Annotated in this window: 116 protein-coding genes, 2 tRNA genes and 1 other RNA gene (2 of these 119 cut by a window edge); 60 read left to right on the top strand and 59 right to left on the bottom strand. The window is 61.2% G+C overall.

Annotated elements, in window-relative coordinates:
- Positions 1-1,166: the 5' portion of a hybrid sensor histidine kinase/response regulator gene (locus ISP18_RS14165; protein WP_380013093.1), read on the bottom strand. 1,249 nt of this gene lie to the left of the window's left edge; only the first 1,166 of its 2,415 coding nucleotides appear in the window; its start codon is at positions 1,164-1,166; the stop codon falls past the left edge of the window.
- Between the two features lie 123 nt (positions 1,167-1,289).
- The gene (locus tag ISP18_RS14160; RefSeq protein ID WP_380013090.1) at positions 1,290-1,916 is read right to left on the bottom strand and encodes a hypothetical protein; all 627 of its coding nucleotides are present in this window, start codon (positions 1,914-1,916) and stop codon (positions 1,290-1,292) included.
- A gap of 147 nt (positions 1,917-2,063) precedes the next feature.
- Between ISP18_RS14160 and ISP18_RS14155 the strand changes: the two genes are divergently transcribed.
- Complete coding sequence (locus tag ISP18_RS14155; RefSeq protein WP_380013087.1) at positions 2,064-2,753, top strand: aspartate/glutamate racemase family protein; 690 nt, start codon at positions 2,064-2,066, stop codon at positions 2,751-2,753.
- Between the two features lie 12 nt (positions 2,754-2,765).
- On the opposite strand, the gene ISP18_RS14150 is transcribed toward ISP18_RS14155, so the two are convergent.
- The 4 genes from ISP18_RS14150 to ISP18_RS14135 all read right to left on the bottom strand — a co-directional run bounded on the left by ISP18_RS14150 (position 2,766) and on the right by ISP18_RS14135 (position 6,189).
- Positions 2,766-3,170, bottom strand: a complete 405-nt coding sequence (locus ISP18_RS14150; RefSeq protein ID WP_380013084.1) for a DUF4440 domain-containing protein — start codon at positions 3,168-3,170, stop codon at positions 2,766-2,768.
- A gap of 239 nt (positions 3,171-3,409) precedes the next feature.
- The gene (locus tag ISP18_RS14145; RefSeq protein ID WP_380013081.1) at positions 3,410-5,596 is read right to left on the bottom strand and encodes an alpha-N-acetylglucosaminidase; all 2,187 of its coding nucleotides are present in this window, start codon (positions 5,594-5,596) and stop codon (positions 3,410-3,412) included.
- Between the two features lie 21 nt (positions 5,597-5,617).
- Positions 5,618-5,893, bottom strand: a complete 276-nt coding sequence (locus ISP18_RS14140; RefSeq protein ID WP_380013078.1) for a lipid-A-disaccharide synthase N-terminal domain-containing protein — start codon at positions 5,891-5,893, stop codon at positions 5,618-5,620.
- Positions 5,890-6,189 carry a lipid-A-disaccharide synthase N-terminal domain-containing protein gene (locus ISP18_RS14135; RefSeq protein WP_380013075.1) on the bottom strand — a complete coding sequence of 100 codons (300 nt, stop codon included), beginning with the start codon at positions 6,187-6,189 and terminating at the stop codon, positions 5,890-5,892. Before ISP18_RS14135 ends, ISP18_RS14140 begins: the two co-directional genes overlap by 4 nt.
- A gap of 200 nt (positions 6,190-6,389) precedes the next feature.
- On the opposite strand from ISP18_RS14135, the gene ISP18_RS14130 reads away from it, so the two are divergent.
- Entirely contained in the window at positions 6,390-6,764 is a 375-nt protein-coding gene (locus ISP18_RS14130) for a YciI family protein (RefSeq protein ID WP_380013072.1), read from the top strand.
- 181 nt (positions 6,765-6,945) lie between these two features.
- On the opposite strand, the gene ISP18_RS14125 is transcribed toward ISP18_RS14130, so the two are convergent.
- A complete protein-coding gene (locus tag ISP18_RS14125; protein WP_380013069.1) occupies positions 6,946-7,857 on the bottom strand; it encodes an ion channel in 912 nt (303 codons plus the stop codon).
- A 124-nt stretch (positions 7,858-7,981) separates the two neighbouring features.
- Between ISP18_RS14125 and ISP18_RS14120 the strand changes: the two genes are divergently transcribed.
- Positions 7,982-8,701 (top strand): HAD family hydrolase, encoded by a 720-nt coding sequence (locus ISP18_RS14120; protein WP_380013066.1) that lies wholly within the window; start codon positions 7,982-7,984, stop codon positions 8,699-8,701.
- Between the two features lie 7 nt (positions 8,702-8,708).
- On the top strand, positions 8,709-8,897 hold the full coding sequence (locus ISP18_RS14115; RefSeq protein WP_380013063.1) for a CPXCG motif-containing cysteine-rich protein: 189 nt from the start codon (positions 8,709-8,711) through the stop codon (positions 8,895-8,897).
- 175 nt (positions 8,898-9,072) lie between these two features.
- Here ISP18_RS14115 and pncA read toward each other — a convergent pair whose 3' ends face one another.
- Positions 9,073-9,711: a bifunctional nicotinamidase/pyrazinamidase gene (pncA, locus tag ISP18_RS14110; RefSeq protein ID WP_380013060.1), complete on the bottom strand. Its 639-nt coding sequence runs from the start codon at positions 9,709-9,711 to the stop codon at positions 9,073-9,075.
- Between the two features lie 60 nt (positions 9,712-9,771).
- Here pncA and ISP18_RS14105 point away from each other — a divergent pair, with 60 nt between their 5' ends.
- Complete coding sequence (locus tag ISP18_RS14105; protein WP_380013057.1) at positions 9,772-10,155, top strand: hypothetical protein; 384 nt, start codon at positions 9,772-9,774, stop codon at positions 10,153-10,155.
- A 31-nt stretch (positions 10,156-10,186) separates the two neighbouring features.
- Here ISP18_RS14105 and cls read toward each other — a convergent pair whose 3' ends face one another.
- From cls to ISP18_RS14090, 3 genes are all read right to left on the bottom strand, one after another.
- Positions 10,187-11,587 (bottom strand): cardiolipin synthase, encoded by a 1,401-nt coding sequence (cls, locus tag ISP18_RS14100; RefSeq protein WP_380013054.1) that lies wholly within the window; start codon positions 11,585-11,587, stop codon positions 10,187-10,189.
- Positions 11,588-12,050: 463 nt separating this feature from the next.
- Entirely contained in the window at positions 12,051-13,418 is a 1,368-nt protein-coding gene (locus ISP18_RS14095; RefSeq protein WP_380013051.1) for an FAD/NAD(P)-binding protein, read from the bottom strand.
- 41 nt (positions 13,419-13,459) lie between these two features.
- Positions 13,460-14,038 carry a cysteine dioxygenase gene (locus ISP18_RS14090; RefSeq protein WP_380013048.1) on the bottom strand — a complete coding sequence of 193 codons (579 nt, stop codon included), beginning with the start codon at positions 14,036-14,038 and terminating at the stop codon, positions 13,460-13,462.
- A 258-nt stretch (positions 14,039-14,296) separates the two neighbouring features.
- Between ISP18_RS14090 and ISP18_RS14085 the strand changes: the two genes are divergently transcribed.
- Positions 14,297-14,581, top strand: a complete 285-nt coding sequence (locus ISP18_RS14085; RefSeq protein WP_380013045.1) for a hypothetical protein — start codon at positions 14,297-14,299, stop codon at positions 14,579-14,581.
- Positions 14,582-14,673: 92 nt separating this feature from the next.
- On the opposite strand, the gene ISP18_RS14080 is transcribed toward ISP18_RS14085, so the two are convergent.
- Positions 14,674-15,333: an energy transducer TonB gene (locus ISP18_RS14080; RefSeq protein ID WP_380013042.1), complete on the bottom strand. Its 660-nt coding sequence runs from the start codon at positions 15,331-15,333 to the stop codon at positions 14,674-14,676.
- A 338-nt stretch (positions 15,334-15,671) separates the two neighbouring features.
- Between ISP18_RS14080 and ISP18_RS14075 the strand changes: the two genes are divergently transcribed.
- From ISP18_RS14075 to trhA, 3 genes are all read left to right on the top strand, one after another.
- Positions 15,672-16,682, top strand: a complete 1,011-nt coding sequence (locus ISP18_RS14075; RefSeq protein WP_380013039.1) for a hypothetical protein — start codon at positions 15,672-15,674, stop codon at positions 16,680-16,682.
- Positions 16,683-16,920: 238 nt separating this feature from the next.
- Complete coding sequence (locus tag ISP18_RS14070; RefSeq protein ID WP_380013036.1) at positions 16,921-17,370, top strand: hypothetical protein; 450 nt, start codon at positions 16,921-16,923, stop codon at positions 17,368-17,370.
- A gap of 70 nt (positions 17,371-17,440) precedes the next feature.
- Entirely contained in the window at positions 17,441-18,109 is a 669-nt protein-coding gene (trhA, locus tag ISP18_RS14065; protein WP_380013033.1) for a PAQR family membrane homeostasis protein TrhA, read from the top strand.
- 115 nt (positions 18,110-18,224) lie between these two features.
- On the opposite strand, the gene ISP18_RS14060 is transcribed toward trhA, so the two are convergent.
- Both ISP18_RS14060 and ISP18_RS14055 read right to left on the bottom strand, forming a co-directional pair.
- Positions 18,225-19,997, bottom strand: a complete 1,773-nt coding sequence (locus ISP18_RS14060) for a DUF885 domain-containing protein (protein ID WP_380015851.1) — start codon at positions 19,995-19,997, stop codon at positions 18,225-18,227.
- An 85-nt stretch (positions 19,998-20,082) separates the two neighbouring features.
- Positions 20,083-20,568 (bottom strand): DUF456 domain-containing protein, encoded by a 486-nt coding sequence (locus tag ISP18_RS14055; protein ID WP_380015849.1) that lies wholly within the window; start codon positions 20,566-20,568, stop codon positions 20,083-20,085.
- Positions 20,569-20,629: 61 nt separating this feature from the next.
- On the opposite strand from ISP18_RS14055, the gene ISP18_RS14050 reads away from it, so the two are divergent.
- On the top strand, positions 20,630-21,316 hold the full coding sequence (locus ISP18_RS14050; RefSeq protein WP_380013030.1) for an RIO1 family regulatory kinase/ATPase domain-containing protein: 687 nt from the start codon (positions 20,630-20,632) through the stop codon (positions 21,314-21,316).
- A 69-nt stretch (positions 21,317-21,385) separates the two neighbouring features.
- On the opposite strand, the gene ISP18_RS14045 is transcribed toward ISP18_RS14050, so the two are convergent.
- From ISP18_RS14045 to ISP18_RS14035, 3 genes are all read right to left on the bottom strand, one after another.
- Complete coding sequence (locus tag ISP18_RS14045; protein WP_380013027.1) at positions 21,386-22,162, bottom strand: ferredoxin--NADP reductase; 777 nt, start codon at positions 22,160-22,162, stop codon at positions 21,386-21,388.
- A 322-nt stretch (positions 22,163-22,484) separates the two neighbouring features.
- Positions 22,485-22,688: a hypothetical protein gene (locus tag ISP18_RS14040; RefSeq protein WP_380013024.1), complete on the bottom strand. Its 204-nt coding sequence runs from the start codon at positions 22,686-22,688 to the stop codon at positions 22,485-22,487.
- Positions 22,689-22,804: 116 nt separating this feature from the next.
- On the bottom strand, positions 22,805-22,987 hold the full coding sequence (locus tag ISP18_RS14035; protein WP_380013021.1) for a hypothetical protein: 183 nt from the start codon (positions 22,985-22,987) through the stop codon (positions 22,805-22,807).
- 788 nt (positions 22,988-23,775) lie between these two features.
- Here ISP18_RS14035 and dusA point away from each other — a divergent pair.
- From dusA to ISP18_RS14015, 4 genes are all read left to right on the top strand, one after another.
- Complete coding sequence (gene dusA, locus ISP18_RS14030) at positions 23,776-24,756, top strand: tRNA dihydrouridine(20/20a) synthase DusA (protein WP_380013018.1); 981 nt, start codon at positions 23,776-23,778, stop codon at positions 24,754-24,756.
- A gap of 80 nt (positions 24,757-24,836) precedes the next feature.
- Positions 24,837-25,163: a PepSY domain-containing protein gene (locus tag ISP18_RS14025; protein WP_380013015.1), complete on the top strand. Its 327-nt coding sequence runs from the start codon at positions 24,837-24,839 to the stop codon at positions 25,161-25,163.
- Positions 25,163-25,849, top strand: coding sequence for a response regulator transcription factor (locus tag ISP18_RS14020; protein ID WP_380013012.1), 687 nt, complete (start codon positions 25,163-25,165; stop codon positions 25,847-25,849). Before ISP18_RS14025 ends, ISP18_RS14020 begins: the two co-directional genes overlap by 1 nt.
- A complete protein-coding gene (locus ISP18_RS14015) occupies positions 25,803-27,230 on the top strand; it encodes an ATP-binding protein (RefSeq protein WP_380013009.1) in 1,428 nt (475 codons plus the stop codon). The genes ISP18_RS14020 and ISP18_RS14015 overlap by 47 nt, the downstream gene beginning before the upstream one ends.
- A gap of 27 nt (positions 27,231-27,257) precedes the next feature.
- On the opposite strand, the gene ISP18_RS14010 is transcribed toward ISP18_RS14015, so the two are convergent.
- Positions 27,258-27,623 carry a hypothetical protein gene (locus tag ISP18_RS14010; RefSeq protein ID WP_380013006.1) on the bottom strand — a complete coding sequence of 122 codons (366 nt, stop codon included), beginning with the start codon at positions 27,621-27,623 and terminating at the stop codon, positions 27,258-27,260.
- A gap of 174 nt (positions 27,624-27,797) precedes the next feature.
- On the opposite strand from ISP18_RS14010, the gene ISP18_RS14005 reads away from it, so the two are divergent.
- The 4 genes from ISP18_RS14005 to ISP18_RS13990 all read left to right on the top strand — a co-directional run bounded on the left by ISP18_RS14005 (position 27,798) and on the right by ISP18_RS13990 (position 30,378).
- Positions 27,798-28,769: a biotin--[acetyl-CoA-carboxylase] ligase gene (locus tag ISP18_RS14005; RefSeq protein WP_380013003.1), complete on the top strand. Its 972-nt coding sequence runs from the start codon at positions 27,798-27,800 to the stop codon at positions 28,767-28,769.
- Positions 28,766-29,521 (top strand): type III pantothenate kinase, encoded by a 756-nt coding sequence (locus tag ISP18_RS14000; RefSeq protein ID WP_380013000.1) that lies wholly within the window; start codon positions 28,766-28,768, stop codon positions 29,519-29,521. The genes ISP18_RS14005 and ISP18_RS14000 overlap by 4 nt, the downstream gene beginning before the upstream one ends.
- A gap of 28 nt (positions 29,522-29,549) precedes the next feature.
- A complete protein-coding gene (locus ISP18_RS13995) occupies positions 29,550-30,272 on the top strand; it encodes an SPOR domain-containing protein (protein WP_380012997.1) in 723 nt (240 codons plus the stop codon).
- 30 nt (positions 30,273-30,302) lie between these two features.
- Positions 30,303-30,378 (top strand) — tRNA-Thr (locus ISP18_RS13990).
- Positions 30,379-30,389: 11 nt separating this feature from the next.
- On the opposite strand, the gene ISP18_RS13985 is transcribed toward ISP18_RS13990, so the two are convergent.
- Together ISP18_RS13985 and ISP18_RS13980 are read right to left on the bottom strand one after the other, a co-directional pair.
- Complete coding sequence (locus tag ISP18_RS13985) at positions 30,390-30,683, bottom strand: addiction module antidote protein (RefSeq protein WP_380012994.1); 294 nt, start codon at positions 30,681-30,683, stop codon at positions 30,390-30,392.
- Positions 30,680-30,979 carry a type II toxin-antitoxin system RelE/ParE family toxin gene (locus ISP18_RS13980; protein ID WP_380012991.1) on the bottom strand — a complete coding sequence of 100 codons (300 nt, stop codon included), beginning with the start codon at positions 30,977-30,979 and terminating at the stop codon, positions 30,680-30,682. Before ISP18_RS13980 ends, ISP18_RS13985 begins: the two co-directional genes overlap by 4 nt.
- A 145-nt stretch (positions 30,980-31,124) precedes the next feature.
- On the opposite strand from ISP18_RS13980, the gene rocF reads away from it, so the two are divergent.
- Positions 31,125-32,045 (top strand): arginase, encoded by a 921-nt coding sequence (gene rocF / locus ISP18_RS13975; RefSeq protein ID WP_380012988.1) that lies wholly within the window; start codon positions 31,125-31,127, stop codon positions 32,043-32,045.
- Positions 32,046-32,123: 78 nt separating this feature from the next.
- A complete protein-coding gene (locus ISP18_RS13970; RefSeq protein ID WP_380012985.1) occupies positions 32,124-33,500 on the top strand; it encodes a tryptophan--tRNA ligase in 1,377 nt (458 codons plus the stop codon).
- Between the two features lie 68 nt (positions 33,501-33,568).
- Here the strand turns inward: ISP18_RS13970 and ISP18_RS13965 are convergent, their stop codons facing one another.
- From ISP18_RS13965 to ISP18_RS13955, 3 genes are all read right to left on the bottom strand, one after another.
- Complete coding sequence (locus ISP18_RS13965) at positions 33,569-34,033, bottom strand: BON domain-containing protein (protein WP_380012982.1); 465 nt, start codon at positions 34,031-34,033, stop codon at positions 33,569-33,571.
- 184 nt (positions 34,034-34,217) lie between these two features.
- The gene (locus ISP18_RS13960) at positions 34,218-35,801 is read right to left on the bottom strand and encodes an inorganic phosphate transporter (protein WP_380012979.1); all 1,584 of its coding nucleotides are present in this window, start codon (positions 35,799-35,801) and stop codon (positions 34,218-34,220) included.
- 197 nt (positions 35,802-35,998) lie between these two features.
- Positions 35,999-36,502 (bottom strand): Spy/CpxP family protein refolding chaperone, encoded by a 504-nt coding sequence (locus tag ISP18_RS13955; RefSeq protein WP_380012976.1) that lies wholly within the window; start codon positions 36,500-36,502, stop codon positions 35,999-36,001.
- Between the two features lie 170 nt (positions 36,503-36,672).
- Between ISP18_RS13955 and ISP18_RS13950 the strand changes: the two genes are divergently transcribed.
- Both ISP18_RS13950 and ISP18_RS13945 read left to right on the top strand, forming a co-directional pair.
- Positions 36,673-37,368 (top strand): response regulator, encoded by a 696-nt coding sequence (locus tag ISP18_RS13950; RefSeq protein WP_380012973.1) that lies wholly within the window; start codon positions 36,673-36,675, stop codon positions 37,366-37,368.
- Entirely contained in the window at positions 37,365-38,747 is a 1,383-nt protein-coding gene (locus ISP18_RS13945; RefSeq protein ID WP_380012970.1) for a sensor histidine kinase, read from the top strand. Before ISP18_RS13950 ends, ISP18_RS13945 begins: the two co-directional genes overlap by 4 nt.
- 94 nt (positions 38,748-38,841) lie before the next feature.
- Here the strand turns inward: ISP18_RS13945 and ISP18_RS13940 are convergent, their stop codons facing one another.
- A complete protein-coding gene (locus tag ISP18_RS13940) occupies positions 38,842-39,330 on the bottom strand; it encodes a winged helix-turn-helix transcriptional regulator (protein WP_380015847.1) in 489 nt (162 codons plus the stop codon).
- A gap of 100 nt (positions 39,331-39,430) precedes the next feature.
- Between ISP18_RS13940 and ISP18_RS13935 the strand changes: the two genes are divergently transcribed.
- The gene (locus ISP18_RS13935; protein WP_380012967.1) at positions 39,431-40,351 is read left to right on the top strand and encodes an alpha/beta fold hydrolase; all 921 of its coding nucleotides are present in this window, start codon (positions 39,431-39,433) and stop codon (positions 40,349-40,351) included.
- Positions 40,352-40,434: 83 nt separating this feature from the next.
- Here the strand turns inward: ISP18_RS13935 and ISP18_RS13930 are convergent, their stop codons facing one another.
- From ISP18_RS13930 to pdhA, 3 genes are all read right to left on the bottom strand, one after another.
- A complete protein-coding gene (locus ISP18_RS13930) occupies positions 40,435-41,811 on the bottom strand; it encodes a dihydrolipoamide acetyltransferase family protein (RefSeq protein WP_380012964.1) in 1,377 nt (458 codons plus the stop codon).
- Between the two features lie 78 nt (positions 41,812-41,889).
- A complete protein-coding gene (locus tag ISP18_RS13925; protein ID WP_380012961.1) occupies positions 41,890-42,870 on the bottom strand; it encodes an alpha-ketoacid dehydrogenase subunit beta in 981 nt (326 codons plus the stop codon).
- A gap of 3 nt (positions 42,871-42,873) precedes the next feature.
- Positions 42,874-43,959: a pyruvate dehydrogenase (acetyl-transferring) E1 component subunit alpha gene (gene pdhA, locus ISP18_RS13920; protein WP_380012958.1), complete on the bottom strand. Its 1,086-nt coding sequence runs from the start codon at positions 43,957-43,959 to the stop codon at positions 42,874-42,876.
- A 271-nt stretch (positions 43,960-44,230) separates the two neighbouring features.
- On the opposite strand from pdhA, the gene ISP18_RS13915 reads away from it, so the two are divergent.
- Both ISP18_RS13915 and ISP18_RS13910 read left to right on the top strand, forming a co-directional pair.
- Positions 44,231-45,079: a tryptophan 2,3-dioxygenase gene (locus ISP18_RS13915; RefSeq protein WP_380012955.1), complete on the top strand. Its 849-nt coding sequence runs from the start codon at positions 44,231-44,233 to the stop codon at positions 45,077-45,079.
- Positions 45,080-45,203: 124 nt separating this feature from the next.
- Positions 45,204-46,712 (top strand): peptide MFS transporter, encoded by a 1,509-nt coding sequence (locus ISP18_RS13910; RefSeq protein ID WP_380012952.1) that lies wholly within the window; start codon positions 45,204-45,206, stop codon positions 46,710-46,712.
- A gap of 58 nt (positions 46,713-46,770) precedes the next feature.
- Here ISP18_RS13910 and ISP18_RS13905 read toward each other — a convergent pair whose 3' ends face one another.
- The gene (locus tag ISP18_RS13905) at positions 46,771-47,244 is read right to left on the bottom strand and encodes a MarR family winged helix-turn-helix transcriptional regulator (RefSeq protein WP_380012949.1); all 474 of its coding nucleotides are present in this window, start codon (positions 47,242-47,244) and stop codon (positions 46,771-46,773) included.
- A gap of 111 nt (positions 47,245-47,355) precedes the next feature.
- On the opposite strand from ISP18_RS13905, the gene hppD reads away from it, so the two are divergent.
- The 5 genes from hppD to tpx all read left to right on the top strand — a co-directional run bounded on the left by hppD (position 47,356) and on the right by tpx (position 52,105).
- Positions 47,356-48,450, top strand: a complete 1,095-nt coding sequence (hppD, locus tag ISP18_RS13900) for a 4-hydroxyphenylpyruvate dioxygenase (protein ID WP_380012946.1) — start codon at positions 47,356-47,358, stop codon at positions 48,448-48,450.
- 182 nt (positions 48,451-48,632) lie between these two features.
- A complete protein-coding gene (gene hmgA / locus ISP18_RS13895; protein WP_380012943.1) occupies positions 48,633-49,931 on the top strand; it encodes a homogentisate 1,2-dioxygenase in 1,299 nt (432 codons plus the stop codon).
- The gene (locus ISP18_RS13890; RefSeq protein ID WP_380012940.1) at positions 49,928-50,494 is read left to right on the top strand and encodes a lectin; all 567 of its coding nucleotides are present in this window, start codon (positions 49,928-49,930) and stop codon (positions 50,492-50,494) included. Before hmgA ends, ISP18_RS13890 begins: the two co-directional genes overlap by 4 nt.
- Positions 50,495-50,516: 22 nt before the next feature.
- A complete protein-coding gene (locus ISP18_RS13885; RefSeq protein WP_380012937.1) occupies positions 50,517-51,500 on the top strand; it encodes a fumarylacetoacetate hydrolase family protein in 984 nt (327 codons plus the stop codon).
- A 104-nt stretch (positions 51,501-51,604) separates the two neighbouring features.
- A complete protein-coding gene (gene tpx / locus ISP18_RS13880) occupies positions 51,605-52,105 on the top strand; it encodes a thiol peroxidase (protein WP_380012934.1) in 501 nt (166 codons plus the stop codon).
- A gap of 64 nt (positions 52,106-52,169) precedes the next feature.
- On the opposite strand, the gene ISP18_RS13875 is transcribed toward tpx, so the two are convergent.
- The gene (locus ISP18_RS13875) at positions 52,170-52,592 is read right to left on the bottom strand and encodes a group III truncated hemoglobin (RefSeq protein ID WP_380012931.1); all 423 of its coding nucleotides are present in this window, start codon (positions 52,590-52,592) and stop codon (positions 52,170-52,172) included.
- A gap of 197 nt (positions 52,593-52,789) precedes the next feature.
- Between ISP18_RS13875 and ISP18_RS13870 the strand changes: the two genes are divergently transcribed.
- A complete protein-coding gene (locus tag ISP18_RS13870; RefSeq protein WP_380012928.1) occupies positions 52,790-53,722 on the top strand; it encodes a 2OG-Fe(II) oxygenase in 933 nt (310 codons plus the stop codon).
- Positions 53,723-53,787: 65 nt separating this feature from the next.
- On the opposite strand, the gene gap is transcribed toward ISP18_RS13870, so the two are convergent.
- Complete coding sequence (gap, locus tag ISP18_RS13865; RefSeq protein ID WP_380012925.1) at positions 53,788-54,801, bottom strand: type I glyceraldehyde-3-phosphate dehydrogenase; 1,014 nt, start codon at positions 54,799-54,801, stop codon at positions 53,788-53,790.
- A gap of 159 nt (positions 54,802-54,960) precedes the next feature.
- Between gap and ISP18_RS13860 the strand changes: the two genes are divergently transcribed.
- A complete protein-coding gene (locus ISP18_RS13860; protein WP_380012922.1) occupies positions 54,961-55,425 on the top strand; it encodes an OsmC family protein in 465 nt (154 codons plus the stop codon).
- 51 nt (positions 55,426-55,476) lie between these two features.
- A complete protein-coding gene (locus tag ISP18_RS13855) occupies positions 55,477-56,289 on the top strand; it encodes a S1/P1 nuclease (protein ID WP_380012919.1) in 813 nt (270 codons plus the stop codon).
- Between the two features lie 107 nt (positions 56,290-56,396).
- Here ISP18_RS13855 and ISP18_RS13850 read toward each other — a convergent pair whose 3' ends face one another.
- Both ISP18_RS13850 and ISP18_RS13845 read right to left on the bottom strand, forming a co-directional pair.
- Positions 56,397-56,711, bottom strand: a complete 315-nt coding sequence (locus tag ISP18_RS13850; RefSeq protein WP_380012916.1) for a ubiquitin family protein — start codon at positions 56,709-56,711, stop codon at positions 56,397-56,399.
- Positions 56,712-56,738: 27 nt separating this feature from the next.
- Positions 56,739-57,845, bottom strand: a complete 1,107-nt coding sequence (locus ISP18_RS13845) for a hypothetical protein (protein WP_380012913.1) — start codon at positions 57,843-57,845, stop codon at positions 56,739-56,741.
- An 888-nt stretch (positions 57,846-58,733) separates the two neighbouring features.
- Here ISP18_RS13845 and pyk point away from each other — a divergent pair.
- The 3 genes from pyk (at position 58,734) to ISP18_RS13830 (ending at position 61,890) form a co-directional block, all read left to right on the top strand.
- On the top strand, positions 58,734-60,206 hold the full coding sequence (gene pyk, locus ISP18_RS13840) for a pyruvate kinase (RefSeq protein ID WP_380012910.1): 1,473 nt from the start codon (positions 58,734-58,736) through the stop codon (positions 60,204-60,206).
- 99 nt (positions 60,207-60,305) lie between these two features.
- Positions 60,306-60,749, top strand: a complete 444-nt coding sequence (locus tag ISP18_RS13835) for an energy transducer TonB (protein WP_380012907.1) — start codon at positions 60,306-60,308, stop codon at positions 60,747-60,749.
- A 136-nt stretch (positions 60,750-60,885) separates the two neighbouring features.
- Positions 60,886-61,890, top strand: coding sequence for a class I fructose-bisphosphate aldolase (locus tag ISP18_RS13830; RefSeq protein ID WP_380012904.1), 1,005 nt, complete (start codon positions 60,886-60,888; stop codon positions 61,888-61,890).
- A gap of 199 nt (positions 61,891-62,089) precedes the next feature.
- On the opposite strand, the gene ISP18_RS13825 is transcribed toward ISP18_RS13830, so the two are convergent.
- On the bottom strand, positions 62,090-62,692 hold the full coding sequence (locus ISP18_RS13825; RefSeq protein WP_380012901.1) for an outer membrane protein: 603 nt from the start codon (positions 62,690-62,692) through the stop codon (positions 62,090-62,092).
- A gap of 505 nt (positions 62,693-63,197) precedes the next feature.
- On the opposite strand from ISP18_RS13825, the gene tkt reads away from it, so the two are divergent.
- On the top strand, positions 63,198-65,192 hold the full coding sequence (gene tkt / locus ISP18_RS13820) for a transketolase (protein WP_380012898.1): 1,995 nt from the start codon (positions 63,198-63,200) through the stop codon (positions 65,190-65,192).
- A gap of 111 nt (positions 65,193-65,303) precedes the next feature.
- On the opposite strand, the gene ISP18_RS13815 is transcribed toward tkt, so the two are convergent.
- From ISP18_RS13815 to ISP18_RS13800, 4 genes are read right to left on the bottom strand one after another with little or no spacing between them, the layout of a single operon-like run.
- Positions 65,304-65,717, bottom strand: a complete 414-nt coding sequence (locus ISP18_RS13815) for a hypothetical protein (RefSeq protein ID WP_380012895.1) — start codon at positions 65,715-65,717, stop codon at positions 65,304-65,306.
- The gene (locus ISP18_RS13810) at positions 65,714-66,202 is read right to left on the bottom strand and encodes an Mpo1 family 2-hydroxy fatty acid dioxygenase (RefSeq protein WP_380012892.1); all 489 of its coding nucleotides are present in this window, start codon (positions 66,200-66,202) and stop codon (positions 65,714-65,716) included. The genes ISP18_RS13815 and ISP18_RS13810 overlap by 4 nt, the downstream gene beginning before the upstream one ends.
- Positions 66,202-66,534, bottom strand: coding sequence for a DMT family transporter (locus tag ISP18_RS13805; RefSeq protein WP_380012889.1), 333 nt, complete (start codon positions 66,532-66,534; stop codon positions 66,202-66,204). Before ISP18_RS13805 ends, ISP18_RS13810 begins: the two co-directional genes overlap by 1 nt.
- Before the next feature lie 4 nt (positions 66,535-66,538).
- Complete coding sequence (locus tag ISP18_RS13800; RefSeq protein WP_380012886.1) at positions 66,539-67,435, bottom strand: phosphoribosylaminoimidazolesuccinocarboxamide synthase; 897 nt, start codon at positions 67,433-67,435, stop codon at positions 66,539-66,541.
- Between the two features lie 85 nt (positions 67,436-67,520).
- On the opposite strand from ISP18_RS13800, the gene ISP18_RS13795 reads away from it, so the two are divergent.
- The 3 genes from ISP18_RS13795 to rpe all read left to right on the top strand — a co-directional run bounded on the left by ISP18_RS13795 (position 67,521) and on the right by rpe (position 69,455).
- Positions 67,521-67,844, top strand: a complete 324-nt coding sequence (locus ISP18_RS13795) for a c-type cytochrome (RefSeq protein WP_380012883.1) — start codon at positions 67,521-67,523, stop codon at positions 67,842-67,844.
- Positions 67,841-68,650 carry a co-chaperone DjlA gene (gene djlA / locus ISP18_RS13790; RefSeq protein ID WP_380012880.1) on the top strand — a complete coding sequence of 270 codons (810 nt, stop codon included), beginning with the start codon at positions 67,841-67,843 and terminating at the stop codon, positions 68,648-68,650. The genes ISP18_RS13795 and djlA overlap by 4 nt, the downstream gene beginning before the upstream one ends.
- Positions 68,651-68,786: 136 nt before the next feature.
- Positions 68,787-69,455 carry a ribulose-phosphate 3-epimerase gene (gene rpe, locus ISP18_RS13785; RefSeq protein ID WP_380012877.1) on the top strand — a complete coding sequence of 223 codons (669 nt, stop codon included), beginning with the start codon at positions 68,787-68,789 and terminating at the stop codon, positions 69,453-69,455.
- Between the two features lie 567 nt (positions 69,456-70,022).
- On the opposite strand, the gene ISP18_RS13780 is transcribed toward rpe, so the two are convergent.
- Entirely contained in the window at positions 70,023-70,169 is a 147-nt protein-coding gene (locus ISP18_RS13780) for a hypothetical protein (RefSeq protein WP_404559527.1), read from the bottom strand.
- Here ISP18_RS13780 and pdsR point away from each other — a divergent pair.
- The 10 genes from pdsR to ISP18_RS13730 all read left to right on the top strand — a co-directional run bounded on the left by pdsR (position 70,168) and on the right by ISP18_RS13730 (position 80,236).
- Entirely contained in the window at positions 70,168-70,857 is a 690-nt protein-coding gene (pdsR, locus tag ISP18_RS13775; RefSeq protein WP_380012874.1) for a proteobacterial dedicated sortase system response regulator, read from the top strand. The genes ISP18_RS13780 and pdsR overlap by 2 nt on opposite strands.
- Positions 70,857-71,450 (top strand): hypothetical protein, encoded by a 594-nt coding sequence (locus tag ISP18_RS13770; protein ID WP_380012871.1) that lies wholly within the window; start codon positions 70,857-70,859, stop codon positions 71,448-71,450. Before pdsR ends, ISP18_RS13770 begins: the two co-directional genes overlap by 1 nt.
- A gap of 47 nt (positions 71,451-71,497) precedes the next feature.
- Positions 71,498-73,504 (top strand): ATP-binding protein, encoded by a 2,007-nt coding sequence (locus tag ISP18_RS13765; RefSeq protein ID WP_380012868.1) that lies wholly within the window; start codon positions 71,498-71,500, stop codon positions 73,502-73,504.
- Positions 73,505-73,671: 167 nt separating this feature from the next.
- Positions 73,672-75,147: an anthranilate synthase component I gene (gene trpE / locus ISP18_RS13760; protein ID WP_380015845.1), complete on the top strand. Its 1,476-nt coding sequence runs from the start codon at positions 73,672-73,674 to the stop codon at positions 75,145-75,147.
- A 3-nt stretch (positions 75,148-75,150) separates the two neighbouring features.
- Complete coding sequence (locus ISP18_RS13755) at positions 75,151-75,825, top strand: hypothetical protein (protein WP_380012865.1); 675 nt, start codon at positions 75,151-75,153, stop codon at positions 75,823-75,825.
- Positions 75,826-76,012: 187 nt separating this feature from the next.
- The gene (locus ISP18_RS13750) at positions 76,013-76,612 is read left to right on the top strand and encodes an anthranilate synthase component II (RefSeq protein ID WP_380012862.1); all 600 of its coding nucleotides are present in this window, start codon (positions 76,013-76,015) and stop codon (positions 76,610-76,612) included.
- On the top strand, positions 76,609-77,658 hold the full coding sequence (gene trpD, locus ISP18_RS13745; protein WP_380012859.1) for an anthranilate phosphoribosyltransferase: 1,050 nt from the start codon (positions 76,609-76,611) through the stop codon (positions 77,656-77,658). Before ISP18_RS13750 ends, trpD begins: the two co-directional genes overlap by 4 nt.
- 57 nt (positions 77,659-77,715) lie before the next feature.
- The gene (gene trpC / locus ISP18_RS13740; RefSeq protein ID WP_380012856.1) at positions 77,716-78,510 is read left to right on the top strand and encodes an indole-3-glycerol phosphate synthase TrpC; all 795 of its coding nucleotides are present in this window, start codon (positions 77,716-77,718) and stop codon (positions 78,508-78,510) included.
- A gap of 2 nt (positions 78,511-78,512) precedes the next feature.
- The gene (locus ISP18_RS13735; protein ID WP_380012853.1) at positions 78,513-79,211 is read left to right on the top strand and encodes a haloacid dehalogenase-like hydrolase; all 699 of its coding nucleotides are present in this window, start codon (positions 78,513-78,515) and stop codon (positions 79,209-79,211) included.
- A 71-nt stretch (positions 79,212-79,282) separates the two neighbouring features.
- A complete protein-coding gene (locus tag ISP18_RS13730) occupies positions 79,283-80,236 on the top strand; it encodes a bifunctional helix-turn-helix transcriptional regulator/GNAT family N-acetyltransferase (RefSeq protein ID WP_380012850.1) in 954 nt (317 codons plus the stop codon).
- Between the two features lie 152 nt (positions 80,237-80,388).
- Here the strand turns inward: ISP18_RS13730 and crp are convergent, their stop codons facing one another.
- The gene (gene crp / locus ISP18_RS13725) at positions 80,389-81,084 is read right to left on the bottom strand and encodes a cAMP-activated global transcriptional regulator CRP (protein WP_325365509.1); all 696 of its coding nucleotides are present in this window, start codon (positions 81,082-81,084) and stop codon (positions 80,389-80,391) included.
- 389 nt (positions 81,085-81,473) lie between these two features.
- Between crp and speD the strand changes: the two genes are divergently transcribed.
- Positions 81,474-82,259: an adenosylmethionine decarboxylase gene (speD, locus tag ISP18_RS13720; RefSeq protein ID WP_126685269.1), complete on the top strand. Its 786-nt coding sequence runs from the start codon at positions 81,474-81,476 to the stop codon at positions 82,257-82,259.
- 80 nt (positions 82,260-82,339) lie between these two features.
- Here the strand turns inward: speD and coq7 are convergent, their stop codons facing one another.
- Together coq7 and ISP18_RS13710 are read right to left on the bottom strand one after the other, a co-directional pair.
- Positions 82,340-82,993 (bottom strand): 2-polyprenyl-3-methyl-6-methoxy-1,4-benzoquinone monooxygenase, encoded by a 654-nt coding sequence (gene coq7, locus ISP18_RS13715; RefSeq protein WP_380012846.1) that lies wholly within the window; start codon positions 82,991-82,993, stop codon positions 82,340-82,342.
- Positions 82,978-84,171, bottom strand: a complete 1,194-nt coding sequence (locus ISP18_RS13710; protein WP_380015843.1) for a (Fe-S)-binding protein — start codon at positions 84,169-84,171, stop codon at positions 82,978-82,980. The genes coq7 and ISP18_RS13710 overlap by 16 nt, the downstream gene beginning before the upstream one ends.
- Positions 84,172-84,303: 132 nt before the next feature.
- On the opposite strand from ISP18_RS13710, the gene rplM reads away from it, so the two are divergent.
- The 5 genes from rplM (at position 84,304) to ISP18_RS13685 (ending at position 91,475) form a co-directional block, all read left to right on the top strand.
- Positions 84,304-84,732, top strand: a complete 429-nt coding sequence (gene rplM / locus ISP18_RS13705; RefSeq protein ID WP_380012843.1) for a 50S ribosomal protein L13 — start codon at positions 84,304-84,306, stop codon at positions 84,730-84,732.
- 9 nt (positions 84,733-84,741) lie between these two features.
- Entirely contained in the window at positions 84,742-85,134 is a 393-nt protein-coding gene (gene rpsI / locus ISP18_RS13700) for a 30S ribosomal protein S9 (protein ID WP_380012840.1), read from the top strand.
- A gap of 68 nt (positions 85,135-85,202) precedes the next feature.
- A tRNA-Gln gene (locus ISP18_RS13695) sits at positions 85,203-85,276 on the top strand.
- A gap of 863 nt (positions 85,277-86,139) precedes the next feature.
- Entirely contained in the window at positions 86,140-88,977 is a 2,838-nt protein-coding gene (locus tag ISP18_RS13690) for a TonB-dependent receptor domain-containing protein (RefSeq protein WP_380012838.1), read from the top strand.
- 155 nt (positions 88,978-89,132) lie between these two features.
- The gene (locus ISP18_RS13685) at positions 89,133-91,475 is read left to right on the top strand and encodes a glycoside hydrolase family 31 protein (protein ID WP_380012835.1); all 2,343 of its coding nucleotides are present in this window, start codon (positions 89,133-89,135) and stop codon (positions 91,473-91,475) included.
- Positions 91,476-91,619: 144 nt separating this feature from the next.
- Here the strand turns inward: ISP18_RS13685 and ISP18_RS13680 are convergent, their stop codons facing one another.
- The 7 genes from ISP18_RS13680 to ISP18_RS13650 form a co-directional block, all read right to left on the bottom strand.
- Positions 91,620-91,763: a hypothetical protein gene (locus tag ISP18_RS13680; protein ID WP_380012832.1), complete on the bottom strand. Its 144-nt coding sequence runs from the start codon at positions 91,761-91,763 to the stop codon at positions 91,620-91,622.
- Between the two features lie 46 nt (positions 91,764-91,809).
- Positions 91,810-92,454, bottom strand: coding sequence for a ribose-5-phosphate isomerase RpiA (gene rpiA / locus ISP18_RS13675; protein WP_380012829.1), 645 nt, complete (start codon positions 92,452-92,454; stop codon positions 91,810-91,812).
- 97 nt (positions 92,455-92,551) lie between these two features.
- Positions 92,552-93,004 carry an EVE domain-containing protein gene (locus tag ISP18_RS13670; RefSeq protein ID WP_380012826.1) on the bottom strand — a complete coding sequence of 151 codons (453 nt, stop codon included), beginning with the start codon at positions 93,002-93,004 and terminating at the stop codon, positions 92,552-92,554.
- On the bottom strand, positions 93,001-93,618 hold the full coding sequence (locus ISP18_RS13665) for a 5-formyltetrahydrofolate cyclo-ligase (protein WP_380012823.1): 618 nt from the start codon (positions 93,616-93,618) through the stop codon (positions 93,001-93,003). Before ISP18_RS13665 ends, ISP18_RS13670 begins: the two co-directional genes overlap by 4 nt.
- 87 nt (positions 93,619-93,705) lie before the next feature.
- A non-coding RNA gene (gene ssrS, locus ISP18_RS13660) (6S RNA) lies at positions 93,706-93,892 on the bottom strand.
- A gap of 6 nt (positions 93,893-93,898) precedes the next feature.
- Entirely contained in the window at positions 93,899-94,234 is a 336-nt protein-coding gene (locus ISP18_RS13655) for a cell division protein ZapA (protein ID WP_380012820.1), read from the bottom strand.
- A complete protein-coding gene (locus ISP18_RS13650) occupies positions 94,227-94,451 on the bottom strand; it encodes a TIGR02449 family protein (RefSeq protein WP_380012817.1) in 225 nt (74 codons plus the stop codon). The genes ISP18_RS13655 and ISP18_RS13650 overlap by 8 nt, the downstream gene beginning before the upstream one ends.
- Positions 94,452-94,551: 100 nt before the next feature.
- On the opposite strand from ISP18_RS13650, the gene ISP18_RS13645 reads away from it, so the two are divergent.
- The 3 genes from ISP18_RS13645 (at position 94,552) to ISP18_RS13635 (ending at position 98,772) form a co-directional block, all read left to right on the top strand.
- Positions 94,552-95,115: a UPF0149 family protein gene (locus ISP18_RS13645; protein WP_380012814.1), complete on the top strand. Its 564-nt coding sequence runs from the start codon at positions 94,552-94,554 to the stop codon at positions 95,113-95,115.
- Positions 95,073-96,425 carry an aminopeptidase P N-terminal domain-containing protein gene (locus ISP18_RS13640; RefSeq protein ID WP_380012811.1) on the top strand — a complete coding sequence of 451 codons (1,353 nt, stop codon included), beginning with the start codon at positions 95,073-95,075 and terminating at the stop codon, positions 96,423-96,425. Before ISP18_RS13645 ends, ISP18_RS13640 begins: the two co-directional genes overlap by 43 nt.
- 274 nt (positions 96,426-96,699) lie before the next feature.
- On the top strand, positions 96,700-98,772 hold the full coding sequence (locus tag ISP18_RS13635; protein ID WP_380012808.1) for a phosphocholine-specific phospholipase C: 2,073 nt from the start codon (positions 96,700-96,702) through the stop codon (positions 98,770-98,772).
- 50 nt (positions 98,773-98,822) lie between these two features.
- Here the strand turns inward: ISP18_RS13635 and ISP18_RS13630 are convergent, their stop codons facing one another.
- The gene (locus ISP18_RS13630; RefSeq protein ID WP_404559526.1) at positions 98,823-99,638 is read right to left on the bottom strand and encodes a helix-turn-helix domain-containing protein; all 816 of its coding nucleotides are present in this window, start codon (positions 99,636-99,638) and stop codon (positions 98,823-98,825) included.
- A 155-nt stretch (positions 99,639-99,793) separates the two neighbouring features.
- Here ISP18_RS13630 and ISP18_RS13625 point away from each other — a divergent pair, with 155 nt between their 5' ends.
- On the top strand, positions 99,794-100,771 hold the full coding sequence (locus tag ISP18_RS13625; protein WP_380012802.1) for an alpha/beta fold hydrolase: 978 nt from the start codon (positions 99,794-99,796) through the stop codon (positions 100,769-100,771).
- 50 nt (positions 100,772-100,821) lie between these two features.
- Here the strand turns inward: ISP18_RS13625 and cydX are convergent, their stop codons facing one another.
- The 10 genes from cydX to rph all read right to left on the bottom strand — a co-directional run.
- Complete coding sequence (gene cydX / locus ISP18_RS13620) at positions 100,822-100,953, bottom strand: cytochrome bd-I oxidase subunit CydX (RefSeq protein ID WP_380012799.1); 132 nt, start codon at positions 100,951-100,953, stop codon at positions 100,822-100,824.
- A 10-nt stretch (positions 100,954-100,963) separates the two neighbouring features.
- Entirely contained in the window at positions 100,964-102,091 is a 1,128-nt protein-coding gene (gene cydB, locus ISP18_RS13615; protein ID WP_380012796.1) for a cytochrome d ubiquinol oxidase subunit II, read from the bottom strand.
- Positions 102,092-102,101: 10 nt separating this feature from the next.
- Positions 102,102-103,679 (bottom strand): cytochrome ubiquinol oxidase subunit I, encoded by a 1,578-nt coding sequence (locus ISP18_RS13610; protein ID WP_380015841.1) that lies wholly within the window; start codon positions 103,677-103,679, stop codon positions 102,102-102,104.
- Positions 103,679-103,897, bottom strand: a complete 219-nt coding sequence (locus ISP18_RS13605) for a hypothetical protein (protein WP_380012793.1) — start codon at positions 103,895-103,897, stop codon at positions 103,679-103,681. Before ISP18_RS13605 ends, ISP18_RS13610 begins: the two co-directional genes overlap by 1 nt.
- 475 nt (positions 103,898-104,372) lie before the next feature.
- Positions 104,373-105,692, bottom strand: coding sequence for a Xaa-Pro dipeptidase (pepQ, locus tag ISP18_RS13600; RefSeq protein WP_380012790.1), 1,320 nt, complete (start codon positions 105,690-105,692; stop codon positions 104,373-104,375).
- A 54-nt stretch (positions 105,693-105,746) separates the two neighbouring features.
- Positions 105,747-106,079, bottom strand: coding sequence for a PilZ domain-containing protein (locus ISP18_RS13595; protein WP_380012787.1), 333 nt, complete (start codon positions 106,077-106,079; stop codon positions 105,747-105,749).
- Positions 106,076-108,379, bottom strand: a complete 2,304-nt coding sequence (locus tag ISP18_RS13590; RefSeq protein WP_380012784.1) for a DUF1631 family protein — start codon at positions 108,377-108,379, stop codon at positions 106,076-106,078. Before ISP18_RS13590 ends, ISP18_RS13595 begins: the two co-directional genes overlap by 4 nt.
- Positions 108,380-108,543: 164 nt before the next feature.
- Complete coding sequence (hemW, locus tag ISP18_RS13585; protein ID WP_380012781.1) at positions 108,544-109,707, bottom strand: radical SAM family heme chaperone HemW; 1,164 nt, start codon at positions 109,705-109,707, stop codon at positions 108,544-108,546.
- A 1-nt stretch (position 109,708) separates the two neighbouring features.
- Entirely contained in the window at positions 109,709-110,308 is a 600-nt protein-coding gene (gene rdgB / locus ISP18_RS13580) for an RdgB/HAM1 family non-canonical purine NTP pyrophosphatase (protein WP_380012778.1), read from the bottom strand.
- Positions 110,309-110,316: 8 nt separating this feature from the next.
- On the bottom strand, positions 110,317-110,413 hold the final stretch of the coding sequence (gene rph, locus ISP18_RS13575) for a ribonuclease PH (protein WP_380012775.1). It continues 626 nt past the right edge of the window; the window shows 97 of its 723 coding nt (coding positions 627-723); the start codon falls outside the window, past its right edge; it ends in the stop codon at positions 110,317-110,319.

Here is a 110,413-nt window from a genome sequence, read left to right as displayed (position 1 = left end):
CTGGCATTGAGTTCGGCGGTGAAGCGCCGCCCGGCGCGATTCACGGCCTGGAGTTGGTGCGTCTGCCTGGTCTTGTTGTTTTGCCATACGGAAGCTAGCCAGTTCGGCGCGTTTGCATCGCCGGGCGGAAAGCACAGGTTCGCCAGCGGCTTGCCGAGTACTTGCTCGCGCGACCAGCCGAACAGTTCGTGTGCCTGCGGGTTCCATTCGGTAACGCGGCCTTCCTGATCGATTTGCGCGAAGGCATCTAACGCCGAGTTCACGATGCCTCGGAAACGGCGCTCGCTTTCGAACAACGCAAGTTCGGCGTTGCGGCGCGTAGTGGCATCACGCGTGACCTTGGCGAAACCGATCAGCGTGCCGTTGTCCCACACCGGGTCGAGCACTGCGTTAGCCCAAAAACGCGTGCCATCCTTGCGCAGGCGCCAGCCTTCCGATTCATAGCGGCCTTCGCGCAGCGCCGTGGTCAGCACGAGTTGCGGAATGCCGGCAGCCTGGTCTTCCAGCGTATAGAAGCAGGAAAAGTGGCGTCCGATGATTTCCTCGGTGCGATAGCCTGTGATTTTTTCCGCACCGCTGTTCCAACTGGTGACATGGCCGGTGGTATCCAGCATGAAGATGGCGTAGTCGGTGACGCTGCGTACCAGCAGTTCGAAATCGTGCTTGGAGCGGGCGAGACTGTCGACCACTTGGGCGTGGTGCTCGGTCGACCCCGTCGGTGGCTCAGTCACTTCCTGCGCCTGTTCGAACATGGCCTGCGAGCGCTTCTGATCGGACAAATCCATCAGCACGTTGATGCCACCGATCAGTTCGCCGCTGTCATCGAACAGCGGTGTGGGATAGGGCATGAAGGGTACACGCGTACCGTCGGGGCGTTCGGCCAACCCTTCCATGCCGCGCACCGCCCGGCGTTCGCGTAAGGCGACCGCCATCGGGCACTGATCGTGCGGTAGCGGCGTGCCGTCCGGCAGGAACTGCCGCCAGGTGACGCACCACATTTCGTCCAGGCTAGGTGTGCGTCCGGCGAACTCGACCGCGGCGTGGTTGAAAAAAGTAATGCGTCCTTGTGCGTCGGTCGTGTATACCGCCACCGGAAGATTTTTCAGCAGGTTATGGCCGGTCGGCACGGCACTGACCATTGCCGCAGAGTATATTTCTTTCGGCACGTTGGACGTCCTTGACTTGAGTATCTGCGCTACTCAGGCGAAAACGATGCCCCTGGTGACGGTAAAGAAAGCGTGAAAAAACAGCCAAACTGGGCTGCGGTTTTCGATGACGATACTAGGCGCTTATTGCACGTGTGCGAAAGGCGCGAGGAATCGTTTTTCCAGCACGATACGGAGCGTGGCCGCGATGCACTGGCCGAGCTCGGCGTACGTGGCGGCGCGTGGATGACGCTCGCGCTTGGAGCATCCGGCCAGCAGGTCGGCGCCTGTATAGCCTTCGGCATCGATGCGGTGCGCGTACAGGCAGGCGCGGGGCGCATCCAGAAACGCCTGGATTTCTACCCCGATGCGGTCGGACGTCGGCGCATCGGTGGTGGGCACAATGAAGATCGCTAGTGCGCGGTTGCCGCGGCGGCGCAGATGGCGCATGGATTCCTCCAGCTCCACGATCAGGGTGTGCTCTTCCGGCAGGTCCAGGTCTCGCAGCAGCACGCCTTCGATCTCCGCAGCAGCCTTGCGCGCCTCCAGCTCGATGCGCCCCAGGAAACCCATGCGCAATTCCTGGCGGGTGTAGCGCAGCGGCATGGTCGACACCTGGGTGTCGTTCTTGCGCACAATCCAGGAGTGATTGAAACGCTCGAACGAAATCCCCGCTTCCTGGTAGCTCTGCCGGCAATTCTCGGCACTGATGCTGGCATGCGCCGCCCAGGCAGTCTTGAGGTAAGCGAGATTGGGCTGGGTGCTGATCATGCAGGGCTCCTTGGGTCGCCGCGAACTTCTTTCAGGCTATCGGCGTGCCGCGCGAAAACTTCAATTCCCTTAAATTGGCCCGATGCCTATCGTGAATGGCCCTGGCCATCAGGCATGCTACGCATGGTTCGATGTAAGGACGTACGAATGAAAACCCTTGGACTGATCGGCGGCATGAGCTGGGAATCCACCATTCCCTACTATCGGTTTATCAACGAGACCATCAAGACGCGGCTGGGCGGTCTGCATTCGGCCAGGCTCGTGCTGTACAGCGTCGACTTCGATGAGATCGCCCAAATGCAGCACGCGGGCGACTGGGATGCCGCCGGGCGCGTACTCGCCGATGCCGCGCGCCGGTTGGAAGCGGCGGGTGCGAATGCGTTGGTGATTTGCGCCAACACCATGCACAAGGTGGCGCCTGCCATTGAGGCGGCGGTGAGCATTCCGCTGCTGCACGTGGTGGATGCCGTGGCCGACGACATCCGCGCCGTCGGCTTTCACAAGGTGGGCCTGCTTGGCACGCGTTTCACCATGGAGCATCCGTTCTACGCCGATCGCCTGGCGCAGCATGGTTTGCAGACGCTGATACCGGAGCAGGCCGATCGCGACCTGGTGCATCGCGTGGTCTACGAAGAGCTGTGCCTGGGCAAGACCGTCGACGCCTCGCGCGAGGCCTACCGCCGCATCATGGCGGACCTCGTTGCGCGAGGCGCCGAAGCGATCATTCTGGGGTGCACCGAAATAAGCATGCTGGTCGGCGCGAAAGATGCGTCGGTGACATTGTTCGATACCACGGCCATTCATGCGCGCAAGGCGGCGGAGTGGGCGCTCGGTTAGTCAGTCACAAAGCTATGCATGCACGGCCGTGTGCTGCGAATACAGCGCATGCCAATGACCGTCGACGTAGATGAAAACGTCCGACGATTTCACGCCGCGCTGAGGGCCGAGCGCTGGGTCATAAAAAGACACGATGGCCGTATTGCCATGCACGACCACCGCGCTGCCGAAAGGATGCTCCTTTTGGTACGTGGCCCAATCGAGCTTGGCCTTGTCCAGACTAGTGCCTTTGCGCTTGGCGGCCCCGGCGACGATCGCGGCCTTGGCGTGCGCCGTGCCGTCGTTGTTCACCGAGCGGTACTCAGGCATCAGCATCTGATCGAGCCACGCGGTGTCGCCCGTCATTTCGGCCAGGCTCCAATGATTATCGACCGCCATCACGCCGGCTTCCGTCTGCTGCGTTTCGTCCGCTGCCATGGGTGCTGAATCTTGGGCGTGAACAGACGTGACTTTGGGCAGAAGCGTCACGCAAGCGAGCAAGGTGACTGTGACAATGCCCAGTGAGCGGGAGTGATTCAGAATTTTCATGCGCGTCCTTTGAAGATCTTGTGGGTACGCCGAGCATCGGCGTTGCCCGGCAGATGGGCACGCGCTTTGTGACGAACGCCCCCGTTTTGGGGCGAGCGGTCGAATCACGAGGGCAAGCGGTTAATGCACTACTCTGCAATCAGCTGCAGTGCGCGAGCGACTTGCGCAGCCGCTTCATACGCGTCCCCGGTCGGCTGATCAGCATAGTGCTGCGTCGCGTGGTTCCAACGGTCGCCCATCGCGAACCAGTCGATGGGCTTGGGGGATGCGCCGGTGCGCAGTGCGTCATCGAGTGTTTGGAAGTAAGTTTGCCAGCGCAGTCGATAGTAATCGCGGGTTAGTCCCGCCCAATCCTTGTTGCCGTAGTCGTGCAGGCTGGCGCCTTCGCTGGCTTTGCGATCGCCCCAGGTAGTGAGCAAGGAGCGCGCGTCGTAGTCGAGTTGCGCCCGTTCCGCAGGTGTGGAAGCCCATGGCTGTACTTGCGAAAGCCAGTTGCCAACGAGGAAGAAACGATCGGTGGCGAGCAGTTGATCTTGTAGATCCATCAGGTGCAGCCAGCGTTGTGTGAGTGCCTCGAAGCGCGTGCGATCCTTCGCGTCGTAGGCGGCCTTGATTTGCGGCAGAAGCAGGCGGCTTTCATTGGCCAGTGTCTGGCGCGCGATGTCCACCAGATCGTACTGATAGGTTTCGCTGCCACGCAGGGCAGTGGCCACTTGCAGCATGTCCGGTAGCGCCTGCTTGAACGCCTCGGCGCTGTAGCGCATCGCCTCGGGCGACCAGTTCGACGCGCGATTGACCGTCAAACTGGGTTGCGCATTGAACAGCGATTCTTGCGCCGCGTCGCGTTCGCTGTTGAACGCGACTTGATCGATGCGGATGTCATAGGCCGTATGCAGCAGCACGTTCCACGCTGCCAATGCGTGCGGGTCGGCTGCACCGTAACGGCGTTGCACGTAATCGGTGGTCCACTTCGCGAGATCGACCGGCGCGCTGCGCCAGGCCATTTCGGTGAACAGATCGAAGGCGAACGGATTGGTGTCCATGCCCTCGGTGAACACGGCGGTGCCGGCCATGTTGTCGTTGGTGCGCCCAAGACGTTGCAGTCGTTCGGTGATGTTGCGGGTGTTCGCGCCCAGCGTGATGCGGCCACCGAATTCCCAGATGCCGCCGAACAGGAACGGGGCATCCTGGAAATCTTTCTGGCGGTTGTCGCGCGGCACGCGATCGTGATCGATATCGATGATCAACAGATGCTTGCGGTCCACACCCGCGAGCAGATCCTGCCGCGGATTGCCCTGCCAAGCCAACATCATCCAGCGCGCATCCGGATGCGCGGCGAGCAAGGCGCTCTGCACGTCGCGCGCGGCTTCCGGCACGGGCACGTCGCCGGCATCGCCGCCTTCCTGGAACACTTCCATGTCGTAGATGCTGCTGTCGCCGAACAGCTCGCGCTGATGGCGATAGAACGCGTCGGCCAGTTTGGCGAACATCGGATCGCGCGGATCGAGCCAGCCCGGCCGCGTGAAACCTGCCCATTCGCCTTGCGGCACCACGTGCGCCTTGGGGGACTTATGCTGGAAATCCGCCGGCACGATGCCGTAGAACCCGGGCAGTACCGGCGTGATACCCAGTTCACGCAGCCGCGCGATGATCTTCTGTGCGGAGACCGCGCGCTTGCGCATCAATGCCGTGCTGATCGGTCCGTTGAAGCAGCACAGGTTGCCCATCAGCTGCCAATTCTGATGCGCGGGTTGGGTGATCCACCGGCGAATCTCGTCATCGGAATAACCGACATCGCGAAAGGTCCGGTAGAGCACGGTGTCCATGCCGCGTTCGATCAGCACCGCGTTGATGCCGGATAGCGCCAGCACGTCGATCTCGCGCTGCCAGCGCGGCCAGTCCCAGTAAGGCGCGGTGTAGCCGTCGACGTTTTCGTTCAACGCATAGCGATAGGCGTACGGTGTTTCCTGCTCGATCACGTTTGTCGGCAATGGAAACGGCGCGGAGCCGACGCGGTCGCCGTTGGGCGAGATCTGCACGTGCGCCACGTATTTCAAATACCAGTTCACACCGAACAGCAAGGCGCTCGGCGTACTGCCTTCCACTTTGATGTGGCCGTTCGCACTGGAAATGCGAAAACGCTCGTGACCATTCGCAGTCGGGAGCGTGCCGAGTTCGAATTGCTGCGCCTGATGAGGGAGCAGGCGTGCGAGTACAGCTTGTTCGGGGCGCGTGTCGAAGGAAGCGGCTGCGCCCGTGCTTGCGGTCAACAGCGCGATAGCAGTGAGCCAGAGCAGGAGCGAGCGTTTATGCATGGCGCGCTCCGATGTGCCGGGTTATTCCGAATCGGGTTCTTTGCGCAGCATGATCAGGTTGCGCAGGAAAATGGCCAGGGTCACCGATTCGCCGATGATGAAGACGGCTTCGCGCTGGTGGATCGCGTAACTCAAGAGGATCACGCCGCCGGCCACGCTCAGATACCAGAACGCGGGAGGAATCAGGCTCTGGCCGCGCGCTTCGCTGTACAGCCATTGCACCAGAAAGCGCACGCCGAACAACACCTGCCCGATCAGGCCCGTACCGATCCAGAGCACTTGATGGTCCAGTGTCATGACGCAAGCTCCGAGGATTCGGGCTCGGGTTCCTTCTTGTTGCGATTACGCAGCTGAAGGTTGCGCAGATAGATCAGCAGACCGCTGGCTTGGCCCACGATGAATACTGGGTCCTTTTTGTAGCAGGCATAGCACAGCAGCAGCATCGCGCCGATGATGCTGGCATACCAGAATACCGTGGGTATCACGCTGCGCCGCTTGTATTCGCTGTAGATCCACTGCAGCAGAAAGCGACCGGAAAACACCGTCTGGCCGACCAAACCCAGCACGAGCCAGGCGTTGTTAAACGTTCCCATTCAGATTCTCGGGTAGGTCCGGGGGCGGAAGGGGCTGCCCCGAATTCAACAGCTAAACAGGTGAACTATATGACAGGGGCCCCGGTCCCGTCTCGAATGGTGAGCGAGGACCCGTGGAAAATGGCCCTGGACCTCGTTTCCGGCTTGGCCTACCCTGCGCCAGCTGTCGGTTGTCTTCCCCATGCTGCCGTGAGAATGCCATGAAATTCCTGGTGATGATCTATAACGACGACACCTTGTTGGACACCCTTCCCCCAGGCCAGTTCGACACCATGATGAACGGCTGCTTCAAGCATGCCGACGAGTTGCGCGCCGAAGGCCACCTGCTCGATTCCATGCAGCTGGAGCCGCCGGCGCAGACCAAGACGGTGCGCGTGCGCAACAGCCGTACCACCGTGGTCGATGGTCCTTATACGGAGGCGCGGGAATACCTGGGTGGCTTCAACTTGATCGAGGCCGCGGATATCGACGAGGCGGTGCGCATCGCGCAGTCGTTTCCGTGGGCGGCGACCGGATGCATCGAGGTGCGGCCGGTGAGGGATATTGATGCGGAAAGGCGGCGCGTCGGGGCGTAGGTATCTACACAATATTTCTGAGGCCTCAGATTGCCCAGTCGTCATTCCGGCGAAGGCCGGAATCCAGTTCAAATATGCGGTCCGAAGGACACAAAAACGATTTTGAGTGCTTCGCACGACGTATTGAAACTGGATTCCGGCCTTCGCCGGAATGACGGTGAGGCAAGGCCGGGCTTGGCCCTCAAGTCAACTGCTTCTCTTCCTCATCCAACGGCAGCACGTCATGGAAGACGTTGTAATCGATGACGCTCACACCGTTGCTGTCCTTGCGCACTAGATCGACATAGCGGTGATTCCAGCGCACTTCCTTGATGCTCCATTGATAGCGCGCCAGCATCGATTGTGAGGTGGTTTCGTCGATACCTTCGATGGTAAGCAGCAGTGTGGTCTCGTCGGCTTCAAGGCTTTCTGGCGTGGCGTTGTACAGCGGGCTGCTTTCATCGATCACGTGCATCAGGCTCCAGCTCAGCATGAAGATCGGGTGCTGGTCGCGCACCAGTTTCAGGTCTTCGATGCGGCGGATCTGGAAGCCTTCCGGCGAGATATGCATGCGCACCAGGTGCATCTGCGCGGATGCTTGTGCGATCAGGTTCTGCCGCATGTTGGCGGCACGCATCATCAGCGTCTGCTTGCCGTCGATGGTGCGCACGACGGGATGCTTGCCGAACACCATCTTGGCGCGCGGGCGCGAGAAGCGGGCGAAGATCAAGCCGGTGAACACGGCGATGTCGCCCATGCCAAGAATGATCTCCGACGTCGCCACGAGATGCGTGTACACCGACTGCGGGTGCATGTCGCCGTAGCCCACCGTGGCGAGCGTTTCCACACTGAAGAAGAAAGCGCCGGCCAGGCCCTTCGGATACTGGTTGGCAATGCCGTTCGGGTCGATCTGGTAGATCATCGCGAACAAGGCGTTGAACATCAGGAACACGCTGGTGGCCACGCCGAAGAAGGCCGGCCAGCTCATGATCAGGGCGCGGTGATAGAAGTCGTCCCAGAAGCGTTCCCTCAGCCCCTCGGAAACGAACGGTCGGCCACCGATATGCACGATGCGCGGCCGTCGCCAGAATGATTCAAATCGCTTGCGGTTCATGGTGGACTCCCTGCTGCCGACACCGTGAAGGAATTGTAGCGTTCGCGCCATGCCCTCCGGGACCACTCATGCACTCGGCCGACGGGCGCGGTAAGCTTTCCGGCCCCACCTGAAGGCAGACTCCATGCTTAAGCTGATCGGCTTCGACGGCGACGACACGCTCTGGCACAGCGAGGGTTATTACCGCGAAGCCAGCACGCGCTTCACCGCCATCATCGGGCGCTATGTGGACGTGGGCGACACCCTTGTGCAGGCCAGCATGCTGGCCACCGAACGGCGGAATTTGAAGTTGTTCGGCTACGGCGCGAAAGGCATGACGCTGTCGATGGTGGAAACGGCCATCGCGGTGACCGAAGGCCGCATCTCTGCGGCCGACATCCATCAGCTGGTTGAAATCGGCAAGACGGTGCTGCAGCACCCAGTGGAACTGCTGCCCGGCGTGCGCGAGGCGGTCGCCGCCGTGGCCGAGCGGCACGAAGTAGTGCTGATCACCAAGGGCGATCTGTTTCACCAGGAAAAGAAGGTGGCGCAGTCCGGCATGGCCGATCTGTTCCACCGCATCGAAATCGTCTCTGAAAAGGACGCGTCCACCTACCGCCGCGTGCTCAGCGAGTTCTCATTGGAGCCGGCGCAGTTCGCGATGGTAGGCAATTCGCTGCGCTCGGATATCGAGCCGGTGATTCGTCTGGGCGGCTGGGGCGTGCACATGCCCTATCACGTGACCTGGGAGCACGAGTTGGAGAACAGTCTGGGCGAAGCGGATGCGCCGCGCATGCTCACCGTCGACGATCCATCCGCGATTCCCGCGGCGATCGCGCAACTGGCCGAACGCGCCGCATCCTGAGCGAAATATGCTTACGCCACGCACCATCCAGTGTCCTTACTGCGGAGAGCGCATCGAGATGTTGATCGATGCGTCGGAAGGGGATCAGCAATACATCGAGGACTGCCAGGTGTGCTGCCGGCCGATCAGCGTCGAGGTGTGGATCGGTGCGGATGAGGATGTGCATGTGAGTGTGACGGGCGAAGACGAGGCTTGAGTCTTGCCAGGTGTGTCCCCTCTCCCCTCCGGGGAGAGGGTTAGGGTGAGGGGGCAAGACTTGCCGGAAAGTGGGGCTGCGCATGCAGTCAACACTTTTTGTTCTTGCGCATGTGTACAGATCAGTCGAGGTTGGCCCCTCACCCCAGCCCTCTCCCCGGAGGGGAGAGGGAGCGTCAGTCGTGCAGTTCGGCCGATTGCACAATCCCAATCCCCGACTCCTCCAACGCCGCCCGCGTAGCCGCATCACTCTCCGGCGTCACCGGCCTCGTCAGATCCCATATCACGTGCGCACGAAACCCCAGCGCCAGCGCATCCTGTACGGTCCACAGCACGCACACGTCCCGCGCCAAGCCCGCCGCGTACACCTCGCTGACGCCGCGCTCGCGCAGCCAGCCGGCCAACCCGGTGCTGGGGCGGTTGCCGTCCGGGCCATGGTTCTCGCGGAAGGCGCTGTAGGAGTCCACGTCCGGGCGGTTGCCCTTGCGCAAGATCAGGTCCGCCTGCGACCAGTCGATGCCCGGATGCAACGTGGCGCCGGGAGTGTTCTGCACGCAGTGATCCGGCCACAGGGTTTGCGGGTGGCCATAGAGCGGGGTCTGCTGGAATGCTTGCGTGCCGGCATGCATGCTGGCGAAGGAAACATGTCCGCGTGGATGCCAGTCCTGCGTGGCGACGGTCTGGCGGAACAGCCGGTGGCGCAGCAGTTGGTCGATGCCGGGAACGATGGCATCTCCTTCGTGGCAGGCAAGCGCGCCGCCGGGCATGAAGTCCGGCTGCACGTCGACGAGGATCAAGGCGGCGTCGTGATTCATCGCAAGATTCCACTGCGGAACGACGGCATAATGCAAGCGATCATTTCAGGAAAACGGTAGATGCATTACGACCAATCGTGGATGGGCTATGGATTGATAGGCGGCCTGGAGGCGGGCGGCATCAGCGCGGTCGCCGCCTTGTTGCTGTACATGGTCGTGCACGCCTTCGGTCGTCGGCAGGGCTGGAGCCCGCTGAAGATGATAAGCATCACCTTCCTGCTTTCCCTGCTGCTTACCGCTAGCGGCGACATGTGGGATCTGTTCTATTTCAACTATGCACGCATGGATTCGATCCAGTTCCTCAAGGCCAGGCTCGCGCAGGTGCATGATCCGGACAATATCGGGCAGCGCGTGTTCTGGGAGCTGATCGGCGCGATGGTGGGCGCCGGGCTGGGCTGGATTCTCCGTGGCGGTGATTGGCGAGGCGCGTTGCGCGGCGATTGAGTGCCGCTATTCGGGCGAAAGCCGAAGCGCTCTACAAAATCGGATCAAACAACCGCGCCACGTGCATTGCCAATCGACGCCAATAAGGCGCACGACGATATTCCTCGCGCGTGATTTCCACCGCCTTTTCGAAATCCGCAACCAGCATGCGTTCCACATCCGCGGCAAAGGCGTGGTCCACATTCAGCGCGCCGATTTCGAAGTTGAGCCGAAACGAGCGGTTGTCCAGATTCATGCTGCTGACGCAGGCGGTGTTGTCGTCGATCAGGATGACCTTCTGGTGCATGAAACCCGGCTGGTAGCGAAACATGCGAATGCCCGCGCCGATCGCATCGCATGCGTGCAAGGTGGAGGCGAGGAACACAGTGAAGTGATCCGGGCGCGAGGGAATCAGCACGCGCACATCCACGCCGCGCATCACCGCCAGGCGTAGCGCCGACATCACCGCCTGGTCGGGCACGAAATACGGCGTGGTAAGCCATAGGCGTTTGCGCGCGGCGTTGATCGCCACCGTGAAAAACAGGGAGCAGGTTTCCTGCGGATCGGCCGGGCCGGTGGCCACGATCAACGTATGCGCGCTACCGTGCACCGGCTGGGGTGGCAGCATGGGCGGCAACTCACCCGTCACCCAATGCCAGTCCACGGCGAAGCTGCTTTGCAGATCGGTCACCGCGGGGCCGGCCACTTGCAGGTGCGTGTCGCGCCAGGGGGCGAGCGGCGGTTTCAGGCCCAGGTATTCGTCACCCACGTTGAGGCCGCCAAGAAACCCCATCGAGCCGTCGACCACCACGATTTTGCGGTGATTGCGGAAATTGAGCTGGAAGCGATTGGGACGCCGCCGCGTGGCGAACGGATAGACGGCCACGCCGCCTGCGCGCAAGGTCTCCACGTAGTGACGGGGCAGGGCATGGCTGCCGATGCCGTCGAACAGCACAAACACACGCACGCCGGCGGCCGCTCGCTCAAGCAGCGCTTGCTGCATGCGCCGGCCTAGGGCATCGTCGTGGAAGATAAAGAACTGCATCAGGATGCAGCGTTCGGCTTTGGCGATTGCCTTGAAGATGGCCTCGAACGCGGCTTCGCCATCGATCAGCAGTTCAAGTTGCTGGCCCGGATGAAACGTGCCGTGCACCATCTGCGCCAGCGCGCTGTACCGTATGCAGCATTCGGATATGCCAACGTGTTCGCCCCGTTGCGACGCCTGCGAGAGCCGCTGGCGGTGCGCGCGATGCAGCGTTACGTAACCCTGGAAATGGCTGCGCCCCAGATACAGGTAAGGCACCAGGGTGACGTAAGGCAGCAGCGACAGACCCAGCGCCCAGGCGAACGCACCTTGCGGCGTGCGCGTATTCATCAGCGCATGCATGGCGGCAAGGATGCCGGCCAGGTGCAGCAGGAAGGCGAATAGGGGGAGGATCTGCGAGAGGCTCATAGGTGCGAGTAGATCATTCCTGCCCGTCTTCGGGGAGAGGGGCAGTCGCGTGATCTATTCATAGCCGTCATCGACCGGCTTCGCTGCTGTAAAGCGCCTCCGCTTTTGCGCACTCTCGTCCGGGAAAAATTGCAGTCTTCGGTAAAGGTAAAAGCGAAGCATAGAACAAGCTCCTCCCCCTGCTTGCAGCGGGAGGTTAGGGGGTGAACACTTGCGGCAAGGCTCCAGGCAAGTACTCACCCCACCCCACCTCCTCCTGCTTGCAGGAGGAGAAAAGAAGGGATGTTTCCCTGCAAGCAGAGGAGGGAGCCGATTCCGGCATGGGTAGAGATACCTGCGCAGCGGAGGCGTTTTGTAAGTCGCCAAACGCACGATTCAACGTTGGAGCTTCAACGTCAGAGCGCTGCTGCTCCCTTCGCTAATTTCTCCCTGACAGCAGCGCGCGAAAGCGAGAGCGCCCGGCTCACTCCGCCAGCAAATGATCCGCCAGATGCCGCGCCTGCTGCCGGATTTCCGGCATGGAGATGGATTCCCACAAGGTGCCACGTAGCATGCTGCCGATGGCGAACAGACGTGGCCACGCGCTGCCGTTGTGCCGTACACGTCCATCCGGCTCGGCCTCGATGCCCAGACCGAAGGGATCGGAACGGATGTGGCCATTGGTGACCAATTGCTGCAATAGCGTGTGCTGCGTGCGGCGTACGTCGTTGTCGAGACCGATGCTTTGCACGATCAACTCCGCTTCCAGCGTGCGCTCCTGCCGCTCGTTCTTGGGCAAGTACCGCAGTTGCAGGCCGCGCTCGGCAAGCGTAACGCCGTGCAGATGGCCGCTGAGGCGTTGAAGTCGACCTTCTTTCTCGAGTGCTTCAACCGCCTGCGCCACCTGCGGTGGCAGACGATGGCGCGAGCGCTCCCACGCCCAGCGCGCGTGACGCAGAAAGCGTGCGCGATCGGCGTGCGGCAGCAAGCCCCACAGCTTCTGGGTATGCGGGCGCAGGCTGTCCAGCACGCGACGCCAGTCATCGGTGTGTGCAATGGCATCGCGCACCAGATGCATCCATGTACGGATGTCCGGTGCGTCACGCATGGTTTCGATCAGTTCGTCGCCATCTTCGTAGGGCAGTGATGCGCTGGCTGGATGTACTTCCGGCAGCAGACCGTGGCGGGAGATCGCGGTGAAGCGCGCATTCGGCCAGAGCGCAGCCAGTTCGACGATCACATCGACCGCGGTAAGGCCCAAGCCGATGATCGCCACGTGATGCGATTGCGTATCCGGCTTGGCATCGGCCAGCAGGGACCATGGTTGCGTGATGTAGCGACCGCTGGTCAGCGCGGCGTCATCCACCTGCGGAAGCGGGCGTGGTGGCAGTGTGCCGAGCGCGAGCACGGTGGCTTCGACGCGTGTGGTGGTTTCCCCTTGGAAGAGGGTGACGCCGTCGTTTTCTGGCACCATCGCATCGACTTCATACGGTACGACGCGCACGTCGTGGCCATTGCTCTTGGCGCGTGCGAGCGCGTTGGTGGTTTCGGTTTCGAGGTATTCGCCGTACCAACATCGGGGCAGGAAATCCGTGCCGGAAATGTTGGGATTGCGTTTCTGCATGTATTCCAGAAAACCGTTGGGACGGTTCGCGAACATGCCCATCGACGCCGCGCGCACGTTGAGCAGATGGCGTTCCGAACGCGTGCCGTAGGCGATGCCGCGTCCTGGCGTGCCGCCACCGGTGTACCAGTCTAGATGTAACGGCTGCGACACGGGGCGCTCCAGCAATTCGCTGAGCAGTGTGGCCCCCGCGGCGCCGCCGCCAATGATGGCGACGCGTCGAAACATGTCACTCCTTGCTGAGTGGATTACCCGAGCTTGTGTTGATATCAGACGCGAAGAGGTCCGGCAATCCGTGCGCGTTGCGGCAGGCTTAGCCAGTACGGTTCGGATTCGACCTGTTCGTAGGTGGCGTAGTCCTCGAGATCACCACCATAGATATGCAGCGTCAGCGCCGTCTCTTGTCGCGAAAGATTGCGGCAGCGATGCATGTAGGGTGGTTCCGCATCGAACCATGTTGCATCGCCAGGGCCCAGCCAATCGCGACCGCGCAATTGCCACGCTTCGGAGGTGGACGCGCGCGACCATGATTCCACTTCAAGCGCGCCGTACAGACTCAACTCGATACCCCACAAGCCTGCATGATCGTGCGAAGGCGAGCTATAGCCGGGCGGCCACGCCATCACCAGCACGCTTACGCCGGGATGGCCGCGACGTCCCAGCAGCCAGCGTTCGAAACCACGGTTGTGCGCTCGCAGATCGTGCAGCCCTTCGGCAAGCGCTTGTGCATCGCGGTGCACAATGGCGCCAAGCTCACGAGAAAGCGAGGCAAGATCCGGATTTTTTTCGAGCGAATACGCGAACGCAATATCACGCAAATTCTTGAGACTGTGTCGGTATGTACGCATAAGGTTCGTAAGCAGACCGGAGATGGTTCGCAGTGGACCATGCACCCCGTTAAATGGTCGTAAGGCAAGGGGCGAACGGCCATGACTTTCGAGGCATGAACGACAGATCGCATCGGCCTATGCTTATGACAGGCCAAGGTTCTGACTGTGCAGCGCTTGCAGACAATTTCTTAATCTCTTGTCAGAGCGCGCAGGGTTGCTTAAACCATTGCAGACCTACGCGCATCAAACCGTGCACCGACGTCGGAGGTAACGGACATGATCGAGCTGATGGCAATCTTCCTGGTAGTGGGCGCATTGTGGTTGGTCGGTGCGCTGATCGGCCTGGTGTTCAAGCTGACTTTCGGGCTGATCGGCGGCCTGTTCAGCCTGTTGGCGGGCGCGCTCGGCTTGTTCATTAGTGGATTGGTGATGCTGCTGGTGCTGCCGGTTATCGCGCTGTCGTTGCTGCCGGTATTCTTGCCGGCACTGCTGTTGTTCGGATTGGTGTGGACGATCGTGCACCTTGCGCGCCGTCCGACAGCAACGCCCGTCGTGCGTTAATTCAAGAATCGGGAATAGCGCGTAGGTTGAGTTACCCCGGACTTAATCCGGAGGTAATCCAACCTACGCATTGCGATTCCCAATTCCCGTCTTTACATATCCTGCATCACAAAATTGACCGGCACACGCGCCCACGCTTTCACTGCATGACCGTCGATCATCGCCGGCTGAAATAGCCAACTCGACAGCACCTGTTCGCGTGCGCTTTTATCCAGCAAGGCGTGACCGCTGCTTTGCTCGATAACAACGTCGAGCGGCTTGCCGTTTTCATCCACCAATACGCGCAGCAGCACCGTGCCTTGCATGTGTGTGCGCAACGCCTGCGTCGGGAAGCGCAGAGGTGACGAACGATAGGCGAGCGACACTACGCCTGGTGCGATGCTCGGTGGTGTGGGTGTAACGACAGGCGGTGACTCGACAGGTCGCGCATTGTCAGAAGGTTCTGTCGTGGGTTGCGCATGGGTGGTCGGTGGGGACACCTTCGGTACATGCACCGGCACGATGACCGGCAGAGTTTTTTGCAACGGCTTGACCACGATGTCCGGAGGTGGCGGCTGAGGTGGTGGCGGTTGGATGACGTGGATGGTGATGGGCTTTACCGATTCGATCACTTCGGCAAACTGCGGCGCCAACGGACGCAGTGCGAAAACGAGCGCGGCAAGGTTGAAGGTGATGGCCGCGCTCAACGCGGCCACGCGCACCATATCCGGACGATACGCACGACGAACGACTGCCAGGCCTGCGGACGACATAGGACGACCTCCTGACGACGATGTGAGTTTTTATGCGCCGGGTACACGCCGTGTGGGGACACGGGGGGATCGTGGCCGATGCGGCTTCAGCGTATGCCTGCTTTTCCGGTTTGTGCAATAGCCGTCCAAATTGTGTGAAAAAACAGCATCTTCTTCACCCCGGGTGCACGTCCTTGCCCCGACAGTGCCCCGGCCCTGCTCGCCAGGGCGATGACATGGACTGTTTTGGGGAAATTGCCCCATCGGGGATCTGTGTTTCGTGCTTCACCTCGAGTGGTGAAAAACCCTTCGTATGCGAAGGAGCGCGTTCACTCACATTGAAGAGGGATACGCGAATCATGAAACCATCGACACAATGGCGGATATCGTGGAAAAGCGCATGCGCGCTCGTCGTCATGGCCGTGTTCGGCGCATGCGGCGCAGCGTTTGCGGCGGACAACGCAACAACCGCGTTTACGCCGAAATCGCTCAGCGAATTCAACGCCAACCTGCGGCCGCAAGGTGTACCCACCGACTATGTGGTGACACCGAATGGCTTTTTCTCGCCCTCCTGCGTGCAGCGAGTGGAGGAAGGCGAGACTTTGCATGCCGACGGCAGCATCGAAGCCGCGAACGGTGCCGTGCGCACGCCGGCAGCTTGCACGCAAGCGCACTTTCGTTTCGACGGTACGCGCGTGGAGCCTAACGGCAGCTTCGCCATGCCGCCGATTGAGGCTGTTCGCAAACCGACCATCAACGGCTGGGTGGAAGATGCCAATTACTCAAGTTCAGTGAATATCGGCAAGATCGTGGCAACTTGGAAAGTGCCCAAAACACCGACTAACCAATCCGGACAGACCGATTATTTCTTCCCGGGTCTGGAGCAACTGCCCACCGTGGAGAGCATCCTGCAACCGGTGCTCGGCTATGACGCCTTCAGCGGCACGGTGTGGACCTTGTCGAGCTGGAACTGCTGCGTAAGCGGAACCACGTACTACAGCGGCCCGATCAACGTGAACGCGGGCGACACCATCCTGGGTACCACCCAATGCAAGGCCGCCAACAATTGCGGCACCTGGACCATCACCTCCAAGGACGTGACCAAAAACACCAGCACCACGCTCACCACCAACCCCTACGGCAATTTACTGTGGGTGTTCGGCGGTGTGATGGAGGTGTACGGCGTTAGCAGTTGCAATGAACTGCCGGCCAGTTCACCGTTGACGTATTCGAGTATCGCTGTCTACAACACGGCCTTCACCAAGATCACCAACACGCCGTGGGGCGCGGATTACCCGGTCGGTTCGACCTCGCCGCAGTGCAGCTACAACGTTTCCACCACATCCACCAGCGTCACTTTGCGCTACTGAGCAACGCACGACAGCGCCCCCGTCCGCAGCCCGGACGGGGATGTTTTTTTGGCCAAAAAAAACCCCGCGGGGGCGCGGGGTTGCAGGATTAACGGATATCGGGGAGGCGATATCCGTAGGCACGCATGTTGCAGGAAGGTAGCTTGGTGAACTGTGGAGTTCATGTGATGGCCGTCTTCACGAAACCATAGTTGTGATCTTTGCCACAATTTCAGGATCAACCGCGGGAGGCGCGCCTATGAAAACCACCGCCATCGTCAAAGGGGCAGGTGCCTTGTTGCTGGGCCTGGCCTGGCTGAGTAGCCCCCAGAGCCTGGCTGCCCACGACGACATCCACTGCAAGATGCATTTCCAGTTGTCCGGCTGGTCGGCCTTCTACAAGCGGGCCGAGGGCAGCGGCACGGTCACTTGTGACAACGGGCAAAGCATGCAGGTACGCATCCGCGCCGAAGGTGGCGGCCTGACCTTCGGCAAGACCCAGATCGATGATGGGCACGGTAGCTTCACGGGCGTCTACGACATCCACGAGGTGCTTGGCCACTATGGCGGTGCCGAGGCGCATGCCGGCGCGCAGGCCAGTGCGGATAGCCAGGTGGTGACGAAGGGGAATGTATCGCTGGCTCTGAGTGGCAAGGGGCGCGGCTGGAATCTTGGCATCGCGTTCGGCGCATTCATCATCGAGCGCTGATATCGATTTCGAATTGGGCAAATGAATGCGGAAAAGGTAACGTGCTGACTTCGTCCTGAGAGTGGTCGGCATGTCCGCAGCAAGCGAGGTGGCGCTTCCGCGCTACGGTTTCGGCGACGAACTCGCCAGCAGTGTCATCCACGGCATTGGCATTTTGTTGAGTGTTGCCGGGCTGGCGGTACTGGTCATGCATAGCGCCGCGGCAGGTCGCGCAAGCGACGTACTGGCCAGTGCGGTTTACGGGGTGTCGCTGATCGCGCTCTATACGGCGTCCACGCTCTACCACGCCATTCGCATTGAGTCGGCCCGGCGATGGCTGCGTACGCTCGATCACATCGCGATCTTTCTGCTGATAGCGGGCACTTACACCCCGTTTACTCTCATCGCGTTGCGAGGCATATGGGGCTGGAGCCTGTTCGGCATGGTGTGGACGCTGGCCTTGCTTGGCACTGCCTTGGAGCTGGGCATGCTCAAGCGCTACCGACGCTTTGCGGTGCTGCTGTACGTCGCGATGGGATGGATCGGCATCATCGCCTTCCGACCCTTGCTGGCGCATCTGCAAACCGGCGGCATGGTGTTGCTGCTTGCCGGCGGCGCGGCTTATACGTTGGGGGTGCCGTTCTATCTTTGGCGCAAGCTGCCGTATCACCACTCGGTGTGGCATGCCTTTGTGCTGGCAGGAAGCGTGCTGCAGTTTCTGGCTGTGTTTTTCTATGTTGTTCCGACAGCTTCGGTGTAAGCCGCTGCTAAGGGCAGCTTGATTAGCGTTGAATTGCGCTGTATCGACTTGTACTCCCGCCGCTGCTGCGCGCAGAGGCGGGAGTAAATCATGCAATAGCTGATTCGACGCCTGCTTATCGCGCCTTTTGTGCCGGAATGAACTGCGTGCGTACCGCCTCCGCCATCTGATCCGGCGGTAGCACGCCCTGGCCGATGATGAAATCGTTGAAGGCCTGACGGTTGAAGTTCTTGCCCAAGGCCAGCTCGGTCTGCAGACGCAACTGCTGCAAGCGCATGTAGCCGTAGAAATATGCGGTGGCCTGGCCGGGGCTGTTGAAGGTGTAGCGGTCCAGTTCTTCGCGCGTCATTGCTTCGGACAGGCCTACGTCGTAACGCAGCACGTCATGTGCGCGTTCTTTGCTGATCAGGCCGAGGTTCAACATCGGATCGAGGAACGCGCGTGCTGCGCGCATCAGACGAAGCTGCAGCGTGATGAACTGGCCGGCCGGCGGTTCGTACGGCAGCATTTCCCCTTCCGAGTACAAGGCCCAGCCTTCCACGTTCACGCTGTTGAACGCGAACAGACTGCGTGCCAGCGATACGCCGCGTTCCACCATGGCCGAGTATTGCAGCTCATGGCCGGGGCGGCCTTCGTGCGAGGTGAGTGGCCAGGCGGCGGCCTTGAAGGTGAAGTCGTCGTAGGCATCGGATGCCTTGCCGTCGGTGGATGGATTGCCCATGGTCAGGACGAAGGTGCCGCGTTCGCCATGGTTGTTGACGAGCGGGGGCGGATCCATGTGCGGCGCAGGCGTGGCCGCTGTTTCGGCCTCAGACGCCACGCGCATCTGCATCTCGCGCTGCGGCAGCGTAACGATGTGTTCGCTTCGGATGATGTCTTGGATCTTGGCGATAACCTGGTGATACCACGGCTCCACGTCGCTCTTGCCGAGCTGTTGCTGTTTCAGCGCCTTGAGCACATCGCGGTAATCGGTCGATGAAATGCCTTCATCTTTGGCGACGACCGGGGCCATCATCTGCATGGCCTGGCGCAGTTCCGAGAATTCCATCTGCGCCTGCTTGATCAGCTCGCCAGGCGCAATGTCGATGCCCGTTTGCTTGAGGTTGTAGGCATACAGTGGCTCGGGCAGGCGGAAGTCGGCGCGCTGGCGCGGCACGATGGTCTTGTGCACCCAGGCGTCGTATTCCTTCAACTGCGCATCCAGCGCATCGAGCGCGGCCTTGCTTTCAGGGTCATTGAGCTTGTACTTGTCGAACAGCTGCCGCACGCCCTGCGCATAGCGCTGACTGTTGGATAGCTGCTGCTCCACATTGCCTTGATAGGGGCCCAGCAAATGCGAGTCGGACAGGCGCGCGGCAGTCTGCGCTTCGGCCAGCTTCGTCAGTGGTGTGCAGCCCGGCGCCTTGCCTACATAGCATTCCAGGCGCTTGAGTGCGTTCGGCCGTCGCTTGGCATCCACTTCGTCGCGCAGCAAGGCGAATTCGCCGTTGAAAATGAGCTGACCCATGTCCTGGTAAGGCAGCATGTACTTGTCGTTGAGGTCGATGCCTTCAATCGACAGGTCCGCCGTCTTGATCATGATCTGCAGATCCTGGCGAACGTTGGCATCCTTTTCCGCCGCCAGCTTGCTTTCTAGCTGGGTCTTGGCTTCGAGCAATGCCTTGCGCTGGCGGGGATCGGCGTCGGGCTTCAGGTCGCTGACTTTATCGTCGTAGCCGGTGAGGCCGATCTGCGTGGCGTTCTCGGGATTGAACTGCGCCATGACATCGAGCAGGACTTTCGCATCCTCATTGCTGCGTTCGACCCACGATGGCGTCTGGGTGCCTTGCGCGTAAGCCGATCCGGTGGCAGCCAGGGCGATCGCAGCAGCCAGTGCGAGACGTTTCATCATGACGGATATCCCTATGAGCTCAATTGGTCGCGCGAGCTTATTCGCTAAGGCTCACTTCATGCCATGCCCCAAAAGTTTGGAGCTAGAAATTTAGCAGCCACACCCCCGCCGCCAGCGCCACCATCACCACCGACAGCACCAGCTTCACGAGCGTACCGAACAGCAGCCCGAGCCAGGTGCCCACGCCCACGTGTGTAGAGCGCAACACGCTTTTGCTGGAGACGAGTTCGCCGATCACGGCGCCGACAAAGGGCCCAAGGATCAGCCCAGGCAGTCCGAGGAACATGCCCACGAAGGTGCCGATCGACGCGCCCCACATGGCTAGCGAACTGGCGCCGACGCGCTTGGCGCCCAGCGAGGTGGCGACGAAATCCATCGCTACGCCAAACGCCGCCAGCACGCCCAGGATGATCAACCAGGTGACGCCGAGGTGCTGATAGTCGTCCAGGGCCGCGGCAAGCCAGATACCGCCGAAAATCATCGGGATGCCGGGTAAGGTCGGCACGATCGTGCCGACCAGACCACCCACGATCAGGGCGAAGGCGAGCGCGTAGAGGGCGATGTCCATGAAGAGCATACGTGGGTCCTTGGGCGGCCTGGCCGTGAATCGGCCACAATAGTCTGTCGCCATGCTGCGACGGGCAAGTTACTTCATCGGTGAGCACGTGCCAGATAACACCACCCTGCTGAAGGCCGACGAATTGGGCCGCATCGAGATCGTCGAGCGCGACGGCAAGCCATGCATTCGCCGCGATATCCGCGCCGCGCGCTGGTGGGCGCACGCGTTCGCGCATCGCGCCGCCGCACGCGAAGCACGCGCGTTGGCGAAGCTGGATGGTATCGACGGGGTGCCTGCGTTACTGGCTTGGGATGGCCGTGAACTGTTGCGCAGCTACATCGCCGGCAGGCCGATGCAACAAGCGCAGCCTCGTGATAGCGCCTACTATCGCGACGCGCTGCGTCTGCTCGCGCAATTGCATCGGCACGGCATCGTGCACAACGATCTGGCGAAGGAGCCTAACTGGTTAGTACGCGAGGATGGACGTCCGGCGCTGGTCGATTTCCAGATCGCCTGGACGCGCGGCAAGCGTGGCCGCTTGTTCCGGCTGTTGGCGCGCGAAGATCTGCGTCATCTGCTCAAGCACAAACGCACGTATTGCGAGCATGCACTCAGTACACGTCAGCGGAAAATGTTGGATACGCCTGCACCACATTCGCGCCTGTGGCGTGCAACCGGCAAGCGTCTCTACAAGCTGATTGCGCGGCGGGTGTTTGGGTATTGGGATAACGAAGGAAAAGGCCGCGTGCGCGATTGAGCTCGCGCAAACCTTGCGGCCGTCATTTCCGCTCTCGCGGGTGACGGCTATGAAGGTGTGATGCCTTTCTTATTTCTCGACAAACGCCCGCTCGATCACATAATCGCCCGGCTCGCGCGTACGCGGTGAAGCATGAAAACCACGTGCATCCAGCAACGCGCATAGATCATCGAGCATGGCGGGACTGCCGCACAGCATCACGCGATCCGTTTCCGGATTGAGCGGTGGCAGGCCGATGGTCGCTGCCATGGCGCCATCCACGATGTTGTCGGTAATGCGGCCGCGATTGCGAAACGATTCGCGCGTGACGGTGGGGTAATACACCAGCTTCTCGCGAACCAGCTCGCCCAGATATTTATGCTGCGGCAGTTCGTTCTGCAGATAGTCCGAATAAGCCAGATCGCTGATGTTGCGTACTCCGTGAGCCAGCACGATCTTGTCGAAGCGCTCGTAGGTTTCCGGATCGCGGATGATGCTCATGAACGGTGCCAGCCCCGTGCCCGTGCCGAGCAAGTACAGGTGCTTGCCGGGCTTGAGATCGGTCAGCACCAGCGTGCCGGTGGGCTTGCGGCTGACCGTGATGCGGTCGCCCGGCTTCAGGTGCTGCAGCCGCGAGGTGAGCGGGCCGTTCTCCACCTTGATCGAGAAGAACTCCAGGTGCTCCTCCCAACTGGCGCTGGCGATCGAATACGCGCGCATCAGGGGGCGGCCTTCCACGTCCAGGCCAATCATCACGAACTGGCCGCTGTCGAAGCGAAAGCTCGGATCGCGCGTGGTGCGGAAACTGAAAAGGTTATCGTTCCAGTGATGGACGTCGATTACTTGCTCGGTCGCCAAAGCCACCATAGTTTTGTCTTCTCGATGGGTGAAACGGGAATACACGCTGTATCGAACAGCGGAATTGCTCACTTAACTCGCGGGGGAGGGCGGTTGCCGTTGCCTTACGAGCGCCGTGCTTGCCACGGGACAGGCCCAAAATATTACGCGATTTGGGCTGTTCCTGGGTTAGCAGGGTTTTTCATATGGGGAGCCTGCCGCGATATGCAAGACATTGCCGGGGCGGCGATTGGGTGCCAGCCGCTGTCAAGTGCTTGTCGGGTTGGCCCTGGGGCGTGCATCCGCCGGGCATCTTTCGGTACGTCAGGACGCAAATCCATGGCGTTTGGGCTTAGAACGGCGCCGAGGCAAACAGGAGGCCAAGCGCCGTCAGCTTCCACTTTCCCTTATCACGAACCACCATGCCTTTTTGCTGCAGTTCGTACATCCGCTCCGCTGTCATGAGTTCGCGGTCCCAACTGGTGTGGAATCGCGCCATCAACGAACGCATGACCCTGTATTCCGGTAAAGACAGCTCCGAGTTGTGGGTGGCCATGGCTTACCCCGGTAGTGAGCAGCGGCAGCACGCCAAGCTATGATTGACGTCTACCGTATGCTGTCCAGCACATAGCGGATGCTCATGTCGCTGTCGAACTCGTAGATGAATTGTCGTCAGACGACAACGAATTGCTTCGATTTGCCATTAACGGATACTTGTACAAGATCGCCTTGACACGGTACCGGCATGCCTTCTTTGTAAAGGACGGTGCCGATCTGCCGCACATCTGGATCCTCACCCAGCGACTGACGCGCGTCGTCAGTAAAGGTGAAGTAGTTTTGTAGATGTGTGGACATGACGCTTCACCCTTCGTGCAACATAGACGTCTATTTGTCTCTTGCGGGCGTCTTGATGGTTCTCAGAGGCAGCGATATGTCAGGTGCCTCTGAGATTGCTTGATCGGAGCGGTTCACTCCGCAGCGTTAGTGCAAGGCGTAACTTGGGTGTGGCCGGGATATTTATAGCCCTCGGGCGATCCCATGCGAACGGTCGAAGTAGATGGCTTCTTCAAGAAGCCAACGGACTATCGTCGGCTTTTCTTTCCCTTGGATTCGGGAAGCGGAGGCGGGGACCCAGGATGTCCCGGTTCGCGACCCGAGAACGAGGTTTTCGAAAAATGAGGCGCTTCAACTTCGCTGGCCGCTTTATCCCGGATTTTTGCCTTGGGCGCGTAAACGCTATGAATCTGTGCCACTGATAAAGGCTCAGTACGATGGGCCATAGGGGGCGGTCTCTAGATGAACAAGCTGCATGACAGCGTTGGATGAGCCCTGCGATGTAGCGCAAAGCAGTGACTCATAGGCGATAACGGATATTCGCGGGCTGAGATGGCGGACCTGACACACAGCCCGGCACAGGGCCATCTTGCGCGCCGACCTGTTAGATAAAGGTAAAAAGGGCTATTTCCGTTCGGCACCCGAACTCGATCATTTCGGTCACGTTTGTGGCGCCCCAATCCTCAGTCTTGTGTCGTTCATTCCGGTGCAAACGTGGGGATTGAGTAGTGGCTTTCGATCCGAGGCAGGTGTTGTACGCGGCCGCCCGTGTGGAGTTGACCTGAGGCCAGGCGGTTAGAATATTCATCATGCATAACATCAATCGAAGCGATTGGCGCCTGTCCGTAGCGCCCATGATGGACTGGACGGATAGGCACTGCCGCTACTTCCATCGCCTGCTTTCCCCGCATGCCCGTCTGTACACCGAAATGGTGACCAGTGCGGCGCTGGTGCGCGGCAAGCAGTTACGGTTGCTGGAGCATAGTCAGCAAGAGCATCCGGTAGCGCTGCAACTGGGTGGCAGCGATCCGCAGGAACTGGCGGAGGCGGCGCGGCTTGGCGCGGAGGCTGGCTACGATGAGATCAATCTCAATGTGGGCTGTCCCTCGGACCGGGTGCAGTCTGGGCGGTTCGGTGCTTGCCTGATGCGTGAGCCTGCGTTGGTCGGCGATTGCGTCAAAGCGATGCGCGATGTGGTGTCGGTGCCCGTCACGGTGAAGTGTCGCATCGGCGTGGACGACCAGGACGAATACGCCGACTTGCAGCACTTCACCGAGACCATGCTGGAAGCTGGCGTGGAAGTGCTGGTGGTGCATGCGCGCAAGGCGTGGCTGCAGGGCTTGTCGCCGAAGGAAAACCGCGAGATTCCGCCGCTGGATTACCAACGCGTCTATCGCCTCAAGCGCGAATTCCCGCAACTGGTGGTGGTGATCAACGGCGGCATCACCACGGCGGAAGCGGTTCGCGAGCACCTGGCGCACGTGGATGGCGTGATGCTGGGGCGCGCGGCGTATCACGATCCTTATGTGCTCGCGCGCGTCGAAGCCGCTCTCTACGACGTACCGCTGCCAACGCGCGAAAGTGTGCTGCAGCATATGCGGCCTTATGTGGAAGCGGAACTGGCGCGCGGGACGGCGCTCAAGCACATCTGCCGGCACCTGCTGGGGTTGTACCAGGGCGAGCCGGGTGCGCGCGGTTTCCGGCGTACCTTGAGCGAAGGTGCACACCGGGATGGCGCGGGATGGTCGCTGATCGAACAGGCCGTGGCACCGATGCTGGTTGCGGCGTGAAGCCCTGTTCAGCCGTCCGGTCATTATTCAGCCCAGGTTGCGCAGTATGTCCCGTCGACCGGATCCTCCGGCATTCAACCATGGGACTTAAGGCTTTGAAGCAACTCGCATGGATGGCCGCGGTCGGGCTGTTGGCGACCGGCGCGGCCGCCGCCCAGTCGTCGCCACCGCAGACCGGTCTGAGCCTGGACCAGGCCGTTACGCAAGTACAGCAAAGGGTAGGCGGCAAGGTGCTGTCGGCCGAGCCGCGCCACATCGGGCGCAAAGTGGAGTACCGCATCAAAGTGCTTACGCCCGAAGGGCATGTGCGCGTGATTGCGGTGCCATCTGATGCCACGCGTGTGCCGCCTGCGGCACAATCCACCAAGAAATCCCCTAACGGCGGAAGCAAGAAGGAGAAACACTGATGCGCATCCTCCTGGTCGAAGACGAAGCGCCGCTGCGCGAGACGCTTGCGGCCCGACTGAAACGCGACGGGTTTGCCGTGGACACTGCCCAGGATGGCGAAGAAGGCATCTACCTGGGCCGCGAAGTGCCGTTCGATCTGGCCATCATTGATCTGGGCCTGCCCAAGTTGTCGGGCATGGACCTGGTCAAGGCGCTGCGCGAAGCCGGCCAGCGCTATCCCATCCTGATCCTTACTGCCCGCGGCAGTTGGCAGGACAAGGTCGAGGGTCTCAAGCATGGTGCCGACGATTACCTGGTCAAGCCGTTCCACGTCGAAGAGCTGCTGGCGCGTATCAATGCGCTGGTGCGCCGCGCGAGCGGATGGTCCAAGCCGGTACTGGCGTGCGGTCCGATCAAGCTGGACACCACCGCGCAAACCGTAACGGTGGAAGGCAAGCCGGTGGATCTCACCAGCTACGAGTACAAGGTGCTGGAATACCTCATGCTCCATGCGGGCGAGCTGGTGTCAAAAGCCGACCTCACCGAGCACATCTATCAACAGGATTTCGATCGCGATTCGAATGTGCTCGAGGTCTTCATCGGTCGCCTGCGCAGAAAGCTGGATCCGGAAGGCACCCTGAAGCCGATCGAGACGGTGCGTGGACGCGGGTACCGCTTTGCCATACCTCGCAGCGAAGACGAATGATGCAGCCGCGCGCCGCCCGTTCTCGCTGGCGGCGCGAGCAGCGCTTACCACCGGCCTCGTGTTGGCCGCCTTCCTCGGCGCCATCGGGTGGACCTTGTCGCGCACCTATGGGGCCAGCGAGCTCAACAAACTGCAGGGCCGCCTGCACGATTACGTCATAACCTACATCGCCGGCACCGATCCGCGGCGCGACGGCACACCGTTGATGCCGGATACACCGCCCGATCCGATGTTCTCGCGTCCCGGTTCCGGTTTGTATGCGGTGGTGCTGGGCGACAGCGGTTTTCATTGGGAATCATCGTCCGCGCTGGGACGCGATTTCAGTTTTCTGCATCCGCTGCAGCCCGGGCAGTCGCAATTCATCGGTCCGGTCGATACGGAGCTTGGACGGCTTTACTACTACAGCTTCGGCGTGGCGCTGGATGTACCCGAACGCCCCGCGGTGCATCTCACCTTTACGGTGGCGCAGACCGAAGACGAGTTGGAAAGCAATACCGCCGTCTACCGGCGCAGCCTGGTGGGCTGGCTCGCCACATTGGGCGTGATGCTGATCGTGCTGCAATTGCTGCTGCTGCGCTGGAGCCTTACGCCGTTGCGCAAAGTGGCCAGCGACATGAGCCGCGTCGAGCGCGGCCAGAGCGATCACCTGGATAGTCAGTACCCGGCCGAACTCACCGGTCTCACCGATCGCATCAATGCTTTCATCAACAGCGAGCGCGAACAGCGCACGCGCTATCGCAACACGCTCGCCGATCTGGCACACAGCCTGAAAACGCCGTTGGCGGTGATCCGCTCGCAAGTGGAAGCCAGCGAACTGCCGCCCCCCGTGCGCGCGCCGGTACTCGACCAGGTGCGGCGCATGGATGAACTGGTCGCCTACCAACTCGCGCGTGCGGCCACCACCGGGCGCCAGACCTTCGCCGCCAGCGCGGTGCCGATCGCTGGCCATGCCGAAGATTTGGTGCAAAGCCTGGAAAAGGTCTACGCCGCGAAAAACGTGCTATGCGAATTCGATATCGAGGACGGCGCGGCGTTCTACGGCGAGCAGGGCGATCTGCTGGAGCTGATGGGCAACCTGCTGGAGAACGCCTTCAAGTGGGCCAACCACCATGTGCTACTGGTGGTGAAAACGCAGCGTCAGCCGGGACGTCCGCGGGCAGGCATGCTGCTCAGCGTCGAAGATGACGGCCCCGGCATCGAAGCGGACAAGGTCGAAAAAATTCTGCAGCGTGGCGTGCGCGGCGACGAACGCGTCAAAGGCCATGGTATTGGCCTGTCCATCGTGCAAGATATTGTGCGCGCCTATAACGGCGAACTGACGGTGGATCACTCACCGGAGTTCAACGGTGCGCGTTTCAGCGTGGCGCTACCGCCTACCTGATCTGCCGTGTGTAAACCTGGGAACCGGTTATTGAATCGAACCGGGCAGCAGCGATTGCCAACTCAGCCCGGAAGAACCGTGCGAAGAACCGTCGGGCGAGTTTTCGCCGCCGAAGTGTGCGGGGTTTTCGTCCATGTTGTTGCTTGAGTTGCTGGAGCGGCTGTTGCTGGACGAAGAAGAGGAAGACGCGCCCGAGCTGCGTGGCACGTTCAAGCTATCGCCGTTGGAAGCGGAGGTATCGTGGCTACTGCTGTGGTCGCTGCCACTGCCATGACCGGTGCAGCCGGCGCTTGCATTGATGCTGCCTGCCGCCGCAGAGCTGCCCGCGGCCGCCGCATTAGCGATGGCCCCAAGACTCAGCAAGCATCCGAGCAGCAATGAAGTGGCGCGCATGGCGATCAAGCCCCCAAGGCATAAAGCCTAGCTTCCCGATGGTCCCAGAAACCCCGGCTGGATACCAGTGCCCTCGTCGCCGCGGCCGCCTGCCTTAGAATGCCTCAATGCCATATGCCTGCTTCTCCGTTTTCGCGCCCGCACCGGCCACTCGTCTCCAGGGCTGTTGAGACCATGCAACCGCAACAGCTCCTGGCCGCCTTGGCTTCCGGAGAGGCGCTTTCCGGTTCCCGCCTGGCCGCCGATGCCGGGCTTACCCGTGCCGCCATCTGGAAGCAGATCGAGGCCCTGCGCCATCGCGGAGTGCCGATTGAATCCGCCGGCGCAGCCGGTTACCGCTTGCCGTGGCCTATCCAGATGCTGGACGAACAAGCCATCCGCACGGCGCTGCCCACAGCGATGGCACGGCGGCTGGGCGCGTTGGAGGTTCATTGGGAAATCGATTCCACCTCCAGCGAATTGCAGCGGCGTGGCGCTGACGCCCCCGACCTCAGCATCGTAATGGCGGAAACACAAACGGCCGGACGCGGCAGGCGAGGGCGCAGCTGGCTGTCACCGCCGGGCCTGAACATCTACCTTTCCTGCCTTAAACGCTTCGAAGCGGGCTTTGCATCGCTGTCGGGCTTGTCGCTGGCCACCGGCGTGATCGTGCTGCGCGCGTTGCATGCGCTCAGCATCCACGATGCCCGCCTGAAATGGCCCAACGACGTGCTGGCCGAGGGCGGCAAGCTGGCGGGCATCCTGGTCGAGCTGAGCGGCGAGTACCAGGGACCGTGCGCGGCTGTGATCGGCATCGGCCTCAACCTGCGGCTCACCGACGCGCTGCGCGAGCAGGCCGGCCAGCCGGTATGCGATCTGGCCACGCTCGCGCATGGCATGCCGCCTGATCGTAATAGCGCGGCCGCTGCGTTGATCGCCCATCTGGTGGAAGGGTTGGACCAATTCGAGCGCGACGGCTTTGCCGGCTTTGTCGATGAGTACACCGATCACGACGCCTTGCGTGGTGTGCCGCTGCGCGTGAGCAGTGCAAGCGGCGAACTGGATGGCATCGGCGCCGGCATCGATGCACGCGGCGCGCTGCAGCTGCAAACGGTATCGGGCCTGCGCGGCATCGATAGCGCCGACGTCACGGTGCGACGCGCATGAAGCTGCTGCTCGATCTCGGCAACACACGCCTGAAATGGGCCATGGCCGAAGCCGAAAGCTGGACCGCACGCGGCGCCGTGGCGTGGGATGAGGACGTTTCCGCCGCGCTGGCGCAGGCATGGCGTGAGCTTGGACGCCCGCAACGCGTGCTCGGGGCATCAGTGGTGGATGCGTCGCGCGAAACCCAGCTTGAACACGCGGTCGCCGAAAGCTTCGAGCGGTCCGTCGAATGGGTGCGTACACCCGCGGAAGCTTGCGGCGTTCGCAATGCCTATGCCGAGCCGCAACGGCTAGGCGTGGATCGCTTTCTCGCCATGGTTGCCGCACGCGCCGCCGGGCAGGCGCCATGTGTGCTGGCTGGTATCGGTACGGCGCTGACGCTCGATGCGCTGACCGCTGACGGTCTACATCTCGGCGGTTTGATCGCACCCGGTCCGCTACTGATGCAGCAGTCGTTGCTCGGCGCGACAGTGCGTGTGCGGTCAGAGCATCACGGTGTGATCCGCGACATCGCCGACAACACGGCCGATGCCGTTACCTCGGGATGCTGGCAAGCCGTGACCGCCCTGATCGAACGTTTCGCGGCCAACGTCACCAAACATGCGGGCGGTGCGCAGCGCCTGTTGCTGGATGGTGGCGATGCAGCCGCCTTGCTGCCCTTGCTCGACATTCCTGTCGAACTCGCCGCGGACAGCGTGCTACGTGGCCTCAATGTGTGGGCGGGCTCACAACCGCCACGTCGGTCCCCCTAGAATCACTCAACCCTGGGGGAAATGGTCGATGGTTCTGCGGCTGCTGTTCGTATTACTGATTGCTCTAAATATCGCCGTCGGCGCGTGGCTGCTGCTGGGCCAGAACGACACGCACGCCGGCTTTGCCACTGACCCGGGCGTGCCCAAACTGCGCCTGCTTTCGGAACTGCCACCACCCGCCACGACCACTGCGCATGCTGCTTCAGTGGCGCCGCCGCCTGCGGCATCTGCGCCTGCTTTGACTTCCGCTTCCCAGAACGCGCAAGCAGCCGCGTCGCCCAACACCAATACACTCAGCTACGCCTGCATGGCACTGGGCCCGTTCGCCACGCAGGAGGATCTGCGCATTGCCCGCAACGCGCTCGGCACGCAAGTGCAGCGCATGCGCGCACGGCAGGAGCAGACCACGCAAGCCCGCGGCTGGTGGGTGCATCTGCCGCCCAGTCCTAATCACACAGCGGCCTTGGCGCAGGCCCGGCAGCTAGGTGCGCGCAACATCCAGGACTACTTCGTGGTGAGCGCGGGCGACAACCAGAACACCGTGTCGCTGGGCCTGTTCAAGGACCCGGCCAACGCACGCAAGCGCCGCGACGAAATCGTCGCCGCCGGCTTCCAGGCCCAGATGACCGAGCGCACCGAAACCGTGCCCGAATACTGGCTGGACCTGATTCCCACCGACAGCAAGCAGTTCGACTGGCGCAGCCGTATCCACGATCCGGCCATCGGCTCACACAGCACGGGCTGTTTTTAGAGCAGAGCCTGTTAGAATCTACGGCCCAGTGCCGGCATAGCTCAGTTGGTAGAGCAACCGCCTTGTAAGCGGTAGGTCGTCTGTTCGAGTCAGACTGTCGGCACCAGTTTTTGTACATCACGCATGAGCCACCGGGTGGGCCGAAAACTGGACGCCTATGGCGTGGCAAACCCTCAGAATGGTGTCGAAACGCGGATTTGCTCCAGGCCGGAGTGCCTTGTACAGGCTTTCGCGACCAAGCCCGGTTTCGTCCGCAATATGCGCCATGCCCCGGGCTTTGGCGACGTGGCCAATAGCTCGTAGCACTTCGTCCGTATCGCCATCGGCCAATACCTGCGTCAGATAGGCTGCAATCGCTTCGTCGCTGTCGAGCAGTTCGGAAGGATCGAAGGGAAGCAGTTTCTTTTTCATAGTCGATACTCCTGAACCAGGTGCAGCGCACGCTTGATGTCGGCTCGCTGGCTCTTCTTGTCGCCGCCGCAGAGCAGCACGATCATCACTCGTCCGCGAGTGGTGAAATAGAGCCGATAGCCCTTGCCCATATCCACGCGCATCTCCGACACACTCTCGCGGATGGTTTGGACATCTCCCAGATTCCCATTAGCAGCGCGTTCCAGTCGGCGGGTAATCGCTGCACGCGCCTGAACGTCACGCAATTCCTTTAGCCAGACAGCAAACGCTTCCGTTTGCCTGATGATGTATTTCACGGTCATTGTATCCTATTGGATACGCAAGGAAAGCATTTCGATAAGCGGCCTGGCAATGTCCAGGCTGCTATTTGTGCGGTAAGCCCATGGCGCTTTCGACCCGCTACACTTGCAACCCCATGCAAAAGGCACGAGAAAAAGCGGTATGAAAAGGCAGGTTGCACTGGTCGGCGCGCCGACCGATATCGGTGCGGGGCATCGCGGCGCCTCGATGGGCCCTGAGGCCCTGCGCGTGGCGCAGCTTGGGGAGAAGCTGCGTCGCCGTGGTGTGGAGATTATCGACCGTGGCAATCTGCATGGTCCGATGAACCCTTGGCAACCGCCGGAAAACGGTTATCGGCATTTGCCGGAAGTGATCGCCTGGAATCTTGCCGTGCACACGGCAATCCATCAGGAGCTGCAGGCCGGGCGCCTGCCGATCATGCTGGGTGGCGATCATTGCCTAGCCATCGGCTCGATCAGCGCGGTGGCGCGTCATTGCCGCGAGCAGGGCCGCAATCTGCGCGTGCTATGGCTGGATGCGCACGCTGATTTCAACACCTCGCAAGTGACGCCCTCGGGCAACATCCACGGCATGCCGGTAGCGTGTCTGTGCGGCAACGGGCCGCGCGAGTTGGTCGAGCTCGGCGATCGCGTACCGGCGGTAACGCCCGACGTGTTCCGCCAGATCGGTATCCGCTCTGTGGATGAGGGTGAGAAGCGGCTGGTGCGCCAAGCGAAGATGGACATCTACGACATGCGCCACATCGACGAAGTGGGCATGAAGCGCACCATGGAAGAAGCGCTTGATGGCATCGACGAGAACACACATCTGCACGTGAGCTTCGACGTGGATTTTCTCGATCCCTCCATCGCGCCCGGCGTGGGCACCACGGTGCGCGGCGGTCCTACCTATCGCGAGGCGCAGCTGTGCATGGAGATGATTGCTGACACCGGACGCCTGGCCTCGCTGGACATCGTGGAATTGAACCCGGCCTACGACAAGCGCAACCGCACCGCGCGGCTGGCGGTGGAATTGGTCGAATCGCTGTTCGGCAAGTCCACCCTGATGCGCGAGCCGGACTAAAGTCCGTACACTGCAAAACTCGGCCCGCGCAGGCAGCGTGGGTGTTTTACCTTCCTTGGACCAAGCCGATCACGCCGCATGCAAACTCGCGTCCTCACAGGCATCACCACCACCGGCACGCCGCACCTTGGCAATTACGTCGGCGCGATTCGGCCGGCCATCGCTGCCAGCCGTCGTCCCGATGTCGATGCGTTCTTCTTCATGGCCGACTATCACGCGCTGATCAAGAGCGACGACCCGGCCCGGATCGAGCGTTCGCGTCTTGAAATCGCGGCCACCTGGCTGGCAGCGGGGCTCGATCCGAACAAGGCGACGTTCTATCTGCAATCCGACATTCCGGAAATTCCGGAACTCACTTGGTTCCTCACCTGTGTCACCGCCAAGGGCCTGCTCAATCGTGCGCATGCGTACAAGGCAGCGGTGGACAAGAACGTCGAAACTGGCGAAGACTCGGATGCGGGCATTACCGCGGGTCTGTACATGTATCCGGTGCTGATGGCAGCCGACATTCTCGCCTTCGATGCACAGCAGGTGCCGGTGGGACGCGATCAGATCCAGCACATTGAAATGGCGCGCGATATCGCGCAGCGCTTCAATCACATCTACGGCCGCGATTTCTTCGTGCTGCCGGAAGTGGTGATCGAAGAACAGGTCGCCACGCTGCCGGGGTTGGACGGTCGCAAGATGTCCAAGAGCTACGACAACACCATTCCGCTGTTCGCCGGTGGGTCGAAGCAGTTGCGCGAAACCATTCTGCGTATCGTCACCGATTCGCGCACACCGGGCGAACCGAAAGATCCAGAAAGCTCCGCACTCTTCACCATCTTCCATGCCTTTGCCAGCGAAACCGAAAGCATGGCCTTCCGTCGCGCACTGGAAGAGGGTATCGGCTGGGGCGAGGCCAAGCAGGTGCTATATGAGCGCCTCGAAGCCGATCTTGCGCCGATGCGCGAACGCTATGAAAACCTCATGGCGCGCCCTGCCGACATCGAAGACATTCTGCGCGAAGGCGCACGCAAGGCGCGTGCGATCGCAGGCCCGAAAATCGCCGCACTACGCGATGCAATCGGCTTGCGCTCAATGTCATCCCTCAGCAGCATGGCTGCCGGCAAGCCTAGACAGGCGGCAAAGACAGCCAAGCCACCGCGTTTTGCCAGCTTCCGCGACAGCGATGGCAGCTTTCGCTTCCGCCTGTTCTCGTCGGAAGGCGACGAATTGTTGCTGTCGAAATCCTTCAAGGATCCCAAGGAAGCGGGCGGGGTTCAGAGGCGGTTGAAGACACTCGGTGGCGCTGCGGCGACCCTACACAGCTTGCCGCGCTCGCTGGTGCTCGAACTCGACGGCGAACCGATCGCCACCGCGCCCGATTATGCGGATGACATGGAGCGCGACGAAGCGCTCACTTATCTGCGAGCAGCGTTGGATCTGCTTGCCGAGCAGGAAAAAAGCGAATAGCTCTATCGTCTCCCTCCCCTGCATGCAGAGGAGGGAGCACTATCTCGCCGAAGACGCGATCTGGTGGGTTACGTGCCGCTGGACGAGCCACCCGAGGGCATCGAACTTGACGCATTCACCGTCAAGCCGGAAGCATCGACACTCTTCACGCCCTTTACGCCCTTGGCGATGTGAACGGCGTGACTCTTTTCCTTCGACGTGGTGGCCGAGCCGGTCAGGCTCACCACACCATCGGTGGTGCTCACCGAAATATCCGAGGCCTTCACACCCTTCGCAGCGGCGAGCTTGGATTTCACCTTGGTGGTGATCCAGCTGTCATCCACCTTGCCGGGCACCGTCTCGTTGCTCGAGCTACGAGTCATTGTCGACTGATCGGTGGTCGGCGTCGACTGCTGCATGGTCGAAGGTTGCTGCTGTTGTGGCATGGACGATGGCGATGTGCTCTGTGCCATCAGGGAAAATGGCACAGCGGCAAAGGCCATCATCATTCCAGTGGCGATTAGGGATTTGCGCAGATGGGACGAGTTACGCATTGGCAATCTCCTTGAGAGCTGTGGGCTGTCTGCACAGACAGACAGGCGCATCGCTGTTGATCCGCACACACATCGCAACAGGGCGTACGTGAAGAGCGGCGTTGCAAAACGTCAAGGAGTGTTGCGTCTGTTCAGCGATGTGGCGGCATCGCCAAGGTCATGTTTCGGGAGCGTTGCGTGGCACTCAGAAAAGATGCTTGAACACGACAAATAGCCCGCCCGCAAGCAGGATTGAGGCCGGCAATGTCAGCACCCAGGCCATCAGCAAGTTGCGCACGGTGCTCCATTGCAGGCCCGAGCCGTTCGCCGCCATCGTGCCGGCGACACCGGAGGTGAGCACGTGCGTGGTACTAACCGGCAGGTGATACATGTCGGCAGCCTGGATCAGGGTCATTGCCACCAGTTCAGCGGATGCGCCCTGCGCGTAGGTGAGATGTTCCTTGCCGATGCGTTCGCCGACGGTTACCACGATGCGCTTCCAGCCCACCATCGTGCCGAGTCCCAGCGCCAGCGCAACCGCCACCTTCACCCAGGGTGGAATGAACTGCGTCGCCATCACGCCCAGGCCGCGCCAGCTAGTGAGCGTAGCGGTTTCCTCTTTGCTCAAGCCCGGTTGTGCAAGCACCAACGGAATCGCGGCGTTGGCCAGGTAGATGTCGTTGCGCACGTTGCCCATCTGCTCCTGCGGCACCGCGCGCAGTGACGATCGATTACCGACTTGCTGATCGATGTGGGCGATGAGCGCAGCGAGAGCAGGCGTCGTATCCGGTAGCAGCTTCCGCTGCTGCAGCGCCGAGGTGACGATGTCGCGCGGATTGCCGTTTACCTGCGCGCCATGATCGACCGCGTTCAGCACCTGCTGCGCTTCCACGGAAACCTGATGGAAGGTTTTTACCTGACTGCCGGACACGGCGCCGTTCAAGGCATAAGCGGTAGGTACGGTGCCAATGAGAATCAGCATGATCAGACCCATGCCTTTCTGCCCATCGTTGGAGCCATGACTGAAACTTACGCCGGTACAGGTGAGCACCAGCAGCAGGCGGATCGGCCACGGCGGCGGCTTGCGGCCCTCCGGCGCGCGATACAGGGCCGGAATCTTGACCAGCGCCTTCAGCAGAAGCATCAGCAGGCCCGCAAGCAGAAAGCCGGCGATGGGCGAGAAGACGAGGCCGCGCATTACGCCCATGGCAGCATTCCAATCCACACCGCTGGTGCCGGTCTTTGCCGCAGTCAGTTGGTTGGCCAAGCCCACGCCGATGATCGATCCGATCAAGGTGTGCGAAGACGAATTCGGCAAGCCGAAATACCACGTGCCCAGATTCCAAATGATGGCCGCGAACAGCAGCGCGAACACCATGGCAAAGCCCGCTCCGCTGCCTACCTGCAGGATCAGTTCCACCGGCAGCAGCGAGACCACCGTGAATGCCACTGCACCTGAAGACGTCAGCACGCCGAGAAAATTGAAGATGCCCGACCAGATCACCGCGAGATTCGCCGGCATGGAATGGGTGTAGATCACCGTCGCTACCGCGTTGGCAGTGTCGTGAAAACCGTTGACGAACTCAAAGCCCAGCGCAATCAGCAGGGCTACGCCCAACAAGACGAACGGCGTGGTCGAATGCGTACGCACGATGGAAAGATCGTCGACGAGGTGCAAGCCTGCGTACCCCGCGCCAATCAGCAGTATCACGGCGAAAACAATGCCGAATACGCGGCCAGAACCCTGGGTAGACGTGGCGGTACTGGCAACTGCGGCTTCCGTCTGCATAAGCGTGCCCTCGGTGATCAGCAAGGCAAAAGCTAAGCGCTGTGCAAGACAACGGCGTGACAGCGTGTTTGTTGCTGTTTCGTGAAGTCATCACGCAGACGCGCAACAAAAAAGCGATCGCCGATGCAGCGGCGATCGCTCAGGTGCCGGGTTAGAACGTCCGCTAAAAGATCGACTAACCGCTTTCTCGTTATGACTTACTGCGCAGAACTCGCGCTCGCCGGCAGCGGATGCTCGGCCTTGAACTGCTGCCACTGTGCCATGCGGGCTTCGAGCGCGGTCTTCTGGGTGGTGTACTGGCTCTGCTGGGCGCCGGTCAGCACGCTGTTGTAGATCTGCGCCGTGACTGCGGCGCGAGCGGTGATGCGCGCGCTGGTGAAGGTGGCTTCAGCCTGAGCCAGGCTAGCCGCTGCGGACTGGTAGTTGGACGCGCTCGGCGACAGCGCCTCGAATGCCTCGCGCTGCTGACGCACGGCTTGCCCCTGCGTCTTCAGCGAAGCGAAGCTCTGCTGCATGATTTGCTTGATCTGGGTCTTCTGGGCATCGGTGAGGTTCAAGCCGCGGAAGGCCATGCCTTCCTCGCCGCGGTGACCGTGTGAGTCGGGGCCGAAACCCGGGCCGCCGGGGCCGCCGGCGAAAGCCAGTGCGGAGACGCCAAGGGCTGCGGAAAGAATGAGCGACAAAGTGATGGACTTACGCATGTGAAGCTCCTGCTTGGGTGAGGGGTTGCGGTGATCATTTGATAGCAGGGGCAGGTTTAAGAGCTTTGCCGTGGTGTAAAGAAGGGTAAAGTCAGCCCGGTGCAAGCGACCGGCAGCCGTTCGCGGTTGTCATGCCATAGTAGTTACGTACTGTCGATGGCTGGTTTTGCATGTCTCGAATACTGATTGGTGATGACGATCGTGAGCTGTGTGCGCTGCTCGCCGAATACCTGCGCCGCGAAGGCCTGCAGGTGGACGTGGTGCACGAGAGCGAAGGCGTGCTGGCACGGCTGCGCGATCCGGCGCTGCGCCCGGATCTGTTGATCCTCGATGTGATGATGCCGGGCCGCAGCGGCCTGGATACCTTGCGTGATCTGCGCGCGCAGCATCGCTTGCCGGTCATCATGCTCTCCGGACGCGGCGAGCCGGTGGATCGCGTGGTGGGCCTGGAACTCGGCGCGGACGATTATCTTTCCAAACCCTGCTTGCCGCGCGAACTGCTGGCGCGCGTGCGAGCGCAGTTGCGACGCCACACGGTGGAAAGTGTGGGCGAGCTGACCGCCGGCGTGCTGCGTCTGCTGCCTGGCGAGCGGCGTGCGTATGCCGGCGAGCAGGAACTCAACCTCACCGGCGCCGAATTCGCCTTGCTGATGATGCTGGTGCAGCGGGCCGGCGAAGTCATCGACAAGACCTCGCTCACGCGCGTGGCGCTGGGGCGTGAACTGGAGCGTTTCGACCGCAGCATCGATGTGCACGTGAGCCGCCTTCGCCACAAGCTGACGGAGGCGTCCGCACTGGCGCCGCGCATCGACTCCGTGCGCGGTGCCGGTTACGTGCTCGTATCCAGCAATGCGGCGCAGGCATGAATACATTCCGGAACCCGTTCCGCAGTCCGCTGTTCTGGCGTTTGCTGATTTCCGTCTGCATCGCCAACATGCTGGTACTGATGTTGGGTGGCCTGCTTACGCGCAGTTTTATCGCGTACTCGATGCAGCAGGATTTCGATTGGCCGGCTTTGGCTCAGGCCGCCAACGAGGCCTATGAAAAAGGTGGAGACAGCGGCCTGGATGCATGGGTCAGGCAGCAGCGCGAGCAGGGCGTGGACGCCACGTTGTACGAAAACGGCGAGCCGTTGCGAGAAATTCGCGTGCCGCCATCGATCCGTAACGCGTTGCCGGACTGGCTGTCGTCCGGACATAACCTTGCACTGAATCCTTGGCCGGGCTTCTACATTGCCGTGCAGAACGTTACCGGCAGCGATGGCCATGCGCGACAACTGGTTGCCGTGAGCAGCTCGCGCACGCGCGTTCCGCCTCGCACACGCGAGAAAATTTTGCTTGGCGTGCAATTGGGATTGTCCTTGCTGATGATCGCCATCATCGGTTGGTGGGTGGCGCGCACCGTGTCGCGACCGGTTGAAGCGATGCGTACAGCGACACGGCGGATGGCTGCCGGTGAATTCACCACGCGCGTCGACCAGCGCTGGAGCGACAAGCACGACGAACTCGGTGAGCTCGCGCGCGATTTCAACGGCATGGCCGAACGCATCGAAATCCTGGTCGCGCACGATCGCGGCGTACTTCAGGATCTTTCGCACGAACTGCGTTCACCCTTGGCGCGCCTGCATCTGATTCTGGATCTGGCGCAGCACAGCGTCGATCCGAGCGAAGCCGCTGCGCACTTCCAGCGCGCGGAGCAGGAAATCGCACGCATGGATCGGATGACGGCGGAAATGCTGGCGCTCTCCCGGCTGGAGGGCGATCTGCCGGGCATGGTACGCGAAGCCGTCGATCTGGCGGTGCTGGTCAGGGATCGCGTGACGGCCGCGAATATCGATGCGAAAGCGCGCGGCATTGTCTTGCAGATGTCCGGGGAAGGTCCGGCGCACGTGCAGGGCAGCGGGCTGTTGCTCGAGCGCGCGCTGGACAATGTGATTGCCAATGCCATCAAGTTCAGCCCGTCGAGCGGAATCGTCCACGTTGATGTGGACACGCATCAGCAGCAGGTCGAAGTGCGTATTCGCGATCATGGACCGGGCGTTCCCGAGGAGGAACTGGATCTGCTGTTTCGGCCGTTTTTCCGCGGCACGAACGCAGCGCAAGCCAGCGGTCATGGACTGGGGCTAGCTATCGTTCAGCGCGTCATGCAGGCGCATGGCGGCGAGGTGACGGCACAAAACGAACAAGGCGGCGGCCTTAAAGTGATCATGCGTTTACCAGCGTACGCGCCTTCGACAAACGCTTGAGCGCAGCCGCGGTCAATCCCAGCGATTGAGGTGCGGGCCGAACGCCTTGCGCTGCTTGTGCACGATGCAGAATTCGCGAAAGTCGTCAGCGTTGCTAGGTTGACGCCCTGGTCTTCATCTTGGCGCGCCTTGCCGCAGGTGCTGGCAGTTCTACAACGGTATCTTCCGGTCGCAGTGGGCGCCCATCTTGCGCATGCGGTCCCAGCTTCGTAACAGGCGCGCCCGTTTTTCGATCCACCAGGCGCACATGCGGCTCGCCTGGTGCGAAGAAGAAATCCTCACCCCATTGCCGGAGCGCAACGAGCAGGGGAAACAGCCCACGGCCTTTCTTGGTCAGCACATATTCCTGATAAGAGCTGCCGTCGGAAGCGGGCACTGCCTCCATGATGCCGTGTGCCACAAGATGACGCAGGCGAGCGGCCAGGATGTTCTTGGCCAGTCCCAGGCTTTTCTGGAATTCGCCAAATCTGCGCAAGCCATCGAATGCATCGCGCACGATCAGCAGCGACCACCCGTCGCCGATGGCGTCCAGCGGCCGCGCGACGCCGCATAGGGAATCCTCGTGACTGGTTCGTTTGACCATCGGTGGTTTTTTTGCCGTCGATAAGATGGTTGCAAAATAAAACCATGCCGAGTAAAAGGCAATGGTTTCAATTTGAAACCAATTTAGCGAGACTAAGCCCATGATCCAATCCGAGGAAACTTTCGATAACACCTTTCCGTATGCGTCGCACTTCACCGAGGCGCCGGGCTTTCGGATGCACTACGTTGATGAAGGTCCGCGCGCCGGGCAGGTGATCCTGTGCCTTCACGGCGAGCCCACATGGGGCTATCTGTTCCGCCACATGATCGCCGCGTTGCGCGGGACGCATCGTGTCGTCGTTCCCGATCACATGGGCTTCGGCAAGAGCGCCACGCCGGAGGGGCGCAGCTATTGGTTGCAGGACCATATCGACAATCTGGAGCGCTTCGTACTGGCGTTGGATCTACGCGGCATCACACTGGTCATGCACGATTTCGGCGGTCCGGTCGGTATGGGCCTGGCGGCGCGGCATCCGGATCGCATTCGGCGGATCGTTTCCGCCAATGGTCCCACGCCTTTCGGGCAAGCCGATCTCGTCGAGCGGTGGATGGCGAATGTGCAGGTATCACCCTGGTTTCAGTGGATACGCAAGGCGGAAGCGGAAGGGCGCCTAGAAACTGTGTTGGGTGAACTCGGCTTCAACATACTGAGCACGCTCAAGCTCAACGGTTTCGAGAATCATGCTTTGATCACCGACATTTGGCTGCAAGCCTATGGCGCGCCTTTCACCAGTTCTGCCGAGTGTGCGGGTGCAATCGGTTGGGCCAAGGGTGTTGCTACGGGCGCGCATCGGTTCGAGGTACCCGATGCACAGGCCATGCGAGAGATTCAGTCCAAGCCCGCACTGGCGATCTGGGGCTTGGCCGATCGCACCTTGCATGCGGAACATTGTTTACCGCTGTTCAGCGCGTTGTTTCCGTATGCTTCCGTGCACAAGCTGACCGGCGTGGGTCATTACTGCCTTGAAGACGCGCCCGACATCATTGCTGCCCATGTAACGGCGTTCCTGCAGTACACGTGAGGTGCAAAAGAGAGGCGGGACAGTTTTATGCCCATAAAAAAGCGCCCATAAAGGGCGCTTTTTTTGTTGCGATGATTCGATGATCAGTTCGGCGACGACAAATCGTCCAGCAGCGCCTTCAGGAAGCGCGCCGCTTCACCGCCCGTTGCGGCACGATGATCGAAGGTGAGGCTGATGGGCATGCGGCGATGCACTTCAATGCCGCCCATCACCGCCACCACATCGTGGCTGAGCTTGCCGGCGCCGATGATCGCTACGCACGGCGGCACCACCACCGGCGTGGCATAGCGGCCGGCGAACATGCCGAAGTTCGACAGGCTGATGGTGTAGCCGCTGAGTTCCGAGGGCGGAATACTACGGTCTTCCACTTGCGCGCGTAGACGCTGGATGCCAGCGCGGATGCCGTTGCCATCGAGCACGTCGGCGTTGCGCAGAGCAGGCACGAACAAGCCATCTTCGGTATCGACGGCGATGCCGATGTCCACGTGTGGGTGCAGCGTGCGGGTGAGGTTCTTGCCGTCGAACCACGCGTTGAGCGCGGGCACCGCCTTGCAGGCGGCGACGATGGCGCGGATCAGGCGTGCGGTGATGTCCTGTTTGCCGATCCAACTGTGCAGGTCGGCATCGTCCACCAGCGTGGTGGGCACCACGTTGGCGTGCGCTTCGGCCATCACGCGCGCCATGTTGCGGCGGACGCCCTTGAGCTGTTCCGGTTGGCCGCTCGCCTTCACGCTCGGTGGCGCGGTGCGTACCGGCTTACCGGCCAGCGATACGGCGGTGCGCGCCGGTTCCGGCTGCGGCAGTTCGGGAGCGAGGTGACGGCCGGCGGAAGCCGGCACGGCGCGCGCAGGCGCGGCACCAAGTGCTGCAGTGCCGTTGGCAGCGGCGTCCTTCACGTCTTGCATGGTGACCACGCTGTCCGCGCCGGTGCCGCGTACGCGCGTGATGTCCACCTTGAGCTTCTTGGCCAACGCACGCACCGCCGGCACCGCCTTTACGCCGCCGACGCTGGATGCCTGCTCGACGTGCACGTGGCTGCCGCTGACCATCGCGCCGACAACGGTGCCTTCGTCTTCGCGTTCTGCTTGGTCGTTGGCTTCGATTTCGCCGCCTTCATCGGAAGCAGTGACTTTCTTGGGCTCGGCCGCTGTCGCGGCCTTCTTGGGGCCGTGATGATGGCCAGTGGATTCGGCTTCCGCGCGCTGCTTGGCGTTCGGATCCGGCTCGAACTCGGCCAGCGCGGCGCCGGTTTCGATCACGTCACCGGCAGCGCCGTGCAGCTTAGCGACCTTGCCGGTGTAGGGCGAGGGCACGTCGACGACGGCCTTGGCGGTTTCCATCGACACCAGCGGTGCGTCGAGCTTGATTTGATCGCCTTCCTTCACGTGCCACTCGACGATGGTCGCGTCGGGCAGGCCTTCGCCGAGGTCCGGTAGGTAGAACGTCTTGATGTCGGCCATGAGTTGGTTCCCGTAATCGGTCTTGATGTTCTTTGTGCTGTCATTCCGACGTGGGCCGGAATGACGCCTCATTGTTGGTCAGGATGCGGCCAGCGCGCGCTTGGCGGCTTCCACTACGCGCTCTGTGCTCGGCAGATATTTCATCTCCAGGCGGAACAGCGGAATGTGCGTATCCCAACCGGTGACGCGCTCGACCGGCGCAAGCAAGTCGTACAGGCATTCTTCGGCGATGCGCGCGGCGATCTCGGCGCCGAAGCCAGCCGTCTTGGGCGCTTCGTGCAGGATTACGCAGCGGCCGGTTTTCTGTACGGATTCGGCGATGGTGTCGAAATCCAGCGGCGTGAGCGTGGCCACGTCGATCACCTCGGCGCTGATGCCTTCCTCGGCCAGTGCGTCGGCGGCTTCCAGCGCTTCCTTCACCTGTGCGCCCCACGTCACGATGGTGACGTCAGTACCGTCGCGCAGCACGAAGCACACATCGAGCGGTAGCGCTTCGCCGTCATCCGGCACTTCTTCTTTGTACTGGCGATAGATGCGCTTGGGTTCGAAGAACATCACCGGATCCGGATCGCGAATAGCAGCGAGCAGCAGGCCATAGGCGCGCGCCGGTGACGACGGCATCACGACGCGCAGACCGGGAATGTTCGTGAACAGGTGTTCGTTTGCTTCGGAGTGATGCTCCGGCGCGCGGATGCCACCGCCCCACGGTGCACGCCACACGGCCGGCACGGTGATGCGTCCGCGCGTGCGGTTGCGCATGCGCGCCGCGTGACAGGCAATCTGTTCCATCATCGGATAGATGAAGCCTTCGAACTGCGCTTCGGCGACCGGCTTCATGCCTTGCGCGGCAAGCCCGACGGTGACGCCGGCGATGGTGGTTTCGTCCAGTGGCGTGTCGAGCACGCGCAGCGCACCGAATTTTTCCTGTAAGCCTTGCGTGGCGCGGAACACGCCGCCGTTGACGCCTACGTCTTCGCCCAGCACGACAACGCTTTCGTCGTGGGCCATTTCATAAGCAAGTGCCTGGGTGACGGCTTCGATAAGAGTGATTTGTGCCATGGCTTAGTGGGCCTTCTTGTCGAGCGAGAGCGCGAGGTCGCGCTGTTTGGCAAGGTCCGCGGGAACTTCGGCGAAGGTGTAATCGAACATCGCCGTGACGGGCTGGGTTTTGGTCTGGAGGTAGGCGTTGACCTCGTTGTCCATCCACTCGTCGCACTCAGCCTTCCAGGCTTCTTCCTTCTTGTCGTCCCACACTTTTTTGGCGACCAGCCAGTTGCGCAGACGCTTCATCGGCTCCTTTGCCCAGGCATCCTTGACTTCGTCTTCACCGCGATAGCGGCGTGCGTCGTCGGCGGTGGTGTGATCGCTCAAGCGATAGGTGACCAGTTCCAGCACGCTGCCGCCTTCGCCGTTGCGCGCGCGCTCCAGCGCATCTTCCATCGCCTTGCGCACGGCGATGATGTCGTTGCCGTCCACTTGAATACAGTAAAGACCTGCGGCGATGCCTTTTTGCGCCAGCGTGGGCGCGCCGGACTGGATCTTGCGCGGCACCGAAATCGCCCATTGGTTGTTGACGATCACCGCCACCATCGGCAAGTTCTGCGCGCCGGCGATATTGATGGCGCCATAGAAGTCACCCTTCGACGAACCGCCGTCGCCGATGGTGCAAACGGCGACGCGCTTTTCGTTACGAATCTTGAACGCGAGCGCGGAGCCGGCCGCGTGCAGGCATTGCGTGCCGATTGGGACCGACCAGGCGAAGTCGTGACGTGCGGGCTCGTTCTGATAATCGTTGCCGCGCTCGTCGCCGCCCCAATACATGTACACCTCGCGCGGCTGCACGCCGCGATACAGCTGTGCGCCGTATTCGCGATAGCTCACGGCGAGCACGTCTTCCGGCTTCATGGCGCTACCGATGCCGACGTGCGCGGCTTCGTGGCCGAGGCAGCTTGCATACGTGCCGAGCTTGCCGGTACGTTGCAAGGCCACCGACTTCGCGTCGAACACGCGGGTGGACATCATCAGCTTGTACAGCTCGACCATGTGGTCGAGGTCTTTGGCGAATGCAGGCAGATCATCACGGACTTGCTTACCTTCGACGTCGAGGTATTGCAGATATTCGATTTCAAACTTGGCGGCGATGGACACGACTCGCTCCCGAATGGGGTAAAGGGGGAAACGCTGCGGGGGAGGCGCGGCCCATCCAGTGGGGCCGGACGCGCAGAGGGATGCTTTGACTTATTTTACGTCGGCGTCACCACGTTGTCTGTGTAGTCAGAGCACCCATCGAACCCAGACAAACGGCATTTGATAGCAGGCGGCCATGTTGCGTCGCAAGGTACACTGCAGCATGCGAGTCCGTACGTTGAGGGTTCGCTATAGCGGTTAACATCAATCTTTTTGCGGGTTTGCAGGTGTCATGACGGATAACCAGCGGGACCTCGAGGCAGGCATCGAGCTCGATTTGAGCGGTCGGATGACCTATGGTGGCTACCTGCGGCTGGATCAACTGCTCACCGCGCAACAGCCCCTTACCCAACCCCCTCATCACGACGAACTGCTGTTCATCGTGATGCACCAGGTGGCGGAGCTCTGGATGAAGCTGATCATCCATGAGCTGAAGGCGGCCATCGCACATCTGCGTATCGACGATGTGAACGAGTGTCTGAAAATCCTCGCGCGCGTGAAGCACGTACAGCGGCAGCTGTTCGAGCAATGGGCAGTGCTGGAGACGCTGACGCCGTCGGAATACCTGGAGTTTCGCGGCGCGTTGGGTTCGTCGTCGGGCTTTCAGTCGCTGCAGTACCGCATGATCGAATTCATGCTGGGGAACAAGAACGTGCAGATGCTCAAGGTGTTCGATTACGACCCCGCGGCGCAAGTGCAGTTGCGCGAGGTGCTGGACACGCCGGGTTTGTACGACGAATTCCTTCGCTATCTCGCGCGCCACGGGCACGCCGTGCCGGCCGCACGGGTGGAGCGCGACTGGAGCGAACCCTATCAGCGCCATGAAGGTTTGTTGCCGGTGTTCAAGCGCATCTACGAAACGCCTGCCGCGTTCTGGCCGGAATACCACATGTGCGAGCAACTGGTGGACGTGGAGGAAAGTTTCCAGCTTTGGCGTTTCCGCCATATGAAAACCGTGGAGCGCATCATCGGACACCGGCGCGGTACGGGTGGTTCCTCGGGTGTGGCGTTTTTGAAGAAGGCGCTGGAGTTGGAGTTCTTTCCCGAGTTGCTGGATGTCAGGACGGTACTTGGAAGCTAAATTCAAAGCGAGTCGTCATTCCGGCTTTCGCCGGAATGACGGTAGGCTAAAGTTGTTGCATTGCATTTGACGGCGACTGTTTTGCTCGCTACACCTTTCGAAATCTGAAGCCCAGGGGATCTACGTGAACCAGCCTTCCGAAGCCGGCGTCGTCGCCACGCCCGACTTTCCGCAGCTGTTCGGTCATCCGCGTCCGCTGTGGATGCTGTTCATGACCGAATTCTGGGAACGTTTCGCGTACTACAGCCTGAGCTGGGCGCTGGCTCTTTATGCGGTGGCGCAGTTCTACAACGGCGATCCCACCGGGCAGGGCTGGGCCAGCAGCATCTTCGGTGCCTATGTGGCATTGGCATTCGCCTTCGGCGTGTTTGGCGGTTACGTGGCCGACCGCATCATCGGTTACCAGCGTTCGATTCTGCTCGGCGCGGTGGTGATGTCGGCAGGGTTGTTCGTGCTGATGATTCCCAGCCGGGATGCGCTGTTGTTCGGTCTGGCGATGGTTATCGTGGGCGATGCCTTGTTCAAGCCGAATATCTCTTCGATGGTGGGGCAGCTTTACGCACCGGGCGATGAGCGCCGAGACCGCGGTTTCACGCTGTTCTACATGGGCATCAATTGCGGTGCGTTCCTGGCGCCGCTGATCACTGGCTGGATGGCCAGCTATTTCACGAAGACGCCGCTGCAGCAGAACTTTCGCGTGGTGTTCGCCGCGGCCGGCGTGGGCATGCTGTTGAGCCTGCTGTGGTTCTGGTTTGGGCGGCGCGGTCTACGTGGTGTGGGACGCCCGGCGCCAGGCAGTGAAAGCCGCATGCGCGTGCTGCAGGTGGTCGTTGGCGTGGCAGTAGCGGTGCCGCTGACCTATCTGCTGCTGGCCAAGCTCGGCGCGGAAGGTCTGCAGTGGGTAATGGGGCTGCTGTTCGTGGGCATGGTAGTGGTGCTGATCCAGGAAGCGCTGCGCCACGATCGCGTGCAGTTGGATCGTGTGATCGCGATGTTGATCATCTTCGCCTTCAACGTGCTGTTCTGGGTGTTCTATTACCTGTTCGGCACCACCTTCAATTTCCTTGCGGAAAACCTGGTGAACCGGCAGATGTTCGGCGGCTGGGTATTTCCCGTGGGTTGGTTCCAGTCGATGACGCCGCTGTGGGTGGTGGCGCTGGCGCCGCTGACCGCGCTGGCGTGGGGATGGCTGGCGAAACGGCACAAGGAACCGTCGATTCCGCGCAAATTTGGCCTGGGGCTGGTGTTCAACGGTGTGGGCTTCGTGAGCCTGATCTATGCGCTATCGCACCTGCTCGACAGTCGCGGCTTGATGCCGTTCTGGCCGCTAGCGATGTGCTACCTGTTCCAATCGGTGGGCGAGCTGTGCCTGTCGCCGATCGGCCTGTCGATGGTGACCAAGCTGGCACCGCCACGTCTGGTGGGTCTGGGGCTCGGCGGCTGGTTCCTGTCCACGGCGCTGGGTGGGAATCTTTCCGGCATGCTGGCTTCGCATATCAGCGGTGCGACTGGCATGACGGCCGCATCGGCCTTGAGCGGGTTCACGTTCTGCTTCTATGTGCTGGCGGGTTCTGGCGTGTTGTTGTTGCTGATTTCGCCGCTAGTGAACCGGCTGATGCATGGCGTGAAGTAAAGCAACCGTACCTTCATGGCCGTCATTCTCGCTTTTGCCGGAATGACGGCCATAGAGATTACGGCTGCGCCTCGCCGAGCAACTTGTCTAGGATGCGCGTCAGCCACGCCTGCTCCTCCGTATCCAGCTTCTCCAGCACCTCGCGCTCGCGTGCCCGCGCCATGGGAGCGATGTCGTCGTGCATGATCCAGCCCGCTTCGGTCAGGCTGAGTACCGAGCGGCGCTTGTCCCCGCCATGGGTTTCCCGATGCACGCGGCCAGCTTCGACCAGGCGGGCGAGCGCGCGGCTGACCGCCACTTTGTCCATCGCCGTACGCTCGGCCACTTCTCGCGCGGAAAGCCCGTGGAACCGGGCCAGCACCGCCATCACGCGCCACTCGGTCATGCTGATGTCATAGCGGCGCTGGTAGTCGTCCGCGATCGCCTGGCTCACCGTGTTGGAAAGAATCGACAGCCGATAGGGCAGGAAGCGCTCCAGTTCCAAGGGGGCGTGTTCGGCTCCGGCGGGGGCGGGCTTGCGCGGGTGAGACATTGCGGCGGTGTTCCTTGCAATTAGTTTCAGTTGTAACTATAACGTTGATCTGATCCCGATGGTGGCACGCTCGTGTCTGCCATCGCGCACCGACTATGTCAGGAGAGCGCCATGAACGCCCAGCCCAATCTCGGCATGCACGTGACCACCTTCGAGAACCCCATGGGCATCAACGGATTCGAATTCGTTGAGTTCGCCGCCCCAGCAGGCCGAAGCAGCGAACTGCATAGGTTATTCCAGAACATGGGTTTTACGGCGGTGCTCAAGCACAAGCGCCGACCCATCACGGTGTATCGCCAGGGCGGTGTGAACTTCCTGGTCAACGAAGATCCGAATTCTTTCGCTGCAGATTTCGCCGCCAAGCACGGCCCGTGCGCCTGCGGTTTCGCCATCCGCTTCGAGAAGCCCGCACCCGAAGTGCTGAATGCGGTGCTGGCCAACGGCGGTGAAGCGCTGGCCGACAAGGCCGACACCAAAGCGGTGAATGCGCCAGTGGTGAAGGGCATCGGCGATTGCATGCTCTACCTGGTGGATCGCTACGGCGCCGCCGGCAGCATCTACGACGGTGATTACGAGCCACTCCCGGGTACTGACCAGCATCCGACCGGCTTCGGTCTCACGTTCATCGACCACCTCACGCACAACCTGTACTTCGGCAACATGCAGAAGTGGTCCGATTACTACGAGCGGCTGTTCAACTTCCGCGAGATCCGCTACTTCGATATCAAGGGCGCGAAGACCGGCCTGGTGTCCAAAGCGATGACAGCGCCGGACGGCATCGTACGCATTCCGCTCAACGAATCCAGCGATCCGAAGAGCCAGATCAACGAATATCTGGATGCGTATCACGGCGAAGGCATCCAGCACATCGCGTGCTTTACTGACAACATCTACGAAACGGTGGAGGCGATGCGCGCGAAGGGCGTGGCATTCCTGGAGACGCCTGACACGTATTTCGATGTGATCGACATGCGCATTCCCAATCATGGCGAAGACGTGCCGCGGCTGGCGAAGAACAAGATCCTGATCGACGCCGATCCGGAAACCAAACAGCGCAAGCTGCTGCAGATCTTCACGCAGAACAACATCGGCCCGATCTTCTTCGAGATCATCCAGCGCAAGGGCAACGAAGGTTTCGGCGAAGGCAACTTCCAGGCGCTGTTCGAGTCGATCGAACGCGATCAGATGCGGCGCGGCGTGCTGTAATGCTTTTGATTTGAGCCCCTCTTCCCCCTCGGGGAGAGGGGTTGGGGTGAGGGGAAATGGCTTGCCTCAAGCTTCAAAAGAACCTCGCTTCCCTTTGCTTTCCACGCAAGATTGGCCCCTCACCCCAGCCCTCTCCCCGGAGGGGAGAGGGAGTAAAAAAGCCAGGCAAGAGTGAACCCTAGATGCAATCGAACGGCTACCAATCCGGCTTCGGCAACGAATTCGCCAGCGAGGCCATTCCGGGCGTGCTGCCGGTGGGCCAGAATTCGCCGCAGCGCGTGGCGCATGGCTTGTATGCGGAACAGCTTTCCGGCTCGGCCTTCACCGCACCGCGCCACAGCAATCGCCGCAGCTGGCTGTATCGCATTCGACCGGCTGCCGTACACAAGCCGTTCGAGCCGCGTGCGCATGCCACTTTCCATAACCGTTTCGATGAAGCACCGGCTACGCCGAACCAACTGCGCTGGGATCCCTGGCCGATGCCGTCGCAGCCAACGGATTTCGTCGACGGCCTGGTCACTCTCGCCGGCAACGGTGGCTCGGCCGAGCAGGCTGGCTGCGGTATCCACATCTACGCCGCGAACCGCTCAATGCAGGGCCGCTTCTTCTACGATGCGGATGGCGAACTGCTGATCGTGCCGCAGCTTGGCCGTCTGCACATCGCCACCGAACTCGGTGTGCTGGAAGTGAAGCCGCTGGAAGTCGCCGTGATTCCGCGCGGCGTACGCTTTCGTGTCGAACTTATGGATGCCGAAGCTCGCGGCTACGTTGCGGAGAATTTCGGCGCGTTGCTCCGCTTGCCTGATCTTGGTCCGATCGGGGCTAACTCGATGGCCTTGCCGCGCGATTTCCTCGCGCCGCATGCCGCCTACGAAGACCTGGAAGGCGATTTCGAGCTGATCGCGAAATTCCAGGGTGCGCTTTGGAAAGCAAGCATCGATCACTCGCCGCTGGACGTAGTGGCCTGGCACGGCAACTACGCGCCTTACAAATACGATCTCACGCATTTCAATACGGTCGGTTCGATTAGCGTGGATCATCCTGATCCGTCGATCTTCACCGTGCTGACGTCGCCCAGCGACACGCCTGGCACGGCGAACGTGGACTTCGTGATCTTCCCGCCGCGTTGGCTGGTTGCCGAGCACACGTTCCGTCCGCCGTATTTCCACCGCAACGTCGCCAGCGAATTCATGGGCTTGATCGAAGGTGCGTACGACGCCAAGGCCGGCGGTTTCGTGCCGGGCGGCGCCAGCCTGCACAATTGCATGAGCGGACACGGTCCGGACGCGGCGAGTTTCGAGAAAGCCAGCGTGGCCGACGTCAGCAAGCCCGATCACATCACGGGCACCATGGCCTTCATGTTCGAAACGCGTAAAGTGATCCACCCAACGAAGCAGGCGCTCGAAGCGCCGCAGTTGCAGCACGACTACCACCAGTGCTGGCAAGGCATCGCCAAGCACTTCAAACCGGAGCGCACGTGAGCAAGGCGTGGCCGCTTGCGTTGAGCGCGCTGTTGCTTGCCGCATGCGACAAGGCGCCCGCGCCATCTGCGCCAGGTACCGCGGCGACGACAACCGTTGCGGCACCCGTGCACGACGATGCCGCCATGGCGCGTTACGACGGTTATGGCGATATGCGTTTCGGCATGGACGATAAGGCGTTCCGCCACGCATGGCAGGGTGAGCTGGCAGGAACGCCCACTACAGACGGCAGCTGCTACTACCTCACGCCCAAGTGGATAAAGTCGGCCGCTGATTTCGGCTTCATGTTCGAGCAGGGCCGCTTCGTGCGCTATGACGTCGGGAATGCCAAGGAGACCGCGCCTGGTGGCGGCAAGGCCGGCATGAACGTGGAGCAAATTCGCACGCTTTATGGCGATCACGTCGAACAATCGCCACACAAATACGAAGCCGGCGCGTTCTATCTGCGCGTGGCCGGACATGACTCAGGCGTGCTGGTGTTCGAAACCGACGCCGCTGGCAAAATAACGCGGTGGCGCGTCGGTGTGCCGCCGCAAATCGATTACGTGGAAGGCTGCTCGTAACGCGGCCGACGGAGTGAAAGGCATGAAACTGGGCAGTCTCAAGGAAGGCGGCCGCGATGGCACGCTGATCGTGGTGAGCCGCGATCTCAAACAGGCCGTCAAAGCCACCGGTATTGCTGCAACTCTGCAAGCCGCGCTGGATGATTGGTCGAATACGGCGCCGCGCTTGAACGCCTTGTCGGACGAGCTGAATGCCGGAACGGGCGCGAATGCCTTTGCGCTGGATATGGCCGCGCTTGCTGCGCCGCTGCCGCGCGCTTACGAATTCGTCGACGGCAGCGCTTATCTTCCGCACGTCGAGCGTGTGCGTCGCGCACGTGGTGCGGAAGTACCCGAGTCGTTCTACGTTGACCCGTTGATGTACCAGGCCACCAGCGCGGGCTTCCTCGGGCCGCGTGATCCGGTGGTGGTGCCGAGTGAAGATTACGGCATTGATCTGGAAGCCGAAGTCGTCGTCATCACCGACGACGTGCCGATGGCCGTCACGCCGGAGCAGGCGGTAGGTCATATCCAGCTCGTTGGCCTGGTCAACGACGTCAGCCTGCGCAACCTGATTCCCGGTGAACTCGCTAAGGGCTTCGGCTTCCTGCAATCCAAGCCGCGCTCGGCGCTGTCACCTGTGTTCGTCACACCGGATGAGCTTGGCGACGCCTGGCAGAGCGAAAAGCTGCACTTGCCCATGCGCACCTGGCTCAACAGCAAGTGGTTCGGCGAAGCCGAGTGCGGTGTCGACATGCAGTTCAACTTCGCGCAGCTCGTGGCACATGCGGCCAAGACGCGGCCGCTCAGCGCGGGTGCTATTGTCGGCTCAGGCACTATCGCCAACGAAGACACCAGCAAGGGTGCTTCCTGCCTGGCAGAGCAGCGCACGGTGGAGACCCTGCGCGACGGCAAGCCGAGCACGCCGTTCCTGAAATTCGGGGACACGTTGCGCATCGAAATCACCGACAAGCACGGCGCGTCGATCTTCGGTGCCATTGAGCAAGCGATTGCACCCTTGAAGTGAGGGGCTCCTTCCTGCTGCGTAGAAGGGACAGGAAAAGGATGACGCGCCGAAGCATCGGCGCTATCTTCGCCCGATCCATCCCTCATCGATGCAAGGAGTGACGCATGTCTCACGTGACCCTCAAGGGCAATCCGATCCAGGTCGACGGCCACTTGCCCGCCGTCGGCGAGAAAGCGCCCGCTTTCAGCCTCGTCGCCAAAGACCTTTCCGATGCTGCGCTCGCCAACTACAGCGGCAAGCGCAAGGTGCTGAACATCTTCCCCAGCGTCGACACGCCGACCTGCGCGACCTCCGTGCGCCGCTTCAACGAGAAAGCGAGTCAGCTCGATAACGCTGTGGTGCTGTGCATTTCCGCCGATCTACCGTTCGCCCAGGCTCGCTTCTGCGGTGCGGAAGGTTTGAGTAACGTGGTCACGCTGTCGACCATGCGCGGCCACGATTTCCTCAAGAACTACGGCGTGGCGATTGCTTCCGGCCCGCTGGCTGGCCTGGCTGCGCGTGCAGTGGTGGTGTTGGACGAACAGGACAAGGTGCTGCACACCGAGCTGGTTGGCGAGATCGCCAACGAGCCGAATTACGACGCGGCGCTACAAGCGCTCAAGTAAGCAGATGTGTCAACGCAGGTCGCGCATCATCCACAAGGCGATGACGTACGGCCTGCGTTTTTGATCAAGCGCTACGGATCGTAAGGATATCCAGCGATCGCACAGCTAGTCGTTCCGGCAGTCCCATGCCCAACCGCAGGCTGCGGCCGATGCGATCGGCATGTTCGAGCATTAACTTGGCATCGGCTTCGTCCAGCACTTCACGTGTAGTGGCCTGCCACAGCGCCAGCCAGCGCTCGAAGTGCTCGCCGCGAATGGCGGGTTGCATGCGGTGCACCGCCATCGGGTTGCCATGATAGCTGTTGGCGCGCAACACCACGGAGCACCAGAAGGAAGTCAGTGTGCGCTTGTGTTCGTCCCAGTCGTGGACGGCAGCGTTGAAAACGGAGCCGAGCAGGGGATCGACGCGTACTTTCTCGTAGAAGCAATCGACCAGCAGGGCGATCCGCGAGGCATTGAGTTTGGATGGCTCTTGCATGCTCGTCATGGTACTACCGGCAGATGCCAAACCCGCTGCGGCAAGACGACACTGAAGCCAAATCGTTGCATGTCCATGTCCAAGGGCGTTCACCCGGGTCATGCTCGCTGGAAGATTGAATTGTTAGAATGTGAGTCCCATGGATCAAGGCCATGGTGCAAAGCCCGCCTACGATGGGGCGGCAAGGGAACGAGAGGGATCTACCGATGCAAATGCAAACTGCTGCAGAAACCGCCATCATCAATCCGGCCGTGCTGGCCAAGGTTTCCGAATATTCCAGGGAATTCGCTACTGCAGCGCCGTTTCCGCACGTCGTCATCGACGATTTTCTCGAGCCGACTTTCGCGCAAGCCTTGCTGGATGCCTTTCCTGCGTTCGAGCGTGGTAATTTCATCGGCGACAGTGGTGAACCCGGCGGCAAGTCCACGCTCGCCAAGGTGCGAAGTCTAGGGTCGGCTTATCAGCAATTGGATGATGCGATTCAAAGCCCTGCTTTTCTGGACACGATCGGTCGCATCACGAGCGTCGATGGCTTGATCTACGATCCTTGGTATCTGGGTGGCGGCACGCACGAAAACCGCAACGGCATGGCGCTGGATCCACATGTGGATTTCAATTACCACCCCAGTGAACGCTGGCATCGCCGGCTCAATCTGATCGTCTATCTCAACCCAGCGTGGGAAGATGAGTGGGGCGGCCACCTGGAGCTGTTCCGTGATCCTCACGCTGATGGTCGCCCGTCACGCACGGTAAGCCCGGTGTTCAATCGCTGCGTGATCTTCGAGACGTCGGAGCGTTCGTGGCACGGCTTCGACGCGATCCGCCTCCCCGAGCAGCACGCCGGCATGACGCGTCGCTCGGTCGCGTTGTATTTCTACAGCAAGGATCGTCCGGCGGAGGAAACTGCATCAAGGCACACCACGTTTTACGTCAACCGCCAGCTACCCGAGCGTTTCGCGGAGGGACATGCGCTCACGCGTAGTGACGTGGCAGAAATCAAGCAACTGCTGGAGCAACGCGATGCGCATATCCGCATGCTTTACACAGACAACACCGGATTGCGCGAAGCACAGGACCATGGGCTGACCGGTCACCTGCTTTATCTCGCCAAGAGGGCGTACGTGCGATTCCGGCGCTGAAACTGCAATGCCATAAAAAAACGGCCGCCTCAGGGCGGCCGTTTTGCATGTGTAGGGACGATGGCTTACTTCGCAGCCACCAGCGCCTTGGTCATATCCAACATGCGGTTGGAGAAGCCCCACTCGTTGTCGTACCAGCTCAGCACCTTCACCAGGGTGCCGCCCATCACGCGCGTCTGCGTGGAGTCGTAGATGGAAGAATGGGCGTTGTGGTTGAAGTCGATCGAGACCAGCGGCTTGGTATTCACCGTCAGGATGCCCTTCAGCGCGCCGTTGGCGGCTTCGTTGATGGCAGCGTCGATTTCTTCCTTGGTGGTATTGCGCGCGGCCACGAAGGAAAGGTCCACCACCGACACATTGATGGTCGGCACGCGGATCGCGAAACCGTCCAGCTTGCCGGCGAGTTCCGGCAGCACCAGGCCCACCGCGGCGGCGGCGCCTGTCTTGGTCGGAATTTGTGAATGCGTGGCCGAACGGGCGCGGCGCAGGTCGGAGTGATAGACGTCCGTCAGCACCTGGTCGTTGGTATACGCGTGGATGGTAGTCATCAGGCCGTGCACGATGCCGATCTTCTCGTGCAGCACCTTGGCCAGCGGCGCCAGGCAATTGGTGGTGCAGGAGGCGTTGGAGATCACCTCGTGCGAAGCGGTGAGCTTGTCGTGGTTAACGCCGTAGACGAAGGTGCCATCCACATCTTTGTCGCCGGGGGCGGAGATGATCACTTTCTTCGCACCAGCCGCCAAGTGTGCGCCAGCCTTGGCCTTGGAGGTGAATAGGCCGGTGCACTCGAGCACTACGTCGATACCCAGATCGCCCCAGGGCAGCTTGGCGGGGTCACGCTCGGCGAAGACCTTGATACGGTCGCCATTGACGACCAGCTCGCCGCCGTCCACCGACACTTCGCCCGGGAAGCGGCCGTGGGCCGTGTCGTATTGCGTAAGGTGCGCGTTGGTCTCGGCGTTACCGAGGTCGTTCACCGCGACGATCTGGATTTCGTTCGTGCGCTTGGCTTCGTACAGCGCGCGCAGAGTATTGCGGCCGATACGACCGTAACCATTGATGGCGACCTTGATGGCCATGAGACAGCGTCCTCCAAAGGATGATGGGGCAGCAAAGCGGCCCTAAGAGGGCCGCGAGACCTGCATTCTAGCCCGAACCGCCGGTATCCCTCATCCGGGGCGCCTGGGCCGGGGCGGAATCGTGCATGATGGCCGGCCATTCCAGTGTGAGGAAGCGCCATGGGCGACGAACAATCGATCGAGCTGACCCTCGAACAGACCGGCGAGTATGAGTTCCGGGTGCGCTTTGACGGCACATCGATACCGGACATCACCACAGATGAAACAGCGCCTCTCGGCGGCGACACAGGACCCAATCCTTCGCGCCTGCTGGTGGTCGCGGTGGCGAACTGCCTGTCCGCCAGTCTGCTGTTCGCCTTGCGCAAGTTCAAGAACGCGCCCGACAAGCTGACCACCAAGGCACGTGCGATCATGGAGCGCAACGAGCATGGTCGGTGGCGCGTCACGCGCATCAAGGTGGACGTACAAATGGCCGCTTCTGCTTCCGCATTCGAACATGCCGACCGCGCGCTGGCTCAGTTCGAGGATTTCTGCATTGTCACCGAAAGCGTGCGACAAGGCGTGGCGGTGGATGTCAGCGTGCGCGATGCCACCGGAGCGGTAGTGCACACGAGCAGCATCTGACCGTCATAACGCATGTGGCATCATCCGGAACTTGTTTGGAGGGATTCCAGCATGATCTCAGCACGTCGCCTTGTCGCCGCCTTGTTTGCCGCCCTGGCTATCACACCTGCTGCTTATGCGTGGGGACCGCTCGGGCACAGCGTCGTGGCGGAACTGGCGCAGCGGCATCTGAGTCCGGCGGCAGAGGCAGAAGTGGAACGGCTGCTGGCGCTGGATCACACCAAGTCGTTGGCCGACATCGCGAGCTGGGCGGATGAGATCCGCAATGATCCGAAGCAGCAGGCGCTATGGAAAGAAACACGGCCGCTGCACTACATCGATTTTCGCGACCCGTCGTGCGTCTACGTGCCGCCACGAGACTGCAAGAACGGGCAGTGCGTGGTCGAAGCCATTCCGCGTTACATCGCCATCCTGGGCGATCGCAGCCAGCCGGATGCGGCAAGGCTGCAGGCACTCAAGTTCGTCGTGCACTTCGTTGGCGATATCCATCAACCGTTGCACGCGGGCTATCGTGACGATGTCGGCGGCAACACCTATCAGGTGCAATTCCAGGGACAGGGCATGAACCTGCACCGCGTGTGGGACTCGGGCCTGCTCGGCACTCGCGGATTGGATTGGAAAGCCTATGCGAAACGGCTTGATGCAGAGGGCATCGCGCCGCTGCCGCCGGCGATCGCGCCGCAGAACAAGCCGGTGGTGCAGTGGGCGGAGGAATCCTGTCAGATCACACGCGACATCTATCCCGCCGCCCACAAGATCGATCAGCCGTACATCGACGCTGAACTGCCGGTGGCAGACAGTCGTCTGCGCGAAGCGGGTAGGCGGTTGGCTGAGGTGTTGAACCTGGCGCTGCAGAATGGTTAATGCTCAAAAATAATTGAGCAGCATTGAAGAAGGCTCCGCATTGACGGAGCCTTCTCAATACGTCGCTGGGATTGCTGGCCAAGCTGGTTATTAACCACCATTCGGCCTTAGAGCCTTAGAACAAGATGTATCGTCGACTCTTTCTGGATGTTGTAGTCTGAAAGTGTGCGGCCATCTTCCAATTGCTTTCCTGCAAAGATGAGTCGTTGCTGGTCAGGTGGAATACCTTCCTTGTCTTGAATTTTCGCTTTCACATTCTCGACGCTGTCGGAAGGTTCGACCTCAAGCGTGATCGTTTTTCCGGTTAGCGTTTTGACAAAAATCTGCATCGCCATAACCGAGGGTGCAAACAGCAACCCTGTGACGATCACCAATGAAAGGAATGCGCTCATCGACCGTGAGTGACGTTTCTTGACGTTCATGAAAGTTCTCCCGAGATAGGCAAGTAATTATTGGGCCACCGCAAGACCGCCGGGATCGCTGCCAAGCGGACCTTGGCCGGTATTGCCAAAATCGCTGAGAACTGCGCGCTGCCCGGTCGATGGGTTGACGGTGAACACAATGCCGTCACCTTCCGCACCCGCGTCGTTGTCTGACACGCCGATCACTCCCAGGCGTGGCAACCACGTGAGCGTATTCGGCGCCACGCCCACTGGCCCTTCCGCCGAATTGCTGAAATCGCTAATCAGCGTGCGATCACCCGTGGAGGGATTCACTTGCACCACGGCACCGCCGCCGCCCGTACTCAATTCCTGCACCAGCACAAAAATCCGTCCGGCAGGATCAACCATCACGCTGACCGGCGTGGATTCCGTATTGGCATCCACCCAACCTTGCGCGCTGTTGCCGAAGTCGCTAAGCAGCGAACGCGTACCCGTTGCGGGGTCGATCGAAAACAGCGCGCCCAGTGAACTAGTGCCCGCACTGCCGTCAGCGACCAATACGGTGCTACCCAACCCCAAAAGACCGGGAAAATAGGCCATGCTGTCCGGATATTGGCCTGGTGCGCCTGTGCTGTCGCCGAAGTCAATAACGGTAGTACGGTTGCCTGAGGCATCGACCGAAAAGATTGCACCCTGTCCGTTCGTGCCAGCAAACGGATCCACCACCAGCACGCCTGACCAATTCAAAAGCCCAGGCGATATCGCCAAGACATCGAGTGGATATTCGCCCAACGGTCCCTGTGCACTGTTACCGAAGTCGCTGAGCAAGGTTCGATCGCCGTTCGTTGGATCGACCTTATACAGCGCACCTTGCTCATTGGTACCCGCGCTTCCATCTGTCACCAGTGCAGACGCTGGAATAAGGCCGAGCAATTGCGCCGGCATCCATGCCACTGCATTGGGATCGACGCCTGTAGAACCTTGGCTGCTATTACCGAAATCGCTAAATAACGTTCGTGCTCCAGAACTCTGATCGACAATAGACAACGCCCCCAACTGCGACGTGCCCGCTGTCTGATCGACGCTGAGCAGATCGCCCGTGACAATCGAACTTGCCAAGGCCGCGCCGGCGAAGCCCATCGCCAGCGCGATGGTAAAAAGCTTGCGTTTCATATCGGTCACCTTTGCTGTGGGTAGTGGATGATGCGTGCTTGATGCGCGCACGCATGCTGCCCGGAGACGCCGCAGCGTCTGCAGGTGTCGCCCAAAGAAATGAATTACCGAAACTCGAAAACCTGTCGCAAGACAAACACGCCAGTGGAGTCACGTGTGCAAGGCGAAGAGATCTATCGAATCAAAACACCGACATGCCTGCCCCGCCGCGTAGATACGCTTTGCGCCGTTAATGCCTAGTGAAGCTTAGCAATGTTGCGTTTCTGGAATTTATGTCTAAAAACAAACGATTGCTGTGTACTTTTCGTGCGCCTGTGCAATGCACTTACATCGTCGCAACGGAAGTAAAACATGGAAACGTGACTGCACGCACATTGCCTACAAAATCGGGGACAGGTTGGCCTTTCACCGTTTTCGGCTAGACCTACACCGACACCGCTGAGCGCTTACTTTCTAGCTGTAGATGGAAAACGCCAAGGCGAAGATCGCTACCTTTGCACACGACTAAAATTTTTCGTTGTCCGAACCAGCCCAGCGAATCTCGCCAAGACTCCGAATAGGATCACTCTCGTTTTGATAACTCAGTTTTGAGATGAGTCCGACTTAGCGGGGGGACTCATTAAGGGTTGACCTATAGGGTGGTCGTTGTGAGCCTGAAATCTTGACCAAGAGATGAGGCTCATGATGAAAGAGCAGCCTGAGCCACACAAGGTGGGACTGTAAGGATTACGTGGTGCGGGGGCATTGACGTCTATCCGTCCAATCGTCGGTCACGGCTTTGCGGCGGTGCCGCACGCAATATTGCATACGATTGCACGCAAAAAGATATTGCAGAGTCGGCATGCAGTTCTGCTAGTCTCGTCCGACAAATTTGAAACCTCCCGTGCAATGACTACTGAAACCCATTCCCGCCGTACCAAGATCGTCGCCACCCTGGGCCCGGCTACCGACGCGCCCGGCATGCTCGAAAAAATCATTGCCGAAGGCGTCGACGTCGTACGGCTCAATCTCTCGCACGGGCAGCCCGATGATCATCGGGCCCGTGCGACGGCGGTGCGCAAAGTGGCCGAGAAGCTCGGTCGCGAGGTGGGCGTCTTGGCCGACCTGCAGGGGCCGAAGATTCGCGTAGAGCGTTTCGCCAACGGCCCCATCGAATTGCGTGATGGTGAGCCTTTCGTGCTCGACTGCCGTTCGGATGCGCCTCCCGGTGACAACACGCGTGTGGGTGTGAGCTATCTGGGGCTGCCCAAGGACGTGAAGGCCGGAGACATCCTCCTGCTGGACGATGGCCTGGTGGCGCTCACTGTGCTCGAAGTCGTCGGCACCGAAGTGCGTTGCCAGGTGCTGATCGGTGGCCGTCTTTCCGATCGCAAGGGTTTGAATCGCCAGGGCGGCGGTTTGTCCGTCGATGCGCTGTCAGACAAGGACAAGGCGGATATCAAGCTCGCCGCCGAGATTGGCGCGGATTTTCTTGCGGTCTCGTTCGTGCGTACGGGCGCGGACATGGATCTGGCGCGTCGCCTGCTGAAGGAAGCCGGCGGCAACGCGTCGCTGGTGGCGAAGATTGAGCGCGCGGATGCGATTCCCGTGCTCGGCGAAATTATCGACGCTTCCGACGTGGTGATGGTGGCGCGTGGCGACTTGGGCGTGGAAATCGGCGACGCCGAGTTGCCCGGCCTGCAGAAGAAGATCATTCGCGAGGCGGTGCAACGTAATCGCGCCGTCATCACCGCGACACAGATGTTGCAATCGATGGTGCGTTCGCCGATTCCCACGCGCGCCGAAGTGCTCGACGTAGCCAATGCAGTGATCGACGGCACCGATGCGGTGATGCTGTCCGAAGAGTCTGCGGCCGGTGCGCATCCTGACAAGGCGGTGGCTGCGCTGCGCCGCATCTGTCTCGGTGCGGAGCGTCAGTTCGAACCGAAGGAAGATCTCACCCGCAACGCGCATCACCTGGATCGCACCGACCAGGCGATCGCGTTGGCAGCGATGCTGCTGGCCGGCGAGATCGGTGTGCGTGCGATCGTGGCGCTGACCGAATCGGGCGCCACGGCGCAGTGGCTGTCGCGCTATCGCAGCGCGGTGCCGATCTATGCGCTGTCGCCGTTCGAGGATGCGCGCCGCCGCATGCTAGTGCTGCGCGACGTGCAGCCGGTGAAGTTCACGCATGACACCTTGAACCCGGCCGTGTCCGCGCGCGAGGCGGTGCGTCAGCTGTTCGCGGCCGGCAAGCTCTCCGAGGGCGACCGCGTGGTGCTTACCCATGGTGATCACATCGGCAAGGGCGGCGGCACCAATACGCTCAAGCTGCTGTCGGTGGGAGCGGATGGCATGGTGGAAAGTCTGCGCGATCTGTAATGGCGTAGCCGACCTGTTGCGCTAGAGCGTCGCGGGTTGGCTAGACTGAAGGGGAGCACCCTCACCACATCCCCACAGCTCTACATCGGAGGTTCCGCCATGCGCACGACGACTCGTTTCGCCCAATCCCTGCTCGTAGCAGCGGTCGTGGCAGCCGCCATGCCGGCCGTGGCGCAGCAGGCGCACAGGGTGGCGCCGGAACAGCTCTCCAACAATTGGATGCTGTTGAACCGCGATGTCTCGGTGGATGTGCCCAACAGCGGCGTGAACATCTATAAGCCCGGATGTGTGGCGGTTACCTACGAGATCGGCAGCGACGGCGTGCCGATGAATGTGCAGGTGGCCAAAATGTCGCCACCCAGCGATCTCGGCAAGGCGGCCGTGAGCGCGGTGTCCAATTTCCGTTATGGCCCGTCGCTCACCAATAAAAACCACACGCCGGTGGCTACTTACTACGTCATTCCCTTCAATGCTCCCGACGATCCCGCCCAGCGCGCGCAGGTGATGGCCCCCTGCAAGCTACCGGGCTACGGCGAGACCTGACCGTCCTCGAGGACAGGTCCTGAACGCCCCTCCGACCGGATGGGGCTATAATCGCGCGCTTTCCACCTTGTCCGCCCGCACGGGTGGCCTCCCTATCTTGCGGCCTTATGCCGCCAAAGTTTTACGGAGTCGTCCAATGAGTATTGAAGATCTCGAGAGCGTCGCCCTGGCCATGGTTGCGCCCGGCAAGGGCATCATCGCCATCGATGAGTCGACCAACACCATCAAGAAGCGCTTCGAGGCGGTCGGCATCGAGAACACCGAGGAAAACCGCCGCGCCTATCGCGAGCTGCTGCTCACCGCGCCGAGTCTCTCCGAGCACATCTCCGGCGCGATCCTGTACGACGAAACCATCCGTCAGTCCACCAAGGACGGCGTGCCGTTCACCCAGCTCATGAAGAAGAACGGCATCATCCCCGGTATCAAGGTCGACAAGGGCACCGTGGCGCTGGCCGGTTTCCCGGGCGATGTGGTTACCGAGGGCCTCGACGGCCTGCGCGAGCGCCTCGCTGAGTACGTGAAGCTGGGCGCGCAGTTCGCCAAGTGGCGCGCGGTGATCAACATCAGCGAAGACAATCCCAGCTCCACCGCCATTGAAGCCAACGTGCACGCATTGGCCCGCTACGCAGCGCTCTGCCAGGAAGCCGGTCTGGTGCCGATGGTGGAGCCGGAAGTGATCATGGACGGTGATCACAGCATCGAAGTGAGCTATGAAGTGCACGAAGCCGTGCTGCGCAGCTTGTTCAACGCCCTGTATGAGCAGAACGTGCTGCTGGAAGGCACCATCCTGAAAGTCAGCATGGTGATTCCGGGCAAGGATGCGGACGAGCAGGCCAATGTCGAAGAAGTGGCCGAAGCCACCGTGCGCGTGCTCAAGACCACCGTGCCGGCCACGCTACCGGGCATTGTGTTCCTCTCCGGCGGTCAGACCGACGAGCAATCCACCGCGCATCTCAATGCGATGAACCGCATGGGCCCGCATCCGTGGCCGCTGTCCTTCTCGTACGGTCGCGCTATGCAACAGGCCGCGCTGAAGTTGTGGTCGAAGGACATGAAGGCCAACTACGGCGAAGCACAGAAAGTGGTGCATGCACGCGCCAAGGACAATGGCTTGGCTGCGCTGGGGCAGTGGAAGGGCTGATCGTTCGCAGTAAACGCAAACAAAAAAAGAGCGCCGCAAGGCGCTCTTTTGTTTTTGTGTTTTTGTGCCCATCGCCTCTTGGAAGAGGGCAGGGTAAGGGGGCAGATTTGCGAGGTTGCTACTTTGGCAGTCTCGCTTCTATGAGATGAGAGGCCCGCCTTGGCCCCTCATCTCAGTCATCTCGGGGGAAGTCGCTCGCTCAGAAGCGATATTCGCCCGCGACCGTGACGGCGTTGGTCTGCAACTGCACGCCACGCTCGCCACCGCGGCTGGTGCCGTCGTAGTAGTTGTAGTTCACGCCCACGCTCCAGTTCTGGGTGATGTTGTAGCCCACACCCACGCCAGCGTAGTAGCGGGTGCGTTCGAAGCGCTCGTAGCTCGGGTTGCCAGTATTGGTTAGGCCTTGACCCTGCGCATAGAAAGCGCCGGTGCGCACTTCGCCGTACCAGTTGGGCGTGAAGTTGTAGCGCAGGTTCACGCCGAGCGTCGGGCCATACAGCTTGGAGCGGAGCGAGGAATCACCCGAAGCACCGCGCGCATCGATGCGGCCCAGGTACTCATACCCGGCTTCCACGCCGAACGAGGTTTCCGGATTGATCGCGAAACGGTAGCCGCCCTTGATGCCGCCGATGGCGTTGCCGTTGGAATTGTACGGACCCTTGTTGATCTCACCGTAACCGGCTTCAGCGCCTACGTACCAGCCCTGCTGGGCCGTCTGGGTGGGAGCGCTCTGCGCGAAAGCGGCGGGCACTGCAGCAAAACCCACGGCAGCCAGAGCAACAGCAAACAGCGTCTTTTTCATGGAGTACTCCTTGTTATGCATTGATCGGGGCGATCGGCACAGAGGGGGAAGCCGACCAGCCCGTACGCATGCTTGAGCGTGCGTAGCGCATAGATAAGGACGCGTCCGGATGATTCAATACCGGCAAGTTCAGTATTAAGAGTTTATTAAGGCTGCGCGGAAGGAGGGATGAGCGGACACGATGTCCCGCTCATCCGCACGCTCAGAATCGATATTCGAGGCCGGCGGCGGCAACCGCCGCCGCAATGAAAGTCTTGCGCATAAAAAACTCCCCTTTTGTCTTTCTGTTTCCAGACCTGGATCGTCAAGGGAGACGAGATCAGGAGAACGACTGCACCAATGCAGTGGCGGTATTAGAGGGAACGCCGCCAAAAATCTCCCTAGGCCGAGGACGAAATTAAGGCGGTTTTTATGTCGTGAAATCAGAGGGATGTCGGTGTCGGACGACAGGCAGCGAATGATCGGCGACAATCATTCTTTTGCGCCTGCCCCGGAGATACCCCTGATGACGTCTCGCCGCGAACTCGCCAACGCCGTCCGCGCCCTTGCCATGGATGCCGTTGAGGCAGCCAAGTCCGGCCACCCCGGCATGCCGATGGGCATGGCCGACATCGCCGAAGTGCTGTGGAACGACTTCCTGAAGTTCAACCCGACCAACCCGAAATGGCCCAATCGCGATCGCTTTGCGCTCTCCAACGGCCACGGTTCCATGCTGCAGTACGCGCTGCTGCACCTGACCGGTTTCGATCTGCCGATGGCCGAACTCAAGCGCTTCCGCCAACTGCATTCCAAGACGGCCGGCCACCCGGAAGCGAGCGAAACCCCAGGCGTGGAAACCACCACCGGTCCGCTGGGCCAGGGCTTCGCCAACTCGGTAGGCTTTGCGCTGGCGGAGAAGCTGCTCGCCGAGCATTTCAATCGTCCCGGCCACACTGTCGTCGATCACCACACCTTCGTGTTCATGGGCGATGGCTGCATGATGGAAGGCGTTTCGCACGAAGCCGCTTCGCTCGCCGGTACGTGGAAGCTGGGCAAGCTGGTGGCGATCTATGACGACAACAACATCTCCATCGATGGCGAAGTGGAAGGCTGGTTCACCGACGATACGCCCAAGCGTTTCGAAGCCTACGGCTGGAACGTCATCCGCGCTGTGGACGGCCACAATGCCGAAGCCGTGAAGCAAGCTATTGCCGCCGCCACCGCGCAGAGCGAAAAGCCCACGCTGATCTGCTGCAAGACCATCATTGGCTTCGGCGCTCCGCACAAGCAGGGCAAGGAAGAATCGCACGGCGCAGCGCTGGGCAAGGACGAAGTTGCCGCCGCGCGCGACGAACTCGACTGGCGCTACGCACCATTCGAAATCCCGCAGGAGATCTACGCCGCGTGGGACAAAAAGAAAATCGGCGCAGAGCGCGAGCAGCAATGGAACGAAGTCTTCGCCAAATACGAAGCCGCGTATCCGGAACTCGCCACCGAATTCCGTCGCCGCATGGCCGGCGAGCTGCCTGCCGACTGGGCCAAGCAGTCGCAGGCATACGTCGAGAAAGTCCACACGGACGGCCCGGATGTCGCTTCGCGCAAGGCCTCGCAGATGGCACTGGATGCATTCGGCCCGCTGCTGCCGGAAATGATCGGCGGCTCGGCGGATCTTGCCGGCTCCAACCTCACCATGTGGAAGGGTAGCAAGAGCGTTACCGGCCCCGATGGCAACTACGTGCATTACGGCGTGCGCGAGTTCGGCATGAGCGCGATTGCCAACGGCCTGGCGCTGCATGGTGGTTTCATTCCCTACGACGGCACCTTCCTGGTGTTCTCCGATTACGCGCGCAATGCCGTACGCATGAGTGCGCTGATTCCCGCGCACGCCATTCGCGTTTACACGCACGACTCGATTGGCCTGGGCGAAGACGGTCCCACGCATCAGCCGGTGGAGCATCTCGCCTCGCTGCGCTTGATTCCGAACAATCGCGTGTGGCGTCCGTGCGATGCAGTGGAATCGGCCGTGGTGTGGAAGGAAGCAATCGAGCACAAGCATGGTCCCTCCTGCCTGGTCTTCTCGCGCCAGACGCTCAAGCATCAGCAGCGCACGACGCAGCAGCTCGCCGACATCAAACGCGGCGGCTACGTGTTGCTCGATCCGGCCGATACGAAGTTCAAGGCTATTTTGATCGCTACCGGCTCCGAAGTGGAACTGGCCATGGAAGCGGCCCGCACGCTGGCGCAGCAGAACGTGCCGGTGCGCGTGGTATCCATGCCGTGCACCGAAGTGTTCGATGCGCAGCCGCTCGAATACCGCGAAGGTGTGCTACCCGGCTGGTGCCGCGCGCGCGTGGCGGTGGAAGCGGCCAGTGCCGATTTCTGGAGCAAGTATGTGGGCCTGGACGGTGCTGTAGTCGGCATGACCACGTTCGGCGCCTCTGCACCGGCGCCGGCTTTGTTTGAGCACTTTGGCTTCACTGTGGCGCATGTGGTGGATGCAGTGAAGAAGGTTGTTGGCTGAAATGCCGCTTACGCCCTCTCCCCTTCGGGGAGAGGGATGGGGTGAGAGGCAATCTTGCGGGAGGCCTTCACCCCAACCTACGCATTGCTCCGGAATAACGGTGAGGCAAGATCAAGCGCTTGTAAGCGTGGTGGCAACACCAAACACAATCGCCATCACCACCGCAACCGCCACGCACGCACTCCCAATGCGAATTCGTCGCGCATCAACGCGCGGAATCAGGCGCCACAAAGCAATCACGCCGAACAACATCGATATCACTAGCACTACGCGAAACGCACCGCTGGCGATCAACGGCCCAAACGGCGGACGTGTTACACCCACGTGTGCAGCCGCCATCGCACCTGCCAGCAACGTAAACAAACTCCAGATCAGACAGGCAAAATACGTACGGTTGAACACCACTGGTGCGCCTTCGCTCCAGCGCAACACGATCCACGTGATCGCACTCGGTACAACCGCGCCGATGCTGCCGAACAGCACCCACCAGATCAGACTGCTGATGAGCGCGAGAAAACCCGTCATGGTTTTTCCTTCAAGCCGATTCGGTTCAGCAGTTTATCCATCAGCCACGCCGGACCGACCAGCAGATAGGCAAGATCGGTAAAGAAACTAGGCCGCCTTCCTTCAAACACATGGCCGATGAACTGGCCGATCCACGCCGCCGCGAACACGGCTGCGGCCAGCCAGCGCATCGACGCCGGCCCAAGCCGTTCGAAAACTCCTGCACAGATCAGCGCAAGAATCGCCAATGCAACAAGTAAGGCGGCGCCCAAGCGATGCGAGTGTTTCCAATACCAGGCGAATGCCAACACGATTGCGAATACCGCCCATGCGCCGGGACGCAACAACGATGCTGGCACCGGAATCGTCCACAGCAGCGCGAGCACGCTCCACACGATCAGCGGAACGCAAATCCAATGCAGCAGGCGATTGGTGGGATGCTGGTGATCCTGGCTGTAGCTTTCGAGCCAGTCGCGCATGCTGCGTTGGCCGTGCTCGAACGCCATCAGTGTGTGGAGCTCTTGGAGAAGATATTGAGCACCAGCACGCCCGCCACGATCAGGCCTATTCCCAAGATGGCGGCGGGATCGAGCTTCTGCTTGTACAGCACCGCGCCGATCAGCGCGATCAGTGCCGTGCCGGCGCCCGACCAAATCGCGTACGCGATGCCGAGCGGCACGCTGCGCAGCGCAAGACTCAGGCAATAGAACGCCGTGCCATAGCCGGCGATCACCACGATGCTGGGCACCAGTTGGCTGAAGCCGCTGGATGCCTTCAACGCGCTAGTGGCGATGACCTCGGCAAGAATCGCAAGGCTCAGGTAACCCCAAGCATTCATGCGTTCACTCCAGCGTAATGCCGGCGAGGCGCTGCAGCGCTTCGGCGTATTTGGCCGAGGTGCCGGCGATCACTTGCGCGGGAACGTGTGGGCCTGGTGCTTTCTTGTTCCAGTCCAGCGTTTCCAGATAGTCGCGCACGAACTGCTTGTCGTAGCTGGGTGGGCTGATGCCAACCTGATACTGATCGGCAGGCCAGAAACGCGAGGAATCGGGCGTCAGCATTTCGTCCATCACGTACAGCTTGCCGTCTTCGTCGGTGCCGAATTCGAACTTGGTGTCGGCGATGATGACGCCACGCTCAGCCGCAAAGGCCGCGGCCCATTTGTAGATGGCCAGCGTCGCTTCGCGTACTTGCTCGGCCAGATCTTTGCCGACGGCTGCGATCACCGCGTCGAAGCTCACGTTTTCGTCGTGGTCCCCCACAGCGGCCTTGGTCGACGGCGTAAAGATCGGTTCGGGCAACTGCTCGGCCTGGCGCAGCCCGGTGGGAAGCTTGATGCCACACAGCGAACCGGTGCCCTGGTAATCCTTCCAGCCCGAACCGATCAGATAGCCGCGTGCGATGGCTTCCACCGGCACCGGCTTCAGCCGCTTGGTGACCACGGCGCGCTTGCGGTACAGCGCCGGATCCGTGCCCTGCGGCAGTACGTCCTTCAGCGGCGTGTGCAGCAGATGGTTGGGCACGATGTGCGCGGTCTTGCCAAACCAGAAGTTGGAGATCTGCGTGAGCATCTCGCCCTTGCCGGGGATCGGATCGGGCAGCACTACGTCGAAGGCGGATAGGCGATCGGTCGCCACGATCAACAGGCGATTGCCCGACAGCGCGTAGACGTCGCGCACCTTGCCGCGATGGATCAACTCCAGGCCGGGCAGGTTCGATTGCAGCAGAGTGGTGGGCACGGCGCGCTCCGATGGGTGTGACAAGCCCGCTATTGTACCGATCACCACTGCTAGAATTGGCAGCTTTAATGCCTGTGTGCTCCTGATGCGATTTGTCCTGATCGCGGCACTCGGTTTGACCTGTGCCCTGCCAGCGCTCGCCGCCGATCTGCCGCCGAAGCCGGTGCGGTTAGGTCTGTGTGCGGCTTGTCATGGTGAAACCGGTATGGCGCAGATTCCTGGCGCGCCCAACCTGGCTGCCCAGCGGCTGGATTACCTGCGCAAGGCGCTCAAGGATTACCGTGACGGCACGCGCGACGTACCGCTGATGCGCGCCGCCATCGGTCCGCTCAGCGACGCGGAGCTGGATCAACTGGCGCGCTGGTACAGCGCGCAGACACTGCAACCACAGGCCGCCGCGCATCCATGAGCTACACCTACACCTTCTGGTTCGCCATGGCGGGCCTGCTGCTTGGTCATGGCTTCATCGGCATGGGCGTGGGCGCGATCGTCGGCTTCGTACTCGACAACCTGCGCTACAGCCAACGCCGCAGCGCCACGCCGGAAGCCGGTGGCTACATCGCGCCGCTGTTTGCCTTGCTCGGTGCGATCGCCAAATCCGATGGACGCGTATCCGAGGCGGAAATTGCCACGGCTGAGCGCGTCATGGCGCGTATGGGATTGGCTGGGAACGCACGCCAGCAGGCGATTCAGGCTTTCAACCAGGGCAAACAGCCAGAGTTTGACGTTACCGGCCCCATCAACGCGTTGCGCCAGTGGGCGGGCCTGCGCCGCGATCACGCTTTTCCGTTGCTCGATGTAGTGATCGAGACGGTGCTGGCCGAAGGCAGCCCATCGCCGGAAAAAATGGCGATTCTGCGCCAGCTCGCCTTCGCCCTGCGCATCAGCGACATGGAACTGATGGCGCTTATGGCGATGAAAGGTTACGTGTGGCAGGGCGCCGCCGGCGCGCGCGGGCGCGGCTATGGCACGGGCGGTGGCGGTTACGTGCCGCCGCAGCGGAACATGCAAGGGCCGGATCCCTACGCCGTGCTCGGCATTACGCGCGACGCCGACGAGCGCGCCGTCAAGCGTGCGTATCGCAAGTTGATTTCTGAGCATCACCCCGATCGCCTAGGCGATCTGCCCGAGGAGATGCGCAAGCGGGCCGAGGCGCGCGCCAGCGAGATCAATGCGGCGTACGAGCGGGTCAAGGTGGAGCGGGGATTTAAATAAGCAGGGAACGGGGAACATGGGTATCCCGGTAGAATGGCAGCTTCGTGCAACATTCAAGAAGCCCGAGCTTTAAGCTTTTCCCCGTTCCCCGTTCCCCGTTCCCCGTTCCCCGTTCCCCGTTCCCCACATTCGAGCCATGAGCAAACAATCCCCCGTCATCGCCCCCTCTATTCTTTCCGCCGACTTCGCGCGACTGGGCGAAGACATCGCCAAGGCGCTGGCCGCAGGCGGCGATTGGGTGCATTTCGACGTGATGGACAACCATTACGTACCCAACCTCACCATGGGCCCGATGGTGCTCAAGGCGCTGCGCGATTACGGCATCACCAAGCCGATCGACGTGCACCTGATGGTGAAGCCGGTGGACCGCATCGTGCCGGATTTCGCCAAAGCGGGAGCCAGCCTGATCAGCTTTCATCCCGAAGCCACCGAGCACGTGGATCGCACCATTGGGCTGATCAAAGACGCAGGTTGCCAGGCAGGTTTGGTGTTCAATCCCGCTACGCCGCTGAACTGGCTGGATCACGTGCTCGACAAGCTGGACCTGGTGCTGATCATGTCGGTGAATCCTGGATTCGGCGGTCAGAAATTCATCCCACAGGCGCTGGAAAAGCTGCGCCGCGTGCGTCGCCTGATCGATGAAAGCGGTCGCCCGATCCGTCTTGAAATCGACGGTGGCGTCACCGCGGACAACATCGGAGAGATCGCGGCGGCCGGCGCCGACACCTTCGTGGCCGGCTCAGCCATCTTCGGCGCGGCCGACTATCAGACCGTGATCGGGAAAATGCGCGCCGCCATCGGTTGAGCCAGGCCTGCGCACATAAGAAACCCGGCACAGGGGGAAGTCTGTACCGGGTTAGAGGGGCGTCGGAAAGACGCTAGAGGAGACACCATTGGCAGTTGCATCCTGCAGGTTGCTGAAGGACGGGAGGCTCGGCCGTCAATCAACTTTCCTGCAGTTCCACGGCAATGGACTATGCGCCTGCCATCTAATCGGACCGGGCTCCTCCCGAATGGTTCCCGCCAAGTCGCAAAAATTTTCTGGCGCAAAAAAATCCCCTCCGGGGGAGGGAGGGGAAGAACGCCAGAGGACCATGAAGACCGGGAAAATGGCTAAGTGATGCGGTTCGGCGGTTGCCTGCGAGATCCGTCTCGCCCGGTGGCGCGACCGGTATACGTCCCTGCACACCGGTCGCGCCCATGCCTTCCACGGCAGCTACACAAATCAATACAAGCTCATCAACAGCGCCAGCAGCAGGGAACCCAAGGCCAGCACCACGCGTAGCGGTTCGAAACTGCGAAGTTCGGCATTGGGGTCGACGGAAGGGTCAGCGCGCATGGATAAGGCTCATGATGATCTGCGTTGGGGATATCAAACACCCGGCTGCGGCAGCGCCGCCGGCAGCCCAAGGGCGATCGGGCGATGGAATGTGGCATAACGCGGGCAAGCCTCACGCCCGGCTTGCGCAAGCGCCGCCCGCATAGCACGCTGCGCGCCAATCTCACGAGGAATCCACATGGGACGCAACATCGCCATCGTCGAAGACGAGCCCCTCATTCGCGCCAACTATGTCGAGGCGCTCAACCGCTTCGGCTATGACACGCGTGGCTACGGTTCGCGGCGGGATGCCTCCAACGCGTTCGCCGTACGCCTGCCAGAACTGGTCATCATCGACATTGGCCTCGGCGACGAGCCGGAAGGCGGCTTCGACCTGTGCCGCGAGTTGCGTGCGAAGTCGGCCACGCTGCCGATCATCTTTCTTACCGCGCGCGATTCGGATTTCGACGTGATCTCCGGTCTGCGCCTGGGCGCAGACGATTACCTCAGCAAGGACACCAGCCTGCATCAGCTGGCTGCGCGCATTGCGGCGCTGTTCCGCCGCATCGAATCGCTGAAGGCGCCGGCTTCCAGTGAAACCGTGATCGGGCACGGTTCGCTCAAGCTTGAATCCGAGCGCATGCGCGTGAGCTGGAACGACGTGGAAGTGCCACTCACCGTGACTGAGTTCTGGATGGTGCACACCTTGGTGCGTTTCCCCGGCCACGTGAAGAACCGAGACCAGCTGATGCGCGAAGCGGAGCTGGTGGTGGATGACGCCACCATCACCTCGCACATCAAGCGCATCCGCAAGAAGTTCATCGCGGTAGCGCCGGAGTTCGACGCGATCGAAACGGTGCACGGTGTCGGTTATCGGTGGCGTCCGTGATGCGTCTGGTGCTTGTTTTGCTGCTGTTGGCGTTGGCGCCACTGGCGTACGCCAAGGATGCGGATACGCAAGCTGTCATGGTCTATGGCAAGGCGGACAACAAAGCGCCGGGCTGGTCCATCACGACCAGCATGCCGTCAGGTTGGCACAACGATTGCTGCACCTACGCCGCCGCCATCGGAGTGAATCTGGTGCTCTACCAGGGCGAGTGGACTGGCAAGCCTGAGCGCGTCATGGTGCTCAACGTATGGCCGTCCAAATTTCCCACGCTCGAAGCGGAAATGCAGGACGATCGCCAGCATTACCTGCAATCCGATTCCCATGGCAAGGTCGACGAATTCGCTGTGATCAACCCGCACACGATCGCCTGCCAGGGCGTGCTCTATCACGGTTCCGACCATGTCGACGACGCCGTGGTGTTTTGCGATCCCGGCAAGCAGAGCGGTATTCGCTACAGCTGGTCGATGACCCTGAGCGCGACCGATCCCGATCGGCAGGCGTTGATCGAAGCGTTCAAGCAAGTGGTGCAGCATTCCAGCTACATGACGTATGTTCAGGGCTCCACGCCGACGCACACGACCGCAAAGCAGTAAGGTCGTCGTCGAACATGTCGTCGGACATCAAGCAAGATCGCTGAAGCATGAGCCTGCGCCAAAAACTTCTGCTCGTCGCCCTTTGCACCCTCGCGCTGCCCATAGCAGGGTGGCTGTATGTGCGGCAGATGGAAACGCTGCTGCGTCAGGGCCAGGAACAGGCGCTCACCGCCACGGCGACCGCGGTGGCGCGCAGTCTGGCGGTGACGGACGTGCCGTTGCCGCAGCCAGGCAAGGGTTGGTACGTGCAGCAGGCAGTGAATCCCATCGTCATCGACGGTTACGGCGACGACTGGGCGCCGATGACGCCGTGGAGCCAGCCGCTCGGCAAGCAGGGCAAGCTGCTGCTGGCCGAAGACGACAATGGTTTCTACCTCTATATCGACGTGCGCGTCGCGCGCCGCACCCGCGCCGATGCCGGTGACGGGAATGCGCTTTCGGCCGATCACCTGATTCTCGACCTGATGCAGGGCGATCAGCATCGACGTTACCTGATCGCCAGCGCGGCGCCGGGCGCATTCACCGCGCTCACGCTCGACCCGCCGGCGGGCGATCTGCCGGATCGCGTCGTGGGGCAGTGGCAGGAAGACGGCAGCGGCTATCACGCCGAGTTGCGCCTGCCGCGCGGCCTGGGCTTGAGTGCGCTGGGCGTGGGTGTCTATACGGCAGCCGACGGCGGCGATCCGCTTGCAGTGGATGCGCGCCCACTCTGGCGCTACTCCCAGGATCTCTCGCAGGAACTCGCGCAACTGGCGCCGGACGGTACGCATGCGCGCCTGCTGGCGCCCGTCGGTTGGCTGCTTGCGCAGAGCGGCCGCCTGAAGGCGTACGGCCCGCAGCCAAGCTGGTGGTCATCAGTGATCTATCGCTCGCTGCTTGCCAATCCGCTCGAAGAAGCCGAAGCGTGGACCACCGATGTGCCGAAGCTGGATCTGCCCGAAGTGGCAACAGCGCGCAACGGTCAGGCGACGGCAGTGTGGCGACAGGGCGAGGAGCGCGACAGCGTAGTGCTGGCCACGGCCGTGCCGGTGGAGCGCGGCCAGACGGTGGTCGGCGTGCTGCTGCTGGAACAGGCGAGCCGCGCCGTGCCGCTGCTGGCCAATCGCGCGTTCCTGAGCCTGTTGCTGACCAGCTTCGGCGTGATGCTGGTGGCGGGCGCGATCCTGCTGCTCTTCGCGACGCGTCTCAGCCTACGGCTCGGCCGGCTGCGCGATGCGGTGGAACGCGCGCAAGTGAACGATGGACGTCTGGACGGCCAAATGATTCAGAGCCATTTCCCAATGGCCGAATCGGAAGACGAGATCGGCGACCTGGCCCGCAGCTTCCAGAAACTGTTCGAAGCCGTCGGCGGCTACACCGACTACCTGCGCACCTTGGCGTCGAAACTCTCGCACGAGCTCAATACGCCGCTGGCAATCGTAAAATCCTCGCTCGACAACCTCGAACACGCCAAGCTTTCCGACGAGGCGCAGCCCTATCTGGCGCGCGCGCGCGATGGCGTGGCGCGCCTGGGCACGCTGGTGCGCGCGATGAGCGAGGCGAGCCGGATGGAACGCGCCATCGCCGCCGCCGAGCCGGAAGACGTCGACCTGGTAGACGTCGTGCGCGGCTGCGCCGAAGCCTATCGACCGCTGGCCGGCACGCGCCAGTTGGATTGTGTGCTGCCCGAGCAGTCGGTACATCTGCACGGTGCGCCGGAACTGATCGCCCAGGCGCTGGACAAGCTGTTCGACAACGCGCTGTCCTTCACGCCCGCCGATGGCTGGTTGCGGCTCAGCCTGCGGCCGGTCGACGGCGGGGCGGAAATCGAGCTGGCGAACCAGGGGCCACCGCTGCCCGCAGCTATGCAGGGGCGCCTGTTCGACTCACTAGTCAGCCTGCGCGACAAGACCACGCCTGGCGACGTGCCGCATCTGGGCTTAGGGCTTTACGTCGTGCGTCTGGTGGCCGAACGCCATGGCGGCGTGGCCTCCGCGCGCAACCTCGACGATGGCAGCGGTGTGGCTTTCAGCCTGCGGTTGCATGGCATGCCGAGGCAACGACTGGCGGGGTGAGGGGTCAACTTCGCCTCAACCCTGCATCTTCGCGTAGGTTGGGGTGAGCGGAACGCGAACCCCAACATCACCATTCCTGTATAGCTTCCGTTGTTGGGGTTCGCATGCGCTCACCCCAACCTACACGGCTACAATGGCCGTTCTCGTTTGGCCATCCGGACCTCTACGTGATCTCCCGCGACGAATTCAACGCGCTCGCAGCGCAAGGCCACACCCGTATCCCGCTCGTGCGCGAAGTGTTCTCCGACCTGGACACGCCGCTGTCGGTCTACCTCAAGCTGGCGGATGGCCCATACACCTTCCTGTTCGAATCGGTGGAAGGCGGCGCGACGTGGGGACGCTATTCGATCATCGGCCTGCCCGCGAAACGCATCTACCGCCTGCTCGGGCATGACCTGGAAGTGGAGGATGCGGGCGAGGTCGTGGAGCGCCGCCGGTTGGACGATCCGCTCGCCGAGATCGAAAAACTGCGCCAGCAGTACCATGTGCCGCGCCTGCCGCAGCTGCCCGCGTTCAGCGGCGGCCTGGTGGGCTACTTCGGCTTCGAAACCATCGGCTATATCGAACCCCGGCTGGCGCAATGGGATCGCCCCGATGAGCTGGGCACGCCCGACGTACTGCTCATGCTGGCCGAAGAAGTCGCCGTGTTCGACAACCTCAAGGGCCGTCTGTACCTGATCGTGCACGCCGATCCTTCGCAGCCGCAAGCTTATGCACATGGGCAACGCCGGCTCGATGCACTGACGCATCGGCTACGGCAAAGCGGCGCAGCGTATCCGCAATTCACGCAATCGACTGCCCTTGACGAGAGCGATTTCAAATCCTCCTTCACACGTGAAGAATTCGAAGCGGTGGTGGAGCGCGCGAAGGAATACATTCGCGCAGGCGACGTGTTCCAGGTGGTGCCGTCGCAGCGACTGAGCGTCGGCTTCAACGCGCGCCCGGTGGACGTATACCGCGCATTGCGCGCGATGAATCCCTCGCCCTACATGTATTTCGTCGATCTGGGCGATACGCAGATCGTCGGCTCGTCGCCGGAAATTCTCGCGCGCCTCAAGGATGGCAAAGTGGTCGTGCGCCCGATCGCCGGTACACGCAAACGCGGCGCGACGGATGAAGAGGACAGGTCTCTCGAAGCCGAATTATTGGCCGATCCCAAGGAACGCGCCGAACACGTGATGCTGATCGACCTTGGTCGCAACGACATCGGCCGCATCTGCGAAACGGGCAGCGTGGAAGTGAGCGAATCCTTCGTGGTCGAACGCTATTCGCACGTGATGCACATCGTGTCGCAGGTGGAAGGCGACGTGCAGCCGCATTTGAGCTACATGGACGTGCTCAAGGCGACGTTTCCCGCCGGCACCGTCAGCGGTGCGCCGAAGATTCGCGCCATCGAAATCATCCAGGAACTTGAGCCCTACAAGCGCAACATCTACGCCGGTGCGATCGGCTGGATCGGCTGGTGGGGCGACGCGGACACCGCCATCGCCATCCGCACCGCTGTAATTCAGGACGGCCGCCTGCACGTTCAGGCCGGCGCGGGTATCGTGTATGACTCCGATCCCGCTTCGGAATGGGAGGAAACGATGAATAAGGGGCGTGCGCTATTCCGCGCGGTTGCGCAGGCAGCAAAAGGATTGTGAGACATGCAACGTATTGCTCGTAACTATGGCTATCTCGTTTTGTTGACGATGCTGACGTGCGCATCGACGCTGTCGGCGCGCGAATCAACGCAGAAGTGGCCGGATACGCCACTTAGCCGCACGCAGGCATTAGCCGAACTGCAAACCTTGAACGCGCAACTGCTCAGCCACCCGAGCGCCACATTGACGCTGGAGCAGTGGTGCGCTGCGCATCATCTGGCGCCGCAAGTGAAGATCGTCGCCCATCGCATGCATGGCGAGAACAAACCATTGCCCGATGACGCCCGAACTCTGCTTGGCATTGGCCAGGACGAACCGGTGCGCTATCGCCGTGTGGCGCTGAGCTGCGGCGACGTCGTGCTGTCCGATGCGGACAACTGGTACGTGCCTTCACGCCTTACTGCTGATATGAATCACCAGTTAGACACCTCCGACGTGCCGTTCGGCAAGGTCGTCCAGCCACTGCATTTCCGCCGCCAAACGCTTTCCGCCAATCTGTTGTGGTCGCCGCTGCCGGAAGGTTGGGACAGCGGTGCGCCACTGCCGCCTTCCAGCGACAAGCCGCTGACGATTCCGGACCACGTGCTGCAGCATCGTGCGGTGCTGTACACCGGCGATAACAAACCTTTCAGCCTGGTGGTCGAGAGCTACACCCGGGATGTGCTTGCGCGCCATTAAGTCAATGATTTTGTTGAGGACTTATCCCCGCGTGTTGAGCTGGGCCCGCTTGGACGCAACAGCCATACATGACAATTCGGCATGCTTGGGCGCCTACGGAACAGATGACGGCGGCGAACTCCATCGCGCACAATGACCGCTCCGCCGCAATGCGGCATGGCACCTCTTTGTCAGGATTTTCCCCGCCATGTTGTTAATGATCGACAATTACGACAGCTTCACCTTCAACCTCGTGCAGTACCTCGGCGAGCTGGGGCAGGAGGTGAGGGTGGTGCGCAATGATGCGCTGGACGTGGCGGGCATCCGTGCGCTGAGGCCTTCGCACATCATGATTTCGCCCGGGCCGGGTACGCCGGACGATGCGGGCGTGTCGTTGGCAGCGCTGAGCGAGTTGAGCGGGGAGATTCCGGTGTTCGGCGTGTGCCTGGGGCATCAGGCCATCGGCCAGGCGTTCGGCGGCAAGGTGATTCGCGCCAAGCAGATCATGCATGGCAAGACTTCGCCGGTGCGTCATCTAAGCAAGGGCGTGTTTGCCGGCTTGCCCGATCCGTTCGTGGCCACGCGCTATCACTCGCTGGTGGTGGAGCAATCCTCGCTGCCCGATTGCCTGGAAATTACCGCGTGGACGGAACATCCGGACGGCTCCATCGACGAGATCATGGGCCTGCGCCACAAGACGCTGCCGGTCGAGGGCGTGCAGTTCCATCCCGAATCGATTCTTACGCAGCACGGCCATGACCTGTTGCGGAATTTCCTCAGGCAACCGCTGCAAAAGCTCGCCGCATGACGGGACGCGTCATCACTATCACGCCGCAGGAAGCGTTGCAGCGGACGATCGAGCATCGCGAGATTTTCCACGATGAGATGATCGCGCTGATGCGGCAGATCATGAACGGCGAAGTGAGCCCGTTGATGACAGCGGCGATCATCACCGGCCTGCGCGTGAAGAAGGAAACAGTGGGCGAGATCACCGGCGCGGCGCGCGTGATGCGCGAGCTCTCCGCCAAGGTAGATGCGCCGCCGCATCCGCATTTCGTCGACATCGTCGGTACTGGTGGCGATGGGGCGTCCAGTTTCAATATCTCCACAGCGTCCATGTTCGTGGCCGCGGCGGCGGGTGCGCGCATCGCCAAGCACGGCGGGCGCAGCGTGTCGTCCAAGTCGGGCAGCGCGGATGTGCTCGAAGCGCTGGGTGCGCGTATCGAACTCACGCCAGCGCAGGTGGCGCAGTGCATGGTCGAGACCGATATCGGCTTCATGTATGCGCCCAATCATCATCCCGCCATGAAGATCGTGGCGCCGGTGCGCAAGGAGATGGGCGTGCGCACGCTGTTCAACATCCTTGGGCCACTGACCAACCCTGCGGGAGCGCCGAACATTCTGATGGGGGTTTTCCATCCGGATCTTGTCGGCATCCAGGTGCGCGCACTGCAAGCGCTGGGCGCAAAGCACGCCCTGGTGGTGTGGGGGCGCGACGGTATGGATGAGATTTCGCTGGGCGCGGCGACCCTGGTCGGCGAATTGCGCGACGGTGAGGTGCACGAGTACGAAGTTGAGCCGGAGGACTTCGGCCTGGCGATGGCTTCCAGCCGCAATCTGCGGGTGGAGAACGCGGAGGAATCCAAGGCCATGCTGCTGGATGCCCTGGAGAACCGCCACGGCGTGCCGCACGACATCGTCTGCCTGAACGCCGGTGCCGCGCTCTACACCGCCGGGCTGATCGGCAGCATCGCCAGTGGCATCGAACTGGCCCGGGCCACCATCGCTAGCGGTGCGGCTCGTGCCAAAATGGATGCATTCGTGGCAGCCACCCGGCGGCTTGCGGATAGTTGATACTAGTCCCGGCCGTTTCATTACCTTCCTTCGTTTTTTCAGTGCCGATCAGAGCCCATGACCGACATCCTTCAACGCATCCTTGCCCGTAAGGCGGAAGAGCTCGCCGAGCGCAGCGCCAAGTTGCCGCTGAGGGAGCTGTCTGCGCGCGTGGCCGACATGCCCGATACACGCGGCTTCGCCGCAGCCATCGAGGCGAAGATCGCGGCGGGCGACGTAGCGGTGATCGCCGAAGTGAAAAAGGCCAGTCCCAGCAAGGGCGTGATCCGGCCGGAGTTCGATCCGGTTGCCATCGCGCGCAGCTACGAGCTGGGTGGTGCAGCGTGCTTGTCCGTGCTCACCGATAAGGATTTCTTCCAGGGCAGCGAAGATTTTCTGCGCCAGGCGCGCGCCGCTTGCTCACTGCCGGTGCTGCGCAAGGATTTCATCATCGATCCTTACCAGGTGTACGAAGCGCGCGCGATCGGCGCCGACTGCATTCTGCTGATCGTGGCCGCGCTGGGCGACGCGGATCTGCTGGAGCTGTCGCTGCTGGCCGCCGAGCTGGATCTGGATGTGCTGTGCGAAGTGCACGACGCCGAAGAACTGGAACGCGCCCAGGCCGTGCCGGTGCCGTTGATCGGCGTCAACAATCGCAACCTGCGCACCTTCGAAACCACGCTTGAAACCACGCTCGAGCTGCAGCACCTGATGGAATACGACCGCATCCTGGTGGCTGAATCGGGTATCCACACGCCGGCGGACGTGGCGCGGCTGCGCGAGGCGGGCATCAACGCATTTCTGGTCGGCGAGGCATTCATGCGCGCGGCCGATCCGGGGCACGAACTGAAGCGACTGTTCAACACGCATTGATTATGTCTACAGGGGAAATGACTCACTCGCCGGTGCAAGCCGGTGGCGACGCCAGTGCGTCGCGCACGGTGCTGTTCGACTTCGATGGTGTGCTGTTTCAGGGCGACGCTTTCGAGCTGTTCATCCGGCATCGCTACGGCTCGCCTGTCCACAGGCTGCTGGCTGTGCTGACCATGCCATGGTGGCTCCTTTGCGGTGTGTTTTCCCGCAGGCTCGCTGCGCGAGCATTGACGCACGTGGCGTTGTGCGGGCTTAGTGCGCAGCGCTATCAGTCCGCCGCCGAAGCCTTCGCCGATCAACTCGTGCGTCGTCCGCGTCAGTTCTATCGTGATGGTTTGAACGTGTTGCGTCGGCATTTGGCGGAAGGGGACGAAGTGATCGTCGTTACCGGTTGCGAGCGCATTCTGGTGACGCGCCTGCTGACCCAACTCGGCCTGACCGACCTCCCCATCTTTGCCAGCCAACTCAAGCCAGGCCCGTTCGGTATGCGCGTGCACGTGCATAACGTTGGCCGCCGCAAGGTGCAGAACCTTGCCGCAAAGGGCGTGCAAAGCTGGCGACTTGCCTACAGCGATTCCTTCCAGGACCTGCCGATGCTCAAGCAGGCGAGCGAGGCGGTGTTGGTCAACGGCACGCCCAAGCTGTGCAAGCGGGTGGAGAAGGCGCTGGGCAGGGCAGTGACGCGGGTGGCCTGGTATTGAGCAGTAGGGCTTGCAAGTGTTTGGCCACAGAGATACGTTAGTACTTACGTATTTCCTGATAGGCGAGCTGAATGTACCTGGAAACGTTGGGCAAGCTGGCGCTCGGTAGCCGCCTGAAAGCCCTCAGCGATTATTTCTACGGCGCGGCTGACGAGGTGTATCAGACGCTCGGCGCCCGCATCGAGTCCCGCTGGCTGCCGGTGTTGCGTTACCTGTGGGACGTTGGCCCCAGTTCGGTGACGGAGGTGGCCGATGCCATTGGCCAGACCCACTCGGCCGTAAGCCAGCTCACCGACAAGCTGGTGCGCGCGGGCATGGTACGGCGCCGGCGTGATCCGGCCGACGGACGCCGCACGGTGCTGACTTTGACCGACAAAGCCCACGCATCGCTCGCCGAGCTTGGCCCGATCTGGTGTGCCGTGCGGCGTGGCGTCACGGCCTCGCTGGACGCGCACGCTACGCAATTGCTGGATGCCATCGCGGCATGTGAGCGCGCCTTGCGGGAGCGCCCGGTGGCCGAGGCGATCCTGGCCGAGCACGCCGCGATCATGACGACGCCGGTGGAGATCGTGCCTTATGCGCCGGAACTGCGTGAACACTTCTACCGCCTCAATGCACAGTGGCTGGAGAAATATTTCCGCATCGAAGATATCGACCGGGCCGTGCTGGGGGATCCGGAGCACTACATCCTGCAGCCGGGCGGTGCGATATTCTTTGCGCGGCTGGGCGAAGACATCATCGGTACCTGCGCCTTGTTGCAGGAATCGCCCGGGGTGTTCGAGCTGACCAAGATGGGCGTAGACGAAACCTTTCGTGGATTAGGCGCCGGAAAGCGTCTGCTCGATGCGTGCATTGCCGAGTTCCACCGGCGCAAAGGCCGCACGTTGTTCCTGGAATCCAACAGCCGCCTCAATACGGCGCTGCGGATGTACGAGAAGGCGGGTTTCGTGCTGCAGCCGACGACGCGCGCCGGCTCGCATTACGAGCGGGCGGACGTTTACATGATTTATCAGTCGCGCCCGTAGCTCTCTTTTTTTGCTCCCTCCCCTGCTTGCAGGGGAGGGTTGGGGTGGGGTGAGTACTTGCCTCAGACTTTCCCGCAAGTGTTCACCCCCTCCCAGCCTCCCCCTGCAAGCAGGGGGAGGAGAGAAAGCGAAGGCTTGAGGGATAAAAATGCTTAGCGCGTACCGCGTACCACGATGGTCTTGCCCGACACATCGATCATGCCTTGTTCTTCCAACTGCTTGAGCACACGCCCGACCATTTCGCGCGAGCAACCGACGATGCGACTTACTTCCTGGCGCGAAATGCGGATCTGAGTGCCGTCTGGATGGCTCATCGCGTCCGGCTCCTGGCACAGGTCCAGCAGGGTGCGCGAGATGCGGTTGGTGACATCCATGAAGGCCATGCGGCTGACCTGGCGCGAAGTGCGCAGCAGACGATGGGTGAGCTGGGCGCCGATCGCGAACAGGATCTTCGGGCATTCCTCGCGCAGTGGGCCTTCCATCAGCTGGAACAGGCGCTCGTAGCTGATCTCTGCCATTTCGCAGGGAGTGCGAGTGCGCACCATCGACTCACGCTGCGCCTGTTCTACGAATAGGCCCATCTCGCCGATGAACTGGCCGCGGCTGATGTAGGCGAGGATCAGTTCCCGGCCTTGTTCGTCCTCAGTGCAGACGGCCAGCGAGCCTTCAATCACATAGTAGAGCGTGTTGGCAGGGTCGCCGGGGCGGATGATTGCGGTCTTGCCCGGGTAGCGGCGACGGTGGCAGAGCCCGAGGAAACGCTCCATGGAGGCCGGATCGGGTGCAAAGCCGAGCGGAGCCTGTGAACGTTCGAAGGCCTGTTGTAACTGGTATTTCAGCTGCACCACAGAAGTTTTCCCCAAGCTGAGTTGATTCCAAGGGGCCGCTTCATCCTGCGACCTGATCCGAATCTAAAACGCATCCCCTGCGACTTTCGCATTATGGCAAAGACATGTGAAGCGGAGGGATGTTCGATGACGCTCCTGCACCTGTCATGTGATGGCGTCGCCGGACAGTTGGCCTATGTCTGCTCAGCGTGGCTCATGACTTGCCGAGGTTCTGTTTTCGTCCAATTTGCCGCATACTTGCCAGTCTTCCGGACGACGGCGGTCTCTTTGCCATCGTTCGTACACAAGGGGCGTGCAGGATAAGGGTCCAGCATGCTTTTCAATCAGCGGGGACCCTTGTAGCTAACCCGCCTCACCTGTCGGCCGTGACCCGGCCATGGAGTGTCGCCGTGGTGAAACCCCTCCCGCGCCTGCGTTTGCAGGGCTTCAACAACCTGACCAAGGCCCTGAGCTTCAATATTTACGATATCTGCTACGCGGTATCGGAAGACCAGCGCCAGCGCTACATCGAGTACATCGACGAGCAGTACGACGCCGATCGTCTCACGCAAATCCTCACCGACGTGGCCGAGATCATCGGCGCGAACATCCTCAACGTGGCCCGTCAGGACTACGACCCGCAGGGTGCGTCCGTGACCATCCTCATTTCCGAGGAGCCGGTGGTGGAGAAGCTCGGCCGCGACACCATCTCGGATGCCGTGGTGGCGCACATGGACAAGAGCCACATCACCGTCCACACCTATCCGGAAACGCACCCGCACAACGGCATTGCCACCTTTCGCGCGGACATCGACGTCGCCACCTGCGGCGTGATCTCCCCGCTGAAGGCACTGAACTACCTGATCGACAGCTTCGAGTCGGACATTGTGGTGTGCGACTACCGCGTACGCGGCTTCACCCGCGACGTAAAAGGCAAGAAGCACTTCATCGACCACAAGATCAACTCAGTGCAGGACTACTTGGCGCGCCACATCCGCCAGAAGTACGAGATGTTCGACGTGAACGTGTATCAGGAAAACATCTTCCACACCAAGATGCACATTAAGGACTTCGATCTCGATACCTATCTGTTCGAAGCGCATGCGGATGATCTGTCGTTCAAGGAGCGGCAGAAGATCGAGCAGTTGCTGCGTCGGGAGATCGAGGAACTGTTCCATGGGCGCAACCTGATGTGACGAAAAACCCGCCGAAAGGCGGGTTTTTTTATGAAGCTTGCTCGTCGCCCCGGCTTTCGTCGGGGTGACGGTAGTGCCACTTAAACCCGATACGCCACCGTCTTCATCACCATCGAGCTGGCGTGCATCAGCTGCGGAATCGGAAACGGCAGCGCAATGCCGCCGCGCTCCCGCGCATTCTGCGCATGCCGCACCTCATCTTCCTGCATCTGCTTGAGCACTGCGAGCGAGCGCTCGTCCTGCGCCGGCAACTTGTCCATATGCTCGGCGAGATGCGCCTCCACCTGCTTTTCGGTTTCCACCACAAAGCCCAGACTCACCTTGTCGCCCGCCAGCGCGGCCAGCGCGCCGATGGCATAACTGCCCGCGTACCACAGCGGATTGAGCAGGCTGGGGCGACTTTCCAGTTCGTGTAGGCGCTCCGCGCACCAGGCGAGGTGATCGGTTTCCTCGGCGGCGGCTTCTTCCAGATGCGCACGGTTATCTTCCTTGCGTGCCAGCACAGCCTGGCCGTCGTATAGCGCCTGGGCACACACTTCGCCGGTGTGGTTCACGCGCATCAGGCCGGCCGCGTGGCGGCGTTCCTTTTCGTCCAGCTCGGCATCGGCGAAGTGGTGTGCGGGAGAGCTTCGATGGGCTTCGGGCGCGCCGGCCACGGTTTCAAGCGCGTGCTCGATGCCGGCCAGTAGTCGATCGAGCGGAGTAAGCATACGTACGTTCATGACGGTATCCATTGCTGCGCGAGCAGGGTCAGCGGGTGCAAGGTCGGCAGGGAGGATGCACGTTCGTCCAGCCCGGCCGCCAGATGTAAGCGGCAGCCGATATTGGACGACAGAAGCCAGTGCACATCCAGTATGTCGACCTGCGACAAGACGCTTTCACGCAGTTGCGCGGCACGTTCTGGGAATTGCAGCACGTGGCTGCCGGCCGCTCCGCAGCAATAAGGCGGAGCGGGCAGGCGTTTTAGCTCAAGCTCGGGAATGCGTTGTAGCAATTGCACCAGCACCGCATCGCTGCGCGCCACGTTGGCCTGCGTGCACGGCATGTGCAGCGCCACTCGGGCGGGCAGGGGGTGGAATGACAGTTGGTCGACGCGTTCGGCCAGCAGGCGGTAAGGATCGTCCACGCGCACATCCGGCAAAGCTTGGCGCAGTGTGCTCAAGCAGCCGGGCGTTACCGTGACCAAATGATCCGCGTCCACCTTGGCCCAAGCCTGCCTAATACGATCGGCAGCCGCTTCGGCGCTACGGATAGCGCCATCGTGCAGATCCAGAGCCCCACAGCAGAACGCCGGCAGGCGGGTCACACGATAGCCTGCCGCGGTCAGAAGGGTTTCCGCGGCACGCTCGGCGTCTGCGTCCTGCACGCTGGCGGCGCATCCAGGGAAGATCGCTACGGTGTCGGCTTTTCCCCCGCTCCTGTTTGGCCGGGGAGGGCCGGGGTGAGGTCCGGGTCGCCCTCTTATTAAGGTCAAGGCCGCCCGCCAGGGACCGTGGCTCCCACCCGGGAGCAGACGACCCAACCACCGAGTTGCCCTCGTCAACCGGGCCAGGCCCAGCAGCCAGCGGCTCAACCCAGGCCGCTTCACCACCCCAAGCAACAAGCCAGGCCGTTCCGTCGCCGGTCCAAGCAGCCCTCGCGTCTCCACCAGTAGTTCTTCATACTTAACACCCGCCGGGCAAACCCGCTGGCAGCTTAGGCAGCCCAGGCAGTGATCCAGGGGTTCGCGCAACTCCGGGGTGGGCGAGATCTGCTCCCGCGCCAGCGCCGCCGCAATGGCAATCCGTCCGCGCGGCGACTCAGCTTCGTTGCCGTCCAGGGCGTAAGTCGGGCAAACGGGCAAGCACAGACCGCATTGCACACACTGGTCAGCCAGTACGGCAATGCGATGGCGGGGGTTCTCAAGGGGCATGCCGTTCATGCTATCATTCGCGGCTCGCAGCCCATGTGGGCTTGCGCGATGGGTGAAAGCCTCGCTATCATCTCGCGCCTTTATTCACCGATTCCGCTTACCGCCCCATCGGCGGCAGACAGGTATTCCGAAATGAAAACGTTCAGCGCCAAGCCGGAAAGCGTCAAGCGCGACTGGTATGTGGTCGATGCCACGGACAAGACGCTCGGTCGCCTCTCGACCGAGATCGCGCGTCGCTTGCGCGGCAAGCACAAGCCCGAGTTCACCCCGCACGTCGACACCGGCGACTACATCGTCGTGATCAACGCGGAGAAGGTGGCGGTCACCGGCGCCAAGCTGGACGACAAGATGTACCACCGCTTCACCGGCTACGTCGGCAACCTCAAGACCACCAGCCTGAAAGACCTGCTGGCCACTCACCCTGAGCGCGTCATCGAGATCGCCGTGAAGGGCATGCTGCCGAAGAACCCGCTGGGCCGTGCGATGTACCGCAAGCTCAAGGTGTACGGTGGCACCGAACATCCGCATACCGCCCAGCAGCCGCAGGCGCTGGAAATCTAAGGAAGCATCATGGCGATTCAGCAGAATTACGGCACCGGCCGCCGCAAGACCTCCGCAGCCCGCGTGTTCCTGCGCAAGGGCAGTGGTGCGATCGAAGTGAACGGCAAGAGCCTCGATGAGTTCTTCGGCCGCGAAACCTCGCGCATGATCGTGCGCCAGCCGCTCGAGCTCACCCAGAGCACCGACAAGTTCGACATCAAGGTCACGGTCGCCGGCGGCGGCATCACCGGCCAGGCCGGCGCCATCCGCCTCGGTATCGCCCGCGCCCTGATCGAGTACGACGAAAGCCTGAAGAGCCAGCTCCGCAAGGCCGGTTTCGTGACCCGCGACGCCCGTGAAGTCGAGCGTAAGAAGGTCGGTCTGCACAAAGCCCGTCGCGCCACCCAGTTCTCGAAGCGCTAATCCTCGTAAGAGGCAGCACTTCGACCGTCCGGTGCATCAAGTCAGAGCGCACCGCTCGGCCAAGGTATTGGGAGATCGTCTAACGGTAGGACAACGGACTCTGACTCCGTTTATCTAGGTTCGAATCCTAGTCTCCCAGCCAACATTAAAGCCCCGCTTCGGCGGGGCTTTTTTTCGAAGCTGGAAAAGAGAGTTTGAGCATGTTGAGGCCGCCCCGGGCCGGCAGGAAACCGATTGTACCTCCTGCGATGCGTTGTAGAGGTCGCATTCGTTTTTTGATTGGCTGTAGGAATGAGGCTGGCGGACGACCTTCAACTCGGATCGCCATGCGAAATTTTGGTTGAGATGCAGATCAACTTCGATGGTCTCCGCAGTTGCCTGCCACTGCATCTCATTCGTCGCCCATCGGGCTTCTCGTTCTGCATCCTCAACGCGGCACTGATCTTTGGCCGCTATCATTGAGTTCGGTATCACTCAAGATATAAATAGTCTTGCAAAGAAAGGCTATTTGAAAATAGCCAACGATGATGTCGATCTAAAACATGCCTTCAATGGCAGGGTTCGTTGGCTCAAGGGTAACGACGACTCGCGAGATACATCAGCATCCAAGTCAGCGTCGTTGGATGCTGATGTCGCAAATAGCATGGTTTGTGCAACCGGTTAATCTAAGACGGATCGCACGAAATAATCCCTACCTATGATTTGCGCAAAAGACCAAGAAGATTGCGCTTGTTGCAAGAAATCATAAGTGCACACATTTACTAGGAAATTTTCGGCGCATTTATGCCCAAAAGCATTTGCGCAAGCGTTACATCTCTTGTAAATATTCCTGCAGCACGAGTCTGCTAGGGGACCTTCGCCGGTTTCGTGCTTACGCAAAACGTCGTTCTGTTCTTGCTTCGCAATGCGGAGCTGGATGCTTGCGGCCTGCCGTTGCGGGGAGTGCCTGGGAGGGCGCCCGCGGAACAACACCATTAATTGCAGATTGGGCTGAGGGAGCCTCACATGCTGAAAACACCTATTGCCGCGGCCGTTCTGGCTGCGCTGTCGCTGGGCTTTGCCGTTAACGCCAGTGCCGATGTCACGTCTTCAACGACGAGTGCAAACACTGCGCAGGATAGTCAGGCGACGACATCCGACCAGTCGACCACCGCGACGGACAAGAAGGCGAGAAAGCTCGATACGGTGGTGGTCAGCGGTTCGCTGATCAACAATGCTCAGATCCAGACTGCCACGCCCACGTATTCGATCACTGCGGAGGACATTAAGGCACGCGGGTTCAACTCGGTGACCGAGGTGTTGCAGAACTCCGTATTCGCGACAGGCTCGGTGCAGGGACCGCAGCAAAGCGGTGGCTTTACGCAAGGCGCGCAGACCATCAGCTTGTATGGTCTGAACCCCGAGTACACGCTTACCTTGATCGACGGCAAGCCGATCACCCAGTTCGGTCAGCTCTATAACGGCCAGAGCAACTTCACCAATATTTCCAATATTCCGATTGGCATGATCGATCGCATCGACATCCTGCCTGGCGGCGGTTCGTCGATTTACGGATCGCAAGCCATTGCGGGTGTCGTCAATATCATTACGAAGCAGCACATGGAGGGCGCAGAGGTGTCGGCGCGTGTTGGCCGCTATGACGAAGGCGGCGGTGCCAGCCAGCGACTTACAGCGACATTCGGTCATACCGCCGGCAAATTCGACGTTCTTGGTTCGGTGGAGTTCGATAACCAGTCACCGATTTGGGCGTACCAGCGCCCCTTTACAGCGTTGTCGGCGCATCCCAGTGCCGTGGCAACCGTGCTGGATTACGGCACCATCAATACCTATAGCGGTGCGATCCAGGGTTACGTTAGTCCTCCGAATGGCTGTAGCGCGATGAGTGGCCTGTTCAATGGCACCACCATCCAAACGACCTCCAGTGTAGCTACGCGTACCGGAACGTATTGCGGTTCGCGCAACGTGCTGGGCTATACCACCATGCAGAATCAGAGCCGCAGCTACGACGGCATGTTGAAGCTGCACTACAACCTTAGCGATCATGTTCGCTTGTACAGCGACATCCTGGTGGATTGGCAGCAGCAGAAATTCACCGCCGGCTCCAATTACGTATGGTGGGGACCGGCCGACTATCCCAGCGGCCTGATCGAGGATGCTACGACAGGTCATATCCTCTACCCAGAGCGTGTCTTTGCTCCGGAAGAGGTGGGCAACAACTACTACAACCAGCTGCAGGTCCAGGATGACCTGATGTACCAGGCCGATGTCGGCGCCAATGGCACGATCGGCGATTCGGACTGGAACTGGGATGTGTATTTTCTGCGCTCGGGCGACCGTACCAGCAACAATTCGCCGGAACGCATGGCGTCTGCAGTGGACAATTATTTCAATGGCATCCTTGGGCCCAATCTCGGCGTTGACCCCAACACTGGATTGAACACCTACAACCCCAACTACGCGGGCTTCTTTACGCCCCTGACGCAGGCGCAGTTCAATAGCTTCATTCGCAACATCGGTAGCGTCACCAACACGTGGATCAACAATACGCGTGCAACGATTTCCAATGACAGCCTGTTTGCATTGCCGGGCGGCGAAGCAGGCGTGGCATGGCTGGTCGAGGGCGGTAATCAGGCGTGGTACCAACCGGTCAATCCGTTGGTTGCCGATGGCCAAGTGTGGGGCCTCACGGGCACGTCGGGCGGTGGTCAGCGTGACCACTATGCGTCGGCTTTCCAGATCAACCTGCCGGTATTGAAGCAGGTTACGTTCGATCTCTCTGGCCGCTACGATCATTATTCGGTCAACAACGGCTCCAGCAATAACAAGTTCACCTACAAGGCGGCTATCGAATACCGGCCGTTCGATACGCTGCTGTTGCGCGGCAACTATGCCACGTCGTTCCTGGCGCCGGACATGGCGGCGCTGTTCCTTGGCCCGAGTGGCAATTTTCAGTCGGTAACGGATTACTACCTGTGCGCTACACAAGGCCACAACCAGGATTGCGCGGCGAACTACTCCACGCAGGTGCAGGGCACGACCCTGTCGAACCGGAAGCTACAGCCCACGACCGCCAGCAGCTATACGTTCGGCTTTGTGTGGGCTCCGATCAGTAACTTGAGCTTGAGCTCGGATTTCCTGCACGTCGCCATCACCAACGAAGTGGCGCCGCAGGATGCGGACCTTCTGATGCGGCAGGAATCGCAGTGTCTGCTCGGCCAGCTTCCGGCTGGATCGCCGGAGTGTGTGGCTGCCGCAGCGCAGGTGATACGCAATCCGCTCACCGGTCAGGTTACCAATATCACGCAGTATTACGTGAATATCTCGAATGAGGTGACGGACTCGATCACGGCAGAAGCCAAGTATCGATTCCAACCGACCGCGATCGGTACGTTTGGCTTGCAGTTCGACTACAACAACATGCTCAAGCATTCGTACCAGATCTATCCGGGCAGTCAGCCGATCAATCAGCTCACCAATCCGCTTTACAGCTCCGAGTTCAAGAGCATCGTGAGTGGCGCGCTGAACTGGTCGTTGCACGATAAATGGGGCAGCACGTTGTACTGGCATCGTTACGGCAGTTCGCCGAACTACATCGGCATGGTGGACGGCGGTAGCTATCCGGGGGCGAGCCACGTTGCGCCGTGGATCACGTACAACTGGAGCCTGAGCTATTCACCGGTACAGAACGTGGATCTCTCGTTCCTCGTCAACAACGTGTTCGACAAAATGCCTCCGAAGGATCGCAGCTATACCGCGTTTCCGTACTTCAACGTTCAGAACTACAACGTGTATGGCCGGGAGTTCATGGCACAGGTCAACATTCGTTTCGGTGGAGCGAAGTAATCGATGGGTGTGAAAAAGCCGGGCTCGCAGGAGCCCGGCTTTTCTTTGCAAGATTTTCGGCGCGTTGCGCAAAAACATAATCGTTTTTGGCAAAACGGTATGATAAATACCCCGAAGCTCGTCCGCATGTTGCGGCTAACGCTAAGGGGAAAGTCGTGCCCACATCCAAAATGGCCTTGCTGGGACTGGTCTTGTCCTTTGCCGTGGTCACAGCCGCCAATGCCACGCCGATCACCACGCTTGATCGAAAGGGCGCCTGGGTTAGCGTTGAGGCCTATGGCCCGAACGTCATCCACGTAACGATCGCTGCCGATAAGGCCGAGGCGTTGAAGGCACCGGGTTACGGGATTCTCGCCGACCACGCCGACAATGCAGCGTTCCGCCAGACGAGCGACCAGAGCGGCGACACGTTTACCTCTCCAGCCTTGACGTTGCACGTCAATGCTGCTCCACCGCCGCATGCGCAGGGGGCGATGGAGCGTTACTTCCTTCCAACTTTGGCACCCGTCAACTTGCAGGTGAAGAACGCTAAGGGCGAAACCATCGTCAACATGACGGGTTGGGAAATGTCGCCGCATGAGGTCGCGGGTGAAGCCACTTATCAAGTCGGGGCAACATTCACCGCACCGGCCGACGAGCACTACTACGGCATGGGCCAGAACCAGGAATCTCTGGGTGCACTCGATCTGCGTGGACGCACCATCGATTGCCAGCACTGGTACGACGCGCCAACGGGTGAGACGGTCTGCGTGCCTTTCATGGTTTCGTCCAAGGGCTACGGCATCATCTGGGACAACCCATCCGCCACGCGTTTTGTAGCAGGCATTCGTGGACGCACCTCCTTTCAATCAAAGGTAGGCGAGCGCGTCAGCTTCTTCGTGATCACCGGCGACAATCCGGAAGCGATTTATTCGGCCTATGCGCGCGTGACCGGCAAGACACCGATTCCGCCGAAAGCTGCCTTCGGTCTGATCCAGTCGAAGGCGCGCTATGACAGTCAAGCGGAAGTGTTGCGTGTCGCCAAGACTTACCGTCAGAAGGGCTATCCGCTCGACGTCATGGTCGTGGATTGGTTCTACTGGACGCTCATGGGACAGCTGGATATCAATCCCAAGGAATTTCCCGATCCCGATGGCATGAACCAGCAGCTTCACGCCATGGGCATGCAGTCGATCATTTCGATTTGGCCGCGCTTCGAGAGGGCGGGGCGCTATTTCAGCGAACTCGACGCCAAGGGCTATTTGCTGAAGGACAAGAACGGCAAGACGGTCGACGGCTTACCGTTCCGCTCGGACCGCACCGGTGCCCTTATCGATTCCACCAACCCCGCGGCGCGCAAGTGGTACTGGGAGCATGCGCGCGACAACATCCTCTCGCACGGCTTCGACTATCCGTGGCTCGACGAGACCGAGCCGGACCTGGTGCCGGACGGCTTCTTCTATTCGATCGGTTCGGGCGACCGCTATCACAATGTCTTCCCACTGCTGCATGTCGAAGGGGTCGCTCAGGGCATGCGTGCCTGGAAGCCCAACAAGCGTGTGCTGATTCTTTCTCGCGCCGCTTATCTGGGTTCGCAGCGAACCGGTGCGCTGTTCTGGTCCTCGGACATCGATCCGACCTGGGAAGCCCTGCAGCGCCAGATTCCAACTGGCCTCAATATGACCGCCTCAGGCATCGCCTATTGGGGCAATGACATCGGTGGTTGGCAGTTTTTGCCGCAGACGAGCAACGCCACCAAACCGCTGTTGCTCGATCCGTCAGGCGCGCGCGACACGGTTGGCCAGAACAACGATTACCCTGAGTTGCTCACACGCTGGTTCGAATACGGTACCTTCCTACCGACATTGCGTCTGCATGGCGATCGCAAGCACACGGAAATCTGGGCATTCGGTAAACCGGCCGAGGCGATCATGGCCCGCTACGATCGCCTACGCTATCAGTTGATCCCCTATCTCTACAGCCAGGCCAAGATTACCTACGACACGGGAACGCCTTTCATGCGGCCGTTGTGGATGGATTTTCCGAACGATCCCAACGTAGTCAATTTAGGCACGCAGTACATGTTCGGCCCCGCCTTCTTGGTCGCACCGGTGACCGAACAGGGCCAGACCGAAAAAAACGTGTACCTGCCTGCGGGTAGCGACTGGTACAACTTCTGGACCAACGAAAAGCTGACGGGCGGGCGTTGGGTCAAGGTTGCCACGCCCATCGACCAGATTCCGGTTTTCGTTCGCGCGGGCTCGATTGTGCCGCTGGGTTCAGACGTCCAATCGACCGCATCGAAGCAGTCGATCACCGAAATCCGTGTCTATCCAGGCAAGGATGGCGACTTCGTTATGTATGACGACGATGGCACTTCCTATGACTACGAGAAAGGGAAGGGCGCTACCGTTACGAAACTGCATTGGAACGATGCGTCGGGTGCCTTGAGCGTCGCGGGTGGTGACAAGGCTTTTGCCAAGACGCTTCAGGGACTCACCAAGGTGATGGGTAAATAAGGGCGAGCACGACGCAAGTCACTCGCCGTTTCAGCGAAGCCTGATCATTCGATCACCAAATAAAAGCCGGACTCGCAGGAGCCCGGCTTTTTCTTGTGAGCGATCCACAGATAGCGCGAAAAGTGGCCGTCAGCGCTAAGCGAATCAGTGTGCCGACCAATACAGGTAAGCCAGCGCTGCCACAGTGGCCAAGAGCTTCAATGGCCAAGGCAGCGCGCGCATGATCTGCCATATGCCTGCGCGCTCGATGTTGCGCGCGATGTCGCGTGTTACGTCGTTCTTGCTCACTCTCACCTCTTCTTATTTTGTGTTGTTGACGTAGCGCGACGACTGCTTACTGCATCAATTTGTCGCCGATCAGCACCACATCAGCGGAGCGCCGTGCAAACAGGCCGACGGTGACGATGCCGGGAATCTGATTCAGTTCGCTTTCCAGCGCCACCGGATCGGCGATCTGCCAGCCGTGTACGTCGATCACCCAGTTGCCGTTGTCGGTGACGACGCCATCACGCCACACCGGGTTGCCGCCGCGCTTGACGATTTCGCGGCCGACCAGGCTGCGAGCCATGGGGATCACTTCGATCGGCAGCGGGAATTTGCCGAGAATGTTCACGCGCTTGCTGGCGTCCATGATGCAGACGAATTTCTGCGCGGCTTCCGCGATGATCTTCTCGCGCGTAAGCGCTGCACCGCCGCCCTTGATCAGGCGCTTGTGCGGATCGCACTCATCGGCACCGTCGACGTACAGAGCGAGCGGGCCGGTGGCGTTGAGATCGAACACCGGAATGCCGTGCTTCTTCAGCTGGGCGGTGGATTGCTCGGAGCTGGAGACCGCGCCCTGGATACGATCCTTGATGTGTGCCAGCGCATCGATGAAGAAGGCGACGGTGGAGCCGGTGCCGACACCCACGATGGCGCCATCTTCGACGTACTTGATGGCGGCTTCGCCGGCGAGGCGCTTTTCTTCGTTATTGCTCATGCGATTGTCCTGAAAGGCCTAAGGGGAAATGATCGATGATTTGAAGATGGCCTGCATCTTGCAGTGCGTTGCAGTGCGATTTCGCACGAGGAAGCAACTACTCCAAACCCAGGATGTACTTCCACTCCGCCGCATCCACCGGCATTACCGACAAGCGATTGCCTTTGCGCAGCAGCCCCATGCTGGCCAGCTTAGGATGGTTCTTGAGTTCATCCAGCGTGATCACGCGCGCGAGCTTCTTCACGAACTTCACGTCCACCAGCATCCAGCGCGGGTTGTCGCGCGAGCTGCCGGCGTCGAAGTACTTGCTCTTGGGATCGAACTGGCTGGGGTCCGGATACGCATCGCTGGCCACTTCGGCAAGGCCGGCGATGCCGGGTTCGGCGCAATTGGAGTGATAGAAGAACACGCCGTCGCCTACGCGCATGTCGTCGCGCATGAAATTGCGGGCTTGATAGTTGCGCACGCCGTCCCATGCTTCGCGTTTCTTGCGCTTGAGATCGTCGACGGAAAACGTGTCCGGCTCGGATTTCATCAGCCAATACTTCATGCGCTCAGGTCTCCTGACGTCTCGGCACGGCACTCGATAAGTTCGTGATCGGTGGCGATGAAATCCAGCGACACGTCCCAGCGTTCGCGGGTGATTTCCGGCAATTCCTGGAAATCATAGGCAATACCCACCAGCAGGGGCTCGGTGGGGCGCAGCTGATCTTTCAAAAAGGCGAAGCTGCGGTCGTAATAGCCACCGCCGTAGCCCAGGCGGTTGCCGCGGCGGTCGAAGGCGAGCAAGGGCACGAACACCAGGTCGAGCTGAAACGGGGCGAACCATTCGCGCGGGGTCACTGGCTCGGGAATGCCGAAACGATTGGGTTGCACCGGGTCACCGGCCGACCATGGTGCGAAACGCAGCAGGTTGTCCTGGCCGATCAGGGGCAGCAGAAACTGTTGGCCACGCGTGGCGAGCGGTGGAATCACCAGATTGAGCGGCAACTCACCGTCGCAAGCCCAGTAGCCGGCAACGCGCTTGTCCGTATGGTATTCAGGCAGATGTTCCAGGCTGCGCCGCAGGCCCTGGGCGGCGGCGATGCGCTGAGGTGGGGTGAGGGCGCGGCGGCGTTCGGCCAGGCGCTGGCGTAGTTCACGACGTCGTGCGGCGGTATCCACGTCGCGCGTCTCCTCAGAGATAGAGCCTCGGCCGGCGCCCCGCTGCCCGGAAGTCGCCGTGGGCGGCTTCCGGGCTGGGAATGGGTGGCGTTAACCGCGATGCCGCTGCCCACCAAACGACCTTGATCCAAGCGGGATCAGGTGGGAGGGAGATTAAGGCCTCAAGGCTTTCCGCTCATGGCGGACATGCGCAACAACCTTAAGTAACCGTCCCGGGTCGTCATATAGGAACAAGGCAAATGTAAGAGTGTGCTGGCGCACACCGCAGAAAACGCCAAGGTCATTTTAGTTGCGTATCCAGTGCAGCTTCAAGCTTGCGACGCAATGCGGCGAGTCCTTCAGCGACATCAGGTTCAGTAACGTTGTGATTTGCGGTGTTGGCACGCTTCTGCAATTGCAAGTATTCGTGCGTGATGCTGATCGCGGCCAGCACAGCCAAGCGATCGAAGCCAGGTGTTTTGGCATGCGAGCGCAGCTCGCGCATCTTGCGATCGAGAAAGCTGGCCGCTTCCAGCAAGCCTTCGCGTTCTTCCGGCGGACAGGCAATGAGGAAGTCGCGATCGATCAGCCGCAGTGAAACCGGCTCGTTGGTGGGTGTGCTGATGACGTCAGCCATTGTTCTCGAGCGCCTTCAGTCGTTGAATCATCGCTTCAACCCGGCTGCGTGCTTGTTCATTGCGTGCCAGCAGGCTTGCGCGTTCGTTCGCCAGCTGTTCCTGACTGTGGCGCAGGCTGCGATTTTCTTCGCTTAACCGATGAACGAATTCGAGCAGCCGATCAAGCTGCTGACTCAGGGCGGCAAGCTCGTGTTGGGCGGCGTCCGGTGTCTTCATGGGCCAAACTATATCAGGACGCCGGACGAAATCTGTGGGCCGGATAGCCTATGCATCGCGGTGCATTAAACTTGCCACTCGAAGCTAAATGGAGACCGCGATGACCGCCCTCGAACCCATCGGTCACGACGAACTGGACGAAGTTGTCACGCACCTGCGATTGTCCATTCGCGCCAGTGAGTTACATGGCTCCTTGTGCGGCCTGTTGGCGGCCAACGGCAGGCCGGGCAGGCGGGCTGTGCTCGGTGCCTTGCATCTCGACGCCGGCAGCGACAGCGTATCCGAGCACGACCAGGACACGCTGGACCAATTGGCTCGGCAAAGCGAGGAAGAACTGGCCGATCCAGAGCTGGGTTTCGAACCCCTGCTGCCGGCCGACGATCGCCCCTTGTCCGAACGCGCCGACGCATTGGTGGACTGGTGCCGCGGCTTCCTCGGCGGCTTCGGACTGGGTGGTCCGGCCTCGCACGGACGGCTGTCCGACGAGGGCAAGGAAATCTTGAGCGATATCGGCACCATTGCATCCTCATCGCTCGATTTCGGCAGCGAAGACGAAGATGAGGATGCACTGATCGAAGTGCATGAATTCGTGCGCATGGGCGCCATGCTGCTATTCACTGAATGTCATATCCCCAACCCGTCTTCCAGCGGCACGTTGCATTGAATATCGCGTCCGAAGAATTTGCGCGGCGCCGCCGTCAATTGATGAAAATGGCCGGGGAAGACGCGGTGGTGCTGATTGCCACCGCGCCCGAGCGCATGCGCAATGCCGACGCCGCGTGGCCGTACCGCCAGGATTCGGATTTCCATTATCTGAGCGGCTTTCCTGAGCCTGACGCGGTGCTCGCCATGCTGCCGGGGCGGCAGCACGGCGAAGTGGTGCTGTTCTGCCGCGAGCGCGATCCGGAGCGCGAGCGCTGGCATGGGCAAATCATTGGTACCGAACGCGCCGTGGCCGATTACGGCATGGATGATGCGTTTCCCATTGACGACATCGACGACATCCTGCCGGGCATGATCGAAGGCCGCGGGCGCGTTTACTGCCATTTCGGCCGTGAGCCACAATTCGACGCGCAACTGCTTGGTTGGATGCGCCGGCTGCGCCAACTGCGCGGTGGCGGCGTGGTGCCAAAAGAGTTCGTGGCGCTAGGCCATCTGCTGCACGATTTGCGTCTGTACAAGTCGCGCGCGGAATTGAAGCTAATGCGCGCCTCCGCCACCATTGCCGCGCAAGCACATCTGGCGGCCATGACCATGGCCTGCGCAGGCCGGCACGAATACGAAGTGGAAGCCGAATTGATGCGCGTGATGCGCAGCCACGGCGCAGTAGCTGCGTTTCCGCCCATCGTTGCCGGTGGCGTGAACGCATGCACCATGCATTACCAGGCCAATCGCGCGCCGCTGAAAAACGGCGATCTGTTGCTGATCGATGCTGGCGCGGAACTAGAATGCTACGCCTCCGACATCAGCCGCAGCTTTCCGATCAGTGGCCGTTTCAGCCGCGAGCAGCGTGCGCTGTACGAGATCGTGCTCACCGCGCAGCAAGCGGCGATCGACGAAGTGCAGCCGGGACGTTCCTATAGCACGGCGCACGATGTGGCCGTGCACGTCATCACTGAAGGCTTGTGTGCACTTGGATTGCTGAAGGGCGATCCGGCCGAAGCCCTGGCACAGGGCAGCTACAAGCGTTTTTTCCCGGCAAAAACCAGCCATTGGCTGGGCCTGGACGTGCATGACGTGGGCGATTACCGCGTCGACGGCGAGCCGCGCATGCTCGAGCCAGGCATGGTGCTTACGGTTGAGCCCGGCATCTATATCGCGCCGGATGATATGTCGGTGCCGGACGCGTGGCGCGGCATCGGCGTTCGCATCGAGGACGATGTAGCGGTGACGCGCGACGGCAACGAAGTGCTGACGGCGGATGTGCCGAAGGAGCCGGAGGAAATCGAGGCGTTGCTGGCTGGGCGGTGCTGACGAGTACTTCCTCGAAGTTGGATTCCGCCTCATCGTCATTCCGGCGAAGGCCGGAATCCAGTCAAATAAACCGTGCGAAGCACACAAAATCTATCATCGCCGCAAGATTGAGACGAGTGTGTTTGCGATACGTGAATAAACCGTCGCCCTACTTTTCGCACACATTGTGACCGCCTGCCGCGTTCTCCAACCGGCCCCACGAATGTCGCACGATTGCAACCTTAGCCACGCAGCATCGCACGGCGATATCACAGCGGAAAAAAGGGAACGCAGCATGACTTCGATGAACCGCCGCCGGTTCCTGCAGCTTCTTGGCAGCAGCACACTTGCTTCCATGCTCCCCGCCAGCATCACGCGTGCATTGGAGATTCCCGCTAATCGGCGCAAAGGTACGATCGAAGACGTCGAGCACATCGTTGTGCTGATGCAGGAAAATCGTTCCTTCGATCACTACTTCGGCTCACTGAAAGGCGTGCGCGGATTCGGCGATCCGCGCCCGGTAAATCTCACGACTGGCCATTCGGTGTGGTACCAGCCCAACGGCTCGGACTATGTGCTGCCGTTCCATCCCACGGCGCCGGATCTTGGGCTGCAGTTTCTGGAAGATCTCGCGCACGACTGGACCAGCACGCACACGGCGTGGAACGCCGGCCAATACGATCAATGGGTGCCCAGCAAAGGCACCACCACGATGGCGTACCTCACGCGCGAAGATATTCCCTACCACTACGCGCTCGCCGATGCGTTCACCGTTTGCGATGCGTACCACTGCTCCGTGATGGGCCCCACTGATCCGAACCGCTACTACATGTGGACGGGTTGGGTGGGCAACGACGGCGCGGGCGGCGGTCCGGTGATCGACAATGCAGAAGCGGGCTACGGTTGGTCGACCTATCCCGAAGTGCTGCAGAACGGCGGCATCACCTGGAAGATCTACCAGGATGCCGGCACCGGCCTGGATGCGGCCGGCTACTGGGGCTGGACCGATGATGCCTATATCGGCAACTACGGCGACAACTCGCTGCTGTATTTCAATCAGTATCGCAACGCGCAATCCGGCAGTCCGCTGTACCAGGGCGCGCGCGCCGGCACCAACATCTCCGCTGGTGGTGGCTTGTTCGATCAACTGCGTAGTGACGTGCTTGCCAACAAGCTGCCGCAGGTATCGTGGATCGTCGCGCCTGAAGCGTATACGGAACACCCGAACTGGCCGGCGAATTACGGCGCGTGGTACATCTCGCAAGCGCTGGATGCATTGACCAGCAATCCGGAGGTCTTCAGCAAGACTGTGCTTTTCATCACCTACGATGAAAACGACGGCTTCTTCGATCACATGGTGCCGCCATGTGTACCGCCTTCCGATGCGCAAGGGCAGTCGACCGTAGCCACGACGAACGAAATTTTCCCGGGCAACGTCTATTACCCAGCCGGCCCGTATGGCCTGGGGCCGCGCGTGCCGATGATCGTGGTGTCGCCGTGGAGCAAAGGCGGCTGGGTATGCTCAGAGGTGTTCGACCATACGTCGATCATTCGCTTCATCGAGCGACGCCACGCTTTGCCGGAACCGAACATCACGGCATGGCGCCGCGCCGTATGCGGCGATCTCACCTCGGCATTCGATTTCTCCAAGCCCAATGGCGCGCAGGCGCCGTTGCCGGGCACGAATGCGTACATGCCGCCGGACGATCTGCGCCATCCCGATTATTCGCCTATGCCACCCGCCAATCAGGCTTTGCCAGTGCAGGAAACGGGTGTAAAGCCTGCGCGCGCGCTGCCGTATGAGTTGCAGGCGATCGGGCGCTTGGATAACGGCCAGCTGCACATCGATTTCCAGAATGCAGGCCATGCAGGCGCGTGTTTTCACGTGCGTTCTGGCGATGCTTCCAAAGGGCCATGGTTCTACACCGTGGAGGCGGAAAAATCGCTCTCTGCCACTTGGCCGATCCAGGGCGCGTATGAATTGCATGCCTACGGGCCGAACGGTTTCGTGCGCAGCTTCAAGGGCGATAGCGCATCGCGCAAGACGATGTTGCAGGTATCCAGCCGCTACCAGCGTGAGAAAGGAGGCTTGCTGCTGACGCTGGCGAACGAAGGCCACGATTTCTGCAATGTGACCGTCGAAAATCTCTACAACGGCGAATCGCTTTCATACATGCTCAAGCCCGGCGAGCATGCCGAGAAGCATTGGTCCCTGGGCGACAGCTACGGCTGGTACGACCTGATCGTGCGCGCCGACGCGGAAGCGGGTTTCGCGCAGCGCTTGGCAGGGCATGTTGAGACGGGCGAGCCAAGCGTGACCGATCCGGCGATTGGGCAGGGGCGTTGGCTGAATTACCAGAAGCTTTGAGGTGGGTAGGTTGGGGTTTTCACCCCAACCTACGTGCTCTGTCCAAGCAGCTATTGCGCCAGCTCCCGGCAAAACCTGGCCGTCTCCTCATCCATCGGAAAACACGATTCGATATGCAGATCTTCGATCGTGACATCGTGCGGCGTGCCGAAAGTGGTGATGGTGGAGAAGAAGCTCAGTTGCCTGTCGTCTTTGCGAAATACGGTGGTGAGCAGGGGTGATGGCGCCGTGCTGACGTCGCGTATACGCCATTGCATAGGCACACCGGGGTAGGCGAGTGCTTCCTCCAGCAACGCACGTGTGACGGTGTCGGAAGGCGTGGCGGCGATCACATCGTGCAGATGCCGGATCAGATCACCCGCGACGTCTTCCCAATTGACGATGGCCGAGCGCAGATCCTTCGGATCGAAGATCTGCCGGATCATGTTGGTGTGCGCACTCGGGGCGCCGGGCAGCACGAACTGCGCAACGCGCGCGGCTGCCTCGTTCGCCATCAGCACGTCCCAATGCCGGTTGAGCAGAAACGCCGGATACGGCTCCTGCTGCTTGAGCATCAGCTCGATGGCTTGGCGTATTTGCGCCATGGCCGGTGTGCTCAGCGAGGTTTCCGGATACTTCGGCGCGTAGCCTGCGGCCATCAGCAAGGCGTTGCACTCGCGCAAGGGCATGCCAAGCGCATCGGCCAGGCGCAGCACCATCTCGCGGCTGGCCTGGGACTTGCCGGTTTCCACACAGCTCAGATGGCGCGCCGAGACATCAGCTGCCAGCGCCAGGTCCAGCTGGCTCAAGCGCCGGCTGGCGCGCCATTCGCGCAGCAGATGGCCGACATGGGCGTGCGTGGAGGATGTCGAGGTCGAAGCGTCCAAAAGGGCCGGCACGTATGGGGTATTGCGCGGATGCTAAGCCTACGTCTGCGGGAAAGCCATGACCTCCCAGGTCATGCGGACATGACCTTGCACGTCATTGATTGCATGAAGCAGTGCGCGAATGATGCCGCCATCCAACCCATGGAGAGAGCGTCATGCATCGCAGAGCATTCTTGCAGCTCACTACTAGCCTGATCGTATCCGGCGCACTGGCGGCCTATGCGCCACGGGGCGTCGCAAAAGACCGTGCGAAGGCGGGTATGGACGAAAAGCGCTTCCATGCCAGCCGACGCTTCGTGCAGACATCGTTCGGGCGCATCGCTTACGTGGAACGCGGCAGCGGCGAAGCGGCGCTGTTTCTGCACGGGTTTCCCTTGAACAGTTTCCAGTGGCGAGGCGCGTTGGATCGCCTTTCACCGTATCGCCGCTGCATTGCACCGGATTTTCTCGGCCTGGGTTACACGGAAGTGGCGGACGGGCAGAGCGTTGCACCCGATGCGCAGGTCGCCATGCTTGTCGAGCTGTTGGATGCGCTTGGCGTCACGCGCGTGGATCTGGTCGGCAGCGATAGCGGCGGCGCCGTTGCCCAGCTGTTTGTAACGCGGCATCCCGAACGTGTCCGCAGCTTGCTGCTGACCAATTGCGACACGGAACACGAAAGTCCGCCTGCGGCCATGCAACCTGTGATTGCGCTGTCGCATCAAGGCAAATTCGTTGATCAGTGGCTTGCACCGTGGCTGGCCGACAAGCATCTGGCGCGTTCGGCGCAGGGCATTGGCGGAATGTGTTACGCCAATCCCGCCGATCCTACGGATGAGGCGATCGATTGCTACTTCGCGCCGCTGGTGAGTTCACCCCATCGCAAGGCACTGGCGCATGCGTATGCCATCGCACTGGAACACAATCCGTTGCAGGATATCGGGCCTGCGTTGCGGCGTTGCAAAGTTCCCGCACGGATTGTGTGGGGCGTCGACGATACGATTTTTTCGATGGCGGGCGCAGAGTATCTGGATCAAACACTCGGCCACTCGCTGGGCATCAGGCGCGTGGCAAATGCCAAGTTGTTTTACCCTGAGGAGCGGCCGGATGTGATTGCGGAAGAAGCGCGGAAACTTTGGGTTAGTGCTGCATGATTTGTGCCCTCCCCTATATGCAGGGGAGGGCGCGATTTGCGACAGCAGAATTATGTTTTCGGGGGATTCGCTTCTTTCTGTCGATGCGCTTCATCCGTGGCATGCACCTCGTACCACATCGCATTCAGCACGGCGAAAGCGCAGGCCAGGCCAAGTCCCAGTATCCAGGTGAAGTACCACATGGTTTGCTCCTCAATAGCCGTTGTGCGAGTGCTGCACGTCTTTCAGCATGACGCGCCCGCGCATGACGCGGTACACCCAACTGGTGTAGATGATGATGATGGGAAGGAAGATGGCCACTGCGCCGAGCATCAGCATCAAGGTGCCGTGGCTGGATGAGGCATCCCAGATGGTCAGGCTGGAACGTGGATCGAGGCTGGATGGCAGCAGAAAGGGGAACAGCGAGAAGCCCGCGGCAAGGATGGTGCCGGCCACCATCAGGCAACTGCACAGAAAGCCGAGCAGGTTCAGCTTGCCCACCGTCCATTGCACGCCGATCGCACCGAGGATGCCGACTGTCGGCGCCGCCCAGAACCAGGGATGCAACATGTAGCTGGCGAACCAACTGCTGCCCACCGTCACCTGCTTGAGCAGCGGATTGGATACACCATCGGTGACGGCCCCCACCACGGTGAAGCCCGGGATGCCATAGCCCAGCCAGATGCCGGCGCCGACGAAGCTGATCGCATAAGCCAGCGCCATCCAGCGCGCGATGCGTGCGGCGCGTATGGCGATTGAATGATCGGCACGATACGCAGCCCAGCACGCACCGTGTGTAAGCAGCATGGCAATGCTCACCACACCGGCAAGCACTGCGAACGGATGCAGAAGTTCGAAGAAGCCACCGTGCCAGCTCATATAGAGATCGTCGTCGAAACGAAACGGCAAGCCGAGAAACAAATTGCCGAAGGCGACGCCAGTGATCAGCATCACCACGAAGCCGGAGAAGATCAGCGCACCATCCCATACCGCGCGCCAGCGCGGGTCGTGTACCTTGCCGCGGAAGTTGAAGCCCACCGGTCGCAGAATGAAGGCCAGCAGCACCAGTGCGAGCGCGAAGTACAAGCCGGAAAACGCTGTGGCATACAAGATCGGCCACGCCGCGAATACCGCGCCGCCGCCGAGGACGAACCACACCTGATTGCCTTCCCAGGTCGGCTCGATGGTTTCCAGCAGCACGTGCCGTTCGTGTTCGTTGCGTCCCAGAATACGCAGCAGGGCGGCGACACCGAAATCGAAGCCGTCCATGATGGCGAAGCCGATCAACAGGGCGCCGAGCAGCACCCACCAGATCACTCGCAAAGTCGTGATATCGAACATGGCGTTCTCCTCAATGCGCGGTGGCGCTGCTTTCCAGCGGAAGCGAAACCTCGCGTACCGGCCATATGCCGAGTTCATCCGGCCCTTTGCGCGCGTACTTCATCATCAGCACCGCATCGACTATGGCGAGCAAGGTGTAGAACAGCACGAAGCCGCTCAGCGATGTCCACACCTGCCCTGCGGAAAGGGAAGACACGCCCAGCGCAGTGGGCAGAATGCCTTCGATCGCCCACGGCTGCCGTCCGTATTCGGCCACGATCCAGCCTAGTTCGGCCGCCAACCACGGTAGAGGAAGACTGTACAGCGCAAGCTTCAAGTACCAACGACGGTGATCGAGCCGACGCTTGCTGGCTAGCCAGAACGAATAGGTGAACAGCGCGATGAAATAGAAGCCACACGCGACCATCACGCGGAACGACCAGAACAGCACCGGTACGTTTGGAATGGTGGATGTGGCCGCTTTCTCGATGTCGGCTGGTGTCGCCTGTCGCGGATCGGCGACGTAGCGCTTGAGCAGCAACGCGTAGCCCATGTCCTCATCGTGCTGCGCCAGCGTCGATTGCGCCTGCGCGTCATTTGGATCCTTGCGCAACGTGAGCATCGCATCGTAGGCCTGGATGCCGTTGCCGATCTTGCCTTTGGTGTCTTCCACCAAATTGTTGATGCCGGGGATCGGCTTGTCGATCGAGCGCGTGCCGATCAGCCCCATCACCCATGGAATATGCAAGGCGTAGTGCGTGGTGCGATTGGGCACATCGGGAATGCCGAACAGGGTGAACGAGGCCGGCGGCGGTTCGGTCTGCCACATGGCTTCGATCGCCGCCATTTTCATCTTCTGGTTTTCGGAAACGGCATAGCCGGACTCGTCGCCCAGTACGACCACCGATAGCGCCGCCGCCAAACCGAAGCTGGCTGCCACCGTCATCGAACGCCGCGCGAAATCGACATTGCGTCCGCGCAGCAGATACCAGGCACTGATCGACAGCACGAACATCGAGCCCACCACGTAGCCTGCGCTCACGGTATGCACGAATTTCGCCTGCGCCACTGGATTGAACAGCACGTCAGAGAAGTTTGTGACTTCCATGCGCATGGTCTGCGGATTGAACTTTGCACCGACCGGATTCTGCATCCATGCGTTGGCGATCAGAATCCACAGCGCCGAAAGATTGGTGCCCAGCGCGAGGAACCACGTCACTAGCAAATGGCTGTGGCGCGAGAGGCGCTTCCAACCCATAAAGAACAAGCCCACCAGCGTGCCTTCCAGGAAGAACGCCATCAGACCCTCGATCGCCAGTGGCGTGCCGAACACATCGCCAACGTAGTGCGAGTAGTAGGCCCAGTTCATGCCGAACTGGAATTCCATGGTGATGCCGGTGGCCACGCCCATGGCGAAGTTGATACCGAACAGCACGCCCCAGAACTGCACCATGCGCTTCCACACTTCGCGCCGGGTCATCACGTACACGCTTTCCATGATCGCCAAAATCCACACTAGCCCCAGCGTGAGCGGCACGAACAGGAAGTGGTACAGCGCGGTGAGCGCGAATTGCACGCGCGAGAGGGTGACGACATCCGGATCGATCATCATGGCTTGGTTTCCGGTGTGGTGGACGAAGAGGGAGCGAGCAGCCGTTCGACCGCTGCGGGGCGCGTGTCGGCGCGCGGGTAATGCGCGGATACGTACCAGCCGATCAGCGAGAGGAAGGCGATTTTCGCGAGGACGATAAGGATGAGCTCGGCGCTCAGCCGGCGCAGGGGATTGCGCGGCGGGCAGGGGCGAACGCGCTCCGGCAGCATGTGCATAGTGCAGGTTTCCTACCAGCTATGACATTGCGGGGCAGCATAGCGCCGTTTGTGGCCTGGTGTCGTGCGCCAGGTCGTCGCAGAGGCGTCCTGCTCTTTGTGAGCGACGGGGGGATAACCCCATGGTGCAAGGCGCAGCCCACATGCACCTTCATTGACCAGCTTCGTTGTTGTGAAGCGCCTCTGCGAAAGCGCATTACAGTCCTGGAGAAAGCTGCATCGCCTGATGACGGTAGGGTGGGTCGTTGTGCGAGCCCCTCTCCCTCCGGGAGAGGGGTTGGGGTGAGGGTACGATCAGCGCGTGATTAAACGACTTGCGCAAGAAGTCAGTACTACGCTTTCGTCCGAACCCTCACCCGCCTCTCGGCACCCTCTCCCGGAGGGAGAGGGACTCACTCAGCAAGTTTCTTTGCAAGTCTCTGCTTAGGCGATGCCGAGAAAACACGCGCGTGCCTCACCCTAGCCCGAACAGATATCAGCTCAATGCGGCAAACGCATTGCGCGTAAGGTTTTCCGGTTCGCCGCTCGTGCACACGACATCGTCCTCGATGCGAATGCCGCCGTAGGGACGGTACGCATCCACTTTGTTCCAGTCGACGTCGCTGGCCACAGGCTTGCCACGCAGTTCTTCCAGCAGCATGTCGATGAAGTACAGGCCCGGCTCGATGGTGACCACCATGCCCGGCTCCAGCATGCGCGTCATGCGCAGATACGGGTGGCCTTCCGGACGCGGAATGAAGCCGCCGCTCTCATTGACTTGGAAGCCGGCGACGTCGTGCACCTGCAGGCCGATCGGATGGCCAAGGCCATGCGGGAAGAACGCGGATGTCACGCCCGATTGCACGGCGCTTTCGGCGCTCATACGGATCACGCCATGTTCACGCAGCACGTCGGCCAGCACATGATGTGCGTGGATGTGCAGTTCCGGATAGCTCTGTCCTGCCTTCACTTTTGCGGCAAAGCTTTGCTGCGCGCGTTCCATGCTGTCGATCAGCGCCTGGAATTCCTGATGGCCGGTTGCAGCGTAAGTGCGTGTGATGTCGCTCGCGTAACCGGACTTGCTGGCGCCGGCATCGATCAGGAATGAGCGGGCCTGTTTCGGCGCCGAGCGATCGAAGTTCGTGTAATGCAACACCGCGCCGTGTTCGTTGAGGCACACGATGTTGGAGTAGGGCAACTCCGCTTCGGTCTGCTGCGCGGCGTCGAGATAAGCCATCTGGATGCCGAATTCGCTCTCGCCCGCGCGGAATGCTTTTTCGGCAGCACGATGCGCGTACGTGCCGATGCGGCTGGCTTCGCGCATCAACACCAGCTCGTACGGTGTTTTGTAGCTACGGTGCCAGTGCAGGTAATTGACCACTGCTTCCGGATTGTTGGCTTCTACGCCGTCGATGCTCGGGCATTCGGGTGCGATCACTGCGCGATGGCCCTTCGGCAGGGCTGCGACCGCTTCGGCATTCGTGCGCACGATGGTGATGTCGAACTGCTCCACCCAGTAGCCGCTCGGCGCAGCCGGCACTACGTGCCAGTAATCGCGTGGCTGCACGAAGATCAGTTTAGGCTTGCTGCCGGGCGTGTAAACCACCCAACTACCGGGTGTATCGGTCAGCGGCAGCCAGTGACGGAAATGCGGATTGGCGACGAAAGGATAATCCCGATCGTCGAGAAACATGCGCAGGGGCGTGCTGGCGGCGATCAGCAGATGATCGAAACCGCCCAGGGCCAGCGCCTTGTCCGCGCGCTGGCGCAGGGTGGCGACGTGCTGGGCGTACAGCGAAGCGAGATCTTGGCTCATACGATAATCCGGCGGTTGCTTTAGTCCGCCAGTGTAACGCGGTCAGCCAGCCAATCAGGCTTGCTGCAGCCATCGCTCCAGTTGCGCCGCATCGGCCGTGCCGATGGCAATGATGCGATAGCCGGACCAGATCTGCCCGGGCGTGGCTGCCGGTTCGTGCCACTGTTCCTGGATACCCACCTCGATGGTCGGCATGCTGCCGTCATGGGCGGGCAAGGGCAGGTTGACCTGATAGACGGCTTCGCTGCGCGGCGTGTGCTGGCTAATCAGCAGCATGCCGTTGCTGGAGAGATTGCCCAGGTGCCCGAGCGGCCGGTCGGTGATGGTGTCGGTCACAGTGACGGCATAGTCTGGACGTTTGCGTGGCGCACGGCGCTGTTCGTTCATGAGCGAGCTTCCGGCAGCAGCGGTGCGGGGCGCCGCAGGTTATTGGTCAATGCGTGCCAAGCGCGGTCGAGCAGGTTTTCTTCCTGCGGTGGCAGTTCGCGTACGCGGCCTTCGGCAATCGCGCGCGCCAGTTCCTGCAGATTCATCACGTCACTGCGCTGGCCGCGGCGAGTCACAAACAAACTGTTGCCGGACACGGGCGAGAACCACGCCAGCTTGTGCTGCACGGTTTTGCCGGTGGCCGGATCGCTGAACTCGAACCACGTGCCGAACGGCAATTGGCGCAAATGATTGTGGATGCGCGCTTCGCGGAGGCCGAGCGGCGGCACCACGGCGGCTTGCGTCGGCTGGGGTGTTTCCTGGTTGCGTTGCTCGCCCAGGCGCTGACGCTGTTTGAGGCGAATCGCCAGGTCGGTCGCGCTAGGCGGATCGACTGTGCGCGTCGGGGCAGGCTGAGGTTTCGGCGTTGCCGCCAGCGGTGCGGCCGATGGCGACGGCGCTTGCGCAGGTTTTTCCTGGGCAATCGGTTCGGCCGCCGCGATCGGCTGGACGGCGGGCACGTCGGGCAGGGAGGCGACAGATGCCGACTGTGTCTCCGCACTGATCAAGCGCTGCGCGACCTGCTCGGCTTCGTCCGCATGCATGCCGATCTGCTGCAGACCGGTTTCCACTTCCTGCCGCAGCGCCAGCGGATCGTTGACTGGGAACTGGCCGAGCAACTGATCCGTGATACGTAGTTGATGCAGGAAAGCATCGCTGTGCTCGTCGTGGCGCAACAGCGTCAACGCCAGCACATCTGTCCATGCGCGTTCCAGCAGCGTACGCAGCAGGCCGCGCGGCTCGGCGATGGCGAAGCGTTCGGCCATCAGCTCGTCGGCGTGGCGGCGTGCCTGCTCCAGCCGCTCGCGGCCTTGCATGGCTTCCACGTGGCGGCGTTCTGAAGACTGCGCCTTGCGCACCAGTTGCATGAGGTGATGTTCGATATCCGCCAGCAGGCTGGTATAGAGACCGGCCGTCGGCGGCTCCTGCTGCGCACGTTCCACCAGATGGCCGAGCTTGGCCAGCAGTTGGTGGTCGGTTTCGCCGTTTTGTCCTTCCAGCCAGGTGTCGAGCGTTTCGGTGAGCCTGCCCAGCAGCTGGCGCGCCGGGTGTTCGTGCTGGTTGAAGAAGTCGCGATCGGTCACCGCCAGGCGCAACAGCGGCAGCTGCAGGTTGCCCAACAGCGCACGCGCATCCGGGCCCTGATGCAGTTGCTGGGCGAGCTGTTCGAACAGCATCGCCACCAGTTCCACCGTATCGCCTTGCTCGGCGGTGAGCTGCATGCGCGGCGCGCCGGGTGGCAGGCCGAGATTGAGCTGATACAGCAGCTCTTCCTGCAGCTTCTGCGCGCTGCGCAGTTCGCGGCTGGTGCGGTCGGTGACTTGCACCAAGTGCTGCTGCAAGGCCGACAGCGCGGTCTGCAGTTCTTCCGGGGTGGCGGAGCGTCCGCCTGCAGCCGGTGCCGAGCCAAACGGGCCCACGCGTTGCTGTGACAGGAGGTCGCGCAGGGTTTCCAGTACGGCGATCGGTTCGTTGCTGTGTTCGGCGGTATTGGCCGATGTTGTCGTGGGCGACGCAGCGGCACCTTGCGAACCAGCATGCACGGGACCGTGCGTGGCCCGCACTCCAGTGAACGCACGCAGCTGCGGCAGGATGCCATCGGCGAGCAGCTTGGCGTTGATACCCTCGTACAGCGAAACCAGGGTGCGGCCGACGCTACCGTCGAATTCTTGCAGCAACAGCAGGCGGTGTTCGATCGGCAGGTTCAACGGATCGCTAGCGACGCGCAGGATGCGCGCCATGTTCTGCGGACCGACCGGCAATTGCTTGCCTTCCAGTGGCGGCGCGGCGACCAGCACGGCCAGGCGATAGGAGAGTTCGGACAGGATCGGCCCGTTCTGCGCCTCGCTGCGCGCTCCGAGCTTGTCGAGCGCGGCGGTGAGCTCGTGTTCCGTACGATCGAGCAAGGTCAGCGATTGCAAACTCAGCAAGCGCGCCGCTTGATCGTCTTCTTCTTCACCCATGCGCTGGAAGCTTTCGCGCAATTTGGCGGTGAAGGATTGAACAAACGCCGTGCGCCCTTGCCGCACCAGATTACGGCTGTCGAAGCAGCGCTGCTGTTCCAAGTGATTGCGGGATTGATCGGCGTGTTCGTAGAGGCGCTTGTCGAAGCGATCCAGACACAACCGCAGCGTTGGTTCCGCCCAGTGATCGCACAGCAGGCAGGCCGTTTCGATCAGCTTGCGTACGCGCAAGGGCATCCTGCTGAGATCGGCTGGGCGATTCTCAGGCGCGGACGAAGGACAAACCCTTGGCTCGACATCCATGACCTGAATTCCCCGTGAGTTCCCCGTGAGGCGAGTGTAAGCCTGTTCCGGAGCCCCGTCATGGGTTTTGTGAACTGGTTCTCATTTTTAGTGCGGGACTATGCCAGGAAGCTGCCGATGACGTCGTTGAGGAACCGTTGACCCAGAGGCGTGGTACGCAGATAACGCGGATCGTTTTCCAGCCAGCCTTTCTGGCGACCGGTGGCGAGGCGGGCAGCGATCTGTTCCACGGGCAGGCCGGTGCGAGCGGCAAAGTCGTCCAGGGGAACACCTTCGATCAGGCGCAAGGCGTTGAGCATGTACTCGAACGCCAGCTCATCGGCCGGCACCGCCGCATGGCCGCCGATGCGGGCAGGCTTGCCGGCGGCTTCCAGGTAGGTGTTGGGGTGGCGGGTTTTCCAGCGCCGCACTATGTCGCCGGTGGAAGTATCGGTGAGCTTGCCGTGGGCGCCAGCGCCGATGCCGAGGTAATCGCCGAAGCGCCAGTAATTGAGGTTGTGCGCGCAGCGTCGGCCGGCTTGGGCGTAAGCGGAAATTTCGTATTGCGCATAACCGGCTTCTGCCAGGCGCGCTTCGCAGGCTTCCTGCATGGCCCAGGCGGTATCGTCGTCGGGCAGCGGCGGCGGATGGGCGGCGAACACGGTGTTGGGTTCTAGCATGAGCTGGTAGTGCGAAATGTGCGTGGGTTGCAATGCCACCGCGCGATCCACGTCGTTCAGTGCGCCAAGTAGCGTTTGTTGCGGCAGGGCGTACATCAGATCGAGGTTGATGTTGTCGATGCCTGCGTCTTGTGCGGACTTCACCGCTGCCTCCGCTTCGGTCGATGAATGGATGCGTCCGAGGCGCTTGAGCTTGTCGTCATCGAAGCTTTGGATGCCAAAGGAAATGCGATTGACGCCGGCGGCGAGATAGCCGTCGAAACGTCCATGCTCGACGGTGCCCGGATTGGTTTCCAGCGTGACTTCGCATGCATCGACGAACGGTAGTCGCGCGCGTGCTTCGTCGAGAAAGCGGGCGATCAGCTCCGGTGCGAACAGGCTGGGCGTGCCGCCGCCGAAGAACACGCTGACGATTGGGCGGTCCTGCAAGGCGCCGCCGAAATCGTGGCGATCGGCATCCAGATCGGAAAGCAACGCATCTACATATGCTGCGTAAGGTGGTTCGCCGCGTACGCCGTGCGAATTGAAATCGCAGTAAGGACACTTTTTCACGCACCACGGCATGTGGACGTACAGCGCCAGGGGTGGTGCGAGCAACGGCATGTCAGGTGTGCAGTTCGGCGATGCGCGCGTGCAGCTTCGCCATGGCCTGGCCGCGATGGCTCAAGCGATTCTTCACGTCGGGCTCCAGTTCGGCTGCGCTCGACGACTGGCCGTGCGGCAGGAACAGCGGGTCGTAACCGAAGCCGCGTTCGCCGCGTGGCGCATCGAGCACGCGGCCATGCCAGCGTCCTTCCGCGATCAGCGGTGCGGGATCCTCGGCATGCCACAACAAGGCAAGCACGCAGATGAAGAAGGCACCGCGCTGTTCTGACGGTACGCCGTCGAGTTCACGCAGCAGACGCGCGTTGTTCGCGGGCACGTCGCCATGGCCTCCGCTATAGCGAGCGGAGTAGAGGCCGGGCGCGCCGTGTAGATGCATCACGCACAGTCCCGAATCGTCGGCCAATGCCGGCAGTCCGGTGACGCGCGCAGCATGACGCGCCTTCAGCAGTGCGTTTTCGACGAAGGTGAGGCCGGTCTCCTCGGCATCCTCCACGCCGAGTTCGGCCTGCGGAATCACTTCGAAATGACTGTCGGCGAGCAGCTTGTTGAACTCGGCAAGCTTGCCGCGGTTGCTGCTGGCTAGAACGATACGTTGCATGAGCGCTTTCAACCTAGCGCCGCGCGCTGCAGGCCGATCAGCTCGGCGATGCCTTTTTCGGCCAGGTCGAGCATGGCATTCATCTCGTCGCGACGGAATGCGTGA

This window comes from Dyella humi (assembly GCF_044904605.1).
Taxonomy (GTDB): domain Bacteria; phylum Pseudomonadota; class Gammaproteobacteria; order Xanthomonadales; family Rhodanobacteraceae; genus Dyella_B; species Dyella_B humi.
This window is presented reverse-complemented; position numbering and strand designations above follow the sequence as displayed.

Bases quoted from the DNA above. Each gene is read 5' to 3' on its own strand.
- ISP18_RS13730 (WP_380012850.1), top strand. From the start codon at position 79,283: ATGTACCTGGAAACGTTGGGCAAGCTGGCGCTCGGTAGCCGCCTGAAA.
- ISP18_RS14095 (WP_380013051.1), bottom strand. From the start codon at position 13,418: ATGTTTCGACGCGTCGCCATCATTGGCGGCGGCGCCGCGGGGGCCACA.
- hmgA (WP_380012943.1), top strand. From the start codon at position 48,633: ATGCAATCGAACGGCTACCAATCCGGCTTCGGCAACGAATTCGCCAGC.
- ISP18_RS13930 (WP_380012964.1), bottom strand. From the start codon at position 41,811: ATGGCCGACATCAAGACGTTCTACCTACCGGACCTCGGCGAAGGCCTG.
- ISP18_RS14155 (WP_380013087.1), top strand. From the start codon at position 2,064: ATGAAAACCCTTGGACTGATCGGCGGCATGAGCTGGGAATCCACCATT.
- ISP18_RS14055 (WP_380015849.1), bottom strand. From the start codon at position 20,568: ATGGACATCGCCCTCTACGCGCTCGCCTTCGCCCTGATCGTGGGTGGT.
- cydX (WP_380012799.1), bottom strand. From the start codon at position 100,953: ATGTGGTACTTCACCTGGATACTGGGACTTGGCCTGGCCTGCGCTTTC.
- ISP18_RS14025 (WP_380013015.1), top strand. From the start codon at position 24,837: ATGGGACTTAAGGCTTTGAAGCAACTCGCATGGATGGCCGCGGTCGGG.
- ISP18_RS14125 (WP_380013069.1), bottom strand. From the start codon at position 7,857: ATGAACCGCAAGCGATTTGAATCATTCTGGCGACGGCCGCGCATCGTG.
- ISP18_RS14150 (WP_380013084.1), bottom strand. From the start codon at position 3,170: ATGGCAGCGGACGAAACGCAGCAGACGGAAGCCGGCGTGATGGCGGTC.
- rpiA (WP_380012829.1), bottom strand. From the start codon at position 92,454: ATGAGCAATAACGAAGAAAAGCGCCTCGCCGGCGAAGCCGCCATCAAG.
- ISP18_RS13645 (WP_380012814.1), top strand. From the start codon at position 94,552: ATGACCGCCCTCGAACCCATCGGTCACGACGAACTGGACGAAGTTGTC.
- ISP18_RS13625 (WP_380012802.1), top strand. From the start codon at position 99,794: ATGCATCGCAGAGCATTCTTGCAGCTCACTACTAGCCTGATCGTATCC.
- ISP18_RS13955 (WP_380012976.1), bottom strand. From the start codon at position 36,502: ATGCGTAAGTCCATCACTTTGTCGCTCATTCTTTCCGCAGCCCTTGGC.
- ISP18_RS14085 (WP_380013045.1), top strand. From the start codon at position 14,297: ATGATCGAGCTGATGGCAATCTTCCTGGTAGTGGGCGCATTGTGGTTG.
- ISP18_RS13835 (WP_380012907.1), top strand. From the start codon at position 60,306: ATGCGCACGACGACTCGTTTCGCCCAATCCCTGCTCGTAGCAGCGGTC.
- ISP18_RS13855 (WP_380012919.1), top strand. From the start codon at position 55,477: ATGATCTCAGCACGTCGCCTTGTCGCCGCCTTGTTTGCCGCCCTGGCT.
- ISP18_RS13915 (WP_380012955.1), top strand. From the start codon at position 44,231: ATGACGGATAACCAGCGGGACCTCGAGGCAGGCATCGAGCTCGATTTG.
- ISP18_RS14160 (WP_380013090.1), bottom strand. From the start codon at position 1,916: ATGATCAGCACCCAGCCCAATCTCGCTTACCTCAAGACTGCCTGGGCG.
- ISP18_RS13810 (WP_380012892.1), bottom strand. From the start codon at position 66,202: ATGGCGTTCGAGCACGGCCAACGCAGCATGCGCGACTGGCTCGAAAGC.
- ISP18_RS13755 (WP_380012865.1), top strand. From the start codon at position 75,151: ATGCAACGTATTGCTCGTAACTATGGCTATCTCGTTTTGTTGACGATG.
- ISP18_RS14135 (WP_380013075.1), bottom strand. From the start codon at position 6,189: ATGGGAACGTTTAACAACGCCTGGCTCGTGCTGGGTTTGGTCGGCCAG.
- ISP18_RS13640 (WP_380012811.1), top strand. From the start codon at position 95,073: ATGTCATATCCCCAACCCGTCTTCCAGCGGCACGTTGCATTGAATATC.
- dusA (WP_380013018.1), top strand. From the start codon at position 23,776: ATGCATAACATCAATCGAAGCGATTGGCGCCTGTCCGTAGCGCCCATG.
- ISP18_RS14105 (WP_380013057.1), top strand. From the start codon at position 9,772: ATGCATTACGACCAATCGTGGATGGGCTATGGATTGATAGGCGGCCTG.
- ISP18_RS13655 (WP_380012820.1), bottom strand. From the start codon at position 94,234: ATGGCTGACGTCATCAGCACACCCACCAACGAGCCGGTTTCACTGCGG.
- ISP18_RS14045 (WP_380013027.1), bottom strand. From the start codon at position 22,162: ATGGTGGCTTTGGCGACCGAGCAAGTAATCGACGTCCATCACTGGAAC.
- pepQ (WP_380012790.1), bottom strand. From the start codon at position 105,692: ATGAGCCAAGATCTCGCTTCGCTGTACGCCCAGCACGTCGCCACCCTG.
- ISP18_RS13985 (WP_380012994.1), bottom strand. From the start codon at position 30,683: ATGAAAAAGAAACTGCTTCCCTTCGATCCTTCCGAACTGCTCGACAGC.
- ISP18_RS13885 (WP_380012937.1), top strand. From the start codon at position 50,517: ATGAAACTGGGCAGTCTCAAGGAAGGCGGCCGCGATGGCACGCTGATC.
- ISP18_RS13590 (WP_380012784.1), bottom strand. From the start codon at position 108,379: ATGCCCTTGCGCGTACGCAAGCTGATCGAAACGGCCTGCCTGCTGTGC.
- ISP18_RS13670 (WP_380012826.1), bottom strand. From the start codon at position 93,004: ATGAAGTATTGGCTGATGAAATCCGAGCCGGACACGTTTTCCGTCGAC.
- ISP18_RS14060 (WP_380015851.1), bottom strand. From the start codon at position 19,997: ATGAAACGTCTCGCACTGGCTGCTGCGATCGCCCTGGCTGCCACCGGA.
- ISP18_RS13950 (WP_380012973.1), top strand. From the start codon at position 36,673: ATGTCTCGAATACTGATTGGTGATGACGATCGTGAGCTGTGTGCGCTG.
- rplM (WP_380012843.1), top strand. From the start codon at position 84,304: ATGAAAACGTTCAGCGCCAAGCCGGAAAGCGTCAAGCGCGACTGGTAT.
- ISP18_RS13940 (WP_380015847.1), bottom strand. From the start codon at position 39,330: ATGGTCAAACGAACCAGTCACGAGGATTCCCTATGCGGCGTCGCGCGG.
- ISP18_RS13635 (WP_380012808.1), top strand. From the start codon at position 96,700: ATGACTTCGATGAACCGCCGCCGGTTCCTGCAGCTTCTTGGCAGCAGC.
- ISP18_RS13860 (WP_380012922.1), top strand. From the start codon at position 54,961: ATGGGCGACGAACAATCGATCGAGCTGACCCTCGAACAGACCGGCGAG.
- ISP18_RS13875 (WP_380012931.1), bottom strand. From the start codon at position 52,592: ATGACGAGCATGCAAGAGCCATCCAAACTCAATGCCTCGCGGATCGCC.
- coq7 (WP_380012846.1), bottom strand. From the start codon at position 82,993: ATGGATACCGTCATGAACGTACGTATGCTTACTCCGCTCGATCGACTA.
- ISP18_RS14090 (WP_380013048.1), bottom strand. From the start codon at position 14,038: ATGCGTACATACCGACACAGTCTCAAGAATTTGCGTGATATTGCGTTC.
- ISP18_RS13795 (WP_380012883.1), top strand. From the start codon at position 67,521: ATGCGATTTGTCCTGATCGCGGCACTCGGTTTGACCTGTGCCCTGCCA.
- ISP18_RS14145 (WP_380013081.1), bottom strand. From the start codon at position 5,596: ATGCATAAACGCTCGCTCCTGCTCTGGCTCACTGCTATCGCGCTGTTG.
- ISP18_RS13825 (WP_380012901.1), bottom strand. From the start codon at position 62,692: ATGAAAAAGACGCTGTTTGCTGTTGCTCTGGCTGCCGTGGGTTTTGCT.
- trpD (WP_380012859.1), top strand. From the start codon at position 76,609: ATGACGGGACGCGTCATCACTATCACGCCGCAGGAAGCGTTGCAGCGG.
- ISP18_RS14035 (WP_380013021.1), bottom strand. From the start codon at position 22,987: ATGTCCACACATCTACAAAACTACTTCACCTTTACTGACGACGCGCGT.
- ISP18_RS14140 (WP_380013078.1), bottom strand. From the start codon at position 5,893: ATGACACTGGACCATCAAGTGCTCTGGATCGGTACGGGCCTGATCGGG.
- ISP18_RS13935 (WP_380012967.1), top strand. From the start codon at position 39,431: ATGATCCAATCCGAGGAAACTTTCGATAACACCTTTCCGTATGCGTCG.
- ISP18_RS14120 (WP_380013066.1), top strand. From the start codon at position 7,982: ATGCTTAAGCTGATCGGCTTCGACGGCGACGACACGCTCTGGCACAGC.
- tkt (WP_380012898.1), top strand. From the start codon at position 63,198: ATGACGTCTCGCCGCGAACTCGCCAACGCCGTCCGCGCCCTTGCCATG.
- ISP18_RS13965 (WP_380012982.1), bottom strand. From the start codon at position 34,033: ATGCGTAACTCGTCCCATCTGCGCAAATCCCTAATCGCCACTGGAATG.
- hemW (WP_380012781.1), bottom strand. From the start codon at position 109,707: ATGCCGTTGCTCGCACCACCCCTGGCGCTGTACGTCCACATGCCGTGG.
- trpC (WP_380012856.1), top strand. From the start codon at position 77,716: ATGACCGACATCCTTCAACGCATCCTTGCCCGTAAGGCGGAAGAGCTC.
- ISP18_RS14040 (WP_380013024.1), bottom strand. From the start codon at position 22,688: ATGGCCACCCACAACTCGGAGCTGTCTTTACCGGAATACAGGGTCATG.
- ISP18_RS13770 (WP_380012871.1), top strand. From the start codon at position 70,857: ATGCGTCTGGTGCTTGTTTTGCTGCTGTTGGCGTTGGCGCCACTGGCG.
- ISP18_RS13945 (WP_380012970.1), top strand. From the start codon at position 37,365: ATGAATACATTCCGGAACCCGTTCCGCAGTCCGCTGTTCTGGCGTTTG.
- ISP18_RS13595 (WP_380012787.1), bottom strand. From the start codon at position 106,079: ATGAACGAACAGCGCCGTGCGCCACGCAAACGTCCAGACTATGCCGTC.
- ISP18_RS13815 (WP_380012895.1), bottom strand. From the start codon at position 65,717: ATGACGGGTTTTCTCGCGCTCATCAGCAGTCTGATCTGGTGGGTGCTG.
- ISP18_RS14005 (WP_380013003.1), top strand. From the start codon at position 27,798: ATGCAACCGCAACAGCTCCTGGCCGCCTTGGCTTCCGGAGAGGCGCTT.
- ISP18_RS13970 (WP_380012985.1), top strand. From the start codon at position 32,124: ATGCAAACTCGCGTCCTCACAGGCATCACCACCACCGGCACGCCGCAC.
- ISP18_RS14050 (WP_380013030.1), top strand. From the start codon at position 20,630: ATGCTGCGACGGGCAAGTTACTTCATCGGTGAGCACGTGCCAGATAAC.
- pdsR (WP_380012874.1), top strand. From the start codon at position 70,168: ATGGGACGCAACATCGCCATCGTCGAAGACGAGCCCCTCATTCGCGCC.
- ISP18_RS13960 (WP_380012979.1), bottom strand. From the start codon at position 35,801: ATGCAGACGGAAGCCGCAGTTGCCAGTACCGCCACGTCTACCCAGGGT.
- pyk (WP_380012910.1), top strand. From the start codon at position 58,734: ATGACTACTGAAACCCATTCCCGCCGTACCAAGATCGTCGCCACCCTG.
- ISP18_RS13605 (WP_380012793.1), bottom strand. From the start codon at position 103,897: ATGCACATGCTGCCGGAGCGCGTTCGCCCCTGCCCGCCGCGCAATCCC.
- rpsI (WP_380012840.1), top strand. From the start codon at position 84,742: ATGGCGATTCAGCAGAATTACGGCACCGGCCGCCGCAAGACCTCCGCA.
- ISP18_RS13750 (WP_380012862.1), top strand. From the start codon at position 76,013: ATGTTGTTAATGATCGACAATTACGACAGCTTCACCTTCAACCTCGTG.
- cydB (WP_380012796.1), bottom strand. From the start codon at position 102,091: ATGTTCGATATCACGACTTTGCGAGTGATCTGGTGGGTGCTGCTCGGC.
- ISP18_RS13690 (WP_380012838.1), top strand. From the start codon at position 86,140: ATGCTGAAAACACCTATTGCCGCGGCCGTTCTGGCTGCGCTGTCGCTG.
- ISP18_RS13995 (WP_380012997.1), top strand. From the start codon at position 29,550: ATGGTTCTGCGGCTGCTGTTCGTATTACTGATTGCTCTAAATATCGCC.
- ISP18_RS13805 (WP_380012889.1), bottom strand. From the start codon at position 66,534: ATGAATGCTTGGGGTTACCTGAGCCTTGCGATTCTTGCCGAGGTCATC.
- ISP18_RS14010 (WP_380013006.1), bottom strand. From the start codon at position 27,623: ATGCGCGCCACTTCATTGCTGCTCGGATGCTTGCTGAGTCTTGGGGCC.
- ISP18_RS13830 (WP_380012904.1), top strand. From the start codon at position 60,886: ATGAGTATTGAAGATCTCGAGAGCGTCGCCCTGGCCATGGTTGCGCCC.
- rdgB (WP_380012778.1), bottom strand. From the start codon at position 110,308: ATGCAACGTATCGTTCTAGCCAGCAGCAACCGCGGCAAGCTTGCCGAG.
- ISP18_RS14000 (WP_380013000.1), top strand. From the start codon at position 28,766: ATGAAGCTGCTGCTCGATCTCGGCAACACACGCCTGAAATGGGCCATG.
- trhA (WP_380013033.1), top strand. From the start codon at position 17,441: ATGTCCGCAGCAAGCGAGGTGGCGCTTCCGCGCTACGGTTTCGGCGAC.
- ISP18_RS13925 (WP_380012961.1), bottom strand. From the start codon at position 42,870: ATGGCACAAATCACTCTTATCGAAGCCGTCACCCAGGCACTTGCTTAT.
- ISP18_RS13650 (WP_380012817.1), bottom strand. From the start codon at position 94,451: ATGAAGACACCGGACGCCGCCCAACACGAGCTTGCCGCCCTGAGTCAG.
- djlA (WP_380012880.1), top strand. From the start codon at position 67,841: ATGAGCTACACCTACACCTTCTGGTTCGCCATGGCGGGCCTGCTGCTT.
- ISP18_RS13735 (WP_380012853.1), top strand. From the start codon at position 78,513: ATGTCTACAGGGGAAATGACTCACTCGCCGGTGCAAGCCGGTGGCGAC.
- ISP18_RS14075 (WP_380013039.1), top strand. From the start codon at position 15,672: ATGAAACCATCGACACAATGGCGGATATCGTGGAAAAGCGCATGCGCG.
- gap (WP_380012925.1), bottom strand. From the start codon at position 54,801: ATGGCCATCAAGGTCGCCATCAATGGTTACGGTCGTATCGGCCGCAAT.
- ISP18_RS14020 (WP_380013012.1), top strand. From the start codon at position 25,163: ATGCGCATCCTCCTGGTCGAAGACGAAGCGCCGCTGCGCGAGACGCTT.
- ISP18_RS13905 (WP_380012949.1), bottom strand. From the start codon at position 47,244: ATGTCTCACCCGCGCAAGCCCGCCCCCGCCGGAGCCGAACACGCCCCC.
- hppD (WP_380012946.1), top strand. From the start codon at position 47,356: ATGAACGCCCAGCCCAATCTCGGCATGCACGTGACCACCTTCGAGAAC.
- ISP18_RS13845 (WP_380012913.1), bottom strand. From the start codon at position 57,845: ATGAAACGCAAGCTTTTTACCATCGCGCTGGCGATGGGCTTCGCCGGC.
- ISP18_RS14130 (WP_380013072.1), top strand. From the start codon at position 6,390: ATGAAATTCCTGGTGATGATCTATAACGACGACACCTTGTTGGACACC.
- ISP18_RS14080 (WP_380013042.1), bottom strand. From the start codon at position 15,333: ATGTCGTCCGCAGGCCTGGCAGTCGTTCGTCGTGCGTATCGTCCGGAT.
- ISP18_RS14070 (WP_380013036.1), top strand. From the start codon at position 16,921: ATGAAAACCACCGCCATCGTCAAAGGGGCAGGTGCCTTGTTGCTGGGC.
- ISP18_RS13765 (WP_380012868.1), top strand. From the start codon at position 71,498: ATGAGCCTGCGCCAAAAACTTCTGCTCGTCGCCCTTTGCACCCTCGCG.
- ISP18_RS13780 (WP_404559527.1), bottom strand. From the start codon at position 70,169: ATGTGGATTCCTCGTGAGATTGGCGCGCAGCGTGCTATGCGGGCGGCG.
- ISP18_RS14115 (WP_380013063.1), top strand. From the start codon at position 8,709: ATGCTTACGCCACGCACCATCCAGTGTCCTTACTGCGGAGAGCGCATC.
- tpx (WP_380012934.1), top strand. From the start codon at position 51,605: ATGTCTCACGTGACCCTCAAGGGCAATCCGATCCAGGTCGACGGCCAC.
- ISP18_RS13710 (WP_380015843.1), bottom strand. From the start codon at position 84,171: ATGCCCCTTGAGAACCCCCGCCATCGCATTGCCGTACTGGCTGACCAG.
- rocF (WP_380012988.1), top strand. From the start codon at position 31,125: ATGAAAAGGCAGGTTGCACTGGTCGGCGCGCCGACCGATATCGGTGCG.
- ISP18_RS13870 (WP_380012928.1), top strand. From the start codon at position 52,790: ATGCAAATGCAAACTGCTGCAGAAACCGCCATCATCAATCCGGCCGTG.
- ISP18_RS13850 (WP_380012916.1), bottom strand. From the start codon at position 56,711: ATGAACGTCAAGAAACGTCACTCACGGTCGATGAGCGCATTCCTTTCA.
- pncA (WP_380013060.1), bottom strand. From the start codon at position 9,711: ATGAATCACGACGCCGCCTTGATCCTCGTCGACGTGCAGCCGGACTTC.
- cls (WP_380013054.1), bottom strand. From the start codon at position 11,587: ATGAGCCTCTCGCAGATCCTCCCCCTATTCGCCTTCCTGCTGCACCTG.
- rpe (WP_380012877.1), top strand. From the start codon at position 68,787: ATGAGCAAACAATCCCCCGTCATCGCCCCCTCTATTCTTTCCGCCGAC.
- ISP18_RS13610 (WP_380015841.1), bottom strand. From the start codon at position 103,679: ATGATCGATCCGGATGTCGTCACCCTCTCGCGCGTGCAATTCGCGCTC.